The organism is Streptomyces sp. NPDC026538 (assembly GCF_055567535.1).
The window spans coordinates 1-110879 of record NZ_JBVHQG010000019.1; the positions used below are offsets into that span (position 1 = coordinate 1).

Genomic DNA, 110879 nt, shown 5'->3' on the forward strand with positions numbered 1-110879 from the left:
TCCGCGAACGACTCCGCGAACACCGGATACTTCTCAGCCAGCTCCCCACCCATTCCCGACCACTGCGACCCCTGCCCCGAGAACAAGAACCCCGTAAGCCCACCCCGGTCAGCCACCGCGCGGACCGCGCCCGGCCCTCCATCGGCCAACTCCGCCAGTCCGGCCAGCAGTTCATCGCGATCCGCGGCCACCACCGCACCGCGATGCTCCAGGGCGGCCCGGGTGGTGGCGGTGGCGAACGCCAGCCGGGCGACGGTCAGTTCGGGGTCGGCCGCGACGAACTCGCGCAGTCGTGCGGCCTGGTCGGCCAGGCCCGTCGCGCCACGGCCGGAGAGCACCACCGGCACCGGGAGGGAGAGCACCGGCTTCGGGGCCGCCGCCTGCTCCGTGCCCTCCGGCACGGGAGCCTCTTCCAGGATGACGTGGGCGTTGGTGCCGCTGATGCCGAAGGAGGACACCGCCGCGCGGCGCGGCCGCTCCCCGCGTGGCCAGGGCACCGCCTCGGTGGCCAGCGAGAGGGTGCCGGAGGACCAGTCGATGTGCCGGGACGGGGTGTCCGCGTGCAGGGTCTTCGGCACGGTCTCGTGGCGCAGTGCCAGCACGGACTTGATCACCCCGGCCACTCCGGCGGCGGCGAGGGTGTGCCCGATGTTGGACTTCACCGTGCCGAGAAGCAGCGGCCGTTCACGGTCGGCGCCGTAGGTGGCCTGCAGGGCCTGTGCCTCGATGGGGTCGCCCAGGGAGGTGCCGGTGCCGTGCGCCTCCACCACGTCGACGTCGGCGGGGTTCAGCCCGGCGGCGTCCAGGGCGGCTCGGATGACGCGCTGCTGCGAGGGGCCGTTGGGTGCGGTGAGCCCGTTGGACGCGCCGTCCTGGTTCACCGCCGAACCGCGCACCACCGCCAGCACCTCATGGCCGTTGGCCCGCGCATCGGACAGCCGCTCCAGCACCAGCATGCCGACGCCCTCGGCCATGCCCATGCCGTCGGCGGCGGCGGAGAACGCCTTGCAACGGCCGTCGGCGGCCAGCACCCGCTGGCGGCTGAACTCGATGAGCGGTCCCGGTCCGGCCAATACGGTCACGCCGCCGGAGAGGGCCAGCGTGGACTCTCCGTTGCGCAGCGACTGCACGGCCAGGTGCAGGGTGACCAGGGAGGTCGAGCAGGCGGTGTCGAGGGTGATGGCCGGGCCCTCGACGCCGAGGGTGTAGGAGATCCGGCCGGAGAGGACGCTGGGCACCACGCCGGTGACCAGGTGTCCCTCGACGCTCGCGGGGGCGTGGGCCAGGCCGGTGCCGTACTCCTGGTAGTTCTGGCCGACGAACACTCCGGTGCGGGTGCCGCGCAGTGCGGTGGGGTCGATGCCGGCCCGCTCCAGTGCCTCCCAGGAGGTCTCCAGGAGCAGCCGCTGCTGCGGGTCCATGGCCAGTGCCTCGCGCGGCGAGATCCCGAAGAAGCCCGCGTCGAACGCGCCGGGGTCGTCCAGGAAACCGCCGCGCCGTACGTAGCTGTGGCCGGAGCGCTCCGGGTCGGGGTCGTAGAGGCCGTCGACGTCCCAGCCGCGGTCGGTGGGCAGTTCGCCGGTGACGTCCCGGCCCTCGGACAGCACCCGCCACAGGTCTTCCGGGGAGCGGACCCCGCCGGGGTAGCGGCAGGCCATGCCGACGACGGCGATGGGTTCGGTGCGGGACTGTTCGACGTCCTGCAGGCGGCGGTTGGCCTTGCGCAGGTCGACCATGACCCGGTTCAGGTAGCCGCGCAGCTTCTCTTCCTCGGACATGTGCAACCCCCTTCAGTTCGCGCCGAGTTCACGGTCGATGAGGTCGTACATCTCCTCGTTCGACATCGGGTCGAAGTCCTCGTCGTCGTTGCCGAGGTCCCCGCTGAACTGCGCGAGCATCGCCCGCAGCCGCAGTTCGACACCGGCCCGGTCGTCGTCGGCGTCCGCCCGGGACAGCCGCTCGGCGAGCCGGTCCAGTTCGGTGAGGAGGGGTGGTTCGGGGGGCGCGAGCCGGGTGAGCAGGTATGCGGCGACCGCGGCCGGAGTGGGCTGGTCGAAGACGAGGGTGGCGGGCAGCGCCAGACCGGTCGCCTCGCCGAGCCGGTTGCGCAGTTCGATCCCGGTCAGCGAGTCGTATCCCAGATCGCGGAAGGCGTGGTCGGCGCCGATGGCGGTCGCACCGGAGTGGCCCAGTACGACGGCCGCCTGTTCGCGTACCAGCCGTAGCAGGGTGCTGCGGCGTTCGGTGTCCGACAGTCCGGCCAGTCGCTGTGCCCAGGGGGAGCCGGACGGCTGCGACTCCGGTGCGGGCGGCCCGTCCAGCACGCGCCGGGCCTCGGGGATCTCGGCGAACAGCGGCCTGCTGCGCGCGGAGGCGAACAGCGGCATGAACCTGGCCCAGTCGACGTCGGCGACGGACAGCCCGCTCTCGGCTCGTTCGAGGACAGTACGGAGTGCGTCCAGCGCCGGTCCGGGGGCGATCAACGGCAGTCCTTGGCGGCGCAGTTGGTCGGCGTCGACCCCGTCGGGGAAGCGGGCGCCGTCCCAGACGCCCCAGGCCACCGAGGTGACCGGCAGACCGGTGGCGCGGGCCTGCTCGGCGAGGGCGTCGAGTTCGGCGTTGGCGGCGGCGTAGGCGCCGTGGTCGCCGCTGCCCCACACCCCGGCGATGGAGGAGTAGAGGACCAGAGCGTCCAGTTCGGCCGGGTCGAGCAGTTCGACGAGGTGCCGGGCGCCCTGGACCTTGGCGGTGAGGACGTCGGCGTACTCGGCGAGGTCGGTGTCCGGGAGCGGGGCCAGCCGCATCAGCGCGGCGGCGTGCACCACCGTGCGCACCACGTCGCCCTGCTCGCGCAGCCCGGCCAGCAGGGCGGCCACGGCGGCCCGGTCGCCGATGTCACAGGAGCGCGCGGTCAGCCGGACGCCGAGGCCCTCGAGTTCGGCCGTCAGTTCGGCGATCCCCTCGGCGTGTGCGCCGCTGCGGCTGACCAGTACCACGTGCCGTACGCCCTGCGCGGCGAGCCAGCGGGCGACCTCCGGACCGAGCGCGCCGGTGCCGCCGGTCACGAGCGCGGTGTCCCGGGCCTGCCAGTCACCGGCCGCACCGCCGTCGAGCGGGGCGCGCACCAACCGCCGTAGCAGCGTGCCGGATCCGCGCACCGCGAGTTGGTCCTCCTCGCCCCAGCCGCCCGCGAGCACCGCGCGCAGCTGTTCCAGCACGGTCGCGTCGAGGTCGGCGGGCAGGTCGAGGAGGCCGCCCCAGAACGCCGGCTGTTCCAGCATCGCCACCCGGCCCAGGCCCCACACCTGCGCCGCACTCGGTTCGCGCAGCGGATCGGTGTTGCCGGTGCTGACCGCGCCGGAGGTCACCAGCCACAGCGGGACGGCCGCCTCCAGATCACCGAGCGCCTGCACCAGCGCCAGGGTGGCCGCGACCCCGGCGGGCACCACCGGGTGGTCGGGGTGCGGGCGGCGGTCGGCGGCCAGCAGGGACAGCACCCCGCGCGGGGGGTGCTCGGCCAGCGCACGGCGCAGCCGGTCGGTGAGGCCGGCGCGGTCGGCATGCTCGGTGTCCACGGTGAGGGTCCGCACCGGAAGGCCGCCGGTGAGCATCTTCAGCCAGTCCTGATCCGTACTCGAGGCGGGCACCAGCGCCAGCCACTCGCCGTCCGCTTCGGTGCGCTCCGGCGGTCCCGCGGGACGCCACTCGACGCGGTAGCGCCAGGTGTCGGAGCGGGGTCCGGCCTGCTCGGCCAGCCAGTACCAGCGATGCTGGAAGGCGTACGTGGGCAGGTCGACCCGTCGGGCACCGGTCCCCTCGAACACCTCGGCCAGCCGTACCCCGGCCCCGCGCACCTGCGCCTCGGCCAGCGACTGGGCGAAACGCGGCCAGCCGCCGTCGTCGCGCCGCAGCGTGGCCAGTACGGCGGCCCGCGCGCCGGCGGCGTCCACCGTCTCCTGCACGCCCGGGGCGACCACCGGATGCGGGCTCACCTCGATGAAGGTGCCGATCCCGGCGTCCAGCGCGGTGCGCACCGCGTCGGCGAACCGGACGGTCTGACGGAGGTTGGTGTACCAGTAGTCACCGGTGAGCTCGCGCGTGTCCAGTCGCTGTCCGGTGACCGTGGAGTACAGCTCGGTGCGCGCCGCCTGCGGACTGATCCCCGCGAGCAGTTCGGCCAGACTGTCCTTGACGGCGGTGACATGGGTGGAGTGCGAGGCGTAGTCCACCGCGATACGACGGGCCCGCACCCCGCGCTCCTCGCAGGCGGCCCGCAGCTCTTCCAGGGCGTCCGGGTCGCCGGAGACGACGGTGGACGTGGGGCTGTTGACCGCGGCCACGCCCAGCCGGTCGTCGGTGAACAGGGCCCGCACCTCGTCGGCGGGCAGCGCCACCGACATCATGCCGCCCTTGCCGGACAGTTCGGTCAGCGCGCGGCTGCGCAGGCACACCACCGCGGCGGCGTCGGCCAGCGACAGTGCCCCGGCCACGCAGGCGGCGGCGATCTCGCCCTGCGAGTGGCCGATCACAGCCTCCGGTTCCACACCGTACGAGCGCCACAGCGCGGCCAGCGACACGGTGACCGCGAAGGTCACCGGCTGCACCACGTCCACCCGCTCCAGCGTCGGCGCGCCCGGCAGCCCGCGCAGCACGTCCAGTACCGACCAGTCGACGTACGACTCGATCGCGGCGGCGCACTCGGCCAGCCGGGCCGCGAACACCGGCGCGGAGTCGAGCAGTTCCAGCGCCATCCCGGCCCACTGGGCGCCCTGCCCGGGGAACACGAACGCCACCCGCCGTGCCGCGTCGGCCGCGGTGCCGCGCACCACACCCGGGACGTCACGGCCCTCGGCCAGCGCGCCGAGCCGCTCGCCCAGTTGCTCCGGATCCGCGGCCAGGACGACCGCGCGATGCTCCAGCGCGGCCCGGCCGGCCACGCTGGACCAGGCGATGTCCCGCACCCGGCCGCCGGGGTGCGCGGCGAGATGCGCCGCCAGCCGGGCGGCCTGCGCGCGCAGGGCCTCGTCGGTCTGCCCCGACACCACGACCGGCATCAGCCGAGGCTCGGTGTACGGCCGCGCCCCAGCGAACACGTCCGCCTGCCCGACCCCGACGAGCCCTTCGACCCGCCCGGCCTCGGCGAACACCTCGGCCTGCCCGGGCTCACCGGACCCGTCGACTCGCCCGGCCTCGGCGGACGCCTCCGGCTCCGCCTGCTCGATGACGACATGCGCGTTGGTGCCGCTGATGCCGAACGAGGACACCCCGGCCCGGCGTGGCCGGCCGCGCTCCGGCCAGGGCCGCGCCTCCGTCAGCAGCCGCACCTCACCGGCCGACCAGTCCACGTGCGGGGAGGGCTCGTCGACGTGCAGGGTGCGGGGCAGCACCCCGTGCCGTATCGCCTGCACCATCTTGATCACGCCGGCCACTCCGGCCGCGGCCTGCGCGTGCCCGATGTTGGACTTGACCGACCCCAGCCACAGCGGATCGCCGTCACGGTCCCGGCCGTAGGTGGCCAGCAGCGCCTGCGCCTCGATCGGGTCGCCCAGCGGTGTCCCGGTGCCGTGGCCCTCGACCGCGTCGACCTCCTGGGGCAGGACTCCGGCGGCGGCCAGCGCGGTGCGGATCACCCGTTCCTGCGAGGGGCCGTTGGGAGCGGTCAGGCCGTTGGACGCGCCGTCCTGGTTGACGGCCGAGCCGCGCAGCACGGCCAGCACGCGGTGGCCGTTGCGGCGCGCGGCGGAGAGCGGTTCGAGCAGCAGCAGGCCGGCGCCCTCGGACCAGCCGGTGCCGTCGGCGGCCCCGGCGTAGGGCTTGCACCGTCCGTCGGCGGCGAGTCCGCGCTGCCGGGAGAACGCGGTGAACGTGGTCGGCTCGGCCATCACCGTCACACCGCCCGCCAGGGCCAGTGAGCACTCACCGGAGCGCAGCGCCTGGGCCGCGAGGTGCATGGCCACCAGCGAGGAGGAGCATGCCGTGTCCACGGTGACCGCGGGCCCCTGCAGGCCGAGCGTGTAGGCGACCCGGCCGGAGGCGACGCTTCCGGCGGTGCCGGTGAGCAGGTGCCCCTCGACGCCCTCGGGCAGTTCCCGCAGCGCGGTGGCGTAGTCGTGGTACATCACGCCGGTGAACACGCCGGTCTGGCTGCCGCGTACCGCGGACGGGTCGATCCCGGCGCGCTCCAGTGCCTCCCAGGAGGTCTCCAGGAGCAGCCGCTGCTGCGGGTCCATGGCGAGGGCCTCGCGCGGCGAGATCCCGAACAGCCCGGCGTCGAACCGGCCGGCGTCGTAGAGGAAGCCGCCGTGCCGGGTGTAGCTGGTGCCCGGGTGGTCCGGGTCGGGGTCGTACAGGCCGGTGACGTCCCAGCCCCGGTCGGTGGGGAACCCGCCGACGGCGTCGACGCCGTCGGCCACCAGGTCCCACAGGTCCTCCGGGGAGGCGACCCCGCCCGGGAAGCGGCAGGCCATGCCGATGATCGCGATCGGCTCGTCCGCGGCGACCACCGGGGCGGCGGGCGGGCCGCTGCCGGCAGCGGCGTCGCCGATGACTTCGCCGCGCAGGTATCCGGCGAGTGCGGCGGGGGTGGGGTGGTCGAAGACCACGGTCGCGGGCAGCCGTAGGCCGGTTGCCCGGCCCAGCCGGTTGCGCAGTTCCACCGCGGTCAGCGAGTCGAAGCCGAAGTCCTTGAACGGCCGGTCCGGTGACAGGCCGTCCGGGTCGGAGTGGCCGAGCACCACCGCCGCCTGGGTGAGTACCAGGTCCTGGAGCACCCGCAGCGGCTCCCCCTCCGCCAGCCGCCGCAGCAGCCCGTCGCCGTCCGCCGGAGCCTCCGTGGCGGCGGCGCGACGCACCACCGGCACCAGTGCGCCCAGCACCGGCGACAGCACGCCCTCGGCCGCCCGCTCGCGCAGCGCCACCGGGTCCAGGCGGGCGGCGAGCAGCACCGGCTCGTCCAGGGCGGTTGCCGTGTCGAACAGGTCCAGTGCGGTGGCGGAGTCCAGCGGCACCACGCCGGCGCGGGCCAGCCGGGCCCGGTCCGTGTCCGCCATGCCCTCGGTCATACCGCTGCTCTCTGCCCACAGCCCCCAGGCCACCGCGGTCGCGGGCAGCCCGGCGGCCCGGCGCTGGGCGGCCAGCCCGTCCAGCGCGGCGTTGGCCGCCGCGTAGGCGGCCTGCCCCGCGTTGCCCAGCGTCCCGGCCACCGAGGAGAAGAGCACGAACGCCGTGAGTTCCGGGCCGGTCAGCTCGGCCAGGTGGCGGGCGCCGTCCACCTTCGCCCGGAACACCTCGGTCACCCGCTCGGGGGTGAGCGCGGCCAGCACCCCGTCGTCGAGAATCCCGGCGGCGTGCACCACGGCCGTCACCGGGTGCTCGGCCAGCAAAGCGGCCACCGCCTCCCGCTCGGCCACATCACACGCCACGACCGCTACCGCGGCACCCAACTCCTCTAGTTCAGCGCCCAGTTCGGTCATTCCCGGCGCGTCAGCGCCCCGCCGGGAAGCCAGCACCACACCACGCACCCCGTGACGCTCCACCAAGTGCCGTGCCACCAGCCCTCCGAGGGTGCCGCTCGCCCCGGTGACCAGTACGACGTCCTCAGCCGTCCAAGGAACTTCCCCGGCCGCCTCCGTCACCCGGGTCAGTCGCGGGACCAGCAACCGTCCTGCACGCAGGGCAAGTTGGGCTTCGCCGGTCGCGGCCGGCCGGGTCAACGACGCCTCGGACGCGGGGTGGCCGTCCGTGTCGACCAGGACGAAGCGGTCCGGGTTCTCCGTCTGGGCACTGCGCACCAGACCCCACACCGCCGCCGCGTCCGGATCGACCGGCTCGCCCGGGCCGGTGGCGACCGCGCCGCGCGTGAGCAGTACCAGCCTCGATGCGGCGAACCGCTCGTCGGCCAGCCAGCGCCGCGTCATCGTCAGGGCGTCGGTCACCCCGGCCACCGCGACACCCACCACCGCGGGCGCCGGCCCGTCCGGATCCAGGTCCGACAGCCAGGTCCAGGTCCCGTCCTGCGCCGGGGGCGGCGACGGAACCCAGCCGGTGCGGTACAGGTGGTCCCGGCGGCCGACGGCGAGCTGTTCGGCGCTGACCGGGCGGAACGCCAGGGAGTCGATCACCGCGACGGGGTTGTCCTCGGCGTCGGTCACGGTGAGGGACACGGCTCCGCCGGCCGCGGGGCGCAGCCGTACCCGCGCCGCGGTGGCACCGGTCCGGTACAGCCGGACGCCGGTGAAGGCGAACGGCAGCCCGGTGGTGGCCGTGGCGTCGACCGGGACGGCCGCGTGCAGTGCCGCGTCCAGCAGGGCCGGGTGCAGCCCGTACGCTCCGGCGTCCGCCGTCGCCGGTTCGGGCAGGGCGGCTTCGGCGAACAGGTCCTCGCCGTGCCGCCACAGCCGGCGCAGGCCCTGGAAGACCGGCCCGTAGCCGTAGCCGAGCCGGGCCAGTGCCGGGTAGCGGTCGGTGAGTTCGACCGGGGTGGCGCCGGCCGGCGGCCAGTCGCCGGTCGCGGGCGGGGGGACCTCCGTCGTGCCGAGCCTGCCGGTGGCGTGGTGTGTCCACTCGGGTCCGTCACCTGCGCGGGAGTACACGTCCACGGCCCGGCCGCCGTCCTCGCCGGGCGCGCCGAGCGCCACCTGTACGCGCACGCCGCCCCGCTCGGGCAGGGTCAGCGGCGCGTGCACGGTCAGCTCCTCCAGCACCCGGCAGCCCGCCTCGTCCCCGGCGCGCACGGCCATCTCCACGAAGGCCGTCCCGGGCAGTACGGCGGTGCCGAAGACGGTGTGGTCGGCCAGCCAGGGCTGCCGCTGCCGGGACAGCTCTCCGGTCAGCAGCAGTTCACCGGTGGCGGCCACCGGCGCGGCGGCGCCCAGGAGGGGGTGGGCGGTGGCGTCCAGCCCGAGCCCGGCGGGGTCCGTGCCGCCCACCGGGGTGGGCAGCCAGTAGCGCCGGCGCTGGAAGGCGTAGGTGGGCAGCTCCGTCCGGTGGCCCGGGGCGCCGAAGGCAGGGGTCCACTTCACGGGGACACCGCGTACCTGTGCCTCGGCCAGCGACTGCAGGAACCGGCCGGGGCCGCCCTGGTCACGGCGCAGCGAGCCGACCACCACGGCCGTGCTGCCCGCCGCCTCGACGGTGTCCTGGACGGCGGCGGTCAGGATCGGGTGCGGGCTGGTCTCGACGAACACGCGGTGCCCGGTGCGGTCCAGTTCGCGGATGGTCTCCTCGAAGCGGACGGTCTGGCGCAGGTTCCGGTACCAGTACCCGGCGTCCAGGGTTGCCGTGTCGAGCCGTTCGCCGGTGACCGTGGAGTAGAAGGGGACCTCGGAGCCGCGCGGCTCCAGTCCGGCGAGCCGGTCCAGCAGTTCCGCGCGGATGCGCTCCACCTGTGCGGAGTGCGAGGCGTAGTCCACCGCGACCAGCCGGGCCCGCGCGCCTTCGGCGGTCAGCTCGGCCTCGAGTTCCCGCAGGGCTCCGGGTTCCCCGGAAAGGACCACCGCCGCTGGCCCGTTGACCGCGGCGACCGACACCCGCCCGTCCCAGCGTGCCAGCCGCGGCTCCAGTTCGGCGACCGGGAGCGCCACCGACATCATCCCGCCGGCACCGGACAGCGCGCCGAGCGCGGCGCTGCGCAGCGCGCTCACCTTGGCGGCGTCGCGCAGGGACAGCGCCCCCGCCACACACGCGGCGGCGATCTCCCCCTGCGAATGCCCCACCACCGCGTCCGGCTCCACCCCGAACGACCGCCACAACGCGGCCAGCGACACCATCACCGCGAACGACACCGGCTGCACCACGTCCACCCGGTCCAGCCCCGGCTGCCCGGCCTCACCCCGCAGCACACCCAGCAACGACCAGTCCACGAACTCGTCCAGCGCCGCGGCACACTCGGCGATCCGCTCCGTGAACACCGGCGAGGAATCGAGCAGTTCCACCGCCATCCCCGCCCACTGCGCCCCCTGCCCCGGAAACACGAACACCGTGCGGCCGGCGACGTCGGCCGTTCCGCGCACCAGGCCGGGCGTCTCCTCGTCGGCGGCGAGGGCGCGCAGCCCTCGTACCAGGTCCGTGCGGTCGGTCGCGGTGAACACGGCGCGGTGCGGGAGCGCGGCCCGGGTGGTGGCGGCCGCGCGGGCGACGTCCGCGAGAGCCGCCCCCGGCTCGCTCTCCAGGTGTGCGGCCAGCCGTGCCGCCTGCGCCCGTAACGCGGCCGCCGTCTGCCCGGACACCACCACCGGTACGGGAGCGGACCGCACCGCTTGATCCGGTGCCGGCGCGGGTTCCGCCGGCACCACCTCGGGTGCCTGCTCCACGATGACATGGGCGTTGGTGCCGCTGATCCCGAACGAGGAGACCCCGGCCCGGCGCGGCCGGCCGCGCTCCGGCCACGGCCGCGCCTCCGTCAGCAGCCGCACCTCACCGGCCGACCAGTCCACGTACGGCGAGGGTTCGTCCACGTGCAGGGTGCGCGGCAGCAGCCCGTGCCGCAGCGCCTGTACGACCTTGATCACACCCGCGACGCCGGCGGCGGCCTGGGTGTGCCCGATGTTGGACTTCAGCGAGCCCAGCCAGAGCGGGTCGCCGGCGCGGTTCCGGCCGTAGGTGGCCAGCAGTGCGTGGGCCTCGATCGGGTCGCCCAGGGTGGTGCCGGTGCCGTGTGCCTCCACCAGGTCCACGTCCGCGCCGGAGAGTCCGGCGGTGGCCAGCGCGGTGCGGATCACGCCTTCCTGCGCGGGGCCGTTGGGGGCGGTCAGGCCGTTGGAGGCGCCGTCCTGGTTCACCGCCGAGCCGCGCAGTACCGCGAGCACGGGGTGGCCGTTGCGGCGCGCGTCGGACAGCCGTTCCAGGACGAGCTGACCGGCGCCCTCCGCCCAGCCGGTGCCGTCGGCCGCCGCCGCGAACGACTTGCACCGCCCGTCCGCCGCGAGTCCGCGCTGCCGGGAGAACTCCACGAAGATGCCGGGGGTGGGCATCACCGTCACCCCGCCGGCCAGCGCCAGCGAGCACTCCCCCGACCGCAGCGCCTGGGCGGCGAGATGCACCGCCACCAGCGACGAGGAGCAGGCGGTGTCCACGGTGACCGCGGGCCCGCGCAGTCCCAGGCTGTAGGCGACGCGGCCGGAGGCCACGCTGGCGGTGGTGCCGGTCAGCACGTAGCCGTCGAGGCCGTCGGCGCCCTCGTGCATCCGGGGGCCGTAGTCCTGTGCCATGACCCCGGAGAACACTCCGGTCGCGCTGTCCCGCAGGGAGAGCGGATCGATACCGGCCCGCTCCAGTGCCTCCCAGGACGTCTCCAGGAGCAGCCGCTGCTGGGGGTCCATGGCGAGGGCCTCGCGCGGCGAGATGCCGAACAGGCCCGCGTCGAACTCGGCGGCCCCGTACAGGAATCCGCCGGTGCGCGCGTAGCTGCGGCCCGGCCGGTCCGGGTCCGCGTCGAAGAGCCCGTCCAGGTCCCAGCCGCGGTCGGTGGGGAAGCCGCCGATCGCGTCGGTGCCGGCGGCCACCAGGTCCCACAGCTCCTCGGGCGAGCCGACCCCACCGGGGAACCGGCAGGCCATCCCGACGATCGCGATCGGGTCGGTGGCGGGCGCGGGATCCGAAGGCGGCCTCTCGGGCCCGATGTCCTGTGGTGTCCCGGCGGCCAGTTCGGCGGTCAGGTGCGCGGTGATCCGTTCCGGGGTGGGGTGGTCGAGTACGGCGGTGGCGGGCAGCCGTACCCCGGTCACCTCGGCCAGCCGCTGCCCCAGCTCCACCGTCATCAGCGAGCCGAAGCCCAGGTCCTTGAACGGCCGCCGCATGTCCAGCTGTTCGGCGGAGTCCAGCTCCAGCGCCGCGGCCACCTCGGCACGCACCAGCGCCCGCACCGCCTGCTCCCGCTCGGCCGCGGGCAGCCCGGCGAGTCCCGAGTCGGGCCGGGCCGGTGCCCCGGTCTCCGGTGCGGCTGACACGGCGGGTACGACGGGGGTCGCGCCGCCGGTGGCCGTCACCCCGGCGATCCAGTGCCGCCGGCGCTGGAAGGGGTAGGTGGGCAGCGGGATCCGCCGGGCGCCGGAGCCGTCGTAGAACCGCGCCCAGTCCACGGGGACGCCGCGGGTGTGCACCCGGGCCACCGCGGTGAGCAGGGAGCGTGGATCGGGGCGTTCGCCGCCGGTCAGCGCGGAGACGAACGCCACGTCCTCGGGCGCGCTGCCCGGGCCCATGGCGCACAGGGTGCCGTCCGGGCCGAGTTCCAGGAAGGTGCGGGCGCCGTCCGCGCAGGCGGTGGCGACGGCGTCGGCGAACCGTACCGTGCCGCGGGTGTGCCGGGCCCAGAACTCCGGCCAGTCGAGGCCGGTGACGTCCAGTTCGGCGCCGGTCAGCGAGGAGATGACCGGGACGGCCGGGGTGCGCCAGTCGATGCGGGCGGCGGCCGCGCGCATCCCGTCCAGGATGCCGTCCACGTACGGCGAGTGGCTGGCGATCGGGACCTGGATGCGGCGGGTGCGCCGGCCCCGCGCGGACCAGCGGGCGGCGATCGCCAGGGTGGCGTCCGCGTCCCCGGACAGCACGGTGGCGGTGGGGCTGTTGAGGGCGGCGATCGACACCAGCCCACCGGTCGCCTCGGCGTCCGGCAGCAGCTCCGCCTCGGACGCCTCGACCAGGACCATCGCCCCGCCGGGCGGGATGTCCTGCATCAGCCTGCCGCGGGCGGCGACCAGCGCGCAGGCGTCGGCCGACGACATCGCCCCGGCGACGTGCAGGGCGGCCAGTTCGCCGAAGGAGTGGCCGAGAACCGCGTCCGGGGTGATCCCCCAGCTCTCCACCAGCCGGTACAGCCCGACCTGGACGGCGAACAGCGCCGGCTGGGTGTAGGCCGGTTCGTCCAGCAGGGCCGCGTCCGCCGAGCCCGCCTCGGCGAAGACCACGTCGAGCAGCGGCCGGGGCAGGTGCGGGCGCAGTTCCGCGGCGACGGCGTCCACGGCGGCGGCGAACACGGGGTGGCGCCGGTAGATCTCCCGGCCCATGCCCGGCCGCTGGTTGCCCTGCCCGGCGAAGAGGAACACGGTCCGTCCCTCGACGGCCGTGCCGCGCACCACCCGGGCGTTCGCCGTGTCCCCGGCCAGCGCCGTCAGGAGGCCGGGCACCTCGTCGGCGGATTCCGCGACCAGCACCGCCCGCCGCTCCAGCGGACTGCGCGTGGTGGCCAGCGAGTAGGCCAGGTCCACCGGGGACGCGGTCGACTCGCCCAGCAGGCCGGCCAGTTCGGTCAGGGCCGCCGGGGCCCGGGCGGTCAGCGGAACCAGGACCGGGCCGTCGTACCCCTCGGTGTCGTGATCCGGTGCCGGGCGGTCAGCGGGCGGCTCGGTGAGGACCAGGTGGCAGTTGGCGCCGCCCATGCCGAACGAGCTCACCCCGGCGAGCAGCGGGCCCTGGGTGGCGGGCCACGGCCCGGTCTCGGTGACCACCCGCAGGCCCAGCTCCGTCAGCGGGATCCGTGGGTTGGGGGTCCGGAAGTTCAGGCTGGGCACCAGTTCGCGGCGCGACAGGCAGAGCACCGTCTTGAGCAGCCCGGCGATCCCGGCCGCGCCCTCCAGGTGCCCGATGTTGGTCTTCACCGAGCCGACCAGCAGCGGCCGCCGCCGCCCGGGTCCGGCCACCGCGCCGAGCGCCGCGGCCTCCACGGGATCGCCCAACGGCGTTCCGGTGCCGTGCAGTTCCACGTAGTCCAGCTCGGCCGGGGACACGCCGGCCGCCGCGCAGGCGAGGCGCAGCACGTCCTGCTGGGCCTCCTGGCGCGGGGCCGTCAGCGAGTCGCCGCCGCCGTCGTTGTTGACGGCGCTGCCGCGGATCACCGCGTGCACGGTGTCCCCGTCGGCCAGTGCCGCCGACAGCGGTTTGAGCACCAGGACCGCGCCGCCCTCGCCGCGCACGAATCCGTCGGCCCGCTCGTCGAAGGTGTGGCAGCGTCCGTCCGGTGAGATCGCGCCGAGCGCCTGGGTGACGTCGTAGCCGTCCTGGGTGATGTTCAGGTTGACGCCGCCGGCCAGCGCCGTCGTGCACTCCCCCGCCGCCAGCGCCCGGCAGGCCAGGTGGACGGCGAGCAGTGCGGAGGACTGGGCGCTGTCCACCACCAGGCTGGGGCCGCGCAGCCGCAGGGCGTAGGACACCCGGTTGGCGATCATCGCCCGGTTGCGTCCGGTGGCCGAGTGCGGACTCAGACGGGCGCCGCGCAGCGTCGCGTAGTCGTCGTAGGTGGCGCCCACGTACACCCCGGTGCCGCGTCGGCCCTCGCCGTCGCCGGGGACGATCCCGGCGTCCTCGAAGGCCTCCCAGGCCAGTTCGAGGACCAGCCGCTGCTGCGGGTCCAGCACGGCCGCCTCGCCCGGGGAGACGCCGAAGAACCCGGCGTCGAAGGAGTCGACCTGGTCGAGGAAGCCCGCCCGTACCGGTTCGCCGGAGGGCAGTACGGGTACCGCCGGGCCGTCCGGGTGGCAGCGCCGTGGACCGGGTTCGCCCAGCGCGTCCCGTCCGTCGTGCAGCAGCCGCCAGAACTCGGCGGGGTCTGCCGCCCCCGGCAGCCGGCACGCCAGGCCGACGACCGCCACCGGTTCCTGGTCGGCGGCGTTGCCCACTCGGTCACCCACGCCGGACTCCTCCTCCACGTCGTCTCATCGAGGACACGTCTGATCCGCCCGGCACCTGCTGTCCGGACGTCCACGGTTGCGCTGTGCCACGGGCAGGGCTGAGCGGCCCCTTGGCCGGAGCGGCCTCCTGAGGACACCCCGCGAACACCCCCGGCGTTCGGCCGGCGGGCATGCCGCAGGTCCGGCCCGGGGCAGCACCGGGCCGATCGGATGGTGGGCGGGGCGCGGACCGGCGCCGGGCACCGGTCCGCTTCAGGCTGCCGCGGTCACCACGTCGTGACCGTCGTCCCCGGACCCGCCGCGCGGCGGCCGGGGTGAGGGCGTCCGCCGTACGCGGCAGGACGCGGGCCGGCTCAGGCGCGGACGAACTCCACGGGCACTCTCAGGGCCACCGTGTGCTTGCTGTTGTTGGCCCAGGGCACCGGACTGGTCAGCCGTACCTCGGCGACCCGGTCGAGCAGCACGCCGAAGAGCGTGCGCAGTTCGATACGGGCGAGGTCGGCGGCGAGGCAGCTGTGCGGCCCCTGGCCGAAGGCCACGTGCGGGTTGGGGTTGCGGCGCACGTCGAAGGACATGGCGTCCTCGAACACGCTCTCGTCCCGGTTGGCCGAGGACCACCACAGAGTCACCTTGTCGCCGCGGCCGAACCGTACGCCGTTGAAGGTGAAGTCCTCGGTGGCGGTGCGCCGGTTGTAGGGCGTCGGCGTGGACCAGCGCATCATCTCCTCGACCGCGCTGTCCAGCAGCGCGCGTTCCGCGCGCAGCGCCTGCCACTGTTCCGGCCGTTCGGCCAGGGCGAGCAGGCCGACCGCGATCACGTTGCGGGTGGGCTCGCTGCCGGCCAGGGTCAGCAGGTTGACGAACACCTCGCGCTCGTAGTCACGCAACGGCGGTTCGCCCTGACCCTCCGGGAGGTCACCGGCGGCGATCACGGACAGGAAGTCCCGGGCCGGGTCGGCGCGCTTCTCGGCGATCAGCTTGACGCCGTACTGGTACATGGCCAGCAGGGAGGCCTGGCTGCGGGAGGAGGCCTCGCCGGACTCGCGGTCCTCGTAGCCCATCACGACTTCGGTCCAGTCGACGAACTGCGGCCAGTCCGCGCGGGGTATGCCCATCAGCGCGGCCATGACCTCGACCGAGTACCGGCCGGCCACGTCGTTCTGGAAGTCGCAGGAGCCCTGCTCGACGACCTCGTCGATGATCGTCTCGGCGCGTTCGGTGATGGTCGGGGCGAGCGCCTCGAGGACCGGACCGGTGACCGAGGGGCTGACCAGGTCGCGCAGCAACCGGTGCCGGGGGTCGTCCATCATGTTCAGCATCGCGCCGGAGTAGGTGCCGGCGGGCAGGTCGTCGAGGTGGGTGCCACCGCCCTCACGGTCGCCGCCGCCCTGGGAGGACAGCAGCGGATGGGCCGCGGCTTCGACCACGTCGGCGTAGCGGGACAGGACCCAGAAGTTCTCGCCGTCGCGGGTGCGGCCCGGCGGGTGCAGCAGGATCGGTGCTTCCCGGCGGAGCCGGGCGAAGACCTCGTGCGGGAAACCGGCACCGAACCGGTCCTGGTCGCTGAGATCGAACCCGCCGAGAACGGCGGGTAACTCGCCGGCGGAAACCTCGGTGGCGCTTCGCGATAACGGGAGGGCGGGCTGTTCCAATGACATTAGCTCTCCATTTTTTGCACTGACGTATCGAGGAACGTCAAAAGCAACATCAGTGTCACCCGATCGTGGAATTGACGTCAAGCGGCCCTTGAAGAAGTTGGGCTGACGCTGGGATGTCCTTTAGGCGGGACCGCCAAGGAACGTCCCTGGCCAGGGCAGTTGAGGCCGCTCGCCACAAGCGGGGCGCCCGAACTGTTGCAGGGTGCAGGCGTACCGCAGGGTCGATGAGAGAACAAACTCCCCAAGGACAATCCGCCGTGCTACGACAAACGGCGTATCGACACCACGATCTGGGTAGGATGCGCGGTTCACTTGAGGCCGCTGAGCATCACACCACGGATGTAGTGCTTCTGCAGCAGCAGGAAGAGCACCAGGACCGGCAGGGTGCTCAGCACCAGGCCGGCCATGACGATCGGCGTCGTACGGGTCGGATCGACGTAGTCCTGGAGGAGCTGGATGCCGACGGGCAGGGTCATCACGTCCGGGTTGGCGGTCGAGACGAGCAGCGCCCAGATGTACTCGTTCCAGGCGTCGACGAACGTCAGCAGTCCGAGGGTGACGAGGACCGGCTTGGTCTGCGGGACGACGATCCGCCACCACACGGTGAACTCGCCGGCCCCGTCGATGCGTGCGGCTTCCAGCACCTCGTCCGGGATGGAGACCATGAACTGGCGCATCAGGAAGATCCCGAAGCTGCTGACGAGGAACGGCATGGCGAGCGCCGCGATGCTGACGGTCAGGCCGGCGCCGCCGCGCCCGAACAGGTCGTTGCCGCCCGCCAGCGGCCAGTGCACCAGGATCAGGAAGTGCGGGACGAGGAAGAGGAACGGGGGGAACATCATCGTCGACAGCACCAGGCGGAACACGAAGTCCCGGCCCCGGAAGCGGAGTTTGGCGAGTGCGTACCCGGCGAGCGACGAGGTGACCAGCACCGAACCGCTGATCACGGCCGTGGCGACGACGCTGTTGCGGAAGAGCACCGGCAGGTCCAGCTGGTGGACGGCCGCCCGGTAGTTGGACAGGTCGAACGCCTCGGGCAGGAACCGGTAGGGCAGCCGGCCGGCCTCGTCGGCGCCCTTGAAGGACGTCATCACCATGTCGAGGAACGGCACCACCGTGAGCACGGCGCCGGTGACGACCAGCAGGTACGACAGCCAGGGGAACCGTCGGCGGATCACGCGTCCTCCCCCTTGCGCCGGAAGAGCCACAACTGGACCAGTGTGACCGCGAGGACCACCGCGAAGAGCACGAAGGCGGCGGCGCTCGCGGTGCCCCAGTCGCCGTAGGAGAAGGCCTGCCGGTACATCTCAAGGGCGGCCACGTCGGTGGCGTCCCCCGGTCCGCCCTTGGTCATCACGATGATCAGCGCGAACGACTGGAGGCCGGTGAGGAACTGGGTGACGCACACGAACAGCAGGGACGGCCGCAGCAGGGGCAGCGTGATCCGCCAGAAGACGGTGACGGGCCCGGCGCCGTCCAGCGCGGCGGCCTCGTAGTAGGACTGGGGGACGGACTTCAGGCCGGCGGTCAGGACGAGGATCGCCGAGCCCACCGAGGCCCAGGCCTGGACGACGACGACCGCGGGCAGCGCGGTGTCCGGGTCCTGGAGGAAGGCCACCGAGCCGACCCCCAGGGCGTTGAGGACGCCGTTGACGAGGCCGCCGGGTTCGTACATGTACTTCCAGACGTTGCCGACGGCGACGACGGTCGTGACGATCGGCAGGAAGTACAGCGTGCGCCACAGCCCCTGGAACCGGAGCTTGTCGATACAGGTGGCGACGAGCACGGAGCCGGCCAGCGCGAGGGCCACGGTGCCGAGGGCGAACAGCAGGGTGTTGGTGAGGACCGGGGTCAGGAACGTCGCCCCGTCGGCGAAGAGGCGGGTGAAGTTTTCCGGTCCGACGGGGTCGATGTCACCGAGGTCGAAGCCCGCCCAGCGGGACATGGACAGCAGCAGCGCGAAGCCGAGCGGCAGGGCGAGGAAGACGGCGTAGAACAGCAGGGTCGGCGCCAGGAAGAGGTAGGCGACGACGGCCTGGCGGCGCCTTTGCCGGTCCCGTCCGCTGCCTCGGACGCCGACGGCGGACGGCTGGCGGGCCGCCCGTTCGGCGGCCTCCGCTGTCAGGGTGGCGTTCACCATGAGCGCGACACCTCCTGGTCGACCTGGCGGCGGGTGGTGCGCAGGGCCTCGTCGACGGACTGCTGACCGGTCCACAGCGCCTCGATGTTCTTGCGCAGCAGCGACTTGGCCTGCTGCGCGCCCGGGCCGTTCGGCTCCGGCACCGCGTAGGCCAGCGCGTCCAGGAACGGCCGCAGGTTCGGGTCGCCGCCCGTGCCGAGAAGGGTCCGCATGTCGTCGGCGCGGCCGGTCAGGGAGCCGACCGACACCTGCAGGGCGCTCATCCGGGTGGCGCCGCGCACCTTGTCGGCGTTGAGCCAGCGCAGGAACTCCCAGGCCTCACGCGGATGTTCACTGGCGGTGTTGACGCCGAGCATGAAACCGGTGGAGAGCGTGGCGCGTCGGCCGTCCACCTCGGGCAGCGGCACGGGAGCCACGCCGACGTCGCGGTAGGCCTCGCCCATCAGGGACTTGAGGTTCGCGGTCCACCAGCCGGCGCTGATCACCATGGCCACCTGTCCGGACGCGAACGCCTTGTAGACGTTGACGCCGGGGTCGCTCGCGCCCTTGGCGACGAGGCGGTGCTGCAGGTCGAGCACGGCCCGGCCGGCCGGTGAGTCGATGGCGGTGCTCCTGCCGTCCGCGGCGACGAACCGTCCGCCGGCGGCGCTGAGCAGCGCGAGGGTCTGCCCGACGGTCGTGGAGTCGTCGTAGGTCGACAGTCCGAACCCCTGGACCAGGGTGTTGCCGTAGCCGTCCCGCCGGGCGGTGCGGTACGCGGTCTCCTCCAACTCCCGCCAGGTGCGCGGGGGTCCGTCGACGCCGGCCGCACGCAGCAGCCGCTTGTTGTAGTAGAGGGCGTACGTCTGCGTCTCGGTGGGGTAGCCGTAGACCCGGCCCGCCACCGACGAGGAGCCGACCGCGGCGGCGCCGTAACCGCGCCTGATCTCCTCGGCGTGCCCGGCCGGGGCCGGCCGCAGGACACCGGCCTGGACCAGCTGGCCGTTCCACAGGCAGTACGGCTGGAGGATGTCGGCGCCCTGGCCCGCGGCCTGGCGGACCATCAACGTGGTCAGCAGGTCGGTGAACTCCACGGCTTTCGTCGCCACCTTGACCCGGTCGTGGGTGGCGTTCCATTCGTCGACCGGGCCCTGCAGTGCCTCCTTCAGCTCGCCGCTCGCGTAGTGGGAGAGCAGGGTGAGGACGACCGGCTCCCCGGGCCGCCCGGTGCCCCGGTAGGGCGCGGCGCAGCCGGACGCGAGCAGCGCGGCGGGCAGGGCGAGCCCGAGGTGACGGCGACTGGGCCGCCCGGCCGAGGGCGTCATCCGGCGGCCGCCTCGCGGCGCAGCACGTGGAACACCCGGGTCGTGGTGAAGCCGGTCTTCCGGTAGAGGTGGCCGGCCGGCGACTGTGCGCCGGTCCACAGGAACCACGCGGAGTGCGCGCGCAGCGCCCGCATGCGTTCCAGGACCAGGTGGAGAAGGACTTCGCCCAGTCCGGTGCCGCGCATCTCCTCCAGCACCCCGATCGGACCGAACCGTTCGTCCACCGAGTCGAACGCGCCGTGCATCGCCCAGCCGACCATCCGGCCGGCCGGGTCGCGGGCGACGACGATCCGGTCGAGCGGGGTGCCCGCGGCCAGACACGCCCGGATCGTGCACGCCCAGTCCGGGCCGAAGTGGCGTCCGGCGAGCGCGAGGAGATCCACCAGGTCGTCGTCGGCCGGGGTGGCGAACCGGTAGCCGCGGCCGGTCAGTTGGTCCAGGCGGCGGGTCACGTCGTCCGGACGGCGGTAGCCGACCAGGCCGCGGTCCATCGCGGCCGCCTCGTACAGCGTGCGAAAGCCCAGGGACTCCAGGAGCTCGGCCGCCTCCGGGTAGGCCTCGGCGTCGAGGCCGGGGAACACGTAGTTCGGGGTGTACGACGAGAAGTCCACCCGGGTACGACCGTGGCCGTGCAGCCAGTCGAGGGCCTCGGTCAGCAGCCGGCGGCCGAGTCCGTGCCCGCGGGCGTCCGGGGCGACGAAGAAGAACGGGATCCAGCCCTGGTCCGGCTCCAGGTCGGTACCGGCCATGGGCGTCAGCCGCCGCACCGCGTAGGCGGCGCCGACCACGCGGTCGCCGTCGACGGCGACCCGCAGCCCTTCGGGGTCGAAGTTGGGGTCGAGCAGTACCAGGGTGCGGAAGCGGTCCGGGGTGATGGGGTCGGCGGGCACGCTGTGGCGCCAGGCCTCCACCACCCGCGGGCCGTCGCCCGCGCGAAAGCCACGGATCCCGGCCCGGGTCGTCGTCGTGCGGTCGGTCATCGAGGGGATCGTCCTTCCGGGCAGAGCGCCAGGTCCGCGGGGTAGAGCAGCACGTCGTCGCCGGCCCACCGGGAGGGCGGCGCCGGCGGATCGCACAGCGGCAGCGGGTCGTCGCCCCCGTCGACGGCCCGCCGCAGCCGGTCGGACCCCCACAGCAGGTCGATGAAGTGCCGGTGGCCGGTCCCCTCGGCGCCGCCCTCGACGGTGTGCCAGGCGAAGTCGTCCGGGTACAGGCGGCGGAGCACCGCGAGCATCGCGACGGCGGTGCGGACGGGTGCGAACACCCTGCGGTCGGTGACGTGCAGCTGGACTCCCCGAAGCGGCCGTCCCGCGTGCTTGTGGAAGGCCGGTACATAGCGCAGGTCGCGGAAGTGCACTCCCGGCAGGGCGAGTTCGGCAAGCGCGGGCGCGAACCGCCCGTCGAGGTAGGGGGCGCCGACGATCTCGAAAGGCTGGGTGGTGCCGCGGCCCTCGGAGAGGTTGGTCCCCTCGAAGAGGCAGGTGCCGGGGTAGACGAGGACGGTGGCGGGTGTCGGGATGTTCGGCGAGGGGGCGATCCACGGCAGCCCGGTGGCCTCGGCGTCCAGGGCGCGCTGCCAGCCGACGGCCTCGAGCACCGTCAACTCGACGGCGCGGCCCGCCGTTCGGGGCACGGCGGAGGCGTTGAAGTGCCGGGCGAGTTCGCCGCAGGTGAGGCCGTGCCGGACGGGGATCGGGACGCGTCCGACGAAGCTGGCCCATGCCGGGTCCAGGAGGGGGCCCTCACTGACGAGTCCGCCGAGCGGATTCGGGCGGTCGGCGACCACGAGCCGGACGCCGGTGCGGGCTGCCGAGACCATCAGGTCGAACATGGTCCACGTGTAGGTGTAGAACCGGGCCCCGACGTCCTGGAGGTCGTACACCAGGGTGTCGATGCCGCTGTCGATCAGCAGCTTGTCGAGCCGCTCGCCTTCGCACCGGTAGGTGTCGTACACCGGCAGGCCGGTGTCGGGGTCGGACCTGACCGCCTCGGACTCGCCCGCCTGGCCGGTCCCGTGGAGGCCGTGTTCGGGTCCGAACAGGGCGGCCAGCGGCGCGCCGGCCGCGAGCAGCGCGGGCGCCACCGGGCGCAGATCGGGGAGGACTCCGGCGTGGTGGGTCACCAGTCCGAACCGGCCGGCCCCGGCGAGCCCGGGCGAGTCGTGCAGGCGCGCGATCCCGGTCGTCACCGCGACACCGTCGTCCGTGCTCATCCCTTGCCCCGTCCGCCGGTGACACCTTCCTCAAGCAATGGTCGGGAATTTACTCTTATGTCCCGCATTTAGCGGCAATGAATCGCCGACGGTTCCCGCGCCCGCCTCGTCACACACGCACGGGTGACCGGTATCGACCAACCGCCTTGGCGGTAGCCGGACTTGCCCTCGGGACCACCGTCCCGCCGGCCGGCCCGGAGCGTCACGGCACTTCTACCAAGATCCCCCGGACGTGGGACGTTTCCGTGTCGTCGGGGCGTCCGGACGCGGTGACGGTGTGTGATGGCGACGGGCCTCGGTCTCCCCGTCGATTCCGGCGTCGCCCTTTTTCACCGTTCTCACCGCTCACGAAGGACATCACGATGCGCCTCAGCCGTCCGATCGCCGCCGTTCTCGGCGGGCTCGCCCTCGCCGTCATCACCATCGGTCCGGCCGCCGCCGCCGACGGGACGTTCGTCTGGGTCGGACCCAAGGGCAAGGCGTACGCCATCCAGAACCCGCCGGACCGCAAGTGCCTGGACCTGGCGCAGGAGGCGCGCGGTCCGCAGAACGCCACGAAGAAGGCGCTCGTCGTCTACAGCAAGCAGAAGTGCAAGGGCACCGCGCTGCGGATCGCTCCCGGGCACTCGGCGCCCAGCAGCGTCCACTTCGCGAGCGTGGTCTTCAACCCTCGCTAGGGCCTGTCCGGCGGATCACGCCGGCGAGGCACCGGCCCTAGGCGCTTCGCCGCAGGCGGCGTGACGCGCCGTCGTCCGGTTGCGGCTCCGGCGCGGCGGGGCCGCATCGCGGTGCGGCCCCGTGCCCCTTCGACGCACCCCCGAACCGCAGCCGACGCCGCCCGGGCCGCTTGGGCCGCGTGCCGCCCGGCCCCCAGACCGGTGGCGCCGATCACGACACAGTGACCGGCGCCACCGGTCTTTTTCCGCGCAGCAGGCACCTGGGCGCTGTGGTGCGCGGGCCACCGCCACGACCTGGGTCCGCACCGTTTCAGAGCCCCGCGACCGACGTCACACCGGGACGGCGCACATCACACCGGGACCCCCTTGATCGATCATCGACCGGCCGGTTTAGCATATGAGCGCCACCTAGCTCGATCGAGAGTAGATCTGTGACTGTCAACGACGACTCGTTCACCAACTGGAAGAACCGCGAGGAGATCGCGGAGTCGATGATCCCGATCATCGGGAAGCTGCACCGGGAGCGGGACGTGACCGTCCTCCTCCACAGCCGCTCCTTGGTGAACAAGTCGGTGGTCAGCATCCTCAAGACGCACCGGTTCGCCCGCCAGATAGCCGGCGCCGAACTCTCCGTCACCGAGACGATGCCCTTCCTGCAGGCGCTCACCACGCTCGACCTCGGTCCCTCGCAGATCGACATCGGCATGCTCGCCGCGACCTACCGGGCCGACGACCGGGGCCTGGGTGTCGAGGCGTTCACCGCGGAGGCGGTCGCCGGGGCCACCGGTGCCAACAAGATCGAGCAGCGCGAGCCGCGGGACGTCGTCCTGTACGGCTTCGGCCGCATCGGCCGCCTGGTCGCCCGGCTGCTGATCGAGAAGGCGGGCTCCGGCAACGGACTGCGCCTGCGGGCCATCGTGGTGCGCGGCGCCGGCGGCGAGGACATCGTCAAGCGCGCCTCGCTGCTGCGCCGGGACTCGATCCACGGCCAGTTCCAGGGCACCATCACCGTCGACGAGGAGAACAGCACGATCCTCGCCAACGGCAACGAGATCAAGGTGATCTACGCCGACGACCCCTCGCAGGTCGACTACACGGCGTACGGCATCCGGGACGCCATCCTCATCGACAACACGGGCAAGTGGCGCGACCGCGAGGGCCTGTCCGAGCACCTGCGCCCGGGTATCGAGAAGGTCGTGCTGACCGCGCCGGGCAAGGGCGACGTCCCGAACATCGTGCACGGCGTCAACCACGACACCATCAAGCCGGACGAGCAGATCCTGTCCTGCGCCTCCTGCACCACCAACGCGATCGTGCCGCCGCTCAAGGCGATGGCCGACGAGTACGGTGTGCTGCGCGGGCACGTGGAGACCGTCCACTCGTTCACCAACGACCAGAACCTGCTGGACAACTACCACAAGTCGGAGCGCCGCGGCCGGTCCGCGCCGCTCAACATGGTCATCACCGAGACGGGTGCCGCGTCCGCCGTCGCGAAGGCGCTGCCCGACCTCAAGGCGCGGATCACCGGCAGTTCGATCCGGGTCCCGGTGCCGGACGTGTCGATCGCGATCCTCAACCTCCAGCTGGCCCGCGAGGCGTCCCGCGAGGAGGTCCTGGACTACCTCCGCGAGGTGTCGCTGACCTCGCCGCTCAAGCGCCAGATCGACTTCATCACCGCCCCGGACGCGGTCTCCAGCGACTTCATCGGCTCTCGCCACGCGTCGATCGTCGACGCCGGCGCGCTGAAGGTGGAGGGCGACAACGCCATCCTCTACCTCTGGTACGACAACGAGTTCGGCTACTCCTGCCAGGTGGTCCGGGTCGTCCAGCACGTCTCCGGCGTCGAGTACCCGACGTTCCCGGCGACGGCGGTCTGACGCCTCTCCCTCCGAACGGCTCACCTCCCTCGCGAGCGCGAGGGAGGTGAGCCGTTCGTCATTCCCGCCCCGTGCACCGCCCTTGACGCGCCCACGCCCCGATGGCAGCTTTTTATCGATACAACCACCTCCGAACATCGTTCGAGATATCGACCAACCGGCCTCCCGGACTGGAGTACCCGCGTGCCCACCGCCACCGCGATCATCAACCTCGACATCGCAGGTCCGACCATCAGCCGCCACCTCTACGGCCACTTCGCCGAGCACCTCGGCCGCTGCGTGTACGGCGGCTTCTGGGTCGGCGAGGACTCCCCCGTCCCCCACGAGGGCGGCATCCGCCTCGACGTCGTCGACGCACTGCGCGCCCTGGACATCCCCAACCTCCGCTGGCCCGGCGGCTGTTTCGCCGACGAGTACCACTGGCGGGACGGCGTCGGCCCGCGCGAGCAGCGGCCCCGGATGGTCAACACGCACTGGGGCAACGTCGAGGAGAACAACCACTTCGGCACCCACGAGTTCATGGCCCTGTGCGAACTCCTCGGCGCCGAGCCCTACATCAGCGGCAACGTCGGCTCGGGCACCGTCCGTGAGATGAGCGAGTGGGTCGAGTACCTCACCCGGGACGGCGACAGCCCGATGGTGAGGCTGCGCAAGGAGAACGGCCGCGCGGAGCCGTGGAAGGTCAGGTTCTGGGGCATCGGCAACGAGACCTGGGGCTGCGGCGGCAACATGCGCGCCGAGTACTCCGCCGACCTGGCCCGCCAGTATGCCACCTACTGCCGCGACCACGGCGACAACAAGCTCTACCGCATCGCCTCGGGCGCCTCCGACGCCGACTACAAGTGGACCGAGACCCTGATGCAGCAGATCAGCTGCTTCGGCTGCGAGGCTACCCCGAAGAACTTCTTCCAGGGCCTGTCCGTGCACTACTACACGCTCTCCGGCCCCTGGGAGGCCAAGGGCAGCGCCACCGAATTCGGCACCGACGACTACTACCGCACGATGCTGTCGGCCCGCCGTATCGACCGCATCCTCACCGGCCACTCCACGGTGATGGACGTCTACGACCCGGGCCGCACGGTCGGCCTGGTCCTCGACGAGTGGGGCACCTGGTGGGACGTGGAGCCCGGCACCGACCCCGGCTTCCTCTTCCAGCAGAACACCCTGCGGGACGCGCTGGTGGCGAGCACCCACTTCGACATCTTCCACCGGCACGCGGCCCGCCTGCACATGGCCAACATCGCCCAGACCGTCAACGTGCTCCAGGCCATGCTCCTCACCGACGGCGACGCCCTGGTCCTGACCCCCACCTACCACGTCTTCGAGATGAACAAGGGTCACCAGGACGCGACGTCGCTTCCGCTGCACCTGCGCGGCGAGGGCACCCGGCGCCGGCTCGGGGACGCCGAACTCGACACCCTCTCCGCCTCCGCCAGCGTCAAGGACGGCACGGTCCTGATCTCGCTGAGCAACCTCGACGCCGAGGAACCCGCCGAGATCACCCTCGACCTGCGCGGCGGCACCCTCGTCTCGCCGACCGCCCGGATCCTCACGGCCGACAGGCTCCAGGCCCACAACGCACCGGGGACCCCGACAGCAGTCGCTCCGCGGGCCTTTGACGACCTCGCGGTGACCGGTCACGGCCTGCGGCTCTCCCTGCCGCCGCACTCGTTCGTCACCGTCCAGGCCCCCCTGCACCAGCGCTGACCCCCCAGGAGTGCGCACATGACCCGATCCGCACGTCCCCTGCCCGCCCGCCACCTGCGGCCGCCGATGGGCTGGAACAGCTGGGACTGCTACGGCACCACCGTCACCGAGCAAGAGGTCCTCGCCAACGCGGAGTTCATGCGCGAGCGGCTGCTGCCGCACGGCTGGGACACCGTGGTGGTGGACATCCAGTGGTACGAACCCACCGCGCGGGCCCACGGCTACAACCCGGACGCCCCGCTCGTCCTCGACGGGTACGGCCGTCAGCTCCCCGCGCCGAACAGGTTCCCCTCCGCCGCGGCCGGGGCCGGATTCGGGCCTCTGGCAGAGCGAGTACACGGCATGGGGCTGCGGTTCGGGCTGCACATCATGCGCGGCATCCCGCGACGCGCGGTCGAGGCCGCACTTCCCGTGCTCGGCACGGAGTTCACTGCGGCCGACGTGGCCGACACCGGCTCCGTGTGCCCCTGGAACTCCGACAACTACGGGCTGAACCACGACCACCCCGGCGCCCAGGCCTACTACGACACCCAGGTCGCCCAGTTCGCCACGTGGGGCGTCGACTTCGTCAAGGCCGACGACATGCTCTTCCCGTACCACGAACGGGAGATCGCCGCCTACGCCCGGGCCGTCGAGCGCAGCGGCAGGCCGATCGAGCTGAGCCTCTCCCCCGGCACGGACATGTCCCTCGCGCGCCTCGGCCACCTCCGCGAGCACGCCACCATGTGGCGGGTCTGCGACGACCTGTGGGACCGCTGGGCGGACGTCGAGGCGCAGTTCGCGCGGATGGCCCGCTGGGCCCCCTGGCAGGGGCGGCAGGGCTGGGCGGACGCCGACATGCTGCCGCTGGGCCACATCGGCATCCGTGCGGAGCGCGGCGCGGACCGCCAGTCGGCCCTCACCCGTCCCGAGCAGACCAGCCTGCTCACCCTCTGGCTGATCTCCCGCTCCCCGCTGATGATGGGCGGCGACCTGCCCACCAGCCCGCCGGAGACCATCGAACTGCTCACCAACGACGAGGCGCTCGACGTCCTGTGGCACAGCACCGGAAACCGCGAGGTGCTGCGCGAGCGGGACCTGGTGCTGTGGACCGCCCGGGACACCGACGGGCGCACCCGGTACGCGGCGGTGTTCTCGCTGGCGGACCAGGAGCGCCGGTTCGAGGTGCCGCTGGGATCGATCGGGGCCGAACCCCGCGACCGGGTCCGCGAGGTCTGGACCCGCACCGACACCGTCCACGACGGCCGGCGGCTGACCATCGAACTGCCCGCCCACGGCGCCGCCCTCTATCGTCTTGCCGAGGACGGCAGGCGGGAGTGAACGTGGCGACGATCCAGGACGTGGCGAAGGCGGCCGGAGTCTCGGCGATGACGGTCTCCAACGTGATCAACCGCCGCCCCAACGTCCGCCCGGCCACCCGGGACCGCGTCCTGGAGGCGATGACCCGGCTCGACTACCGGGTCAACGTCGCCGCCCGCAATCTGCGCAAGGGCCGTACCGGGACGATCTGCCTGGCGGTCCCCGAGGTCAACCGCCCGTACTACGGTCGGCTGGCCGCCTCGATCATCGCGGCGGCCGACCGGCACGGGCTCGGGGTCGGCATCGAGCAGACCGGCGCCCGCCGGGAGAACGAGCTGGCGGCCCTCGCCCTGTCCCGCAACCGGCTCTACGACGGCCTCATCCTCAGCACCGTGGGGATGGGGCCGGCCGACGTCCAGGCGCTGGAGGTCGACCATCCGGTGGTGATCCTGGGCGAGCGGATCTTCGGCGGGCCCGTCGACCATGTCGCCATGCCGAACGAGGCCGCCTCGGAGGCGGCGACCCGCCATCTCGTCGAGCGGGGCTGCCGGCGGATCGCCCTGGTGTGCGGGCGCCTGGGCAGCGAGGCCGACGTGTCGAGCCTGCGGTACGCCGGATATCTGCGGGCGCTGGCGGCCGCGGGGCTGCCCGCCGACCCGGAACTGGTGGTCACCGCCGAGTCGCTCACCATGCAGGAGGCCGCCCGCCGGATCCGGGAGCGGCTGGCGGACGGCCTCGATGTCGACGGGGTGTTCTGCGTGACGGACACGGTGGCCATGGGCGTGCTGCGCGCGCTCGCCGACGCCGGGCTCCGGGTGCCGGAGCGGGTCAAGGTGATCGGCTTCGACAACGTCGACGAGAGCGCGTACCTCATCCCCTCCCTGTCCACCGTCGACCCGGACCACGATCTGATGGCCGAACGCGCGGTCGCCCTGCTGGCGGCACGCATCGGCCGGCCCGGGCCCGGGCCGGAGCGGCAGGAGTTCATCGGCCCCTTCCGCCTGGTGGTACGGGAGTCGACAGGCGGCTGAACCGCTCGGCCGCCCGCAGCCGGCACCCGTACCGTGCTCACGGGGCTTCGGCGGGCGGCCCTACGGTGCTCAATTTCCGACCCTGGCCCCATCCGTGCCGTCCGACCCGCGATCGCGCGTTCGATATCAGACGAGGTGGCCGAAGACGACCAGGTTCTCCGTGTAGTCCTTCACGTCGTGGTCGTAGTCGCCGGCGCAGGTGATCAGGCGCACCTCCGGGCGGCGGGTGTCCGCGTAGACGCGTTCGCTGGGGAAGTCGTCCTTCGCGAAGGTGTCGGCGCTGTCGACCACGAAGTCGGCCTCCGTGCCGTCGGCCCGCTGCACCGAGAAGCCGTCGCCGGGCTCCAGTTCGTCCAGCCGGACGAAGACGGCGGCCGAGACCTTGGTGTCGACGTGCCCGGCGATGATCGCGGTGCCCGCCTCGCCGGGCGCCGGACCGTCGGCGTACCAGCCGACGAGGTTGGTGTCCGCGGCGGGCGGCGGCTGGAGCTGGCCCGAGGGGGCGAGGGTGAGGGTGGTGAACGGGGCGTCGACAGCGATCTTCGGAATGAGCAGCCGGGTCGGCGCGGACCGGGACAGCGCCTCGCCGGCCCGGCGCGCACCGCCCGAGGGGGCGGCGTCCGCGCTCTCGGCCGGCATGTTGCCCGAGGCGTCGGAGGCCTTGCCGTGTCCGAAGAGCATCGCCACGGCCAGGAGCAGGACGGCCACGCCCCACACGGGCAGCCGTCCGGTACGCCGGGTGCCGTCCGGGTCCTCGGGATCAGGGGCCGCGGGGGCGGGGCCCTCGGTGTTCGGGCGGGAGGTGCCAGCTGCCATCGGAGGTCACCTTTCTGAGCACGGCAGCGGGAGGGGGGAACGGGGCCGCGGCCGCGTCCATGAAGGTCGGCGGCCGCGGCTCCCGTATGCGCAGGCCCGTCAGGACACGGACCCGGCGGTCTTCCTGCGCCGCAGCGCGTAGGCGCCGGCGGCCCCCACACCGAGGACGGCCAGCCCGCCGGTCGTCACCCCCGGCGTGGCGAGGCCGCCGCCACCGGTGTGCATACCGCCGTGCGGCTTCTCGTTGTCCTCGTCGTCGCCCCACGAGCCGCCCTGGTCCCGGCCCTCACCGCTCCCCCGGTCGCCCTTGCCCCCCTGCCCGTCGCTGTCTCCCTTGTCGCCCTTGCCCCCCTGGCCGTCGCTGTCTCCCTTGTCGCCCTTGCCCCCCTGCCCGTCGCTGTCTTCCTTGTCGCCCTTGCCCCCTTGGTCGTCGCCCTTGTCCTTGTAGGTCTCGGGATCGAACTTGCTGTCGTTGCCGCTGTCCGATTCCCATCCACTGCTCAGCTTCGCCACGGCGAGGACTCCGCCGCCCGTGTGCATACCGCCACGCGGTGCTTCGTGGCTGCTGTCGTCGTTGTGCTCCTTGCTGTAGGAAGAGTCGTCACGGCCTCCGTTGTCCCAGTCCCCCGCGACCGCGGCATGGGCGCCGGGTGCCGCGAAGGCGAGGGCTGCGGTGGCGGCCGTCGTCGCGAGGATCATGCGGGCAGAACGCATCTCGATGTCCTTCCGCCTTGGCCGGGCAGCGGATACTCCATCGGCTGATACGACCCGGCCCCGACATGAACCACCGTCAGCCAGCGCCCCGCCCGGCACCATCCAGGCCGCCCATCCGTGGTGACGACACGCCCAACACCGCCCGGCTGGGTCAATCCCGACCGGCAGGACGGGGCCATTCGGGGGTCTCCGGGCCCGCCGTCGGCGTGTCGCCGCCCGACGGACCCCGCCGCGGCGTCAGAAGCCGACGTGGAACGTGGCGTCGGCCAGCTCCGTGCTCGTCGACACGGGGTCGATGCGCAGGACGTAGTCGGAGTGGCGGATGTAGCGCGTCGGGTAGTTGTACGAGCGGAACGAGGACCAGGAGGAGTCGGCGAGACCCGCCGTCCGGTAGAACGTGGCGTCCTGGGCGAAGGCCGTCGTGCCGTCGTTCTCGTCGAGTTGCAGCTGGTAGTCGTAGTGGCGCAGGTAGCGGGTCGGGTAGTTGACCGACTGGAAGGACACGCCGCCGCTGTCGGCGAGGCCGGGGACCAGCTTCCACATGCCGTCGGTGTAGGGGTCGAAGGCGTACTCGTCGATCCGGCCGACGAAGTTGCTGTGCCGGACGTACCGGGCCGGGTAGTTGTAGGACTTCAGCCGGTTCCAGGTGGGGGTGCCCCACTTGGCGACGAGATTGCCGTACTCGGCCGAGGTGATGGGCTGGATGCCGCAGTGCTTGGAGTTGAGCGGCTGCGTGTAGGTCTTCTGGTCCAGGGCCGTCCAGGTCCCGGCGGACAGGGCGCTGGTCCGCCAGGCGTAGAAGACGCCGTTGGGGGACCAGGTGTCGCCCCACAGGTACCAGGTCGAGCTGGAGGCGAGGGACTTGACCAGGGTCGGGGCCTCGGTGCCGTTGTGCGAGACGGCCGTGCTGAACTCGGTGAAGCTGCCCGGGTCCAGCGAGCCGGAGCGGGCGCCGACCAGCGTCGAGTTCTTCTTGAAGTAAAGGTAGTTGACACCGTTCACACCGACCGCCAGGTCGCCGTCGATGACGTCGTAACCGGGGTCGAAGAAGACCTGGGGGGCGCCGGCGGTCACGAAGTCACCGGTGTAGTTGATCATGATGACGTTGTGGCCGCTGTCGTTGACCGCGGAGTAGATGACGCCGTACTGGCCGCGGCCGGCGTCCCAGAACGCCTCGGGTGCCCAGCTGTGGGTGTCCATGTCGTGCAGCTTCATCCGCCGGTAGCCGGTGAAGCTGCGCAGGTCGGTGGAGTCCCAGACGTGGATGTACTGGCTGACGTAGGTCCAGTCGGTGCCGTTGAGGTCGGTGGCGAGCACCACGAACGTGCCGTCCTGCTTGCGCAGGATGAACGGGTCGCGCAGGCCGAGGGAGCCCGCGGTGGGGGTCGCGACGGGGTTGTTCTGGTTGAGCGGGGTCCACTGGAGGCCGTCGGTGCTGACCGCGAGGTGAAGGCCGTAGTTGGCGGCCAGCATGTCCGGGGACTCGGTGAAGTAGCACATCACGTAGGCCGAGTCGGTGGCCGCCCGGGCGGTTCCGGCGCCGAGGGCGAGGGCACCGGTGGCGGCGAGGGGGACGGTCGCGGCCGCGCCGAGGAAGTGCCGGCGCGACAGGGGGGTGCCGTTCATGTGCGCTCCAGACGAAGGGGGGATGTCCGAGATTTCGAACACGGTTCGGAGGGGCGATCAGAAACTAGAGGGACGCGTGGGGTGCGTCAATCCTTGCGTAACAAGGGAGTTACTCGGATTCCCCGCACTCCACCGGGAGCGTGAGGGGGCGGGACACAGTCCGGGGCCGTCACTGTGAGGCTCATGTGACGTGGCTGTCCGCCGGGGGCAGGCGGCCGGGGCCAGGCCCTGCGCAGCGTCGTACGGCCGATCTCCGTGCGGAGCTCCACGGCGGGGAACGGGCCGGTGAGGTCAACGGCACCTCCCCCGTCCGGACCGGTCGGGTCGTACGGCGGTGCGGCCGCGTCTAGCCTCGACCTGACAGCCCGTCCGCCGAGGACCAGGACCCCGTATGCCCCGCCGACTCCCCCGACGCGTGCTCGCTCTCCTGCTCGGCGCCCTGACCGGCGTGACCGCCGTCGCGGCGCCCGCCCGCGCCGCAGGCGGCGGTGGTGGTGTGACGGAGTATCCGATCACCACCACCGCCGACAGCCTGCCCGCCGGGATCGCCGCCGGGCCGGACGGGGCGCTGTGGTTCACCCAGTCCGGAGCCGCCCGGATCGGGCGCATCGCGGCGGACGGCACCGTCACCGACCGCCGCACCCCCACCCCGGGGAGCGCGCCCTTCGCCATCACCCCGGGGCCGGACCACGCCCTCTGGTTCACCGAGCAGGCGGCCGGACGGATCGGACGGATCACCACCTCGGGCACCGTCACCGAGTTCGCCCTGCCCCGGGCCGCCGGCGCACCCGCCGGCATCACCCGCGGGCCCGACGGCGCCCTGTGGTTCACCGAACCGGGGACCAACCGGATCGGCCGGATCACGACCGCGGGCAGGATCAGCGAGTACCGGGTGCCCACGGCCGCCGCCCTCCCGTACGGCATCGCCGCCGGTACCGGTGGTGCCCTCTGGTTCACCGAACTGGCCGGCGGCAGCATCGGGCGGATCGAGACCACCGGCCGGATCACCGAGTTCCCGCTGCCCAGCCGCGCCGACTTCCCCGAGGACATCGTCGCCGGAGCCGGCGGGATGTGGTTCACCGCCTCCGGGTCGGACTCCGTCGACCGGATCGACGGCACCGGCCGGGTCACCCGGTACCCGCTGCCCGGAGCGGACGGCGACCCCGGCGGGATCGCCGCGGGGCCGGACGGCCGGGTGTGGTTCACCGACCGGTCCGGCCGCATCGGCCGGGTGTCGGCGGACGGCGGGATCACCGTCGTACCGGTGCCTGCCGGTCCCGACAAGTCGCCCTTCCGGCTGACGGCCGGCCCGGACGGCACGGTGTGGTTCACCGAACTGCTGGGCAACGCGATCGGCCGGGTCGAGCCGGCTTGAGAGAGGCCCGGCCGAGGCGGAGCCCGGTCGGAACGGCGCCCGTTCGGAAACTGGCGGGGCACGCCCGGTGCCGAGGTGTCCCTGGGGGAGAACCGGTCGTCGCGCAGCACCTGGCGGCACAGCCGGTACGACGACACCAGCCAGGCCTCGTCGCCGGCGATCGTGCGCACCCGCCGTACCGGGGCGGTGGCAAGCAGGTCCCCGACCTCGTCCGGCACCCGGGTGCCGTCCCAGGAGAACGGGAAGGTGGGCTGAACCTCGAAGACGTCGGCCATCAGCACGGATGCTGTGGGCAAGGGGGATACCCTCCGCCGCGCGCTAGTCCCGGTGGGGCCCAGTGCCCCTGGTGTGGCGACGCGACGGCCCTCACGCCAGCCGTACCCGTCCGACACGGGTGGTTACCGCCTGGGTTTGGCCGGAACCTGTCGTAGCAATGGGGGAAGTCCCGTGGAAATGCACGTGCTTTCCGGCCGCGGAGATGGGATTCTCCTCTACGGTCCGATGAGTACCGCAGGGGGAGGTATCACCACAGTGAACCGTATGCGCACTTCTTTCGGCGTCCTGGCTGCCGCCGGCGTCGTCACCGCTGCCCAACTGGGGCTCGCCACCGGCGCGTCCGCGCAGGCCGGGGCGGCGCGGAGCACCGGCTGCCCGGTCGACATCGTCTATCCGAGCCGCTTCTACGTGAACTCGAGCGGCTGGGTCACCAACGGCGGCCTGTACTTCGCGGTGAAGAACACCAGCGCGAGCAAGAGCTTCAAGAAGGTCACGTTCACCGTGACGGACGTGAAGAACATCCGCTTCGGCAGTGCGACGGCCAAGGGCGGCAAGGTCAGCCACAAGACGTCGAAGACGGTGTCGGTGTACACGACGACACTGAAGAAGAAGACCAGCCTCGGCGTCAAGGTGCAGACGCATCTGCTGAACACCCGTACCTACAAGGTGAAGTTCGCCCTGCACGGCACGGGATGGAACTGCGCCGTCGACCAGGGCACCTGGGGGGCCTGAGCCTCGGCGGCCCCTGGTCCGGTGGCCGTGGTCGACGGCGGCGAAGGTCCTGGCGCGGCGGCCGCCCGGCTCACCGGGCGGCCGGTCTCGGCTGTGCGGGCACGGGCAGGCGGCCTGGCGGAGGTGACGCTCGCCTGCGGGCGGGCGGTGACGGTCAAGCGCGGCGACGGGCCCGGCGCGGTACCCGCCGAGGCGGCCGGGCTGCGCTGGCTGGCCGCCGCCGGCGCGGTCGCGGTACCCGAGGTGCTGGCGCAGGACGAGCGGTGGCTGGTGACCGAGTGGGTCCCCACCGGGCGTCCGGGCCCCGAGGCGGCGACGCGTTTCGGCCGTGCCCTCGCCGCTCTGCACGCCGCCGGGGCCCCGGGCTTCGGGGCGGCACCGCCGGACGGTCCGCGCGACGCCTGGATCGGCCTCGCCCCGATGCGCAACGAGCCGGGCACCGACTGGCCGCGCTGGTACGCCGAGCACCGCGTACTGCCGTATCTGCGGGCGGCGGTGGACCGTGGGACCCTGCGGCCCGGCGAGGCCGCGGTGGTCGAGCGGGTCTGCGAGCGGCTGCCGGAGTTGGCCGGCCCGCCCGAGCCGCCCGCCCGGCTGCACGGAGATCTGTGGAACGGCAATGTCCTGTGGGGTGCCGACGGCACGGTCCGGCTGATCGACCCCGCCGCGCACGGCGGGCACCGCGAGACCGATCTGGCGATGCTCCGCCTCTTCGGCTGCCCGTACCTTGACCTCGTTCTGGAGGGGTACCAGGAAGTTGCCCCCCTCGCCGCCGGCTGGGCGGAGCGCGTGGCGGTGCATCAACTGTTCCCGCTGCTGGTGCATACCGCGCTCTTCGGACGGGGCTACGCCGAACAGACCCTGGAGACATCCCGGACCATCGCGGGCATCTGACGCCGTCACATGCCGGACGGCCATGTGAAATCGGCCACGGGCGGGAACGATTCGCCGCTGATTTCCGGCTGGTTCCTTAACAAGCCCTTAATTAGGACTGAGATTACGCAGAGTAAGGAAACCAACCACGCGTTCGAATCGTATAAGTGCATGGAAGAACGAAACAGGGAGAGACCATGCAACCGTTCGCGCTCAACTACGCACGCCCCGCAGTGCAGTTGGACGTCATCACTCCGTACGCGTATGACTCCGGACTGCAGTTGAACGTTCTCCTCGATGGCCGGATCGCAGCCACCGATCACGCAACGCTCAGAGCCCTGGGGACCACGACCTCAACCGCGGGCTCCAAGACGCACTTCGACGACTGAGCGCGGCCCCGACGATGACTGTGCTCATCCTGACCAGTGACGAGGACGTGACGGCGGACATGGTGGTCCTCCGGCTGCACGAGGCCGGAGTGCCCGTCGTCCGCCTCGATCCTGCCGATCTGACCAGCGGTGTGGCCCTGTCGGGCGAGTTCGTGCAGGGCGCCAGCCGCGGACATCTGTCCGTGAACGGGCGCCTGGTGAGCATGAACGGCCTCCGCTCCATCTGGGTGCGCAGGCCGGGAGTGGCGGCCGCCCGTGCCCCCCAGCCGTCCACCTGGCTGACCGAGGAGTCCGAACAGGCGTTGTACGGCATGCTGCGCGGGACCGACGCGCGCTGGATGAACCATCCGGACGCGGCCCGCCGGGCCCGCCACAAGCCGTGGCAGCTGCGGCTGGCGCAGCGCAGCGGGCTCGCCGTGCCCGCGACGCTGATCACCACGTTCCCGCAGGCGGCCAGGGAGTTCGCGGAACGTTTCCCGGACCTGGTGGTGAAGCCGGTGTCGGGCGCGCATCCGCAGGAGCCGCCGCGGGCCGTGCCGACCAGCCGGGTGGCGCCCGACGCCGACTTCTCGGCGGTGGCCTTCGGGCCGACGTTGTTGCAGCGACGGGTGGCCAAGCGGGCGGACATCCGGCTGACGGTGGTCGGCGAGCGGCTGCTGGCCGCCCGTAAGCCGGTGAGCCCGGACGCGCAACCCGACGACGTGGACGTCCGGTTCGCCCCGTCCGTCTCTCCCTGGCTGGCGGCGGAGGTGCCGCCCCGAGTCGCCGAGACCGTTCACACGTATATGAAGGACGCCGAGCTGGCCTACGGTGCCTTCGACTTCGCGGAGGACGCCGACGGCATCTGGTGGTTCCTGGAGTGCAACCAGTCGGGCCAGTTCGGCTTCGTCGAGATGGACACCGGTCAGCCGATCGCCGAGACCATCGCCGGCTGGCTGGCGCACGGCACGGAGCAGTACCGGCCCTACGTCGACGGCGGGCGAAGCACGACGCCTTGACGGTCTGGGCGAGGGTGTGGCGCCGGGCACGGAGAAAGGAACGGGAGATGCGCATCGGACTGCTGGGGACGGGCCCCTGGGCACGGGCGGCCTACGCCCCCGCGCTGGCGGGGCACGGATCGCTGGACTTCGCGGGGGTGTGGGGCCGCCGCCCGGAGGCCGCGGTGGAGCTGGCCGGGGAGTACGGGGTCCGGGCGTACGACGACGTGGACGCGCTGTTCGCCGACGTCGACGCGGTGGCCGTGGCGCTGCCGCCGGCCGTGCAGGCGGAACTGGCGGTGCGGGCCGCGGCGGCGGGCCGGCATCTGCTGCTGGACAAGCCCCTCGCGCTCGGCGTCGCCGAGGGGCGGGCGGTGGTGGAGGCGGCCGAGCGCGCCGGGGTCGCCTCGGTGGTCTTCTTCACCACCCGCTTCCAGAGCGAACCGGAGGCGTGGATCGCAGAACAGGCCGGCACGGCGGGCTGGTTCACGGCGCGGGCGCAGTGGCTGGGGTCGGTGTTCACCGACGGGAGCCCGTTCGCGGCGTCGCCGTGGCGGCGGGAGAAAGGCGCGCTGTGGGACGTGGGCCCGCACGCCCTGTCGGTGCTGCTGCCGGTCCTGGGCGACGTACGGCGGGTGGCGGCCGCCGTGCACGGCCCCGCGGACACCGTGCATCTCGTCCTCGACCACGCCACGGGGGCGTCGAGCACGGTGACCCTGAGCCTGACGGCTCCCCCGGCGGCGGCGGGGGCCGATGTGGAGCTGCGGGGCGCGGCGGGGGTGACGCTGCTGCCGAGGAGTGCGCAAGGAGCGGTCCCCGCCCTGTCCCGGGCCGCCGACGCCCTGGTCACCGCCGCCCGCACAGGCCACCCGCACCCCTGCGACGCCGCCTTCGCCCTGCGGGTCACCGAGATCCTCACGGAGACGGAGACCCTGCTGGGCAAGGACATCGACTAGCGGTACGCCACGCTCCGCCTCGACCGGACCCGGTCCCCCCGACGGGCGACAGGAACCTCAGAAGGAACCGGGGGACCGGGCCGGACGGCGAGAGCACCGCGTGGTCGGCCGGTCACCCGGCGCTGACCGTGGCCGAGGCCCAGAAGTTCACCCGCTCCCGGACGACCGGGTAGCCCGCCTTGGCGAAGTGCGCGGCCATCGGGAAGTTGCCCTGGTCGGTGGCGGCGCCGATGGCCTCCGCGCCCTGCTCGACGAGGAAGCGGGTGCACTCGACGAGCAGGTCGTAGGCGTAGCCGTGCCCGCGCTGTCCGGGCAGGACGCCGATGAACCCGATGCACGGCCCGGACGGATTGCGGGCCGGGATGTGGATGCCGACCGGCTCCCCGTCGGGTGTGCGGGCCACCTGCCACCACTCGCGGGGCGAGGGGAACCAGTGGAAGATCTCCAGGTCCTCCTGGGCCGCCAGTTCCACTCCCCCCTTCGCGACGGCCCGGCGGGCGTGGGCGTCGAGGGTCGCGGAGCTGATGCCGCGCAGAATGGTGAGGAAGACCGAGTCGTCGGGTTCGGGGGTGAAGACGAGACGGCCGGGCCGCTCGGGCAGGCCGCACTCGGGGGTCCAGCGGTAGTTGTAGCGCTCCACCAGCAGTTCGTAGCCCGCCTTGCGGGCGGCGCTGAAGCGGGTCTCGGCGGCTGTGCGCAGTGCGGGGACGTCACGCCAGCCGGCCGGCAGGTCGAGCTCCAGTTCGTCGGCCTGCCAGGGCGCGCTGCGCAGCAGCTCCGCGCCGGCCTCCTCCTCGCCCTCGGCCACGTCGAACCAGTTGACCAGAAGCGGCGCGGTGTCCTCCGGACCGCCCCACCAGGCGGCGCGGGCGACCACCCGGCCGTCGCGCAGCGCGACCCGCTTCCAGTCGGGGCGGTAGCGGGTGCGCCGGTGCGTCTCGCGCAGGCGCAGGGGGTCGGGCAGGGCGTCGAAGAGGGTGGCGGTGCTGTCGTCGAGCGTACGGATGACCGGATCGGTCACGGATTCCTCCGGGATGTGTGCTGCGAGGAGCGCTCCCGGGTCAGCTCTGACCTGTCACGCCCGGACGTCGGGGAGGGAGCGCGGGATGGGTGTGATGAACATCGCACTCGCCTCCTTCCGTCCGGTCTTGGCCGTGCGGCTCACACAGTAGGGCCACCGGTCAGGGCTCGTCCACGGAATTCTCCACCGCGGCATGTGAAGATCCCTGCGCGACCGGTGTCGGGGCACGGGCGTAGCTTAGGGATGTGAGTTGGGTGCGCGGCTGGTCGTCGCGTGACTACCGGGACGGGCGTGGCTGGTTGCAGGGTGCACCGCCGCCGCGCTGGGTGCGGGTGCTGCCCGTGCTGCTGCTCGCGGTCGTGACCGCGGCGACGCTGATCAGCCCCGACGGACACGATTTCGGCTTCCTGCTCGGGGCCATCCCGCCGCTCGCCGTGCTGTCGTACGGCCCGCTGGCGACCGCCGTGCTCAGCTGCCTGGTCGTGGTCCTGCTGAACGTGCCGGCCACCCATCTGAACCATCCCGGCGACACCGACCTGCTCACGGTCACGTTCGTCGCGCTGCTGAGCGTGTTCGTGTCCTATGTGCGCAGTCACCGGGACGCCCAGCTGGTCACCGAGCGGGCGGTGGGCGAGGCGGTGCAGCGGGCCGTGCTGCCGCCACTGCCGGAGCGGGTCGGCGCGGTGGGGTGCACCGGGCTGTACCGGGCCGCACAGCACGGCACGCTGGTCGGCGGGGACTTCTTCGACGTGCGGGACGGGCCCTTCGGCGTGCGGGCGGTGATGGGGGACGTACGCGGGCACGGGCTGGCCGCCGTCTCCACCGTGGTGTCGCTGCTCGGCGCGTTCCGGGAGGCGGTCCTCGACCAGCCGGACCTGGAGTCGGTGGCGGCGCGGATGGACCGCCGGCTGTCGGTGGACTCGGCCGACGTACCGCACGCGGAGCTGTTCGCGACGGCGCTGCTGCTGGAGTTCTCCGCCGACCTGCGGTCGGTTCGGGTGGTGGCCTGCGGTCATCCGGCGCCGGTGCTGTTGCGCGACGGCCTGGCCCAGGAGCTCGCCGTCGCGCCGGGGGCGCCGGTGGGGCTCGCTCTCGCGGGGGTGGAACCGCCGAAGGAGGTCACGGTCGAGCTGGGACCCGGCGACCGGCTGTTCGTCGCCTCGGACGGGGTCTGGGAGGCGCGTGACCGGGCCGGGCGCTTCTACCCGCTCCCGGAGCGGCTGGCCGCCTTCGCCGGTGCGGAGGCGGCCGAGCTCACCGAGCTGGTGTGGGCCGACCTGGCCAAGCGCAGCGAGGTGCGGGACGACGCCACCATGCTCGTCCTGGCGCCCGACATCACCTGAGGTCCCCGCCCACGTCCCGGCTCAGCCCACGTCCCACAGGAAGCGGTGGGTGTGGATCGCGAAGTACGGGAACGAACGGACCTCCCGCACGCCCTCGATCGGCCGGACCACGTCGTTGACGAAGTCGAGCAGGTCCTTCGGGCCGGGGGTGACCACCTCGGCGAGCAGGTCGAAACCGCCCGAGGTGAACACCGAGTACACCACCTCGGAGTGTGCGGCGAGGGCGTCGGCGACGGCCCGGGGGTCGCCGTCCACGCCGATGCCGAGCAGCGCCATCGCCTGGCCGCCCATGGCCATCGGATCGGTGACGCCGACGACCTGTACGGCCCGGGAGTCCAGCAGGCGCTGCAGCCGCTGCCGGGCCGCGGAGGCGGACAGACCGACCCGGGGGCCGAGGTCGGCGTAGGCGATCCGGCCGTCGGTCTGCAGTTCGCGCAGGATGGCCCGGTCGATGTCGTCCATGTGCACGTGGGCTCCCTTCCTCAGCCGACGAGTTCGAGGAGGGCGGCGCCGAACACCGCGGTGTGGGTGTCGACGTCCTGCTCGGTGGTGTCGGGGCACATCAGGGCCATGTTGTGGAACGGGGTCAGGAGGATGCCCCGGTTGGCGAGATAGAGGTGCAGGAAGTCCTCCAGCTCGGGGTCGGCGGCGGCCGCGGACTCGGTACCGGTGCGCGGGGCCGGGGCGGCGAAGCGGTACTCGGTGCGGGCCCCGAGCCGGCTGACCGACCAGGGCAGGCCGTGCGCCTGGACGGCCTGCCGGACGCCGGTCTCGAAGCGGGCGGAGAGCCGCGCCATACGGTCGAACGCCTCGTCGGTGAGGACCTGCTCCAGGGTGGCCCGGGTGGCGGCGACCGAGAGCGCGTTGCCGGCGAGGGTGCCGCCGACCCCGCCCATGTCGACCAGGTCCAGGTCGGCACGGGCCAGCAGGCGGTCGGCGAGGTCGGCGGAGAGTCCGTAGGCGCCGGCCGGGATGCCGCCGCCGATGGCCTTGCCGATGGTCAGCAGGTCCGGCTCCAGGTCCCAGGCGGCCGTGCAGCCGCCGGGGCCCGCGGAGAAGGTGTGCGTCTCGTCGTTGATCAGCAGCGTGCCGTACTGCCTGGTCAGGGCGCGCACGCCGGCCAGGTAGCCGGGTTCCGGCAGGACGATGCCGATGTTGGTGAGCGCGGGTTCCATGAGTACGGCGGCCACATCGCCGTGGGCGAGTTCGCGCTCCAGCTGCGCCAGGTCGTTGAACTCGGCGACCCGGCTGGTCAGGGTGACGTCGCAGGGCGCGCCGACGTTTCCGGGGCGGGGCGCGCCCTGACCGTCGGGGCCCACCACGATGAGGGACTCGTCGACGCTGCCGTGGTAGCTGTAGCTGTTCACCAGGATCTTCGGGCGGCCGGTGACGGCCCGGGCGAGCCGGATCGCCCACCGGTTGGCGTCGGTCGCGGTGAGCGAGAAGCTCCAGCGGGCCAGCCCGAAGCGGCGGGTCAGCTCCGCGCCCACCCACTCCGCGTCCTCCGTCGGGAGCATGGCGGTGGCCCCGCCCAGCTCGGCGAACCTCCGGTGCACGGCCTCTGTCACGACGGCCGGCGAGTGACCGGCCATCGCGCCGGTGTCGCCGAGGCAGAAGTCGATGTACGTGTGCCCGTCCACGTCGGTGACCCGGGCGCCGCGCGCGGTCGCCAGGTAGCGCGGGAACGCGCCGGCGGTCTTGTTCATCCAGGTCATCGGGACCCGGCCGAAGAGATGGCCGGCGTCCGCATATGCCGCCCGGGAGCGGGGATTTCGCCGCTCGGCCTCGGCGCTCTCCCGGGCCAGCAGGGCGTGCAGTCGGGTGCGGTCCATGGAATACCCCTGGTCGAGAGCGACGGCGACGGAATGCCGGGAGCCTACGACTGATACCGGCGTCTCATCAAGAGCTGGCGCTTGGATCGATTGCCATGACGATCGATTCGAGCGTCGATCGACCCGGGCGGCGTCCGGGAGGCGCCCGTCGCACCGATCAACAAGCGAACCGGTACTCCGTGTTCGAACATTCGCCCCAAAACGCCAGGGTTCGCCACCCCTTCCGCCACGTAGAAATATCTACCAGCATGCATATGCCGGGTTGGCGTGCGAGCGCCGAGTGCCCGGCGTCGGTCGTTCCCTGCGCCCGAAACAGGTGAGCGGTGATCCCCCGGAGCAGTGCATGACGAACGCGATGTGGATGCAGGGTGTGGAATGGCTCGCGGCGGCCTCGGCGGACCCCCGGGCGTGCAAATGGGAGTGGGACCACGGGGAGGGCGTCGCACTGCTGGAGGCGGGCCGCTACTGGGACGTGCTGAGCGTCCCGGACCGGCTCGGCCTGCTCACACTGGACCTGCTGTGGCGGCCGTCCCTGCCGGTGCCCGGGCCGACCCTGGCGGACAGCGCGGCGGGCCGGATCGGTTTCTTCCTGCCGCCCGATCCGTCCGGCGGCTGGATCGGCTCGGGTCTTCGCTACGCGACCAAGGGCGCGTGGGTCGCCGTACCACCGCCGTACCGGCCCGCGCGGTATCTGGAGTGGCTGGTGCCGCCGGACGGCAGCGGCGCGCTGCATGTGCCGGGCACGCTGGAGCCGGCGCTGCAGGAGGCCAACGGCGCGCTGGCGGTGCTGGCCCCGATGTACGGGGAGTAGCGCAGTCAGCGGCGGGGCGGCGGGACGAACACGACGGCGCGCCGGCTCTCGGCTTCGGCCGGCAGAGTGCGGCCCTGGTCCCGCCACTCCCGCAGGAGCTGGGCGTAGATCGGCTCGCGGGAACGGAGGGCGTGCGGCTCCCGGACCGGGCGCCAGGGCGTGGGGGAGGATCCGTCCATAACCGGATCAACGCCCGGAACGCGCCGGTGGTACGCGCCGTCCGACGCGCTCACCGGGTCGGGTGAGAACACCCCCCGATCGGACCCGGCCGCCGGTCCTACAAGCATTCCGGCGGGCGTTCTCGCGACCTCCGGCCGGCAGGCGCCGTCGGGTGCGCGCTCGTATCCTGTGGAGTCAGGGTTCTGACGTCCGACCCCACCGCACGTTCCTTCTCACGTGCTTGGAGTCAGCCCATGTCGCACAAGTCCGCCATGCTGCGCGGCGGGGCCGCGATCGCCGTCGTACTGGGAACGCTGACGGTGCCGCTAGCCGGAGGGGCGGCCGTTTCCGTACCCGCCGTGTCCGCCGCGCCGTCGCCCACCCCGTCACCGTCGCCCACGGGCCGTCCGGACGTCCGTGACATGACCCAGGCCGTGGCCCGCCAACTCGACGCGGCCGTGCGGAAGGTCATGCGCGAGGCGAACGTGCCCGGTGTGACCGTCGGCGTCTGGACACCCGGCCGGCCCGACTACGTTCGCTCGTTCGGGGTCGCGAACAGGGAGACCGGGCAGAAGATGTCGTCCGACCTGTACACGCGGATCGGTAGCGAGACCAAGATGTTCACCGTGACGGCCCTGCTGCAACTGGTCGACCAGGGCAAGGTGAGCCTGGACGACCCCGTCGGCGAGTATCTCGACGGGGTGCCGAACGGCGACCGGATCACCCTGCGGGACCTGGCCGGGATGCGCAGCGGGCTGTTCAACTACTCCGAGGACGACGGCTTCTTCAAGGCGCTGACCTCTGATCCGCAACGCCCCTTCACCCCGCAGGAACTGCTCGCCTACTCCTTCAAGCACCCGGTCATGTTCCAGCCGGGGCAGAAGTTCTCCTACTCGAACACCAACCTGATCCTGCTCGGCCTGCTCGTCGAGAAGGAGAGCGGGCAGCGGCTCGGCGACTACCTCCGGGAGCACGTCCTCGCTCCGGCGGGCATGAGCCACACGGTGTTCCCGACCGGGAACGAGTTCCCCACCCCGCACGCGCAGGGCTACACCGACCAGACGGCGACCGGAAAGGTCGAGGAGACCGCCGGCTGGGACCCCTCCTGGGCCTGGGCGGCCGGCGCGATGATCTCCGACCTGGACGACCTGCACACCTGGGCGCGTACGGCGGCCACCGGGGTCTTCCCCGACGGCACGACCATGGTCGGCCCGGCCGTCCAGAAGCAGCGGCTGACGACCCCGTCGACGGGGATCCCGGGCGCCGGGTACGGCCTCGGCATCTTCGACGTCCAGGGCTGGATCGGGCACAACGGCTCACTGCCGGGCTACGAGGCCCTGACCGTCTATCTGCCGTCGACGCGGACGACCGTCGTCGTCCTGCTGAACACGGACATCAGCTACCGGGGGGACATCGAGCCCAGCACCCTGTTCGGCCAGGCGATCACCCGGGTCATCTCGCCCGCCCACGTCTTCGACCTGCCGGCGCCGGCTGCCGCCACCCGCTGACGCACGAACCGCACGGGACCCAACTCGCCTACTGCATACGGCATTTCCGACAGTTGACACAGAAGCGAACACGCGCCGAGCAGATTCGAAGCGATGTAACGATTCACCGTGCGGGGCCGGTCGATGACGGTGTGTACTGTGCTGCGAGCGCCACATGGGAGGGCCCTGGGCTCCCCGTGCCCACTGCTGCCCTACTCCCCTGGAAACCGATTCCATGATCGCATTGCCGGAACTGGTGGCCGGTGGTCTCGCCGCCGGAACGCTCTTCGCGCTCGCGCTCGGCGGCAGCCTGCTGCGGACCCGGCGGCAGAAGGCGGCGCTGCGGGCCGAGGTGACGGAGTTGCGCGCCCGACTGGCAGGCGCCGAGGGCACGTTCGTCACCGAGGTCGAGCATCTGGCCGCCCGCCGGATGCCCGCGGCCGCCGCGCAGCTCACGCATCCGCACCTCAAGGTGCCGGGCCCGGCCGGGCAGCAGCTTCCCGGGACCCCCACGGGGATCGCCCTGGAGTACGTACTCACCGCGCTGCGCGAGGAGTTGACCGCGCAGCGCATGCGCATCGACGCGGCCGCACAGGCCGGCCTGCGGGGCGCCACCCGGGAGATCCAGGCCGCCCTGTACCGCCTGCAGGACGCGCTGCGCGGACTCCAGCAGCGCTACGACGAACCGGAGTTGGCGCAGACGCTGTTCGCGCTGGACCACGAGAACGAGCAGTCACTGCGGCGCGCGCAGGTGGCCGCGGTGGTGTGCGGGGCCTGGGTGGGGCTGGCCCGCGAGGAGTCCCACGTGGTGGACGCCGTCACCGGCGGCCAGGCCCGGCTCGCCGGCTACCACCGGGTCAAGGTCCACAACCATCTGGAGCCGGGCACCGCCCTGGTGTCCCACGCCGTCGAGCCGGTCGCCATCATCGTCGCCGAACTCCTCGACAACGCGCTGCGCCACTCGGCGCCGGACACCGACGTCGTCGTCAATCTGGAGCACGTCCACCACGGGGTGTGCGTCACGGTCGACGACGCCGGCCTCGGCATGACACAGGACGAACGGGCCCGCGCCCAGCGGCTGGTGGCCGGCAGCGAGCCGATCCTGCTGACCGACCTCGGCGATCCGCCACGCATGGGCCTGGCCGCGGTCGGCCAGCTCACCCGCCAGTTCGACCTGAACGTCGACGTCTCCACCCCTTCGCCGTACGGCGGGGTGCGCGCGGTGCTGCGGGTCGACAGCCATCTGCTCGGCCGGATCGACCCGGACGTACGGCCGCCGTCGGCCAGCGCGCCGCGCTCGACGCGCGAGCGCACGGTGGTACGCCGGGAACCGGCCCATGAACCGGCGGTGCGCGAACCGGCGGCCCATGAACCAGCGGTGCGCGAAACGCCGTCGGTGCGGGCGGTCGTGGACGGAGCGCCGTCGGCTGAGCCCTCGGCTCCCCCGACCCCCGCACCCGCACCCGCACCCGCACCCGCACCCGCGACACCGACACCGACACCGACCGTCCCCGGAGCCGAGCACGAACGCGCCGCCGGCCACCAGGAGCCCGGTGACCTGGGCGGTCTGCCGCAGCGGCGCCGTCGTACCCGTCCCGACGCCCCCGGAGCACCGCGGCAGCAGCCGGGCACCCGGCGGCCCGAGGAGGCGGCCGCCGCGCTCGCGGCCCTGCAGTACGGCACCGCAGCGGCGCGAACCCCCAAGCGGGCCGGCGCGCCCGATCCCCAACGGACCGACGACGAAGGAGGAGCGGCCAGATGACCAGCCGCGATGCGGGCGAGACGGCATGGGTACTGGATCCGATCCTGCAGGTACCGCACGTACTGGCCGCCGTCCTGCTCACCCGGGACGGCCTCGCGACGGGGTACACCGACGCCCTGTCCCAGGCGACCGCCGAGCGGGTGGCCGCGATCACCAGTACCGTGCAGGGCGCCTGCCGGGCCGCGGCCGCCGCGTTCGCGGACCGGGACCGGGCCGAGGTGCGGCAGGTGGTCGTCGAGTCGGACCACGGGTACGTGCTGATCGTGCCGACCGACCACGGCACCTGCGTGGCGGCCTACGGCGACCCGGAGGTGCGGCTGGACCTGCTGGCGCACCGGGTGCACTCGCAGGTGGCCCGGCTCGGCGAGAAGGCGATGGCGGCGGCGCCCAGAGGCTCCGACGGCGGCGCGCCGGCATGACCGGCCGCCGTGGCGGCCGTCCCCTGGTCCCCGCGTATCTGTCGACCGGCGGGGTGGCCCGGCCCAGCCGTCCGCATCTGGAACGGCTGACGGTGCTCACCCGTGACGGGGCACCCCTGCCGGCCGGTCTGCCCGCCGCCGAACAGGCCCTGCTGGAGCTGCTGTCCGGTGGTGCGCTGACGCTGGTGGAGGCGGCGGCGCTGCTGCGGCTGCCGGTCTCCGCCGTCCGGGTGCTGGCCGCCGACCTCGTCGACCGGGACCTGGTCCAGGCCCGCGCGCCGATCCCGCCCGCCGAACGGTTCGACCCCGACCTGCTGAAGAGAGTGGCCGATGGCCTCCGCGCCCTCAAGCACCGGTGAGCTGCCCCGCACGGGCGGCCCCCATCTCCCCGACACCGCCCGCGACTTGGTGAAGATCCTGGTCACCGGGCCGTTCGGGGTGGGCAAGACGACCCTGATCGACTCGGTGTCGGAGATCCGCCCGCTGCACACCGAGGAGCACCTCACCGAGGCCTCCGTCCATGTCGACGAGCTCGACGGGGTGCGGGAGAAGGAGACGACGACCGTCGCGATCGACTTCGGGCGGATCAGCCTGGCCGGCGGCATCGTGCTCTACCTGTTCGGGACTCCGGGGCAGCAGCGGTTCCGGACGCTGTGGGACGACATCTCCTACGGGGCGCTGGGCGCCCTGGTCCTGGTGGACAGCCGCCGTATCGACGCCTCCTTCGACGTGCTGGGGCTTGTGGAGGAGGCGGGGCTGCCGTACGCGGTCGCCTTCAACGCGTTTCCCGACGCGCCCAGCCACTACACGGGCGAACAGCTGCGCGCCGCCCTGGACCTGGAGCCGGGCACCCCGATGGTGACCTGTGACGCCCGGGGCCCGCACTCCTCGGTCGACGCGCTGCTCGCCCTCGTACAGCATCTGATCGACGACCGGCCGGCGGAGGCCCGATGACCGTGCAGCAGTCCTTCACCGTCTCCGGACCGGTGCGCCTGTGGGAGGACGGCTTCGCCCGGAACCCGCACGGCTACTACGCGGCGCTGCGCGCCCAGGGCCCGGTGGGCTGGGCGGAACTCGCGCCGGGCACGCCGGCGTACGTGATCACCGAGCGGCACGCCGCCCTCGACGTGCTGCGGGACGTGGAGACCTTCTCGCACGACCCGCGGGACTGGGAGGCCACCGTCCCCGAGGACTCCCCGCTGCTCGGCATGATGCGCTGGCGGCCCAACGCCCTGTTCTCCGACGCCGACGCCCACATCCGCTACCGCACCAGCCTCATCGACGTGTTCGACCTGATCGAGCCGCACGATCTGCGCGCGCTCGTGCACCGGGCGGTACGGCTGCTGGTGGACCGTTTCGGGCCGCGCGGCGAGGCCGATCTCGTCACCGACTTCACCCGGCCGCTGATGGCGCTGGTGTTCAACAACCTGTTCGGGCTGCCGGACAGCCAGGGCGACCGGCTCAACGAGGGCCTCCTGAAGATGATGGAGGGCGGCGCGCAGGCGGCCGAGGGCGAGGCGGAGTTCGCCGACTACGTGCTGCGGCTGGTCGCCGCCAAGGTCGCCGAGCGCGGCGAGGACCTGCCGAGCATGCTCCTGGACCATCCGGCCGGGCTGACCCCGGAGGAGGTCACCTGGCAGGTGTTCCTCACCCTCGGCGCGGGATACGAGCCGACCACCAACCTGGTGTCCAACGCGCTGTCCCGGGTCCTCGGCAACCCCCTCTACTACTCCACGCTGACCAGCGGCGCCCGCCCGGTCATGGACGCGGTGATCGAGGTGCTGCACCACGAGACCCCGCTGGCCAACTACGGGATCTACTACACCCGTCGGCCCGTCTCCTTCCACGGGGCGTGGGTCAGGCCGGCGATTCCGGTGGTCGTCTCCTTCGGTGCCGTGGGGCTGTTCGCCGAGCGGGAGGTCACCAGCGGCCGGCGGGCCGGTGACGCCTCGCACCTGTCGTGGGGCGCGGGCCCGCACGCCTGCCCGGTGCGGCACCACGCGCTGCTCATCGCGACCGAGGCGATCGAGCGGCTCACCCTGTGGCTGCCCGACCTCGACCCGGTCCTGCCCCGCGAACGGCTCAGCTGGCGGCCCGGCCCGTTCCACCGCTCGCTGACGTCCCTGCCCGTCCGGTTCAGCCCCCGCTCCCCCGACCAGCCTGGAGAGTCGTCGTGACCGTCACCGACCGCATCGCTCTCGACCCGTTCGGCTCCGACATCCCGGCGGAAAGCGCCCGGTTACGCGCCCTCGGCCCCGTCGTGCCCGTCGAACTGCCCGGCGGCATACCCGCCTGGGCGCCCACCGGCTACGACGTCCTCAAGGAGCTGATCCTCGATCCCCGGGTCAGCAAGGACCCCCGCAAGCACTGGCGGTTGTGGCCGGAGATCGGCGAACACCCCTCCTGGGGCTGGGTGGTCAGCTGGATCGGCGTGGTCAACATGCTCTCCGCCTACGGCCCCGACCACACCCGGCTGCGCAAGCTGGTGGCGCCGAGCTTCACGCACCGGCGCACCGAGGCGATGCTGCCGCGCGTCACGGCCATCGCCGGGGAGCTGCTCGACGCGGTGGCGGCCGCGGGCGCCGACGGCTCGGTGGTGGACCTCCGTGCGGAGCTGGCGCATCCGCTGCCCATGCGGATGATCTGCGAACTGTTCGGGGTGCCCGACGAGATGCGGGCGGACACCGGCGAGCTGATCGCGGCCATCATGGACACCTCCGACCCGACCCCGGAGCACGCCAAGTCGGTGCAGGAGCGCATCGGCACGGTCCTCGGCGGGCTGATCGCGTACAAGGCCGCGCACCCGGGCGACGACATGACCACGGAGCTGATCCGGGTCCGCGACGAGGACGGCGACCGGCTCAGCGACGAGGAACTGCTGTACACGCTGCTGCTGGTGATCGGCGCCGGTTTCGAGACCACGGTCAACCTGATCGGCAACGCGGTGGTGGCGCTGCTGACCAGTCCGGTGCAGCTGGCGGCGGTACGCGCCGGAAAGGTCGGCTGGGACGCGGTGATCGACGAGACGCTGCGGGTGCATCCGTCGATCGCCGCGCTGCCGCTGCGGTTCGCGGTGACCGACCTGAAGGTGGCGGACGTCACCGTTCCGGCCGGGGACGCGATCATCACGACGTACGCGGCGGCGGGCCTGGACCCGGAGCACTACGGAGCGGACGCGGACGTGTTCGACGCGGCGCGCGGCGCCGACGACCATCTCTCGTTCGGACTCGGGGTGCATCGCTGCATCGGCGCGCCGCTGGCCCGGGCGGAGGCACTCGCCGCGTTGCCCGCCCTGTTCGACCGCTTCCCGGGTCTGCGGCTGGCGGTCGGGGCGGAGGAACTGCGGCAGGTGCCGTCGTTCATCGCCTTCGGCTGGCAGGAGATCCCGGTACGGCTCGGGACGTGAGCCCCCGCGCGGATCCGGGGTCGCGGGGGCTGCGACCGGTCCCCCGTTCCGGTCGTGCCCCCGCGGAACGTGAACTTACGTGCGGATCCGGCCGTTGGGTACCGCGTCGATGCCCGATCGGGCACCCGGAGGACTCACCCGTGCACAGGTGAGTCCGGTTGGCCCGGATTCGCCCGGAGCAGAGCGGGGGCGGTGAGGTCCCCGAGGGCGAGGTGGGCCAGGACGACCTCGTACAGGTCGGTGCCGGCGGCCAGCAGCTGACGCTCCAGGACGGGTTCGGCACCCCGGACGTGTTCGCGGACGGTCTGGGCGTGCACTCCCAGGTCCTGGGCGGCGCGTTCGGCGTTGCCGCCGGCGGAGATCCAGGCGCGCAGGGTGCCGCGCAGATCACGGCCGTCCCGGGTCAGCCGGTCCAGCAGGTCGTGCGCCCAGGCGCGCAGCCCGGGTCCGGCCAGCAGGTCCTCGAGCCGCGCGCCGGACGTCTGGGGTGCCGTGGCGCCGAGGTTCTCCGTCCGGGCCGCCTGGGTGTTCAGTGCCAGGTGGGCGGTGGCGCGCACGGTGAGGTCGGAGAAGTCGGCGCCCAGCAGGGCCTCGACGCGGTCCATGCGGGCCCGGACGGTGTTGCGGCTGACGCCGAGCACCTTGGCCGCGCTGACGGCGGTGAACTCCAGGCCGAGGCGGGTGGTGGCGAGAAGTTCCGCGCGGGTGTGGTGGGGCAGGGTGTCGAGCGGCCGGAGCACGGCGGTGGACCAGGCGTGCAGCGCGGCGGGGTCCATCAGCCGTTCCGGATGGGTGCGTTCGGCGTAGACGGCGGCCTGGTCGGCTCGGAAGTGGGCGACGGCGAGGGCGCTGATGGCCTGGCCGTAGGCGGTGGCGGTGCGGGCGAGGCTCTGCCGGACGCTGCCGCCGAGGAAGGTGCCGGGGCGGCCGTCGACGAGCGAGCGCAGCCACTGACCCGCCCTGGGCGCGGGGCTGACGACGATGACATGGCCGTCGACCGCGGGACAGCGCACGACCAGGGCCTGGCCGCGGGTGATGTCGAGGCAGTCCTCGGCGAGGCTGTCGCGTTCGGCGGGGTGCCCCTCGACGACGTACACGCGGGCGCTGTCGGTGTCGAGGAGTCCGGGCCACAGGCCGGCGGCGACCCGGCGGGCGGAGACGGTGTCCTCGACCATCAGCAGTTGCAGGATGGCCAGGCGCAGGTCGGCGGTGGCCCGCCGGAGCCGGTGCCCGGCGGCCGTCGACTCGCGCTCTCGCAGCAGGAGTTCGACGACGCCGGCGGTGTGGGTGACGATCTCGGCGGCACGCCGGTCGAAGGGGACGGCGCGGGCCACGGCGAGCAGCGAGGTGGCCGCCGAGCGCGGGTCGGGGGCGCGGACGGAGACCAGGCGGAGGTGGCGGTCGCCGTCCTGGACGGCGGCTGCGGAGATCCGGCCGGCCACCACCTCGGCGACGAGGCTGTCGTCGAGGGACAGCCGCTCCCCGGCGAGCAGGGTGCCGTCGGCGTCCTGGAGGCAGACGGTGGCCTGCACCGCGCGGGCGAGCCAGGTGACCACCCGGCGCGGATCGCGGGCACCGGGGCGCAGATGGTCGAGGAGTTGCGCGGCCCAGCGGTCGCCCTGGGGTGTCGAGGGGTGCGGGCTCTCCCCTGCCCGGCCTGCCATCTCGCCCTGCTCCTCGTCCTAGCGTCGGCCTCGGCCTACGGACGTTACCCGATGAACGGGCAGGTCCCGACCGCCCGGTACAACTCCGCCGGCGGCCCTCGGGGGAAGGGCCGCCGGCGAAGAACGCCTCACCCGGGGCCGGGGGGGGGAGGGCCCTCGGGCGGCTGAGTAGCGGGTTCCCCGGATTCCGGCGGGCATGCACACGAATTTTCCGCGGCCCGACTCGGTGGTTCGTGGGCCACGACGACCGCGACGAGCGCCGCGGCGGCCCGGGGCGCGGGCCGTCCCGCCGCGTCCGCGCGACCGGCCGGTCCGGTACGGCATAAGCTCGTCGAATGGCGAAGTACTTCGACGTGCACCCCGACAACCCGCAGCCGCGCAGCATCTCCCAGATCGCCGACGCGGTGCGCTCGGGGTCGCTCATCGCATATCCCACCGACTCCTGTTACGCGCTGGGCTGCCAGCTCGGCAGCCGGGACGGCATCGACCGGATCCGCGGCATCCGGCACCTGGACGACCGGCACCACTTCACGCTGATGTGCCGCGACTTCGCCCAGCTCGGCCAGTTCGTGCGCGTCGACAACGACGTGTTCCGGGCCGTGAAGGCGTCGACCCCAGGCAGTTACACCTTCATCCTCCCGGCGACCCGTGAGGTGCCCCGCAAGCTGCTGCACCCGAAGAAGAAGACGGTCGGGGTGCGCATCCCCGACCATGTGGTCACCCAGGCGCTGCTCGCGGAGCTGGGCGAGCCGCTGCTGTCCAGCACCCTGCTGCTGCCGGACGAGAAGGAGCCGCTCACCCAGGGCTGGGAGATCAAGGACCGGCTCGACCACCAGGTGGACGCGGTGGTCGACTCCGGGGACTGCGGCACGGAGCCGACCACGGTCATCGACTTCTCCGACGGCGAGGCGGTGATCGTCCGTCGGGGCGCGGGAGACACCTCGCGCTTCGAGTGACGACGGGCTCCCCGCGCAACCGTCCTCTCACCTTCGCGTGCCACGATGATCGTGACATGCCGCGCCGGGCGTCCCCCGACCCGACGCCGACTCCACAGAGAGGCACTGCGCCATGACCGCCGTACAGGGAACCGACGTGGACATCACCACCGAGGACGGTGTAGCCGACGCCTACCTGGTCCACCCCGCCGACGGCCTCCCCCACCCGGGTGTGCTGTTCTACCAGGACGCCTACGGCATCCGTCCGCACCTGAAGTCGATGGCGGACCGGCTCGCCGGCGCGGGCTACACGGTCCTGCTCCCGAACGTCTTCTACCGCACCGGCCGGACCCCGGTCCTCGAACTGCCCGAGTTCATCGACCCGGCCGCGGACCCGACCCTCTGGCAGCGGATCGGCCCGATCATGCAGGCGCTGACGCCCGAGCTCAGCGACCGGGACTCGGCGGCCTACCTGGACTGGTTCGCCGAGAGCCCGCTGGTGGCCGACGGGCCGGTGGCGATCACCGGCTACTGCATGGGTGCCCGGCTGGCCGTGCGCACCGCCGCCGCGTTCCCGGACCGGGTCGCGGCCGTGGGCGGCTTCCACGGCGGCCGGCTGGTCACCGAGGACGCGGACAGCCCTCACCTGCTGGCCGACCGGATCACGGCGGAGCTGTACTTCGGCTTCGCGGACCAGGACCAGTCGATGACCGAGGAGCAGATCCGCACCTTCGAGGAGGCGCTCACCGCAGCCGGGGTCCGCAACACCTGCGAGATCTACCCGGGCGCCGCGCACGGTTACACCCAGGCCGACACCCCGGCGTACTCGGCCGAGGCCGCCGAGCGCCACTGGGACGCGCTGCTGGATCTGCTGAAGCGCACCTTCTGAGCGGAGCACAGCGGTACATCGGGGCCCGTCGGTCGACGGGCCCCGATTCTGTCCCACTCATTGACATGCACTCGCCCCACCGCCAGTCTGAGAGCGCTCTCAAACTGGTACGGACCAATGTCCGTACCACCCCGACCCCACACGGAGGTGGAGAGTGCGCACAGGACTCGCACGCCGGACGCTGCCCCTGACGGCCGCTGCGGCACTGATCGGCGGGGCGCTCACGCTGGGCACCCCGCAGCCGGCCGGCGCGGCCGTACCGGACACCATCCCCCTGAAGATCACCAACAACTCCGGCCGTGGCGACCAGGTGTACGTCTACGACCTCGGCACCCAGCTCTCCACCGGCCGGCAGGGCTGGGCCGACGCGAACGGTACCTTCCACGCCTGGCCGGCCGGCGGCACCCCGCCGACCCCCGCACCGGACGCCTCGATCACGGGCCCGGCCGCGGGACAGTCGACGACGATCCGGATCCCGAAGTTCTCCGGCCGGATCTACTTCTCCTACGGCCAGAAGCTCGACTTCAGGCTGACCACCGGCGGTCTGGTGCAGCCCGCCGTGCAGAACCCGAGCGACCCCAACCGCAACATCCTCTTCAACTGGTCCGAGTACACGCTCAACGACTCGGGTCTGTGGATCAACAGCACCCAGGTCGACATGTTCTCGGTGCCGTACGCGGTCGGGGTGCAGCGCTCCGACGGCAGCACGGCCGGCACCGGGCATCTCAAGTCGGGCGGCTACAACGGATTCTTCAGCGCCCTGCGCGGGCAGCCCGGCGGCTGGGCGAACCTGATCCAGACCCGCTCCGACGGCACCGTGCTCCGCGCGCTCTCCCCGCTGTACGGCGTGGAGACCGGGGCGCTGCCGTCGACCGTCATGGACGACTACGTCAACCGGGTCTGGTCCAGGTACTCGACGTCGACCCTGACCGTCACGCCGTTCGCCGACCTGCCGAACACCAAGTACTACGGCCGGGTCTCCGGGAACGTCATGAACTTCACCAACTCCGCCGGAGCGGTGGTGACGAGCTTCCAGAAGCCGGACGCGAACAGCATCTTCGGCTGCCACAACCTGCTCGACGCGCCCAACGACCAGGTGCGCGGACCGATCTCGCGCACTCTCTGCGCGGGCTTCAACCGGTCGACGCTGCTGACCAGTGCGAACCAGCCGGACAACAACCCGGCCGACTTCTACCTGGACACGGTCACCAACCACTACGCGCGCAAGATCCACGCGCAGATGGCCGACGGCAAGGCGTACGCCTTCGCCTTCGACGACGTCGGCAACCAGGAGTCGCTGGTCAACGACGGCAATCCGCAGCAGGCGTACCTCACGCTGGACCCGCTGAGCTGACACGGCCGAGCGTCCCGCACCCGGAGTCCGGGTGCGGGACGCTCACCTTTGCGTACGTCAGCCGGTCGTCACGGCGGTGTCGTCGACGACGAAGCTGGTCTGGAGCGAGGAGTCCTCGACACCGGTGAACTTCAGGGCCACGGTGCTGCCCGCGAAGGATCCGAGGCTGAAGGACTTCTGCACGTACCCGGTGGCCTTGTTGAGGTTGGAGTACGTGGCCAGGGTGGTCGAACCGGCGGTGACCGTCAGCTTGTCGTAGGCAGTGCTGCTGGTGGTCTCGGCGGTGTCGATGTGCAGGTAGAACGTGAACGTGGTGTTGGTGCAGCCGCTCGGGATCGTCACCGACTGGGAGAGCGTGTCGGTGTGGGTCGAGCCGTAGCCGTCCAGCCACGCCTTGTACGAGCCCGCGTGGGCCGCCTCGCCGGTGTCGTTGGTGATGACCCCGCTGGTGGCGGTCCAGGTGGTGTTGCCGGACTCGAAGCCCGCGTTGCCGAGGAGCTGCGTGGCGGTGCAACCGCCGCCGCCCCCGCTGGAACTGACCGTCCAGGTGAAGGAAGCGGTGCCGGTGGCGCCCGTGGAGTCGGTCACCGTGACGGTCGTGCTGTAGGTGCCCGCCGTCGTCGGGGTGCCGGAGATGACACCGGTGGAGCTGTTGATCGACAGGCCGGTCGGCAGTCCGCTGGCCGCGTAGGTCAGCGAACCGCTGTTGGTGCTGCTGGCCGAGACCTGCAGACTGACCGCGGTGCCCACGGTCGAGGACTGGCTGCCCGGGTTGGTGACCGTCACCCCCGAGGTCGGCGGGGTGACGTGGCTGCCGACGTTGATGCCCGCGAAGGCGTTGGCCACACCCGCGTACTGGGCGGAGCTCGCGCCGTACAGAGCCGTCGCGGCGTTGAGCGCGGCGGTCCGGGCGGCCGCGTAGTTGGTGCTGGACGTCATGTACGTCGTCAGCGCCTTGTACCAGATCTGCAGGGCCGCGGCCCGGCCGATGCCGGCGACGGCGACGCCGTCGGAGGTCGTGCTGTTGTAGGTGACGCCGTTGATGGTCTTGGTGCCGCTGCCCTCGGAGAGCAGATAGAACATGTGGTTCGCGGGGCCGGAGGAGTAGTGCACGTCGAGGTTGCCGACGCCGGAGTACCAGCTGTCCGCGGAGCCGCCGTCCTTGCTCGGCTTGTCCATGTAGCGCAACGGGGTGCCGTCCCCGTTGATGTCGATCTTCTCGCCGATGAGGTAGTCGCCGACGTCGGAGGAGTTGTTGGCGTAGAACTCCACGCCGGTGCCGAAGATGTCGGAGGTCGCCTCGTTCAACCCGCCGGACTCACCGGTGTAGTTGAGACCGGCGGTGTTGGAGGTGACGCCGTGGCTCATCTCGTGGCCGGCCACGTCCAGCGAGGTGAGGGCGTGGGTGTTGCCCGAGCCGTCGCCGTAGGTCATGCAGAAGCAGGAGTCGTCCCAGAAGGCGTTGACGTAGCCGCTGCTGTAGTGGACCCGGGAGTACGCGGCGACGCCGTCGTTCTTGATGCCGCTGCGCCCGAAGGTGTTCTTGTAGAAGTCCCAGGTCTCCTGGGCGCCGTAGGCTGCGTCGGCGCCGGCGGTCTGGGTGTTGGAGCCGGCTCCGGTGCCCCAGACGTCGTCGGCGTCGGTCATCAGGGTGCCGGTGCCCGACGTGCCGTTGTTGAGGCTGTACGTCTTGTGGCCGCCGCGCGTGGTGTCGTACAGCTGGTACGTCGAACCCGACAGGGTCGTGTTCAGCGTCACCGTGCCGCTGTACTGGGTGTTGCCGGTACCGGACTTGACCGCCTGGTAGCGGTACAGCTCCGCGCCGGTCGTGGCGTCCGTGACGACGTGCAGCTGGCTGGGGGTGCCGTCGTCCTGGAAGCCGCCGACCACGGTCTCCCACGCGAGCTTCGGGGTGCCGTTGCCGGCCCAGATCACCTTGCGGGCGCTGTCGGCGGCGGGCTTCTCGGCGTCGAGGGCCTTGGCGGTCTTGAGCGCCTTGGCCTGGGCGGCCGACTTGGTGAAGGCCGCCGTCGTGGAGGCGACCTTGATGGTGCGCTTGTTGTTGAAGGTGGTGCTGACCGTGCCGGCCGCCAGCGAAGCGGGCGGGGTGTGCACGACCAGGTCCCCGCCGAGGACCGGCAGGCCGGCGTAGGTGCGCTCGTAACGGGTGTGCACGGTGCCGTCGTTGTCCTTGACGACGTCCTTGACGACCAGTTTCTCCTTGGCGCCGAGGCCGATGGTGCGGGCGGTCGCGGCGGTCTGCTGCCGGGCGCTCCTGATCAGCGCGGTGTGCTGGGCGGGGCTGAGCTCGGCCTCCAGGCCGCCGGTGCGAAGGGGGCTGGGGTGGGGGGTGGCGGGCTTGGCGTTCGCCGGGACCGACTGGATGCCGACGGCGAACAACGCCACGGTGGAGACCAGGGCGGCTCCGACCGTGGCGCGTCTGTGGGGAAGGCGTCTCACTCGTACTCCTCCTGCTGCGGCCGCCGGGTCGCGGCCGGTGACAGACCGGGCAGACGGGGGTGTGCTGTCCGGGACGAGCTGAGCTGTGCGGGGCCGGGATCGGGGACCGGGATGCGGGGTCGGCGATCCGTGGACACGCCATGGAGAAAGCGCGTGTTGAGCGAGGATTCCAGCCTTGACCCGCGCATGTCATTCAAGTCGAGGTCAATCGAGGGTTTTCCCTATGCCACCTGGGGCGGTTGAGGCGGAGCAGGGCTCACGACGACGGTGAGCGCACCATGAAGACGTCCACCGGATCCTCGGTCTCGACGGTGAATCCGTGCCGCTCGTAGAGCCGTCGGGCCGCACTGCCGCGCAGGACGTTCAACCGGACGCGGACGCCGTCACGGTCGCACCGCGCCAGCAGCTCGCGCAGCACGCCCGAACCGATGCCGGCACCCTGGAAGTCGGGGGTCAGATAGAAGTGTTCCAGCCAGTGGGCGCCGTCGGCCGGCCGCAGCGCGACACAGCCGACGAAGGCGCCGCCCACCTCGATCGCCCAGGTATGGGCCGCGTCGAACCCGTCCCGCAGCCGCTGCCGGACGCGCCACGGGTCGTAGCGCCCGAGCCGCTCCAGGTCGGCCCGCAGCACGACGGCACGCAGTTCGGCCACCGCCTCGACGTCCGCCGGCGACGCCGGCCGCAGCTCCCAGTCCCCCATGGCCGGCCAGGCTACCCAGTGGTCCGGTGTCCCTTCTCCGCACCCCGCGCGTACGGAGCGCGCTCCACCGTGTGACGGCGAAACACTCCGCACCCGGCCCGAGTCGCGACCGGTTTGCCGATTCATCCCGTTTATCCTGATTCACCTCCCACCCCACGGAAAGGGCTCCCCATGCGGGTCTTCATCGTCGGCACAGGCAACATGGCGGGCGGGATCGCCACCCGGGCCCTGGCGGGCGGGCACATGGTCCGGCTGGTCGGCACCGATCCGGCGAAGGCCGCCAACCTCGCGGACGCCCTGGGCGAGCGGATGCCCGGCGCCGATGTGGCACCCGCCGTTCCGGACGCGGTCGGGTCGGCCGACGTGGTGGTGCTGGCCGTGCCGTTCGACGCGGCCAGGCAGGTGGTGGCCGAGTACGGAGACCATCTCGCCGGGAAGACGGTCGTCGACATCTCCAACCCGGTGGACTTCGCCACCTTCGACTCGCTCACCGTGCCCCCGAACAGCTCCGGCGCCCAGCAGATCGCGGAGGCCGCGGCGCCGGGCACCCGGGTGGTGAAGGCCTTCAACACCACGTTCGCGGGCGCGCTGGTCGCGGGCGAGGTCGGCGGGCTGCCGCTGGACGTGTTCATCGCGGGCGACGACGCGGCGGCCCGCGACCAGGTGGCCGAGCTGGTCTCCTCCGGCGGACTCAACCCGGTGGTCGTCGGCGGGCTGCGGCACGCCCGCGAGCTGGAAGGCATCCAGTTGCTGCACATGGCGCTGCAGACCCGCCCCGAGGGGCACGGCTGGATGAGTGCGCTCAAGATCGTCACCCCCTGAGCCGGCGCTGCGCCCGGACCGAGAACGGCCGGTGGAGAAGGCGTGCCGAGCCGTGGCGCTCGAGAGGCAGCCGAAGTCCCGGTGAACGCCGGGGCGCACGCCCCCGGCGCGTAGTACCGTCCCCCCAACAGTCGTGACTCTGGGGGGAGTTGCATTTATGCACGGCACGACAAGCGGGTTCCACTACGGCGCGGTCACTCCGGTCGCGGCCTATCTGATGGCCTGTCTGGGCGGAGCCCTGGGGCTGCGCTGCATCGTCCGCTCGCTCCACCACAGCGGGCAGTCGTGGAAGCCCGGTTGGCTCGCGCTCGGCGCGACCTCGATCGGCTGCGGCATCTGGACCATGCACTTCATCGCGATGATCGGCTTCCATGTCCAGGAGACCACGATCCGCTACGACGTGGGCCTGACCCTGCTCAGTCTCGCGGTGGCGATCCTGGTGGTCGGCATCGGCGTCTTCGCGGTCGGCTACCGGGGCGCGACCGCCGGGACGCTCTCGACGGCGGGCGTCATCACCGGTCTCGGCGTGGCCGCCATGCACTACCTGGGCATGGCCGCGCTGCGCCTTGACGGAACGATTCACTATGACCGGGTCACGGTCGCCCTCTCCGTGCTGATCGCGATCGCGGCGGCGACGGCCGCTCTGTGGGCCGCCGTGTCGGTCCGGGGCTTCCTGGCGAGCCTGGGCGCCAGCCTGGTGATGGGCCTGGCGGTGTTCGGCATGCACTTCACCGCCATGACGGCGGTGAGCGTCGACGTGCACCCGGCGTCCGCCACCTCCTGGTCGAGCGCGTCACCCACCTCGCTGCTGCTGCCCATGCTGCTGGGCCCGGCCGTCTTCCTGCTGCTGGCCGGGGTGGTGGTGATGTTCGACCCGCTGCTGATGCTGGGCGAGGACGACTGGGACCGGCAGCCGGGAGCCGGGAAGTACAGGCCGGCGAACCCGCCCCGGGCGGCCCGCTCACGCCCGCCGGGCCCGCGCGGCGGGCGCACCCCCGGCAGCCGGCACGGCCGTGCGACGCGCCCGGCACCGGGCGGCGCGGCCCAGCCGGGCTCGGCGGCGGGCCCGGCCGCACGCACCGCACCGCCCGCCCCGGACCGGTTCGGCACGCCGGACCGGTACGGCACCCCGGACCGCCCGGCACCCGGCGGCCCCGGCCGGCACGGCACCCCCACCCGCCCCGACGACCCCTACGGCGCCCCCTCGAACCCGTACGAATGGTGACCGCCCCGCAGCACGCCAACCCCCTCGCCGCACCCGCTCGTTGATCATTGCTACGGTGCCCGCGTGTCTGACTCCTCACGCGAATCCGCAGAAGGCGCCGGCTGGGGCGAGGCCGAGCGCGGTGCCTATCGCCGGCTGATGCCGAGCCGTGTCGAAAAGCTGTTCTGGTTCAACCCACGGACCATGTGGGCCGCCCGCAACGGCGTGCTGGCGTCCTGGTTCGGCGACCCGACCGGCCGTACCCGCGGCCGCTGGGTGGCGCAGCGGGCGGCCGCCGGGGCGGCGGCCGACAAGGTGATCCGGCGTACCGAGGCGGACCGGTTCTCGTTCATGGTGATCGGCGACACCGGCGAGGGCGACGACTCCCAGTACGCGGTCGTGCCCGGCTTCCTGAAGGCGAGTCAGGACACCGACTTCGCGGTGATCGCGAGCGACGTGATCTATCCGGTCGGCGCCACCGACGACTACGGCACCAAGTTCTTCCGCCCGTACCAGGACTATCCCGCGCCGATCTACGCGATACCCGGCAACCACGACTGGTACGAGGACCTCGGCGCGTTCATGCGCGTCTTCTGCGAGGACGCCCCGCCACTCCCGCCCGAGCCGAAGCCGCGCCCCCTCTCCCGCGCATGGTGGCGTGCCCTGCTGTGGCACCGGCCGAGCCCGGCGGACGAGCAACTCCTCGCGGAGGCGCGCAAGTTGCGGCCGAATCCGGAGCAGCATGCCGTACAGCCCGGCCCCTACTGGGCCATCGACGCCGGCCCGGTCCGGATCGTCGGCATCGACACCGGTCTGCTCGGCACGATCGACGCCGAACAGGGCGCCTGGCTGCGCGAGGTGTCCCGGGGGCCGCGCCCGAAGATCCTGGTCACCGGCTCCCCGCTGTACGTGGACGGCGAGCACCATCCCTGCCCGATCGACGGCGGCGGCACGGTCGACGACATCGTCCGCGACCCGGCGCACCACTATGTGGCGGCGATCGGCGGCGACATCCACAACTACCAGCGCTACCCGGTCGACGTGGCCGGCCGCACCATCCAGTACGTGGTCGCGGGCGGCGGCGGTGCCTTCATGCACGCCACCCACACCATCCCCCGGGTCTCCGTGGCGAACGTCACCGAGGACGACTTCCGCTGCTACCCGCTGCGCGGCGACTCCCTGGCCTTCTACAGCCGGCTGTACGGCCGCCGGCTGCGCATGCCCCGGTTCTTCACGCTCACCGCGGCGGAGGCGACGGCCGTGATCTCCGAACGCCTCGGCATCAAGCCCAGCCGCACGCCCGGCCCGGACACCCGGGTCACCCGCCGCGCCCGGCTGGTGGCGAGCCTGCTCGGCGCGGGCGGCCGCCCGGACCGCACCTCCCGCTTCCGGCTGCCGGTGAAGAAGATCTACACCCAGCTGTTCTCCCCGGGCTCGGCCACCTACAGCCCGCCCTTCTTCAAGTGCTTCCTGCGCCTCGACGTGAGCCCGGAGGCGGTACGGCTGCGCTGCTTCGCGGCGACCGGGAACCGTGTGCAGGAGGTGGATCCACCGGTCGAGGACGAGATCACCATCCCCCTGACCTGATCCGTAGCTGATCACACTCCCGCAATGTTCGGGTGTCACAATCGGGGCAGAACTGACGTACGACCGCTGGAGGACCCGTGCCGTCCACCCCCCGCCCGCTGCGCAGACTGGGCTTCCTCACCATCGGCCTGTTCGACGGGGCCGATCCGGGCAAGGGGCACGAGTCCACGCTGGAGATCATCGAGCTGGGCGAGCGGCTCGGCTTCGACAGCGCGTGGGTGCGCCATCGCCACCTCCAGTACGGCATATCGTCCCCGGTGGCCGTCCTCGCGGCGGCCTCGCAGCGCACCGGCCGTATCGAACTGGGCACCGCCGTGATCCCGCTGGGCTGGGAGAACCCACTGCGGCTCGCCGAGGACCTGGCGACCGTCGACATCCTGTCCGGCGGCCGTCTCAACCCCGGCGTGAGCGTCGGGCCGCCCATGCACTACGAGCAGGTCAGAGAAGCCCTCTATCCGGACACGGCGGACGCCGAGGACTTCAGCTACGAGCGGGTGCGGCGGCTGCTGGACTTCGTGCGGGGCAAGCCGGCCACCGACTTCAGCGGGGTCGAGGGCTTCGAGGTGTTCTCGGACGTCGTCCAGCCGCACTCCCCCGGCCTGGGACGGCGGCTCTGGTACGGCGGCGGCAGCCTGAGCTCGGCGAGCTGGGCGGGCGAGCACGGCATGAACTTCCTGACCAGCAGTGTCGTACGGGCCGGGGAACCGGGGGACGCGCACGACTTCGCGGAGATCCAGCTCTCGCACATCCGTGAGTTCCGGGCCCACCACCCGGACGGTGACGCGGCCCGGGTCTCGCAGGGCCTGGTCGTCATCCCCACGGACTCCGCCACGCCCGAGCAGCGCGCCAAGTACGAGGCGTACGCGGCCAAGCGGCTGCCCCGCACCACGGCCCCGCAGGGTCCGGCGCGGCTGCTGTTCGCGCCCGACCTGGTGGGCACCTCGGCCGAGATCGCCGAACAGCTGCACGCGCACGCCGCGTTCCGCGAGGTCGACGAGGTGGCGTTCGCCCTGCCGTTCGCGTTCGAGCACGAGGACTACGTGCAGATCCTCACCGACATGGCGACCCACCTGGGCCCGGCGCTCGGCTGGCGGCCCGCGGCCGCCTGAGTCACCAGCGGCCCGCCTCCGTGCCGGTGACCGGCTGCGACGGCTGGCCGTCCACGCCGACCGGCACCTCACCGTGCAGCATCACCCGGTGCATGACCCGGGGGAAGCCGAGGTGGGCGTTGTCGCCGGGCGCGAGATGGGTGGTGGCCCGGTTGTCCCAGAAGGCCACGCTGCCGGGCTCCCAGCGGAAGCGGACCGTGTACTCGGGCCGTACCGCCTGTTCGAGCAGCATCTCCAGGAGCGCGGCACTCTCCGGCCGGGAGACGTCGGTGATCTGCTCGACGTAGTAGCCGTTGACGTACAGGACCCGCTCGCCGGTCTCCGGGTGGACGCGCACCAGCGGGTGCACCGAGGCGACCTGATGGTCGAGGAGATGGCGGAGGTAGGAGTCGTCGCCGGGCCGGGACTGGTAGCCGACACCCAGGCGGTGCTCGGCACGCAGTCCGTCGACGAAGGCGCGCACGGGTGCGGAGAGCCCGGCGTAGGCGGCGGCCAGATTGGCCCAGGTGGTGTCGCCGCCGTACGGCGGGACGGTCTCGGCGCGCAGGACGGTCGCGGCGGGCGGGTCGATGCGGGCGCCGTGGTCGCAGTGCCAGCCGCGCAGCAGGGTGTGCCGGCGCCGCTGGAGCCACTCCTCGTGCTCCATGCCGAACCGTCCGCCCAGCTCCAGCCGGTCGGCGGTGGTCTCCACCTCGGGGAAGCCGGCGGGCGAGGCGCTGCCCCGTCGCCCGAGCACGACCGGCTCGCCGAACCGCCGGGCGAAGGCGACATGCCCGGCGTGGTCCAGCCGCTGCCCCCGGAAGAAGACGACCTTCCAGCGCAGCACCGCCTCCCGGATCAGCGTGACCACGGCGTCGTCGAGGTCTGCGCCGAGGTCGACGCCGGTGATCTCGGCCCCGATGTGCCCGGCGACGGGTTTCACCTCGGCCCCCGCGACGCGCTCCGCCTGCTCCGCCGTACCCCTGTCCGTCGTCATGCGTACTCCGATGCTCGCCGGTACCGCTTTCCCCGAAGATCGTGACAGCCCGGCGCGACCGGCGACAGACGTCACGGAACGCGTCGCCCCCGCTTGATCACCACTCCCCCCATCGGTGAGGGTGGAGGGAGGACAACGTCGACGGAAGGCCCCATCGTGATCAGCATTCCGGCGTACCCACTCAACGACGGTACGGCGATCCCCGCCGTCGGCCTGGGCACCTGGCCGATGGACGACACGCAGGCCGAGCAGGCCGTTCGCCATGCGCTCCAGGCGGGTTACCGGCTCGTCGACACGGCCGTGAACTACGGCAACGAGACCGGCGTCGGCCGCGGTGTCGCGAGCAGCGGCGTCCCCCGCGAGGAGGTGGCCGTGACGACGAAGCTGCCGGGCCGCCACCACGGGTACGAGGAGACCCTCGCCTCCTTCGAGGAGTCGCGGCAGCGGCTGGGCGTGGAGTACGTGGACCTGTATCTGATCCACTGGCCCAACCCCCGGGTCGGCAAGTACGTCGACTCCTGGAAGGCGATGATCAAGCTGCGCGAGGAGGGTCTCGTCCGCTCGATCGGCGTCTCCAACTTCACCGAGGAGCACCTCACACGGCTGGAGAAGGAGACCGGGGTGCTGCCGTCGGTCAACCAGGTGGAACTGCATCCGCTGTTTCCGCAGGACGAGCTGCGCGTCTTCCACGCGGAGAAGGGCATCGTCACGGAGAGCTGGAGCCCGCTCGGCCAGGACGGCCGGCTGCTCCGGGACCCGGCCGTCGTCGGCGTGGCGGAGACACTCGGGGTGACGCCCGCGCAGGTGATCCTGCGCTGGCACGTCCAGCTCGGTGCCGTGGCCATCCCGAAGTCGGCGGACGCGGAGCGGCAGCGGGCCAACCTGGACGTCTTCGGCTTCCGGCTCGGTGCCGCGCAGCTGGCGGCGGTCTCCGAACGGCCCCACCAGCGCCTCGGCGGCGACCCGGACAGCCACGAGGAGTTCTAGCCGCGCGGGTACTCGGGGCGTACCTCCGACGAAGGGAGCCGCGGTGGGTACCGACGAGCGGCTGCGCACGTACCGTGACAAGCGTGACTTCGGACGGACCCGGGAGCCGTCGGGGCAGGCCGCGCCGGACGGCGGGCGGCCCCGGTTCGTGGTGCAGATCCATGACGCGCGCCGGATGCACTTCGACTTCCGTCTGCAGGTCGACGAGGTCCTGAAGTCCTGGTCGGTGCCGAAGGGCCCGTCGGCCGACCCCGGGGACAAGCGGCTGGCCGTGCCCACCGAGGACCATCCGCTGGAGTACCAGGACTTCGAGGGCGTGATCCCGAAGGGCGAGTACGGCGGCGGCACCGTGATCGTCTGGGACCACGGCTGGTACGAGCCGCTCAGCCACGACCGCCAGGGCCGGCCGGTCGGCTTCGCACAGTCGCTGGAGCGCGGGCACGCCACGTTCCGGCTGCACGGCTCCAAGCTGCACGGCGAGTACGCGCTGACCCGGTTCCGGGGCGGCGACGGCGAGGACGCCTGGCTGCTGGTGAAGAAGGGGGCCGCACGGTCGGGCGGTCACGGCACGCCAGATCCCCGGCGGGCCCGCTCGGTGACCTCCGGCCGCACCCTCGCCCAGGTCGCGGCGGACGCGAGCGCGGGGTGACAGGCCGTACCCGGTCCCCGGCTTCGCCTACCGGGGCACCTGGTTCGACAGGCCGGAGGGCGCGGGCCCGGTGCACCGGGATTGCGGCGTTCCCGCCCCGGGCGACCCCGTGGGGGCCTAAGTTCACGGAGGTACTCGACCTTCGGCTCAGGAGGCCCTCCGTATGCGCACCGCGCTCCGTACCGCGCTGGCCGGGGCGGTCGCCGCCGGCACTCTGCTGACCTGCGGCACCGCCTACGCCACCCCCGCCGGGCCGGGTGTGACCGGGCGGGTGATCAGCCAGACCACGATCGGCGGCACGGACTACGTGCTGCGCGAGATCACCGTCCCGCCCGGGCAGAGCACCGGCTGGCACTTCCACGACGGCCCGGTCTACGGATACGTCCAGAAGGGCACCCTCAGCCACTTCCACTCGGACTGCGCGGCGGACGGCGTCTACCGGCAGGGCGGCACAGTCTACGAGCCGGGCGGGGCGGGCGATGTGCATCTGGGCGCGAACCTGGGCGACACCGACCTCGTCCTGGACGTGCTGTACATCCTCCCGCACGGCTCGCCGTACTCCGAGTCGGTGCCGAACCCGGGCTGCGACTTCGAGTAGCCCGGCTGCCGCTTCAGGCGTCGATGACCGGCAACGACCCTTCGGGCAGCGGCTGTTCGGCCCAGATGGTCTTGCCGGTGCAGGTCTGGCGGCTGCCCCAGCGCTGGGTGAGCTGAGCGACCAGGAGCAGGCCACGGCCGCCCTCGTCGTAGGCGTGCGCGCGACGCAGATGCGGTGAGGTCGAACTGCCGTCGGACACCTCGCAGATGAGCGCGCGGTCGCGGATCAGGCGCAGCTGGATGGGCGGTTCGCCGTAGCGGATGGCGTTGGTGACGAGTTCGCTGACGACCAGTTCGGTGACGAAGGCGGCCTCGTCCAGGCCCCAGGCGGCCAGGCGTTCGGTGGCCGCCTGCCGGAAGTGCGCGACCTCGGCGGGGTCGGGCGGGACGTCCCAGGTGGCGACCCGGTCGGCGCCGAGCGCACGGGTGCGGACCAGCAGCAGGGCGACGTCGTCGGAGGGCTGTTCCGGCAGGACGGCCTTGAGCGCGTTGTCGCTGAGGGCCTCCAGCGAGTCGGCGGGCGCGCTCAGCGCCCGGCACATCTCCTCGGTGGCGCGGTCCACGTCCCGGTCCCGGTCCTCGATGAGGCCGTCCGTGTAGAGGGCGACGACGGCACCCTCGGGCAGGTCGAGCTCCACCGCCTCGAAGGGCAGACCGCCGACCCCGAGCGGCGGTCCCGCGGTCATCGGGACCAGTTCGGCCTCGCCGCCGGGCAGCACCAGGGCGGGGGCCGGATGGCCGGCGGCGGCGAGGGTGAGACGGCGCGAGACCGGGTCGTAGACGGCGTACAGGCAGGTGGCGCCCAGTTCGGCGACCTCCTCGCCGCTGCCGTCCGCGGCCAGGTGGCTGACCAGGTCGTCGAGGTGGGTGAGGAGTTCGTCGGGGGGCAGGTCGACGTCCGCGAGGGTGCGTACGGCCGTGCGCAGCCGGCCCATGGTGGCGGAGGAGCGGATGCCGTGGCCGACGACGTCGCCGACGACCAGGCCGACCCGGCTGCCGGAGAGCGGGATCACGTCGAACCAGTCGCCGCCGATGCCGGCCAGCGACCCGCAGGGCAGATAGCGGTGGGCCACCTCGACGGCTGCCTGACCGGGCAGGCCGCTGGGCAGCAGGCTGTGCTGGAGGGCGAGGGCGGTGGAACGCTCGCGGGCGAAGCGGCGGGCGTTGTCGATGCAGACGGCGGCGCGGCTGCCGATCTCCTCGGCGAACACGGTGTCGTCGACGGCGTAGTCGTCGGGGTGGCGCATGCGCACGCCGACGACCACGCCGAGCAGGACGCCCCGGGCCCGCAGGGGTACGGCCACCATGGAGTGGACGCCCTGTCGGTACTTGCGGCCCTCGGGCGCGCGGGCGTTTCGCTCCGCGACCCAGCCGCGGAACTCCGGCTCGCCGGCCTGGCTGACCACCGCGCGCCCCTCCCGCAGTGCCCGCGCCGGCGGGGACGACGCCAGATACACCTCCGTCTCACCCAGCCGTACGGCCGCCTCGGGAGTGCCCTCGGTCACCGAGCCGTGGGCGACGCGCCGCAGTTCGATGTCCCCCTCCGGGACGGTGGGAAGTTCCTCGGCGGTGAGCACCCAGTCGAGCAGGTCGACGCTGGCGAAGTCGGCGTAGCGCGGGACGATTAGTTCGACGACCTCCTCGGCGGTGCGCACCACGTCCAGGGTGGTGCCGATGGAGGTGGCCGCCTCGTTGAGCAGGGCCAGCCGCAGGCGGGCCAGGTACTGCTCGGTGCTGTCGAAGGCGGCGAGGGCGACGGCGGTCAGCTCGCCGTCGGGGGCGTGCACGGGCCACATCTCGATGTTCCAGGCGTGCTCCCGGTTCAGGCCCGGGGCGCCGGTGAAGCTCTCGTAGCGGGTGGGCCGGCCGGTCTCGACGACCTGGCGCAGGCGGCTCAGGAAGCCCCCGTGGTGCGGAGCCTCCTCGACGGTGTCCAGAAAGAAGCGGCCGCGCAGGGCCGCCTCGGGGACGCCCTTGAGCCGGCAGACCTCGTCGTTGACGCGGAGGTAGCGCTGGCGGACGTCGAAGACCGACATGGCCATGGAGGCCTGCTGGAAGGCCCGTTCGGCCAGGGTGGGCTCGGCCTTCCGGGGCGGGTCGGCGGTGAGGACGTATCCGGTGGTTTCGCCGTCGGGACCGAGGACCGGGCAGGCGGTCAGGGCGATCTCCATCCGGCGTCCGTCGGCGTGGCGCAGGGCGACGGTCCCGGAGCGGGCGGCGAGCGCCGCCGCGGGGACCGCCTCCGCGAGCAGGTCGGCGGCGGGCCGGCCCACGACCTGCTCCGCCGGTCGTCCGGTGAGTGCCCGCGCGCCTTCGCTCCACCCCGTCACCCTGCCCAGGGGATCGATGATCGCCGCGGCCGCGACACGCTCCATACGCCCCAGGATGGGACCTATGCCCGACCGCATCAAGCGCGGGGAGGGCCTGTCTCAGCCCTGCTGACCGCGCAGTGCGGCGAGCGCCCGGTCGGCGTGCGTGTTCATGCGCAGTTCGCTGCGGACGACCTCCAGGACGGTGCGGTCCTGGGCGATGACGAAGGTGGCCCGCTTGGTGGGGGCGAGCGCGAATCCGCGCTTGACGCCGAACCGCTCGCGGATCGTGCCGTCGCTGTCGGAGAGCAGCGGCATGCCGAGCGTGTGCTTCCCGGAGAACTCCTGCTGGCGCTCAACGCTGTCCCCGCTGATGCCGACCGGCCGGGCGCCGGCGGCGGCGAACTCGGCCGCCAGGTCCCGGAAGTGACAGGCCTCGGTGGTGCAGCCGGGCGACAGGGCGGCCGGGTAGAAGAAGAGCACGACCGGCCCGTCGGCCAGCAGTTCCGTGAGCGTGCGTGTCGTGCCGGTCTCGTCCGGCAGCGCGAAGTCCTCGATCTTGCTTCCGACCTCGACGGTTCCCGCCATTTATCGGCCCTCCTCGTTGTGGGCGACGTTGTGGGCGACACCGCGCGCCCACAGCACCAGGGGGATCTGGAGCGGCAGGCGGGCGAGGGCCGCGGTCCTGAGCGGCTGGGGCCGCTGCTGCCAGTCGACGGCCATCTGTACGTTGGCCGGGAACACGCCGACGAAGAAGGCGGCGGCCGCCCGGGCCGCCACCTTGCGGGTGCGCGGCAGGGCGATCCCGGCCGCCAGCGCCAGCTCCACGACCCCGCTGCCGTACGTCCAGGCCCGGGGCGAGCCCGGCAGTACTTTCGGGATCGTGGCGTCGAACGACTTCGGCGCCGCGAAGTGCGCGACTCCACCGGTGGCCAGCAGCCCCGCCAGCAGCAGGGGTGAACGTTGGGACCGGGCCACGCCGCCTCCTCTGAAGATCTGGCGCGCATATTACCGGGCGGTACCGACTCCGATCCCCGCCGGGGCGGTGCGTGCGTGCCGCTCCTTCACACGGCGCGTCCGGAGGACACCGTCTCGCCGGGCTCCGGGCCGGACTCGTCCTCGACCGCGTAGTCCAGGAAGTCGTCGACCATACGGTGGAACAGCGTGGCCAGCTGGCGCAGCTCCTCCGGCTTCCACTCGCCCAGGGCCAGCTGCATCCCGCGCGCCCCGGCGTCCCGGACCCGGTGGACGGCCTCCCGTCCGGCGTCGGTGAGCTCGATCCGCTGGGCGCGGCGGTCGTCGGGATCGGGGACCCGGGTGACATAGCCCGACCTCTGGAGCTGCTGGACCGTGCGCGTCACATGGGACGCCTCGACACCGAGCCGTTGGGCGAGCTCCCCCGGGCGCAGCGGCTCGGAATCGGCGACCTGGCGCAGCAGAGCCACCGCGGCGCGGTCCAGCGGGACGCCGGCGAGGGCCATCAGCCGCTCGTGCTGCCGGGCCCGGGTGCTCAGATACGTGATGCGTGTCAGCGCACGCTCGATCTCGACGACCTCCGGGGTGGCGGCGGGGACGGCCGGCAGGGGTTCTCTGGACATACCGGCCAGTTTACCATGTCGTTGCGTAACTCAAGTAAGTTATCGCGTGCAGGACACACAGGACTGCGCGGCGGGTCCGGTCCGGGCCCACGCGATCATCTCCAGGATGCCTGCCGCGGGCCCGGCCCACCCTCACACCGGCAGTGCCACACCCAGCCGCTCGGCGTGTTCCGTCAGCTCCCGCCATACCTTCGGCGCCACCGGGATCCCCTTCTCCGCCCGCTGCCCGGCCACCGCCGCGCTGCGCTCCCCCGGGTAGAACACCCCGTCGGCGCCGTCCGCGACCGGCAGGTTCTTCAGCGTGCCCAGGGTGGCGTCGACCGCCGCCACGAAGGCCTCCGGGTCACCGAAGGCGGCCGGGTCCAGGGCTATGAGCAGGGCGTTCTGGCGGTGCTTGCGGTCGCCCGCGTGGAAGGACGCGAAGATCGGGGCTCCGACCAGGACGCTGGTCAGGAGTTCGAAGGCCAGGGACATCCCGGAGCCCTTCGCGCCGCCCAGCGGCAGCGGCATGACCGCCTCTTCCGGGTCGGTCGTCGGGGTGCCGTCCGCCGTCGCGGCCGCGCCTTCGGGCAGCGGGGTACCGCTCGCCTTCGCCTGACGGATCCTGCCGAGGGCGATGGTGGCGGTGGCCATGTCGAGCAGCAGTGGGGCGTGGTCGCGGGCCGGCACGGCGATGGCGAGGGGGCTGGTGGCGACGGCCGCCCCCCTGACGCCGGTGTAGCCCATGTTGGGCATGCCGGCCACGAATCCCAGCCCGACCAGGCCCTCATCGGCGATCCGGGAGACGTAGTAGCCGATGGCGCCGGTGTGCACCGTGCGGCGGACGCCCACCGAGGCGATGCCGGTCTCGCGGGCTCGCCGTACCGCCTCGTCGGCGGCGGCGGTCAGGGCCACCGGACCGGGGGCACGGTCGGCGTCGAGGACGGCGGCGGCCGGTGCCGTGGACTCGACGGTGAGCCGTGGGCCGGCGTTGGCGACGCCCTTGGCGAGCAGGTCCAGGTAGGCGGGGACGCGCGCGGTGCCGTGCGAGTCGACGCCGCGCTGCGCGGCCCAGACGAACACGTCAGCGGTGGTACGGGCGTGCTCGGCACTCAGACCGCCCTTCTCCAGCAGGGCGGCGGAGAAGGTGCGCAGGTCCTCGGCGGGCACCAGGATCTTGGGGGGTGTGTCGGGCATGACGGCGAAAGCCTCCTGGGCTACAGGGCCCCGTCGGGGGCGCGGGACTGCGTCGATCCGCGGCTGCCGCCGCGCGGGCGCGACCGGCCACGGACGGCGGGCGGATGGGGAACGGCGTCTACGGCGCAGCGCTCAGCGGGTGACGAGGACGTCGACCACGGCGGTCGTCCCCTCGGCCACAGCCTTCAGCGCGCGCTCCAGCGCCGGCGCGAGCGTCTCCGTCGTGTCCACGGTCTCGGTGTGCATGCCGAACGGCTCGGCGAACGCGGCGAGCCGGGGCAGCCGGTGCAGGTCGGTGCCAAGCCACTCGCCGGTGTCGGCGGCCGCGCCGTCGGGGTAGAAGCGGCGGTGGTTGAGGTTCATCGACTTGTACACGCGGTTGTTGAACACGACGATCAGCAACGGCAGTTCGTACGCGTTCGAGGCGTCGTACGACGGGATCACCGGGTTGTAGGTGAAGGCGCCGTCGCCGATGGTGAGCACCACCGGCCTTTCCCTCGCGGCGAGTTTGACGCCGAGGGCGACGGCGATGCCCTGGCCGAGTCCGCCCTGGACGTAGAAGTAGGAATCGGGGCCGGCGACTTGGAGATGGCGCCTGACCACCCGGCTGTGGGTGATCGTCTCGTCCACGACGATCGCGTCCTGCCCGTGCAGCAACCTGCGCAGGGTGGCGGCGACCAGCACCGGGTCGACGCCGGTGGCCTCCTCGGCCCTGGTCTCCGCCGCCGCGATCGCCGACCGCTCGGCGTCGTGCCGCTCCGCCTGCGCCGCCCGGCGGACCTCGACCGCGCGCTCGTCGAGATCCTTCGCCCGCTTGGTGAGCTGGCGCAGCGTGTTGGTGACGCTGCCTTCCAGGTACGTGTCGGCGAACAGCACCTGGTAGACGACGTGCGGGCGCTGCGGGACCTCGTCGATGACGACGACCTTCGCCTTGCCGGGGCGCCTGGAGGGCGGGTAGAAGGGGGCCCGGCAGTTGACCAGGAGGATGAGGTCGGCCTCGTCCATCCACGGCCCGATGTCACTGCCGGCGTGCAGCGGGTGGGTGCGCGGGAAGTTGCCGCACACCGCCGAGTCCGGCTCGACGACCGGGATGTTCCAGGCCTCCGCGAAGGCGACCAGCGCCTCGAAGCCGCCCGTCTCGCGCCCCGCCGTCTCCGTGACGATCACCGGGTTGGCCGCCTCGCGGATCAACCGGGCCACGGAGTCGGCCTCTTCGGGCGAGCTGTGCGTGGAGCCCGGCGCGACGACGGGCTTGGCCTCGCGGCCGTCCCACTCCTCAAGGAGGATCTCCAGCGGGATGTTCAGGTACGCCGGTCCGGCCGGTGCCCGCCAGGCCAGCTCCGCCGCCCGGGTGATCATGGTCGGCAGGGTGTGCACACTGGCGGCCTCGGTCGACCATTTGGTGAACGGCTGGGCGATGCCTTGCGGGCCGCCCACGATCGAGAGGTTGCGGTACCACTGGCCGCCCGGGTCGTGCCCGGGAGCGTCGCCGTACGTCGTCGACTCCGAGGAGGCGACGACCATCGGCACGCCGGCCAGCAACGCCCCGTGCACGGCCATCGAGCCCTGGAGCAGACCCGGCGCCGCATGCAGCAGCACGCCCTGCGGACGGCGCCTGACCAGTCCGTAGCCGGTGGCCATGCCGGCGGCCACGGTCTCGTGCGTGAGGTCGAGGTACTCCGGTGCGGGTTCGCCGTCGCGGTGACGGCGGGCCAGCGCCTCCCACACCGGGGCCCACTCGGACCCCGAGGAACAGAAGAGGTAGTCGGCGCCGACGGCGTTGAAGGCGGCGACGAGGGCGTCACCACCGTCGGTTCCTGGAGTGTTGGTCATCGCCGGTGTCCCTCAGCCCTCGATCGGCCAGTTCAGGACCTCGGAGATACCGCGGCCCAGGATCCATTCAAGCTCCTCGGGCGTGAAGTCCCAGTGCTTGGTGAACTGCTCGATCGTGTCGGTGTAGGTGATGCCGTGGCCGAGCAGCCGGGTGATGTCGGTGCCGTAGAAGCAGCGCTGCGGGCCCATCCTGTCGACCATCTCGCGCACGTACTTCTGGATGTTGTTGTTCGGGAAGGGCTGGGTGGAGTAGCCCGGCAGCGCGGACACCTTGACGTAGATGTTCGGGTGGACGTGCAGGTCGGCGGTCTCCTGGACCCAGTAGCCGATCGCGTCGTCGACACAGCGGGCCATGATGCCCATGTGGTCGACGATGATCTTCAGCTCGGGGTGCTTGGCGGCGATCTCGCCCAGCTCCCGCTTCCAGATCGGGGCGTGCACCATGGTCGGGATGCGCAGTTCCTCGGCGACCGGCCAGTACCAGTCGTTGGTGCCGTCGATCATCCAGTTGCGGTCCTGCGGCCGGTGGAAGGTCAGCCGGGTGCCCTTCACATGCGGGTTCTGGGCGAAGTCCGTGAGCATCGCCTTGCCCTCTTCGGGCTTGTTCTGCGGGATGCGGGCCATGATGCCGAACCGGTCCGGGTGCGCCTCGCAGGCCTCCAGGGCGTAGTCGATGCGGTCGCCCTCCCAGGACGGCGGCAGGATCAGTGCCCGGTTCACACCGGCCTCGTCCATGAGCTCCAGGGCCTCCTCGTAGGAGAAGGGGTCCTCGCGGTGGCCGTTGAGCCGGATCCGCTCGCGGGCACCGGGCACCCAGGGGCGGTCCGGGGTCTCTTCCTTCCAGATGTGGATCTGCGTGTCGACGACGAACATGGCGCGAACTCTTTCCTCTAGGAGGGGGCTCGGGGTGCTGTGGAAGGAACGCTAGGCGGCTGGTGAGCTCTTGCGGAGAGCCCGGAGCGCAAGCTGTTGTTGCGCGGAAGTGCGCTGTTCGCGGCGCCTGTCCGGGCGCCGCGAACAGCTCGTTCAGGAGTCGCCGAAGACGGCGGCGGTGATGTGTTCGGCGATCGCCATGGAGGCCGTGGCGGCCGGCGAGGGGGCGTTGCGTACGGCCGTGATCCGGCCGACCCGATGGATGCGGAAGTCGTCGACGAGCGTGCCGTCACGGTCCAGGGCCTGGGCACGCACGCCCGCCCCGCCGCGCACCACGTCCCGGACGCCGACACCCGGGACGTACAGCCTGGCGTCCTTCATGAAGGCGGCGGCGGAGAAGGAGCCGCGGTACTCCTTGACGCCGGTACGCCAGTGCCGGGCGGCCATCCTCCAGGCGCCCGGGTAGGCGGCGAGCCCGAGCAGGTCCCGGGGCGAGACCCTGCTGCGCCGGTAACCCTCCCTGGCGAGGGCGAGGACGGCGTTGGGGCCGACCTCCACGGAACCGTCGACACGCGGGGTGAAGTGCACGCCGAGGAAGGGGTAACGGGGGTCGGGCACCGGGTAGATGAGGCCGCGCACCAGATCCGTCCGGTCCGGTCTCAGCAGCATGTACTCGCCGCGGAACGGGATGATCCGGGGCTCCTGTCCGTCCTGCGCGAGCCGGGCGACGGAGTCGGACTGGAGGCCGGCGCAGAGGATCAGCCGGTCCACGCGCACGCGGTCCTGCCCGGAGGCGACCTCGATGCCGCCGGGCACGGTGGCGATGGAGGTGACCGGGAAGCCCAGCCGTATCTCGCCGCCGGAGTCGGTGATGTCCCCGGCGAACGCCCGGGCGACGGCCGGGTAGTCGGTGATCGCGGTACGCGGCGAGTGCAGGGCCGCGATACCGCCGGCGTGCGGCTCCAGCTCCTTGATCTCCTCGCGGGAGATCTTCCGCAGCTCCGGCACGTGGTTGTTCCTGGCCCGCTGGTAGAGGTTCTCCATCCGGCCCAGCTCGTCCTCGCGGACGGCCACCACCAGCTTGCCGATCTCCTGGTACGGCAGTCGCCGGTCCTGGCAGTACGCGCGCAGCAGCGCCACGCCCCGCACACACAGGTCGGCCTTGAGGCTGCCCGGTGTGTAGTAGATCCCCGCATGCACCACACCGGAGTTGTGGCCGGTCTGGTGCCGGGAGACCTCCTGCTCCTTCTCGAACACCACGACCCGGGTCCCGGGGCGGCTCAGCGCGATCTCACGGGCCGTGGCGAGGCCCACGATGCCGGCGCCGACCACGCCGATCGTCTCGTCAGCCATCGGCGTCCTCCTCTCTCTCGTGCGGTGGTCACGTCTCTCCTACGGTGCTCACGCGCCGAAGTGGACGGCCACCGTCTTGACGCGGGTGGAGAACCTCAGGACTTCCTCCCCCTGCTCCTTGTAGCCCGTGCCGGAGTCGTGGAATCCGCCGAACGGCAGGTGGACGTCCCAGCCGGTGGTGGTCGTGTTGACGGCGACCTGTCCGCACTCGGCCTCGTCGGCGAAGCGGTACGCCGAGGCGAGGTCGCGGGTGAACACGGCGGCGGCGAGGCCGAAGGCGGAGTCGTTGACCGCCGCGACGGCCGCGTCGAAGTCGTCGACCGCGCGGACGGCGAGGACCGGCCCGAAGACCTCCTCACGCCAGACGGCCATGTCGGGGGTGATGCCGGTCAGGACGGTGGGCTGTACGTAGCAGCCGTGAGGCCGTTCGGTGTCCGCCCCGCCCCCGGCGAGGACGGTCGCCCCCTGCTCGACCGCCCGGCTCAGGTCGGCGAGGACGCTGTCGCGCTGCTTCGGGCTCGACAGCGGGCACAGGGTGGTCGCCGGATCGCTGCCCGGGCCGACCGTCAGCGCCGCCACCTGCGCGACCAGCAGCGCGACGAACTCGTCGTGCACCGGCCGCTCGACGATCACCCGGCTGGTGGCGGTGCAGCGCTGCCCTGCCTGGCCGAAGGAGGCGGCCACGACGGCCTTCGCGGCGGCCGGCAGATTGGCGTCGCGCAGCACCACCGAGGCGTTCTTGCCGCCGAGTTCGCCCTGGAAGCGGACGTTGCGGTCGGCCAGGCGGCGCCGGATGCGGTTGCCCACGGCGTTGGAACCGGTGAAGGTGATGCCGGCGATCCGGGGGTCGTCGAGGAGCGCCTCCTCGATCTCGGCGGTGCGGCCGGTGACGACGTTGAGGACTCCGGCGGGCAGGCCCGCGTCGTGCAGGGCGCGGGCGAAGTGCAGGCCCGACAACGGTGTCTCGGTGGCCGGCTTGAACACGGCCGCGTTGCCGGCGGCGAGCAGCGGGGCGAGCTTGCGGGCCGGGGTGATCAGCGGATCGTTCCAGGGGCTGATCACCAGGATCACGCCGATGGGCTCGCGCTGGGTGTGGGTACGGTGGTCCGGGCGTACGTCGTGCAGGAGGGCGCCGTAGCCCTGGCGGGCCAGACCGGCGTAGTACTCCAGGAAGTCGGCGGCCTTGAGGGTCTCGCCGGTCGCCTCGGCCAGGGTCTTGCCGTTCTCGGCGGTGACGTCGGCGGCGATCTCCCCGGCCCGTTCCCGGATCAGCCGGGCGGCCTCGGTGAAGACCCGGGCCCGCTCGAAGGGGCTGGTGCGCTTCCAGCCGGCGAAGCCGCGCTCGGCGTGGTCGTAGGCGCGGGTGACGTCCTTGGCGGACAGGGCCGGGACCCGGGCGAGCGGGGTGCGGACGTCGGCGGGGTCGTGGACGTCGATCCATTCGCCGGTCCTCGTCCACTCCCCGCCGGAGAGGGTTTCCAGGGTGCGCATGGAGATCACTTCCTTCGTCGGCCACGGCTCCGCCGGTGCGGGCCGGATGCGACAACACACCATGTGGGAGGGGGTCCACCAGCCCCGCGGGGGCAGGCATTGGTTGCGCCGTGCGCGGGTCGGCGGGCGCATGATCCATGCTGGAATCGGCGGACCGGACACGATCCTTGGAGGAACCGCATGGCATACGCCGTCGTCGCCCGTTACCGCTGCGCACCCGCCGACGAGGTGACGGTGCGGGCCGCGCTGTTGATGGCACGGGAGGCCACCCGCACGGAACCCGCGAACCTGATGTACGAGGTGCACGTGGTGGAGGGGGAGCCGGGTGGGTTCCTGCTCTACGAGCGGTATGCCGACCGGGAGGGATTCGAGGCGCACAAGGCGGCCGAGCACTTCAAGGAGGTCGTTGTGGGGGTGGTGTGGCCGTTGCTCGTGGAGCGCACCGTGACTTTTGCCGAGGTGATTTAGCGTCTGCCGGGCTGATGTGGGTGAAGAGGGCGCGGGTGACTGTGGTTGCTCGCGCCCACGCGGCGCGCGCCCTGAAGGGGCGCTCGTGCAGCGCCCCTTTCTTTCAGGGGCGCGGGGAACTGCGCGACCAGCCACGACTTCTTTTAGGGGCGCGGGGAACTGCGCGACCAGCCACGACGGCGCCGCAGTCGGCACACGGCACACGGCACACGGCACACGGCACACGGCACACCGCACACCGCACACCGCACACCGCACACCGCACACCGCACACCGCAGATCGTGGCACTTCCAGTGGAGCGGAGCGCTCAGAACTCGTTGCCCCAGCAGTACCGGGCGATGGTCTCGACCAGTACCAGTTTGCGGCGCTGGTCCTCCGCGGTCAGCAGTGGCCTCGACGCCACGTTCGCGAAGCCGCGCGACGGCGAAACCGCCCCGTCCTCCAGGTCCTTGACCTCGCCGACCGCGTCGATAAGGGACATCACGGTGTCGACGTCCTCCAGCTCCGGTACGGTCGCGTCGACCACGCCCAGGCAGAAGTCGCGGTCGTCCGGCAGCGCCTTCACCAGTTCGAGCTCGGCCGGCGTGCCCTGGTCGAAGGGGAGGATCCAGCGGTCGGCGCCGATTTCGGCGTACAGCCGCTCGGCGCGGGCCCGGTCCACCTCGGCCGGGGCCTCCCAGCCGGGCGCCACGCCGATCCGTACGCCCTCGGGGCGCTCGTCCAGACGTACCGCGAGCGCGTCGACGGCGAGCGCGTCCTCGAAGGAGAGCGCGCCGGGGTCTCCCGGGTCGGTACTCAACCGGTCGAGGAGGAGCGGGTTGTCGAGCTGGATCAGGCGGACGCCCCGCGACACCAGCAGCCCGATCTCCGCCCGGACGATCTCCGCGAAGGCCTCGCCCAGGTCACGCGCCGAGGAGACGCCGAGCCCGGGCTGGTAGGTGGTGGCCGCGAGATACCCCGGGGAGGGCAGTGTGACCTTCGGGGCGATCACCGTCAGCTCGGCGAGCCGGGCGGCGGAGTCGGCGAGCAGCGGGCCGTCGGCCTTGGGCAGCGACTCGGCGACCCAGCGAACCAGGCCGTCCGGCCCCGCCTCGCCGGTGCGGCGCAGGCCCGACACGCCGTCGAGGACCGCGCTGCGGAAGTCCTCGCGGGGGAAGTCGCCGTCGGTGACGACGGTGCAGCGCAGCCTGCGCTGGTAGGCGACCGCCTCCCGGACCGCCGCGGCCACGGCCTCCGGGTCGTCGGTCGACAGGCCTGCCGGCCGGACCAGGCTGCCGTGGTGGTCGATGCGGTAGTTGAACGTGTCCGCCATGGTGTCAGTCCTTTCCGCCGGTGACGCCCCACGCGGCGAACTCCAGCTCGTAGCCGAGGTCCTTCAGGACCTCCTCGGCGATCCGCTGGTCCTCGTCCGCGGTGCCGCCGGCGATGCCGAGCCCGCCGATGATCTCGCCGTCCTTCTTGATGGTGACGCTGCCCTCGGCGGCCATGATCGGCAGGGCGGCGCCGGGGAGCTGGGAGAGCTGCGAGAAGAAGACGGGCTGGCTCTCCTGCCACTTCTTCAGCATGGGGCCGGGGCGCTGCATGACGGCGGCGGTGTAGGCCTTGGCGCGGGCGATGTCGGGGGTGAGCGGGCGGGCTCCGTCGGGGCGGCGGATGGCGACCGGGAAGCCGCCGGCGTCCACGACGGCGACGCTCACCGCCTTGCCGATCTCCCGGGCGCGCCGGTGGGCGGCGCCGATGATCTCCTCGGCGGCGGCCAGGGTGAGGCTGCTCATGCTGCTTCCTTCGGTGCGGTGAGGGTGCGGCGGAGCCGGGCGACGGCCGCGTTGTACGGCTGGGGCGTCTCCCAGTACATGGAGTGCGGGGCGCCCGGGACGATCTCCAGGTGCGAGCCGGGCAGCAGCTCGTGGGCGCGGGTGACGGTCTTGACGCTCAGGACGGCGTCCTTCTCGCCCGCGAGGAAGGCGACCCTGACGCCGGAGTCCTGGATCTCCTCCAGGGAGGGGCCGTCGGTGTCGAGGTTGCGCAGGTCCTGCATCCTGGCGACGTTGAACGTGCCCATCTGCTGGAACAGGAAGGTGAGATCGGCCCGCTCCCGCTGGAACGACTTGGTGAGCAGCCGGTCGATCACCGGCAGCTTCACGGCCTCGGCCCGGTCGGCGGCGGCCAGTTCCCTCAGTTCGGGGTGGCTGATGCCGCCGAGGGAGTGGCCGAGGACGACCGAGGAGACCCGTTCGGGGCGCAGCAGGCCGGCCCGCAGCGCGGCGACGGACCCGATGGACTGGCCGACCAGCATGGCGTCGGTGAGGTCCTCCTGGTCGAGGACGGCGACCACGTCCGCGGGGAAGTCCTGGCCGTCGAACTCGGCCATGGCGGAGTCGGACTTGCCGAAGCCGCGCAGGTCCACGGTGACGACCGTGAACTCCTCCCGCAGTGCGGCCACTTGCTGCCACCAGGCGGCGTGGTGACCGCCGCTGCCGTGCACGAAGAGGATCGCCGGGCCGCTGCCGTGGCGCTCGTAGTAGATGGAGGTGCCGTCGGAGTCGGCGAAGGGCATGGGGTGGACTCCCGTACTTGCGCGTCTAGTGGGGACGGCGGCCGTGGTGGACCAGCTCGATCATGGTGTGGTCGGGGTCGTGGATGTAGCAGAACTTGGACTGGTTCTCGGGGCGTTCGATCGGCCGGGTGTGCCGGATGCCCAGCTCCTTGAGATGGGCGAGGAAGTCGTCCCAGTCGTCGACCTCGACGGCGAAGTGGTAGGGCGCCATGCGCTCCATCTCTTCGACAGGCGTGAAGTGCAGGTCGAAGTTGCCCCGGGTCATGAGGACGACCCGTGTGTTGGACTTGGGCATGATGCGCTTCATCCCGAAGACCTTGGTGTACCAGGCGGCGGTCCGGTCGGGGTCGGTGGTGGGGAAGTTGACGTGGTGGATGTAACGGGGTTCCGCGCTCATGAGTGGTTCCCTTCCAGGTGTACGGGGTTGGACAGCACGCCGACGCCGCTGATCTCGACGTCCACGGTGTCGCCGGGCTCGATCTGGCAGGTGGACTCGGCGCCCATCCACAGCACGTCCCCGGGGTGCAGGGTGATGTGCCGGGTGATCTCGACGATGTGGTCGTAGGGGTCGAAGACCATGTCCCCGGTCGGGAACGCGGCACGGATCTCGCCGTTGACGCGCAGTGTGGTGGTCTGGGCGAGGGCGTCGACGTCGGTCTCGATCCATGGGCCCATGGGCTTGAACGTGTCGCTGTTCTTGCTGCGCCAGAAGGTGCGGTCCTGGTGCTGCCAGGTGCGGGCGCTGACGTCGTTGCCGATGGTCCAGCCGAAGACCGCCTTCCGGGCGTCGTCGTAGGTCGCGTACCGGACCGTGCGGCCGATGACGGCGACCAGTTCCGGCTCGGCCTCGAACCGTCCGGTCACCCCAGCGGGTTTGACGATCGGCGAACGGTGGCCGGTGAGAGCGTTGTTGGCCCGGTAGCCGACCTCGGGGCGGTCGGGTGTCGTGGCGCCGGCGTGCTCGATGTGCCGTGGGTAGTTGTGGCCGACGGCGTAGAACACGCCGGGTACGACGGGCGGCAGCCAGACCGCCTCGGCGGACGCGACGGTGCCGAGGACATCGGGGTCGGCCGCCAGCGGCGAGCCGGAGAGGAGCTCGACGTCCGGCTCCCCCACCCGGCCCCACACCGCCCGGCCGTCGACGGACACGCGTGCGTACCTCATGGCGTCAGCAGGTGGGAGACGCGCTTGGTGACCAGGTAGGCGTCCAGCGCCTCCGGCCCGCCCTCCCGGCCGTACCCGCTGTCCTTGACCCCGCCGGAGGGTGCCTCGTGCACCGAGCCGCCGCAGTGGTTGAGGGAGAGGATGCCGGCCTCGAACCCGTCGGACAGCTTCTCGGCGGTGGCGGCCGACCTGGTGAAGCCGTAGGCGGCCAGGCCGTACGGCAGGGAGTTGGCGGTGGCCAGGGCGTCGTCGAGGTCGACGAAGGGCACGATCGGCGCGAGGGGCCCGAACGGCTCCTCGGACAGCAGGTCCGCGTCCGCCGGTACGTCGGTGAGGACGGTCGGGGCGAAGAAGTAGCCGGGGCGGTCCAGGCGTTCGCCACCGGTGAGTACCGTCGCCCCCTTGCGTACCGCGTCCGCGGTCAGCCGCTCGACCGACCGCAGCCGGCGCTCGTTGGCGAGCGGGCCCATGGTGGTGCCCTGGGCCAGGCCGTCGCCGACGACGACCGCCTCGGCGGCCTTCACGAACTCGGCGGTGAAGTCCTCGACCAGGGACTCGTGGACGAGGAAGCGGCTGGGCGAGGTGCACACCTGACCCGCGTTGAAGAACTTGGCCTGGGCGGCGCGCCGGGCGGCCTGACCGGGGTCGGCGTCGGCGCAGACGATCACCGGGGCGTGGCCGCCGAGTTCCATCAGGGTGGGTTTCATGACCTTGCCGGTCTCGGCTGCCAGGAGCTTGCCGACGGGCACCGAACCGGTGAAGGCGATCATCCGGGTGACCGGGGAGGCGATGAGGTGCGCCGAGACCTCGGCGGGCTCACCGAAGACGAGGCCCAGCACTCCGGCGGGCAGGCCCGCGTCCGCATAGCACTCCACCAGCGCGGCGGCCGTCGCCGGGGTCTCCTCGGAGGCCTTGATGATGAGTGAACAGCCTGCCGAGAGCGCCGAGGAGATCTTGCGGTTGGGGCCGCCGACCGGGAAGTTCCAGGGGACGAAGGCGGCGACGGGGCCGATCGGTTCGCGGCGGACGGTGAGGACCGTGCCGGGCGCGGAGGGGATGATACGGCCGTAGGCGCGGCGGGCGTCCTCGGTGTGCCAGCGCAGGGTGGAGGCGGTGCGCCTGGCCTCGCCGGTGGACTCGGCGAGGGTCTTGCCCTGCTCCAGGGTCATCACCCTCCCGATCTCGGCGGCGCGTTCGGCGATGAGGTCGGCGGCCCGTTCGAGGATCGCGGAGCGGCGGGCGACGGAGGTCGCGCGCCACACCCTGAAGCCCTCGGCGGCGGCTTCGAGCGCCCGGTCGAGGTCGGCGGTGGTCGCGAGGGGGACCTCGCCGATCGGCTCCTCGGTGGCGGGGTTGACGACGGGGGCGGTCCGTCCGGTGGAGCCCTGGCACCACTCGCCCGCTATGTACATGCGGACGGCGGGATAGCCGTGGTCGGTGGTCATGAAGGTGTGCCCTCTCAGGGTCAGGACGCGGTGGGGGCTTCCTGGTCGCGGTTGGTACGCAGGGCCCAGATGTGGTGCGGCGGGGTCGTCTCGTGGACCCGGGTGCCGTACTTCTCGTCGGCCCGGTCCATGTCGGCCGCGTATTCGACGCGGCCGCCGCACGGGGCGTGCAGGAAGCGGAAGACGTTGGAGCCGATGGTGTGCCGGCCGAGCCTGCGGGCCTCCCGCCAGCCCTGCTCGATCATGTGGTTGCCGCCCTCGATCACGTCGTCGAAGCCGGGCACCTCGTAGGCGATGTGGTTGATCCCCGCCTTGTCGGGCCGGTGGGACAGCAGCATGGTGTGCTGGTCGTCGTCGCCGGGCGCCTGCATGAACACGCCCATGGGTTCGACCACGTCGGTCGGGTGGAAGCCGAGCCGGTCGACGTAGAAGCCGACGGCCTGCTCGCGGCCCTGCTTCGGGATGTTCAGGGCGACATGGCACATGCGCAGCGGGCGGACCCGGGTGATCGGCTCCAGGGCGGTGTTCCAGCGGTTGACCGTGCCGAGCGTGTTGGCGGCGCGGGGCGTGACGGGCGCCGACCGGGGGCGGGCCAGGGTCAGGCCGACGCCGAACCCGGTCTCGTCGACGGTGTGGTGGACGCCGTCGGCGCCCTCCCGGATCTCGCGGTCCCGGCCCGCCGCCGCCACCAGCCGCTCCAGTTCGGCGAGCGTGTCGACGCCCCAGACGACCTCGCGCAGGGTGGGCGCGTCCTCGACCGGGGCCGGCAGCAGCGGCCCGGGCAGGGTGTCGAGATGCAGGGTCTGTCCGGTACGGGTCTCGAACACGGCGTGCTCGTCGGTCCGTTCCACCGGGAACAGACCGAAGTCGTCGAAGAACCGCACGCAGGTGTCGAGGTCGTCGATACCGTATGTGACCGATTCGATTCTCTGGATTCCCATGGATTCCTCGTTTCCAGGTCGCCTCGCGAGCGTAGATATCGGCCGGCGAGGGCCTCAATGGCCTGAGCTCTACGGAATGCGCAAGCGTTTCTTGCGGCCCCGGCTACGACCGGATCGTGGGAATCGGGTTCTGCGAGAACCACTCGGCGAGGAATTCCAGGAACACACTGATCTTGCGCGGGGTGTCCCGCCCGGGACCGTAGATCGCGTACAGCGGGCGGTCGGGTACGGCGAGGTCGGGCAGCAGCACCTGGAGGGCGCCGGAGACCAGGTCGTCGTAGGCCGGACGCTGGGGCAGCAGGGCGATGCCGCGGCCGTGCACCGCCGCCTTCTGCAGGGCGATGTAGGAGTTGGACGAGAACGCGATGTTGCGGATCTTGTGCAGGGTGCTGGCGTGCCCGTGGCCGATCCGCCAGACCGGGTCGTTGAGGTGGACCAGGCAGTCGTGGGCGGCGAGGTCGTTCGGGTGGGCGAGCGTGCCGCACCGCTCGACGTACTCCTCTGAGGCGCACAGCACGAACGGCAGCGAGGCGATTTTCTTCAACCGGACACTGGAGTCCCTCAGGTCCCGGGTGTGGAAGGCGACGTCGAATCCGCTGTCCAGGAAATCGTAGGTGCGGTCGGACATCCCGCCGAGTTCGAACCGCACCTGGATCTTGGGATGGGCGGCCGAGAACGCGGCGATGGCGTCCCCGAGGTCGAGGCTGCCTATCCACTTGGGACAGATGACGCTGAGAGTGCCCTCGGGCCGGTCGTGGAGCTGGGCGATGCCGGCGTCCTCGGCCTCGATCTCGTCGAGGATGCGCGCGGCGAACTCGGCGTACCGCTGGCCCGGTTCGGTCAGGCTCACGGAGCGGGCGGTGCGGTTGACCAGGCGGACACCGATCTGCCGCTCCAGTTCCGCCACGTGCCGGGAGACCAGGGAGCCGGAGGAGCCGAGTTTCTTGGCGGCTCCGCTGAAACTGCCGACCTGGGCGACGGTGACGAAGCTGTGCATCAGGAGCAGGCGATCCATTTTTTCCTCCGAACGCGCGTGCGGCTCGCGCCGGTCACCCACACAAATCGAATGTCGGCAATCCTGTCAACGGTTCTCCGCTTAAAAGATCGGCCGCGTTTCTCATGGTCAGGCCCTGGATGGGGCCCGGGTCAGGCTCCGTCCGGGGTGATCCGGCGGTAGCCGCGGACGTCGGGGAACGGCGGCTCCTCATCGGCCTGGAGGTCGACCTGGAAGGTGTTGAGGCACATGCCGAGCATGGTGAAGTTGCCGAGCGCGCCGACGGTGTCGACCAGCCCCTTGGAGCCGAAGTGCGCCAGCGCGCGGGCGAAGGTCCCGTCGGTGACGAAGTGCTCCTCCAGGATCTCCCGGCAGAACTGGTAGAAGGCCTGGTCGGCCTCGTCGTCGAAGACCGCCGGGCGGTTCTCGGCGATGGCCTTGACGGCGCCCTCCGGGATGCCGGCCTCGATCGCCTGGTGGACATGGGCGTTCCAGGAGTACTGGGCGTCCCAGTTGCGGGCGGCCATCAGCAGGGTCAGTTCGCGCAGGTGTTTGGGCAGGCTGCAGTCGAACCGGGCGAACGCGCCGAGCGATTCGGCGCGTTCGCACATCTCGGGGCTGTGCAGCCAGACCCGGAACGGGCCGCGGACGGCGCCGCGGCGGCCCGCGATCCGGGCGGCCAGCTCCTGCTGCCGCGGGTCCATGTCTTCTTCGCCGAGTACGGGGAGCCTCATGGGGGCCGGTACCTGCTTTCTCTCGCCGGCGGCCGTCGGATGCCAGGTGACGCTACAGCCGGATCCGGCCGGCTCACCCCTCCCGGAGCGCAAGGTAAAACTGCACGCCAGGGGGCGCCCGATCGCGCGGACGCGGCCTAACGTCGGTCGGCGTATCGCATCGCAGTGGAGAGGAATCCCCGGATGACCACGATCATCAAGGCCGCGTCCGTGCCCCTGCTCGACCGGGGCGGCTCGGTCGTGACGACACCGCTGATCACCACGCCGTCGGCGGGCGGGGAGAACCTGGTCACGAGCGGGATGAGTGTCTATCCGGTGGGTTCCGGGGCGCCGTTGCACTCGCACAACTGCGACGAGCACGTGACCGTCCTGGAGGGCGAGGCGGAGGTGTGGGTGGACGGCGAGGTGACCCGGCTGGAGCGGTTCGACACCACCTACGTCCCGTCCCCCGTCCCCCACCTGTTCCGCAACGTCGGCGACACCCCGCTGCGGATCCTGTGGGTGTATTCGTCGGGGTATGTCACCCGGACCTTCACGGAGACGGGAAAGACGGTCGAGCACCTCTCCGCCGACGACCAGATGGGCTGAGTCCCGTCCCCGGGGACGTCCCAGGCGTCCCGCGGCACGCGGGGACGACATGACGGCCCTCGGCCATGGCAATCCTCCGAATCGTGATCACGCTTCGTGGTCACGAGCACGACAGCACGGAGGTTTCCATGTCCCGTCGGATCCTGAAGAGCGGCCTGCTGGCCACGGTCGCGGTGTTCGCGTTCCTGCCCACGGCCGGGGCCGCCACCGCGAGCGCCGCCACTCCGATCCCCGCACCGCAGGGAATCATCCAGTACTACAACTACACCACCCTGCCCGCCCCGGCGGCCCACCGTCACACCTGGTACCGCACGACCGGCCGGGTGACCACGCGCCACGTCCGGCTGAACGTCCGCTCCGGCCCGAGCACCCGCTACCGCGTGGTCGGCCACCGTCACAGCAACCGGCTGGTCCCGGTGGCCTGCAAGACGTACGGCGGTTCGGTGCGCGGCAACCACACCTGGTACCGGCTCCCGCACCGCAAGGGGTACGTCTCCGGCCGCTACGTCCGGGTAGGCCACGCCGTTCCGTGGTGCTGACGGGTCCGTCCCGCCGCACTCCCTGACCGCCGAAGGCCTGTTCGGGAACCTCGTTCCCGAACAGGCCTTCGACATGCACCCCCTGATTGACCGACTTCACACCTGTTCGCCGATTGCGGCCCCGGTATCCATGGGAAGCCATCCCGACAACAGGGGCGAAACGCCCATAGCGTAATGAAGTCGAGGCACGCGACATGCGGCACTCCGAAGGAGCGACCACCACCCCACCCGACGAGTCGCCGGCGGCGAGCCTGCGCGAACTGAAGGAGCGCACGGGACTGAGCCTGGCGGCGCTGGCCGCCCGCACCCCGTACAGCAAGTCCGCCTGGCACCGCTATCTCACCGGCGCCAAACGGCCGCCGCGTCCGGCCGTGGAGGCCCTGGCCCGGCTCGCGGGCGTCGACCCCGCGGCCGTACTGGCGCTGTGCGAGGCCGCCGAGGAGCAGCCGGCCGCCACTCCCGCACCGGCGACGCCGCGAGCGCGGCGGTGGTGGCGGCTGCCGCTGACCGCGCTCGCGCTGCTCGCCGTGGCCGGGGTGACGGCGGCGGCCGTGAGCGTGTCCGACCGGCGCGCCGCCCAGGGCGCGCAACCGGTGTCGGGGGCGCCGCGCTGCCACGGGCGGTCCTGCCAGGGCGAGTTGCCGGACGCCTCGGCGTGCGCCCGGGACGCGCAGACCAAGAGCAGGGTCACCGGCACCGCGTACGACGTCCGGCTGCGCTACTCCCCCGCCTGCGGCACGGCCTGGTCCGAGGTGCGGATGCACGCCCCGCACGCCCGGGAGGTCTCGGTCCGGACCGGGCAGGACGTGCTCTCCGCGAGCTATCCCGCGGAGGACTCCGTCGGCTACACCAGCCCGATGCTCGCGGTGCCGACGCCCCGTGGGGTGGAGGCGTGCGCGGACGTCGGGGGGAGGCTGGCGTGCACCGGCCTCGAGGCCGAACCCGGCGACCTGGAGGAGTGAGAGGTGGCGCCGCGCCCGTGGCGGGAGCGCGGCGCCGGACCGGCCGAACACACCGGTCAGTGTGCGGCGACCAGTTCCTCCTGGTCGTTGCTGCGCTGCGGCTGCTTGGCCGAGCGCAGGGCCGCGATGCCGATGAACACCATCGAGGAGACGCCGGCCAGCGCGAAGGCGGTGAAGCCCCAGTCGCCGTTGCCCGCAGCGAGCAGCTGGCCGCCGAGCCAGGGGCCGAAGACGGCACCGAAGCGGCCCATCCCCGAGGTCCAGCCGACGGCGGTGGCCCGGTTGGCCGGGGTGGAGCGGATGGAGACGGTCGCGTAGATCATCGTCTGGGCGCTGTTGAGGAAGACCCCGGTGAGGAAGACGACCACCATGGTCACGCCGGTGGCCATGTGGATGCTGAGCAGGTAGACGCCGACGGCGGTCAGGGCGAACCAGACGGCGGAGATGCGCGGGGCGCCGAACCGGTCGGCGGCACGGCCGGCGGCCAGCATGCCCACGATGCCGCCGAGGTTGAAGACGACGACGAAGGTCAGGGCGCTGCCGAGCTCGTAGCCCTCGCCACGCATCAGGGTGGGCAGCCAGGTGGCGACGCCGTACACCAGCAGCAGGCCGCCGAAGGAGGCCAGCCAGTACAGCAGGGTCTGGATCCACTCGCCGCCGCGGAACAGGCCGAGCAGCGCGTCCCAGCGGTCGGCGGCGGTCTTCCTGCCGGCGGCGGCGGGCAGTTCGACCTCGTAGCGGTCGGCCAGCGCGCGGGCCTCCTCGCCGCGGCCCTTGGCGACCAGGAAGCTCAGCGACTCCGGCAGGAGCTTCAGCAGCACGGGCACGAAGAGCAGCGGGAGCACGCAGACCCAGAAGGCGGCGCGCCAGCCGACCGGCTCGACCAGCCACTTGGCGACGTAGGCGGAGAGGATGCCGCCGGCGTGGTGGGCGGTCATCAGCATGCCGATGGTGATCGCCACCCGGCCGCCCCTGGCGTAGTCCGAGACCATGCTGATCGCGGTCGGCAACAGCCCGCCGAGGCCGACGCCGGCCAGGGTGCGGCCGAGGCCGAATACCGCGACGCTGCCCGAGACCGCGCAGATGCCGGAGGCGAGCGAGAACAGCGTGACGCAGCCGGTCATCAGCTGCTTGCGGCCGATCCGGTCCGCGACGGTGCCCGCGGTCAGGGCGCCCACCAGCATGCCGAAGGTGGCGTACGAACCGAGGTCGCCGGCCTGGTCCGCGGTGAGGCCGAAGGTCCTGGTCTCCAGCAGGTGGGGCAGCACCGAGCCGTAGATGAACATGTCGAGGCCGTCGAAGAGCACGGCCAGCCAGCACAGACCGACGACCAGCAGGGCCAGTCTGCTGCCGCGAGCGGACAGGGCGGGGGAGGAGGACATCTTTGTTTTCCTCTCGTCCAGGAGGCGTTCCCTGGAGGGGAAGCGGGGAGGGGGTCGACGCGGCTCGTGCGGCTGACCCGTGGTGCGTAGACGCTAGGATCGGGACCGGAGGATGTCAACGTTTTTGTCAACAATCTCAGCAACGATCCAGGCACCGGCCCGGCCACCCAGGGGGAAGGGGCAAACCCCCAGGTGGCAAAGGGGGGTGGGCGACGCACGGCAGCGCGTCACCCACCCCCCTGAGGACCGGAACGGGTCAGTCGACCGGCGGTGTCCCATGGGTGTGGAAGGACTCGATCGTCTTCAGGCCCCAGGCCTGACCCTTGGCGCGTTCGGCCTCGGTCCAGGTGATCAGCGGCCAGTCGGGCGCCAGTACCAGCCTGGTGAGCGGGTTGCAGAGCTCGATGCGGTTGCCGCCCGGCTCGTAGACGTACAGGAAGAACGTCTGCTGGATGGCGTGCTTGTGCGGGCCGGTCTCGATGAACACCCCGGTGTCGATGGCGAGATCGGCCGCCCGCAGCACGTCCTCGCGGGTGTCGGTGGCGAAGGCGATGTGGTGCAGCCGCCCGGTCGCGCCCGTCCAGTCCGAGGTGTACACGACGTCGTACGACTTGTTCGTGAAGGTCAGCCAGCGGGCCGCGACCTTCCCGGTGTCGAGCCGGATCTGCTCGGTCGGCCGGGCCCCCAGCACCTGTTCCTGGAACTCGGCGTTGGCGAGCACGTCGGCGGCCAGGAAGTTGATGTGGTCCAGGCGGCGTACCCCGACGCCCCGGTTGGGCTTGGCCTGCGGCTGGTTCTTCAGCGCGGGCCTGAGCCCGTCGGGGGCCTGGTAGTGCTCGCTCTCCCAGTAGAGGGCGTGCTCGTGGCCGTCCGGGTCGGTGGTGACGTAGAGCTTGCCGAGGCCGGGTTCGTCCTCGGCCCACTGGCCGGTGCCGCCCGCCTCCTCGACCGCCCGGACACGGCGGTCGAGGGCCTCCTCGCTGGAGGTGCGCAGGGCGATCCGGCCGAGGCCGGGCCGGTCGCGGGCGGTGAGGACCAGGCTGTGGTGCTCGTAGTCGTCGAAGGTGCGCAGGTAGACCGTGTCGCCGTCCCGGCCGTTGACGGTCAGGCCGAGGTAGTCGGTGAAGAAGGCGACGCTGGCGTCCAGGTCCGGGGTGAACAGCTGGGCGTGGCCGATATGGGCGATGTCACCGAGGGGCGGAGCCATCGTTGCCTCCTTGGGGCTGTGCGGGGATGGCGGCGGCGCGGGGGAAGACCGTGCCGTCGAAGATCTTGCGGGCGGTGCGGACGACCGCGGTGCGGCGGGCGGCCGGCGGGGAGCCGTCGGATCCGGGGTCGACGTTGGTGTCGATCTCCAGGAATCCGGTGGGGTGTTCGATGCGGATCCGGTCGCCGTGTGCCGGGAGCCGGGCGATCCCCTCCCCCGCGCCGCCGGGCAGCCTGAGGCCCGCGGCCACGCTCGCGGCGCCGAGGACGCCGATCGAGGTGTGGCAGCGGACCGGGATGAAGGTCCGGGTGGTGACCGCGCCGCCGTCGCGGGGCGGGGCGAGCAGGCTGAGCTTGGGCACGGTGGCGGTCTCCACGTCCCCGAGGCCCATCAACTTGCCGGCCGCCAGCCGGATTTCGTGCAGGCGGTCGGCCAGCGCCAGGTCCTCCTCGAGGTCCTTGGGCGTCTCGTACCCGGTGAGCCTGAGGTCGCGCGCGGCGATGAGCACGGTCGGCATGCCGTTGTCGACGCAGGTGACCGCCGTACCGGCGACGGTGTCGCGGACGTTCCCGGTGGGCAGCAGCGGGCTCTGCCCGGCCGGGAACTCGATCACCACCGGGGCGGCCGTGCCGGGCACGCCGGAGATCTCGGCGTCCCCGGTGTAGTCGACGCGGCCGCCGGGTGTGGGGAAGCCGGCGATGGCCAGCTCCCCCGTGTTGAGCATGCGGATCCGTACGGAGGTCGCACCGTCACCGGGGGTCACGAGCCCCCGCTCCACGGCGAACGGGCCGACTCCGGCGAGGATGTTGCCGCAGTTCTGACGGTCGGTCACTTCCGGCCGGTCGACGGCGACCTGGAGGAAGAGGTAGTCGACGTCCGCCTCGGGGTCGGCGGACGGCGCGACCACCGCGACCTTGCTGGTGAGGGGGTGCGCCCCGCCCAGGCCGTCGATCTGGCGCGGGTCGGGGCTGCCCATCACCCGCAGGAGCAGGTCGTCGCGGGCCGCGGGGTCGCCGGGCAGGTCCTCGGCCAGGAAGTAGGCGCCCTTGGAGGTGCCGCCGCGCATCAGCATGCAGCGCACCTCCGCGGGCCCGCTCACGGGGCGGACTCCTCGTGCTCCTCGCGCCCCTTGTACTCCTCGTACGTCCGGTACTCGACGCCGAGCCGCTTCAGGGTGTCCCGCAGTCCGTAGCGGTCCAGGCCGAGCTGGCCCTCGACGAACGCGGCGCGGGTCGCGGCCTCCTTGGCCTCGCGCGCCTCGGACCTCTCGGCCGTCTCGCGGACCCGCTCCCGGGGTACGACCACGACCCCGTCGTCGTCGGCGAGGATCACGTCACCCGGGTTGATCACCTGGCCGTCGATCGCGATCGGCACGTTGACCGAGCCACCGGTCGCCTTGACGGTGCCCTGCGAGGAGACCGCCCGGGACCAGGCGGCGAAGCCCATGTCCCGCAGCTCCTGGGTGTCGCGGATCCCGGTGTTCAGGACGACCCCGCGCACGCCGCGCTGCCGCAGCGCGGTCGCGAACAACTCGCCGAACAGCCCGTCCGTGCAGGGCGAGGTGGTGGTGACGACCAGGATGTCGCCCGCGCCGCACTGCTCGACGGCCGCGTGGATCATGAGGTTGTCGCCGGGCCAGCTGAGCACGGTGACGGCCGTGCCCGCGACCCGCACGCCCTGCTGGACGGGCCGGATCCCCGGACCCAGCAGACCGGTCCGGCCCATCGCCTCGCTGACCGTGGCGACACCGAAACCGGCGAGGGCGTCCACGTCCTTCAGCTCCGCCTTCGGCGGGTCGGTGACGATCACGCCGCTCATGCCAGCTCCTTCGCGATCTGCGGGAACGGCCGCATGAAGGCCTCCGCCATGGTGTGGTGCGCCAGGCCCAGGTTGGGGCCGGCGTTCCGCCTCAGCTGGACGCCCCGGCGGACGGCGAGGTCGGTGTAGTAGGCCCAGAGGTGCTGCTGGGCGCCGAGGCACTCCATCGCCTTGCGCTTGGTGTCCCAGACCTCGGTGATGTCGAGGAGCAGTTCGGGCCTGAAGCCGCTCATCTCGGGCTGGTGCGGCTCGAAGTAGAAGACCGGCGGGGCGCCGATGATGTCGCCCTCGCCCGGGTACCCGATGGCCTGGGCCAGGATGCGCGCCTCCAGGGCCATCCGGTTGGCGGCCGGGTGGTCGCCGTTGTAGGGGTCCTCGACGGGGTGGGTGAGCACGACGTCGGGCTGGGTCTCGCGGTAGACGGCCACCAACTGGTCGGTCAGCTCGGCGGAGGCGACCAGCGGGTAGTCGCCGGCGTCGAAGAAGCGGACCTCGGCGCCGAGAGCGGCGGCGGCCTTCTCCGCCTCCTCCCGGCGTATCGCCTTGATCTCCTCGAGGTTCTTGCCCTCGCGCCACGCCTTGGCGGACTCACCGCGCTCGCCGAAGGTCAGACACGCGATGGTGACCCTCTCGCCCCGGGACGCGGCCAGGGCGATGGCTCCGCCCGCCCGCCACACGAAGTCCCCGGCGTGCGCGGTGACGACCAGGGTGGATCGCGGTGGGGTGGAAGGCGCGTTGGCGTGCGTCATTGCAGAAAACTCCTTGGTGGACAGGTGTGCGCCCACCCAGCCCCGGGCGTCTCAGTCGCTCAGTGCGTCGATCACGCTCGTGAGGTGGGCGCGGACGGCCGCCTCGGCCGCCTGCGGGTCCCTGGCCCTGATCGCCTCGATCATCGCCAGATGCTCGTTCAGGGATTGCTGCGGACGCCCCGGGCGCAGCGCCAACTGGAAGCGGTGCCGCACCAGTTGGGCGTTGAGCCGCTCCAGCAGCGCCACGGCGGTCTGCTGGCCGGAGATCTCCCGGATCCTGTCGTGCAGCGCGTGGTTCAGCTCGGAGTAGGTGACCGGTTCGCCGTCCGCGACGGCCTTGGTCATGGCCGTCCCGAGGTCGGCGAGTTCGGCGAGGTGCTCGTCGCCGGCCGCGACGGCCGCCTTCGCCGCGCACAGTCCCTCCAGGACCATGCGGCACTCCGTGATCGCGACCGCTTCCTCCACGGTCACCACCCGCACCCGCGAACCGCGGTTGCGGATCCGCTCGACCAGTCCCTGGGCCTCCAGATCGATCAGTGCCGCACGGATGCTGGCCCGCGTCACACCGAACTCCTCGGCGAGTTCGTTCTCCACCAGCCGCTGGGCCGGGGCCATCTCGCCGTGCAGGATCGCCTGCCGCAACAGCGCGAGCGCATGCTGCTTGGCCTGCTCTCCGGTGCTCGGACGGGCTTCTTTCGGCATCGTTTGCCCTCCCTGAGTGAGTGCCTGTCGAACGTAAATCTAGCCAAACAAGATTGTCAACAATTTTGTCTGCCGTATTGCCGGGCGAATCGGAGGCCCCGTGCGCTCAGCCGGTGCGATACAGCTCGCTGAGCAGTTCCAGAACGGCCTGGCGCGCCGGGTGCGGATCGTCCCGCCACCAGGCCAGCCGGACGGCGACCGGTTCGGCGTCCCGCACCGGCCGGTAGACGATGCCGGGCCGCGGATACTGGTGGGCGGTCGACTCCGGGGTCACGCCGACACCTCGCCCGGCGGCGATCTCGGTGAGCCAGTCGTCGACGGAATGCGTCTCCTCGACGGCCGGGCGGGACTCAACCGGCCACAGCTCAGCAGTGGTGGTGCCGGTGCGCCGGTCGGTCAGGACGGTCCGGCCGGTGAGTTCGGCGAGCCGCACGGACCGGCGCCGGGCCAGCGGGTCGTCGGCCGCCAGCGCGCACAGCCGCCGTTCCAGCCCCACGATCGCCGTGTCGAACCGCCGGTCCGCGAGCGGCCGCCGTACGACCGCCAGGTCGCAGGCTCCTTCACCGAGTCCGGCGGAGGCCGTGTTCACCCGCACGAGATGCAGGTCGGTCCCGGGGTGCGCGGCGGTCCAGCTCCGCTGGAAGGACACGGTGTGCCGGCCCACCGCCGACCATGCGTAGCCGATCCGCAGCCGGGTGTGCCCCGAGCCGGCCTCCTGCACCAGGTCGGCGACGTCCGCCAGCACCCGGCGGGCCCGCCCCACCACCCGCAGCCCGGCCGCCGTCGGCGTCACCTCGCGCGAGGTGCGCCGCAACAGCCTTACGCCCAGGGCCCGTTCGAGCCCCGCGAGGGTGCGGGACACCGCGGCCTGGGACACCCCCAGGGCGATCGCCGCGTCGGTGAAGGTGCCCTCGTCCACGATGGCGACCAGACAGCGCAGCTGTCGCAGCTCGACGTCATCCATACGCCAAGCGTATAGATCCCGGAGCGCATGCATTTTGCGCAACACTCGGTGGAGCGGAACCTGCTGTCATGCGACGAGGCTTGATACGCCCGGCCCCTTCGACCACGGCCCCCGCCGCCGAGCCGGGACGCCTGGCCGGCCTGGCGACCATGTTCGGCAGCGGCCTGTCCAACCAGACCGGCGCGGCGATCGGCGCCCTGGCCTTCCCGGTCCTCGGCCCGCTCGGTGTGGTGGCGGTACGGCAGTACGTGGCCGCACTCGTCCTGGTGGCCGTCGGCCGCCCCCGGCTGCGCGCCTTCACCTGGCGGCAGTGGTGGCCGGTGCTGCTGCTGGCGGCGGTCTTCGGCACCATGAACCTGACCCTGTACACCGCGATCGACCGGATCGGCCTGGGTCTGGCGGTCACCCTGGAGTTCCTGGGCCCGCTCACCATCGCCCTGGCCGCGTCCCGCCGCCGGGTGGACGTGGGGTGCGCGGCGCTGGCGGCGGCCGGGGTGGTGGTGCTGATGCGCCCCCAGCCGTCGACGGACTACCTGGGGATGGGCCTCGGCCTGATCGCCGCGAGCTGCTGGGCGTCGTACATCCTGCCGAACGGGGTGGTGGGGCGGCGGATACCGGGAGCACAGGGGTCGGCGGCGGCCGCATCCGTATCGGCACTGACGTTCCTGCCGATCGGAGTCGTGGTGGCGCTACGGCACCCGCCGACAGCCGGGGCCGTCCTGTGCGCGGTAGCAGCGGGTGTCCTGTCGTCGGCGGTGCCGTATCTCGCCGACCTTCTGACCCTGCGCCAAGTCCCGGCCCGGACGTTCGGCCTGTTCATGAGCGTCAACCCGGTCCTGGCAGCGGTGGTCGGCTGGGCGGTACTGGGGCAGAGCCTGGGGGTGCCGGAGTGGGCGGGGACAGGAGCGGTGGTGGTGGCCAACGCGGTGAGTCTGACGCCCCGATAGGGGCGCGGGGCCGTATCAGGGCCAGCGGCTGGCCCAGGCACTGGTGGACGCCGAAGCCGAAGGCGACATGACGGCGGGCGTCGCGGCTCAGGTCGAGCCGGTCCGGGTCGGGGAAGGCCTGGGGATCGCGGTTGGCGATGTCACTGGCCATGATCACGCCTTCGCCTGCCCTGATCACCTGTCCGGCGACCTGGATGTCCGCGAGGACCGCACGGCGCCGGCCGCTGTGCACGATGCTCAGGTAGCGCAGCAGTTCGCGCCCGGGTTCACCTTGCGCCGGAGCCGGGAGACCAGTTGCTCGATGGCGTTGTCGCCCCGGAAGTCGCCCCAGACGTACCGGCCGATCTGCTCCTTGGACAGCACCTTGCGGGCGTTGACGAGCAGGTGGCGCAGCAGCCGGTACTCGGCGGGCATGCGGTAGCCGGCCAGCTCCAGGGTGGTGGTGAGGAGATCGGCGGTGTCCTGGTCGCCGACGGCGACCAGGAGCCGTTGCCCACTGCCGCGGGCCGGCGGTCGGGGTGCCGGAAGGCTGTCGTACATGGGCTGACCCATTCGTTCGATGCTCGGCCAATTCGCTTGCTTGACTCAAGTAAGCCACATGTGCTTGCCTAACTCAAGTAACCGGGGCGCCACTGAGCGGCGGCCGCCCCGAAGGTCTGCGCCGGCGGACAGGCCCTGGCGCCGGACCCGTGGGGACGGGGACCGGCGCCGCCCTCGGGCTGGGACACCGGCCCACTCCCCCCGGCCCGACACCCGGCCCGAGGGCACCTCCCCGGTCGCACCACAGCCGGGCGAAGCCGGACGCCCGCCCGCCTCAGCCCCCAGAAAGCGAGAGTCACCCCATGGCCACGATGAAGTCCGTACAGACCGGCGGCGTCGGCAGGATCGAGGTCGGGGACGTCGAACGTCCCGTACCGGGCCCCAAGGACGTGCTGCTGAAGATCCGCGCGGGTGGCATCTGCGGCACCGACGTCACCTTCCTGCACATGGGCGGCATGCCCTCCCGTGCCCACCTGGGCGGCGACCTGGTCCCGATCGCCCTGGGCCACGAGCCGGCCGGCGAGATCGTCGAGGCAGGCGCCGAGGTCACGGGGCTGAAGGTGGGCGACCGGGTGGTCGTGAACCCGCAGGACGCGCCCACCGGGATCATCGGCTGCGGCGGCCGGTACGGCTCGCTGAGCGAGTATCTGCTGATCGAGAACGCCGAGGCCGGCCGGAGTGTCGCGGTTTTCCCGGACACCGTGCCCTTCGAGGTCGCCTCCCTCAACGAGCCGATGGCCGTCTCCCGGCACGCGGTCAACCGCTCCGCCGCCGGACCCGACGACAAGGTGGTCGTGTTCGGCGCCGGACCGATCGGGCTGGGCGCGGCGATCTGGCTGAAGCTGCGGGGCGTCAGGCACGTGGTCGTCGCCGACGTCATCCCGGCCCGGCTGGAGAAGGCGCTGGCCGTGGGCGCCGACGCGGTCGTCAACTCGGCAGAGGAGGACGTCACCGCACGGCTGACCGAGCTGCACGGGCAGAGCGCCAACGCGCTGGGCCAGCCCCGCCCGGGCACCGACGTCTTCATCGACGCGGCCGGTGCGCCCGCCGTCTTCAACACCGTGGTGGCCAACGCCAAGTGGCACGCCAGGCTGGTCATGGTCGCCGTGCAGAAGAGGGGCGAGATCGATCTCGGCGGCATGCTGCGCAGCGAGCTGACCCTGGTCGCCTCGCAGGGCTACCCGACCGAGATCTTCGAGGTCACCCCCGAACTGGTCGAGCACCACGAGCGGTTCGCGAAGCTGATCAGCCACCGCGTCCCGTTCACCGAGGTCCGGCACGCCTTCGAGCTGGCGCTCACGCCGGGCGCCGCGGAGAAGGTCGTCGTCACCTTCGATGCGTAGCGGTGACGGGCGCCAGCCACAGCCCGAGGAGCGCGTCGGTGAGCCCGGTGGCCGCGTCGCTCCAGGTGGCGCGGGGGGTGTCGGTGCCCTCGGCGAGGGCGCGCTCGCGTTCGGCGCAGGTGTGCAGGATCAGCGTCCGCGCCATCTGGCCGCGTTCGGCGCGGACTTCGGGGGGCAGTTCCGGCAGACACCGGCTGAGCCCGGCGACGGCTTCGCGCAGCGAGGGCGAGGCGAGGGACTCCTCGACCATGATCTCGTAGAGGGCCGGGTCGGTCGCCACCTGGGCGCAGAAGCGGGCGTACCAGGTGGGGCTGCCCAGGCTCGCGAGGTGTTCGGTGACCGGCCGGACCAGGCAGTCCACCCGGTCGCGGACGTCGTCGGAGTCACCGGCCGCCGCCAGCAGGCGGACCCGGATCTGCTCGATCCGGTCGAAGTGCCGGGCCGCGATCGCCCGGACCAGGTCGGCCTTGGTGCCGAAGTGGTAGCCGACGGCGGCGTTGTTGCCCTGGCCGGCGGCCTCGCTGACCTGACGGTTGGACACGGCGTACACGCCCTGTTCGGCGAAGAGCCGTTCCGCCGTGCTCAGGATGGCCTCCCGTGTCGCGCCGGCCTGCTCCGCCCGCGCCGCCCTGCCCGCCATGCCCACCACCGCTCGGGGACCGCGCACCGCCCGGTGCGGCCGGTCCCGCGAGCCGTACCGGGGCCTCGCCCGGGGCGGCGAGGTCCAGCCGGGAAAGCGTACGCGGCAGCGGCGCGCGGCGCCCGCCGCCCTTGCCAGTAAGGTAAGTCAAGCGACTGACTTAAAGTACGCCGTGTCGCCCCGTGTCGCCTTGCGCCGCTCCCTGTTCCGCCATCTCCCTGTTCCGCCATCTCCCTGTTCTGCCATCTCCCTGTTCTGCCATCTCCCTGTTCTGCCATCTCCTCTTCCGCCATGTTTCCGCCTATGGAGGCCCTCTCCCATGTCCGAAGCCCCTGCCCGGTCCGCCGGGTCCGCGAGACCGGCACGCCCCAATCCGAACGCGGTGGTGGCGGTGCTGGCCCTGGCCGGTATCACCGTCTCGCTGATGCAGACCCTCGTGATCCCGATCGTCCCGGAGCTGCCGAAGTACCTCGACGCCTCCGCGTCCAACGCGGCCTGGGCGGTGACCGCGACCCTGCTGGCCGCCGCCGTGGCCACCCCGGTGGCCGGCCGTATCGGTGACATGTTCGGCAAGCGGCTGATGCTGCTGATCAGCCTGGTGCTGCTGGTCTCGGGCTCGGTGGTGTGCGCGCTGAGCGACGAGCTGGTCCCGATGATCGTCGGCCGGACCCTCCAGGGTCTGGCGGCCGCCGTGGTCCCGCTGGGCATCAGCATCATGCGCGACGAGCTGCCGCCGGAGCGTCTCGCGGGATCGACGGCGCTGATGAGCGCGTCGCTGGGCGTCGGCGGCGCCCTGGGCCTGCCGTCCGCGGCCTTCATCGCTGACCACTTCGACTGGCATGTGCTGTTCTGGACCTCGGCCGCCCTCGGTGTCGTCGCGTTCGCGCTGGTCCTGTTCCTGGTGCCGGAGTCCAAGGTGCGCTCGGGCGGCCGATTCGACGCGGTCGGCGCCGTGGGCCTGGCGGTCGGCCTGGTCTCGCTGCTGCTCGCCGTCTCCAAGGGCGCCGACTGGGGCTGGGCCAGCGGCACCACGCTCGGCCTGTTCGCGCTCGCGGTCGTGGTCCTGGTCGCCTGGGGCTTCTTCGAACTGCGCACCACCCAGCCACTGGTCGACCTGCGCACCACGGTCCGCCGCCAGGTGCTCTTCACCAACCTCGCCTCGATCGCGTTCGGCTTCTCGATGTTCGCGATGTCCCTGGTGCTGCCGCAGCTGCTCCAGCTGCCGGCCCAGACCGGCTACGGCCTCGGCAGGTCGATGATGACCGTCGGTCTGGTGATGGCCCCGCAGGGTCTGGTCATGATGGCCTTCGCCCCGGTCTCCGCCGCCATCACCAAGGCCAGGGGCCCGAAGATCACGCTGATGACCGGCGCGGTGATCGTCGCCGCGGGCTACGGCCTGAACATCGTCCTGATGTCCGAGGTCTGGCACCTGATCCTGGTCTCCTGCATCATCGGCGCCGGTGTCGGCTTCGCCTACGGCGCGATGCCCGCGCTGATCATGGGCGCCGTCCCGGCGTCGGAGACGGCCGCCGCCAACAGCCTCAACACGCTGATGCGGTCCATCGGTACGTCGGTGGCCAGCGCCGTCGCCGGTGTGATCCTGGCGCAGCTGACCATCAGCCTCGGCGGCGCCACGCTGCCTTCCGAGAACGCGTTCAAGGTCGTCATGGCGGTCGGTGCGGGCGCGGCCGTGCTGGCCTTCGTCCTCGCCTCCTTCCTGCCCGGCCGCCGGCCTGTGGACGCGGAGCCCGGCTCGGCCCCGGCCGAGCCCGCGGCCGAGTCGGTGCACTGAGCGACCGGGCAGGGAGCGGGCCGTGCCTTCGGGGGCGGCCCGCTCCACGGGCCCCCATCCGGCGTACCCGCACAGCCCCTCACATCCACCGGGCGATGACCAGGCCGGACACCCGCGGCCGGGCCCAACTCATCGTGATGACCCACCAGACGGGTCGGTGCGGTTGCGGGCCCCCGGCGAGGGGCTCCTGACGGCTGTTCGGGGGAACCGGCGCCGCGGGACGCGTGCCGCTGCCGTACACGGTTCACATCTCCTGCCGTGACCACCGCCCTGCCGCTGATCCCGCCGATGCTCGCCACGCCCGGCAGGCTGCCGCCCGCCGCGCAGGACGCCCGGTGGGCGTACGAGACCAAGCAGGACGGCCAGCGCGCGGTCCTCTATCTGCCCGGTGACGGCGGTCTGCGGCTGCGCGCCCGGTCCGGTGAGGACATCACCGCCGCCTATCCCGAACTGCGCCCGCTGGGCGCGATGCTGGGAAGGGTTCCGGCGGTCCTGGACGGCGAGGTGCTGGCCCTCGACGAGCACGGGCGCGCCGACTTCCAGCTGCTGCAGAGCCGGATGGGTCTGGCCCACGCCCCGGCTCGGGCGGCGCGGATGGCGGCCCGGGTCCCGGTCCATCTGGTGCTGTTCGACGTGCTGCACCTGGAGGGCGGCCCGCTGCTGCGGGTGCCCTACGCGCAGCGGCGCACCCGGCTCGAGTCGCTGGGGCTCGACGGCCCCTACTGGTCGACGCCCGGGGCCGTCGTCGGACACGGCGCCGAGGCGCTGCGGGCCACCCGGGAGCACGGCCTCGAGGGTCTGGTCTGCAAGCGGCTGGACTCGCCGTACGAGCCGGGGGTGCGGTCCCGTGCCTGGATCAAGATCCGGAACATGCGCGCCGAGGACGTGATCGTCGGCGGCTGGCTGCCGGGCAAGGGGCGCCTGACCGGGCTGCCGGGCGCGGTACTGGTCGGCCAGCGGTCCGCCGACGGGCGGCTGCGGTACGTCGGCGGGGTGGGCACCGGCTGGAGCGAGGCGGAACGGACCGAACTGGCCGCGCTGCTGCGGGTCGCCGGCACCGACGCGTGCCCCTTCGACCCGGTCCCGCCGGTGCCGGGCGCGCACTGGGTGCTGCCCCGGCTGGTCGGCGAGGTCAACTACAGCACCCGCACCCGGGCCGGACTGCTGCGCCAGCCGTCCTGGCTGCGGCTGCGCCCGGACCTCACGCCGGAGGAGTCCGCGGCGGACCTGCCGGCCGGCGTCGACTGACCGTCGCCGGCGCTGATCCGGCGCATACCGACCCGGCGCTGATCCGGCGACACCGACCGACTGTTGGGCGGGGCTTCACCGGCGGGACGCCCAGGCCGTCTTGGCAAGGTCTTGACCGAAGGGGAAGCTGAACGTCCCTTCCCCCCACAGCAGTTGGAGGCCCCCCGTGTCGTCACGGACGTTCCGCATCGGTCGCCGTAGATGGCTGACCGGACTCGCCGGAGCCGCCGCCCTGGTCGTCGCCTTCCCCGCCGCCGCCTTCGCCGCCCCGCCGCAGGCGCTGCCCGCCAACGCCGAGACCGTCGAGAAGACCTACCAGCCGGCCTTCGACTACGACACCGACGGCTGCTATCCGACGCCCGCGATCGGCCCCGACGGCACGGTCAACGGCGGCCTCAACCCGACCGGCGCGCTCAACGGTTCGTGCCGGGACGCCTCCGACCTCGACAACACCAACAGCTACTCGCGCTACAAGTGCAACAACGGCTGGTGCGCCTACCTTTACGGCCTGTACTTCGAGAAGGACCAGGCGATAGCGGGCAGCAGCATCGGCGGGCACCGGCACGACTGGGAGCACGTCGTGGTGTGGGTGCAGAGCGGCCAGATCAAGTACGTGTCGACGTCCAACCACGGCTCGTTCACCGTTCACGCGGCGTCCGAGGTCCGCTTCGACGGCACCCACGCGAAGATCGTCTACCACAAGGACGGCGTCAGCACGCACTGCTTCCGGCTGGCCAACTCCAACGACGAGCCGCCGGAGAACCACAAGGGCACCTGGCAGTACCCGCCGCTGGTCGGCTGGAACGGCTATCCGGCAGGCCTGCGCGACAAGCTGAGCGCCTACGACTTCGGTAGCGCCAACTTCGGCCTCAAGGACGCGAGTTTCGCCTCCCACCTCAGCTCGGCCAAGCCGTCGGGAATCACCTTCGACCCGGCCGCCTGACCCCCGGCGCCCGGCCGGGCGCCGTGACCTGCGGCGTACCCGTCGCCCGCCGCGCACGGCACCCGGCCCGGCCGCGGTGGCCGTGCGCGGCGGCCGACAGCATGTCGGAATACGCGGTCGGCACGAAGGTCTATCGTGTCCCCATGTCCGTGCCAGAGTTGATCCGTATCGTCTCCCGCGACTCTCCGATGGCGCTCGCTCAGGTGGCCCGGGTCCGGGCCGAGTTGGCCGCTCTTCATCCGCAGGTGCGCACCGAGGTCGTGCCGGTGAAGACGACGGGCGACAAGTGGCTGGGCGATCTGTCGCAGGTGGAGGGCAAGGGGGCGTTCACCAAGGAAGTGGACGCCGCGCTGCTGGCCGGCGAGGCGGATCTGGCCGTGCACTGCGTGAAGGACGTGCCGGCGGACCGGCCGTTGCCCGCCGGCACGGTGTTCGCGGCGTTCCTGAAGCGGGACGATATCCGTGACGCTCTCGTCCACCCGGGCGGCCTGACCCTGGACGAGCTGCCGCCGGGTACCCGGATCGGCACCTCCGCGGTCCGCCGGGTCGCCCAGCTGTCGGCCACCCACCCGCATCTGGAGTGCGTGCCCTTCCGGGGCAACGTCAACCGGCGGCTGGAGAAGCTGGCCGCCGGCGAGGCCGACGCGCTGCTGGTGGCGATGTCGGGCCTGGAGCGGATCGACCGCATGGACGTGATCACCGAGGTGCTGGACCCGGAGGCGATGATGCCGCCGATCGGCGCGGGCATCCTCGCCCTGCAGTGCCGGGAGGGCGACTCCGAGCTGATCGACGTGGTCAGTGGGCTCGGTGACCCGGACACCTACCGGGAGGCCACCGCCGAGCGGATGTTCCTGCACGTGCTCCAGGGCCACTGCAACAGCCCGATCGCCGGCTACGCCCGGGTCGACGGCGGCGGTGAGCTGTCGCTGCGCGCCTGTGTGTTCACCCCGGACGGCAAGACCCGGCTGAACGCGCACGAGTGGGCGGGCCGGCTCGACCCGGCCACGCTCGGCACCTCGGTCGCCGTGGCCCTCCTGCGCCAGGGCGCCCGCGAGATCATCGACGGGATCCCGCACTGAGCGCTCCGCTGGACGGCGCCGGGTTGTGTCGTGGTTCGGCTGCGGGCGCGTGGGGGGTGCTCGCGCCCACACGGCGGTAGCCGCACATTCAATGCAGCCCCGCGCCCCTTCCGGGGCGCGTTGTGGCTCAGGGAGTAGTCGGGCCGGGTTCGGTCTGGTCCTTGAGGAAGGCGGTCACCTGGTGGGCCAGGCTGCCCGGGGCGGCGCTCTGGCAGGCCGCGGCGGTGGTCGACTCCAGCACGCCGATGCCGCCCGCCCACAGCCGGCGTTCCGTCCACTCCTCGTCGACACGCAGGTGGACCTGGATGTCCACCTGGGTCAGGGCGGCCTCAGGGCCGGCGGCGTAGAGGACGGCGGTGGCGCGGCGCAGCGGGTAGACGTCGAAGCCCTCGATGAACTGGGAGTTGCGCCAGTCGATGAACGCGCCCTCGCCGTCGGGGCCGACCCGGACGTCGATCTGGCCGTCCTCCAGTTGGACGCCGAAGTGGCGGGAGCCGCGGTTCTCGATGGTCACCCGGGCACTGAAGTACGTCAGCCCGGCCGCGGCGTCGTCCCGGCCGCGCGGCGGCTCGGACTCCTCCAGGCGGTGGACGCGGACCCGCAGACCGGCATGCTCGTCGTACTCGTGCCAGTCCCCGACCACGTTCGGCTCGTACACAGTGCCCCTCTCGACCCCCGCTGTTTATCTGTGCGCTCAGCGCACTGTCAAATGAGCGGAATGCGCTGTGGCCAGGGGGTTCGCCCGCTTTGATCGCTGATCAAGCGTTGCGCAGCGGTTATCCCGCCCCGGGGGCCCGGGGCGGGTCGCGGCCGCGTGCCGCACATCACGTCGGCGTCCGTCCGCCCTGCGGCCGGCTCAGCGGGCCAGCCGGCCGAGCAGCGAGGAGGCCGCGGTGATGCCGAGGGCGGCGGCGACCGCCAGCACGGCGAAGTCGAGGCCGAGGTGTGAGGGCGTGCCGAGCAGCAGCCCGCGCAGGGCGTCGACCTGGTAGCTCAGCGGGTTGATCTTGCTGACCACCTGGAGCCATCCGGGCATGATCGCCACCGGGTAGAGGGCGTTGGAGCCGAAGAACAGCGGCATGGTGATCGCCTGCCCGATGCCCATCAGCCGGTCGCGGCTGAGGACGATGCCCGCGATGCTCATGGACAGGCAGGAGAAGAACGCGGAGGCGAGGACGACGGCCAGCCCGACCCCGAGCAGCTTCAGCGGGTTCCAGGTGAGCGAGACCCCGAGGATCGCGGCGATGACGATCACCACGACGGCCTGGATCAGGGACTTCACCCCGGCCGCGAAGGCCTTGCCGGTGATGAGGGCCGAGCGCGGGGTGGGGGTGACGAGAAGCTTGTTGAGGATGCCGGCGTCACGCTCCCAGATGATCTGGATGCCGTAGAAGATCGCGATGAACATCGCGGACTGGGCGATGATGCCGGGCGCGAGGTAGTCGATGTAGGGGATGCCGCCGGTCGGTATCGCCTTGATCCGGGTGAAGGTCTGCCCGAAGATCAGCAGCCACAGGGCGGGCTGTATCGCCCGGGTGTAGAGCTCGGTGCGGTCGTGGCGGAGCTTCTGCAGCTCGACGGCGCACATGGCGACGACCCGGGCCGGCAGCAGCCGCCACCCGGAGCGCGGCTGGGGCGGCGTCAGCAGCAGGGATGCTGCCGGCGTGCGCTCAGCCGACGCGGTTCGCGGTGCGGCGGGTGCTTCGGACATCGCGGAAACCTCCTGACTGGTCGTCGAGGCCGCTGCCGGCCACGTCGCGGAAGACGTCTTCGAGGGTGGGCAGGGTGTCGGTGCCCTGGCGTTCGGCGAGGCCGCGCCGGAGCTCGTCGGGGGTGCCCAGGGCGCGGATCCGGCCCCGGTGCATCAGCCCGACCCGGCCGCAGTGCTGGTCGGCCTCGTCCATGTAGTGGGTGGTGACCAGGACGGTCATGCCGGTGGCTTCGCGCACGGCGTTGATCTGGTCCCACACGCCGGTGCGGGCGATCGGGTCGAGGCCGATGGTCGGCTCGTCGAGGATCAGCAGCCGGGGCGCGCTGACCAGGGCCTGGGCCAGTTCCAGCCGGCGGACCATACCGCCGGAGTAGGTGCCGGCGAGCCGGTCGGCGGCGTCGGCGAGGTCGACGGCCTCCAGCGCCTGTGCGACCCGCTCGGCGCGCTCGCGTCGGGGGACGTCGAAGACCCGGGCGAACAGGGCGACGTTCTCGCGTCCGGTGAGCCCGCTGTCGGCGGACAGCTGCTGGGGGACGTAGCCGAGCAGTCTGCGGACGGCCATCCGCTCCCGGCCGGTGTCATGGCCGAAGACGCGGACCATCCCGGCGGGGACCGGAAGCAGGGTGGTGATGCAGCGGATGGCGGTGGTCTTGCCGGCGCCGTTGGGGCCGAGCAGTCCGAAGACCTCGCCCTCGCCGACGGTCAGGTCGAGCCCGTCCACGGCCCTCGTCTCCCCGAAGGTGTAGGAGAGCCCTGTGCAGGCGACTGCGGTGGTGTCCGGCGTCATGATTCCTCGGCCTCCTCGTGCAGGGTGACGGCCAGCTTGCGCAGCGCCGGAAGCGCGGCCTCGAGCGCCGCGCGGTCCGCCTCGTCGAGCCGCGACACATGGCTCACGACCAGGTCCGCGCGGCGCCGCTGCCAGTCGGCGAGCCGCTTCTCGGCGGCCTCGGTCAGCAGCAGCCGGGCGGCCCGGCGGTCTGCGGGGTCGGTCTCGCGGAGCAGGAAGCCGTCCCTGGCCAGCTGGTTGACGAGGGTCGACACCGAGTTGCTCGCCAGGTACAGCTCCTTGGCCGCGTCCGAGATGCCGATCCCGGGCCGCCCCTCGACCAGCCGCAGCAGCTCCACCTCGGCACCGCGCAGCCGGGGCAGCGCGAGCCCGCGGCGTAGTCGGCGGCGGATCAGCCGCTGGATCCCGACGAGTGCGTCGGCCAGCTCTTCCGGGAACGTCTCCGATTTCACACCTGGAAGATTACCTCTGCTACAGAGGTAATCCCACCCAAGGGACGGTCAAGACCCCAGAGGCCGAAGCAGTGAGAGCAATCTCGCCCTTCCGGGCGGATTGTTTGGATTTACCCCATTTGGGGCATCTGCTTCTCAGTGCTTCGGACCGGAGGCACGTGCGTGGGAGCCGCCTTCCGCCGGTGCCCCCGTGTTCTCCCCGGGGTCCGAGGTGCGTTCCTCCCACGGTGTCCGTCCACACAGCACCCGTTGAGGGAGGTGCGCCCCATGCGTGCCACCACCGCCACCATCACCACCAAGCCCCATCCACACGACGACGCCCCCGACACGGCAGCGGACTTCGTGCGGCTGGCCGGGCTGCCCGAGGGCCCGGAACGCCGGGCCCTGCGGGACGAGCTGGTCGAGCTCTGGCTGCCCATGGCCGAGCGGATCGCCGTACGGTTCCGTGGCCGCGGGGAGGCCCTGGAGGACCTCTGCCAGGTCGCCGCGCTGGGGCTGGTCAAGGCTGTCGACCACTACGACCCGGCGCGCGGGCGGGCCTTCGAGGCGTACGCCGTGCCGACGATCACCGGCGAGATCAAGCGCCACTTCCGTGACCACATGTGGACCCTGCACGTGCCGCGCCGGGTCCAGGAACTGCGCAACCGGGTCCGTGTCGCCCTCAAGGAGCTGGACCAGACCTCCCCGGGCGGCATGCCCACCGTCGCCGAGATCGCGGAGTGGGCCCAGCTCACCGAGAGCGAGGTGCGGGCCGGGATGGAGGCCCTGGACTGCTTCTCGGCGCTGTCGCTGGACGCCGAGGTGTCCGGCGCCGACGGCTACGCGCTCGGTGACACATTGGGCGGCCCTGACCCCGGCTACGATCTGGTCGTCGACCGCACCGCTGCCGAGCCCTGCCTGCAGAGCCTTCCCGAGCGCGACCGGCTCATCCTCTACCTGCGGTTCTTCCGCGGTATGACACAGAGCCGGATCGCCGAGCAGCTCGGCGTGTCGCAGATGCACGTGTCCCGTCTGCTCACCGCCTGCTTCGAGCGGCTGCGCGAGGAGCTGCTCGCCGAGGCGGGCTGAGTCCCACCCCCACCCGGACGGTGCGCCGGGAATCCGCGTAGGCCCGCCGGTCGGGGGCGCCGTGCAGTTCGGCACGGATCTCGGCGGGCATCGCCCCGGTGGAGGACCGAGTCCACCTCGCCCTCGCCCGCTCCACCGTCGTCGTCACTCGCCTGGCGGAGTGCCTCCGGGGTACTCGGCAGGCAGCCCGGCCGCCTCCGGTTGGAGACTGGTGTCAGACCGGTTCCCCCGGCCGGCCCCGACCCCAGGACGCGAGTGCCATGAACAACGACACGCCTGCCCCCGGCCCCGTGAAGAAGGAGCGAGAGATCGTCTCCACGCACTCGGTATTCGGCGCCCCGTGCTGGGTGAGCCTGACCAGCCGCGACCTGCAGACGACCGAGGACTTCTACAGCGCCGTACTCGGCTGGCGATGGCGCAGTGTCCGGCTCGGCGACCACTTCCGGATCGCCCTGGCGGACGGGGTGCCGGTCGCGGGCATCGCCGCGGTCGCCGCGATGTGGCAGATGGCGGTGGCCTGGACGCCGTACTTCGCCGTCGAGAACGCGGACGAGGCGGTCGCCCGGGCCCGTGAGCGCGGCGGCACGCCGGCGGTGGGGCCGCTGTCCTTCCCGCCCGGCCGTGCGGCGCTGCTCGCGGACCGGGACGGGGCGATCTTCGGCATCTGGGAGGGCCAGCTGGTCTCCAACTGGGAGATCTGGCGGCAGGCCGCACCCACCTTCATCCGCCTGCACACCCGCAACGCCTTCGACTCGGCGATCTTCTACGGCGAGGTGCTCGGCTGGGCCTCCGACAAAGAGGGCTGCTGCGAGGTCGAGTACGACGGCGGCGAGGTCGTACTGCGCAGCCGGGGCGACGCCGTGGCCCGGATCGACTCCGGGGCGGTGGAGGCGGCCCCCGATCCCACCGTACGGCCGCACTGGCAGATCCACTTCGCGGCCAACGACGTCGGCGAGTGCGCCCGCGCGGCCGAGAAGCACGGCGGCAGCGTCCTGCAGGAGAAGGACACCGAGGCCATTCTGCGCGACCCGGACGGGGCGCAGTTCACCGTGACCGCGCGCCCCTTGCGTCCCTGATCCCTCCGGTTCCTCAGCCCTTGCCGCGGGAGGGCCGGGACAGCAGGACCAGGCTGCGGGCCTCGGCACGCAGCCTGGTCCCCGCCTTGCGCTCACGTTCGTCGGGGATGCCGTCGGGTTCGGCGGTGTCGATGAGGGCCGTCCAGCGCTCCCCGTAGGAGTCGTCGGGCAGCCGGAAGTCGACCGGTTCCCAGAAGCTGTTGAGGAGCAGCAGGAACGAGTCGTCGACCAGGCGTCGGCCGTAGGGGTCGCGTTCGGCGATGGCGTCGCCGTTGAGGAAGACACCGACCGAGTGCGCGTCGGGACGCTCCCAGTCCTGGTCGGTCATCTCGCTGGCGTCGGGCAGCAGCCAGACCAGGTCGGGCAGCGGCTGTCCGCGGTGCACGGCGGTCTCGCCGCGGAAGAAGCGGCGCCGGCGCAGCACCGGGTGGGCGGCGCGCAGCCCGATGACGTACCGGCTGAAGTCGCACAGCGTCCGCTGCTCCTCGGTGAGTTCCCAGTCGGTCCAGGAGACCTCGTTGTCCTGGCAGTAGGCGTTGTTGTTGCCGCGCTGGGTGCGGCCGAGTTCGTCGCCGTGGCTGAGCATCGGGATGCCCTGGGACAGCAGCAGGGTGGAGAGGAAGTTGCGCTGCTGACGGGCCCGGAGTTCGAGGACGGCCGGGTCCTTGGTGTCGCCCTCGGCGCCGCAGTTCCAGGACCGGTTGTGGCTCTCGCCGTCCCGGTTGTTCTCGCCGTTGGCCTGGTTGTGCTTGTCGTTGTACGACACCAGGTCGCGCAGGGTGAAACCGTCGTGCGCGGTGACGAAGTTGACGCTCGCGCGCGGCCGGCGCCCCCGGTGCTGGTACAGGTCGGAGGAGCCGGTGAGCCGGGAGGCGAACTCGCCGAGCGAACCCGGCTCCGCCCGCCAGAAGTCCCGTACGGCGTCCCGGTACTTGCCGTTCCACTCCGACCACAGCGGCGGGAAGTTGCCGACCTGGTAGCCGCCTTCGCCCACGTCCCAGGGCTCGGCGATGAGCTTCACCCGGCTGATCACCGGGTCCTGCTGGATCAGGTCGAAGAACGCCGACAGCCGGTCCACCTCGTGGAACTGCCGCGCCAGGGTGGCGGCGAGGTCGAAGCGGAAGCCGTCGACATGCATCTCGGTCACCCAGTACCGCAGCGAGTCCATGATCAGCTGGAGGACGTAGGGGTGGCGCATCAGCAGGCTGTTGCCGGTGCCGGTGGTGTCGTAGTAGTGCGCCCAGTCGCCGTCGACCAGCCGGTAGTAGGAGGCGTTGTCGATGCCCCGGAAGGACAGCGTGGGGCCCATCTCGTTGCCCTCGGCGGTGTGGTTGTAGACCACGTCGAGGATCACTTCGAGGCCGGCCGCGTGCAGCGCCTTGACCATCGCCTTGAACTCGTTGACCTGCTGGCCCCGGCTGCCGAAGGCGGCGTAGGCGTGGTGCGGGGCGAAGAAGCCGATGGTGTTGTAGCCCCAGTAGTTGGACAGGCCCCGGTCCTGCAACACCCCGTCCTGCACGAACTGGTGGACCGGCATCAGCTCGACCGCCGTGACACCGAGCGAGGTCAGGTGCTCGATGACGGCCGGGTGCGCGAGACCGGCGTAGCTGCCCTGGAGCCGTTCGGGTACCTCCGGATGGGTGCGGGTGAGGCCGCGGACATGGGCCTCGTAGATCACCGAGTCGGAGTAGGCCCGCCGGGGCGGCCGGTCGTCGCCCCAGTCGAAGTAGGGGTCGGTGACCACGCCGAGCATGGAGTGCCCGGCGCTGTCGGCCGGGGCCGGCCCGCCCGGTGTGCGCTCGTACAGGGACGCGTGGTTGTCGATCTGGCCGTCGACCGCCCGGGCGTACGGGTCCAGGAGCAGCTTCGCCGGATTGCACCGGTGGCCGACCTCCGGGTCCCAGGGGCCGGTGACCCGGTAGCCGTAGCGCTGCCCGGGCCCGACGCCGGGCAGGTAGGCGTGCCAGACGAAGCCGTCGACCTCGGTCAGCGGCACCGGCCGCTGGGTGCCGGCGTCGTTCACCAGGACCAGCTCGACCCGCTCGGCGACCTCGCTGAACAGGGCGAAGTTGGTGCCCTGTCCGTCGAAGGAGGCGCCCAACGGGTAGGGGTGCCCGCTCCATACGGGCACCCCTTTCCGGGACTTCCGAGCCGTCACCGGGCGCCCTCCAGAACGCCTTCGGCGGATGCGGCCAATTGGGCGACGGGGACGGCGCGGGGCACCCGGAGCGTCCGGCGCAGGCTGGGCGCCGGCGCGGTCCTGACCAGCGGGACGCGCTCACCGGACCGGGCTCGCTGCGAGAACCAGATGATCTTGCTGCCGGTCTCCGGGGCACAGCACCCCCAGCCGTCGCTGGTGGCGGCGAGGTGCGCCAGGCACGACCGCAGGTCCTGATCGGGGCGCAGATCACGGTCGTCGTCACCGATGGCGGTGATGAGGTGCTGCCCGTTCCACCACATCTCGATGGACGTGTGCTTGTCCGTCGCGTGCTGGTCGATGGCGGTCAGCAGCAGTTCGACACCGCGGCAGACGGGGTCCACGAGGTTGTCGAGGTCCCAGTAGCGCAGATGGGCGGCCAAAATGCGGCTGACCTGTCCCACCCGTTCCGGGCTGACCTCCACGTCGAGGTGGTAGTAGCAGGGCACTGCGGTCTTCATTGTCGCTGGCTCCTCACCCGGCGCGGCTCCCGCTCCCCTCACCCGTCCGGAAATCCGTTCCCGACGCGTAGCGTGAGCACTGATCGCTTCTGAGTCACCTCCCACAGTGCGGGCGCTACGCCATTCGTGCAACACGAGAGGCGCGTGGGGTGGTTGAAGATCCAACAAGACGCTCCGTCGTCAGCCGTGCACCATGAGTGAAAGCCTCGATTCGCCGTAACGGCTCCGTGCCCTTCCGTGCCCGGACGCTCCCCGACCGTCGGGGACACGTGCCCACTCGAGAGCGTCGGAAGGAAAGACACGGCCATGCTGCTACCCGCGAAGGCCGAGGTGGCCCGGCAGCTGCGGCGCTACCGGGCGTGGGAGCGCGTCATGCTCGCCTCGCCGCAGGACCGCGAGGTGCGGTCCACCTTCGAGGACTCGGGCTACACGCTGTGTGTGCTGATGGGCAAGCGCTGCGCCCGGGAGGCGGTGGAGGCGGCCGAGCGCTATCTGCGCACCAGCCTCGTCACCTATCTGCGGGAACAGGGCGGGCGGCCCCAGCTGAGCGGGAAGGTCCGGCGGGGTCCGCCCTCGGACCGGAGTTCCGCGCGGCAGTGATCCGCAGGCGGACCCCGCGGGAGGACACCTCGTCCGCCCGCGCACTACGGACCGCGGAGCCGGGCCACCGGCCCGGCTCCGCGCACGGCGGAGGTGAGACCCATGAAGGCGACAGAGGCCATCGGCCGTGTTCCGGTGCGTGACGTGCAACCGGCCGTGGACGGCGGCGGGCGTCCGGCGAAGGCGGTCCCCGGCGAGACCTTCCGGGTCACCGCGACCGTCTTCCGCGAGGGTCATGACGCCGTCGGCGCCAATGTGGTGCTGTGCGACCCCGAGGGCCGGCCCGGTCCCTGGACCCCGATGCGGGAGCTGGTGCGCGGTACCGACCGCTGGGGCGCCGAGGTCACCGTCGACGGGAAACCAGGCCGTTGGACGTATCACGTCGAGGCCTGGAGTGCCCCGCTCACCACCTGGCGGCGGCACGCCCGGGTGAAGATCCCGGCGGGCATCGACACCGGCCTCGTCCTGGAGGAGGGCGCCGAACTGTACGCGCGCGCGGCCGCCCGGATGCCCGCGGGACCGGAGCGCGAACGGGTCGTGGCGGCTGCCCGGGCCCTGGGCGACGACACCCTCCCCCTGCACACCCGTCTCGCGAACGCGCTGGCCCCCGAGGTCGACGAGATCCTGACCCGGTATCCGCTGCGGGAACTGGTCACCTGCTCCGAGCCGTTGCCGCTGCTCGTCGAGCGCGAGCGGGCCCTGTACGGCTCCTGG

The 110879-nt window shown here is 72.2% G+C and carries 95 protein-coding genes and 3 pseudogenes; 45 read left to right on the forward strand and 53 right to left on the reverse strand.

What is annotated here, in order from left to right:
- From ACZ4N4_RS44070 to ACZ4N4_RS44105, 8 genes and pseudogenes are all read right to left on the reverse strand, one after another.
- Positions 1-1778, reverse strand: a 1778-nt coding sequence (locus tag ACZ4N4_RS44070) for a type I polyketide synthase (protein WP_467599892.1), incomplete at its 3' end; no start/stop codon positions are given.
- Positions 1779-2038: 260 nt separating this feature from the next.
- Positions 2039-14621 (reverse strand): annotated as a pseudogene (locus tag ACZ4N4_RS44075) (type I polyketide synthase); the annotation flags it as partial.
- A gap of 353 nt (positions 14622-14974) precedes the next feature.
- Complete coding sequence (locus ACZ4N4_RS44080; RefSeq protein ID WP_467599895.1) at positions 14975-16279, reverse strand: cytochrome P450; 1305 nt, start codon at positions 16277-16279, stop codon at positions 14975-14977.
- Positions 16280-16587: 308 nt separating this feature from the next.
- Positions 16588-17457, reverse strand: coding sequence for a carbohydrate ABC transporter permease (locus ACZ4N4_RS44085; protein ID WP_453578575.1), 870 nt, complete (start codon positions 17455-17457; stop codon positions 16588-16590).
- Complete coding sequence (locus tag ACZ4N4_RS44090; RefSeq protein ID WP_467599898.1) at positions 17454-18419, reverse strand: carbohydrate ABC transporter permease; 966 nt, start codon at positions 18417-18419, stop codon at positions 17454-17456. Before ACZ4N4_RS44090 ends, ACZ4N4_RS44085 begins: the two co-directional genes overlap by 4 nt.
- Positions 18413-19723, reverse strand: coding sequence for an ABC transporter substrate-binding protein (locus tag ACZ4N4_RS44095; RefSeq protein ID WP_467599900.1), 1311 nt, complete (start codon positions 19721-19723; stop codon positions 18413-18415). Before ACZ4N4_RS44095 ends, ACZ4N4_RS44090 begins: the two co-directional genes overlap by 7 nt.
- Positions 19720-20703 (reverse strand): GNAT family N-acetyltransferase, encoded by a 984-nt coding sequence (locus tag ACZ4N4_RS44100; protein ID WP_467599903.1) that lies wholly within the window; start codon positions 20701-20703, stop codon positions 19720-19722. Before ACZ4N4_RS44100 ends, ACZ4N4_RS44095 begins: the two co-directional genes overlap by 4 nt.
- Positions 20700-21935: an exo-beta-N-acetylmuramidase NamZ family protein gene (locus ACZ4N4_RS44105; protein ID WP_467599906.1), complete on the reverse strand. Its 1236-nt coding sequence runs from the start codon at positions 21933-21935 to the stop codon at positions 20700-20702. The genes ACZ4N4_RS44100 and ACZ4N4_RS44105 overlap by 4 nt, the downstream gene beginning before the upstream one ends.
- Positions 21936-22297: 362 nt before the next feature.
- Between ACZ4N4_RS44105 and ACZ4N4_RS44110 the strand changes: the two genes are divergently transcribed.
- The 5 genes from ACZ4N4_RS44110 (at position 22298) to ACZ4N4_RS44130 (ending at position 28526) form a co-directional block, all read left to right on the forward strand.
- Positions 22298-22612, forward strand: coding sequence for a hypothetical protein (locus tag ACZ4N4_RS44110; protein ID WP_453578590.1), 315 nt, complete (start codon positions 22298-22300; stop codon positions 22610-22612).
- Between the two features lie 431 nt (positions 22613-23043).
- Positions 23044-24489: a glyceraldehyde-3-phosphate dehydrogenase gene (locus ACZ4N4_RS44115; protein WP_450761288.1), complete on the forward strand. Its 1446-nt coding sequence runs from the start codon at positions 23044-23046 to the stop codon at positions 24487-24489.
- A 183-nt stretch (positions 24490-24672) separates the two neighbouring features.
- Positions 24673-26196, forward strand: a complete 1524-nt coding sequence (locus tag ACZ4N4_RS44120; RefSeq protein WP_467599909.1) for an alpha-N-arabinofuranosidase — start codon at positions 24673-24675, stop codon at positions 26194-26196.
- An 18-nt stretch (positions 26197-26214) separates the two neighbouring features.
- Positions 26215-27516 carry a glycoside hydrolase family 27 protein gene (locus ACZ4N4_RS44125; RefSeq protein WP_467599912.1) on the forward strand — a complete coding sequence of 434 codons (1302 nt, stop codon included), beginning with the start codon at positions 26215-26217 and terminating at the stop codon, positions 27514-27516.
- A gap of 2 nt (positions 27517-27518) precedes the next feature.
- Complete coding sequence (locus ACZ4N4_RS44130; RefSeq protein WP_467599915.1) at positions 27519-28526, forward strand: LacI family DNA-binding transcriptional regulator; 1008 nt, start codon at positions 27519-27521, stop codon at positions 28524-28526.
- Between the two features lie 126 nt (positions 28527-28652).
- Here the strand turns inward: ACZ4N4_RS44130 and ACZ4N4_RS44135 are convergent, their stop codons facing one another.
- From ACZ4N4_RS44135 to ACZ4N4_RS44145, 3 genes are all read right to left on the reverse strand, one after another.
- Entirely contained in the window at positions 28653-29342 is a 690-nt protein-coding gene (locus ACZ4N4_RS44135) for a class F sortase (RefSeq protein WP_467599918.1), read from the reverse strand.
- Between the two features lie 99 nt (positions 29343-29441).
- The gene (locus ACZ4N4_RS44140; RefSeq protein ID WP_467599921.1) at positions 29442-30056 is read right to left on the reverse strand and encodes a hypothetical protein; all 615 of its coding nucleotides are present in this window, start codon (positions 30054-30056) and stop codon (positions 29442-29444) included.
- Positions 30057-30293: 237 nt separating this feature from the next.
- The gene (locus ACZ4N4_RS44145; RefSeq protein ID WP_467599924.1) at positions 30294-31682 is read right to left on the reverse strand and encodes a glycoside hydrolase family 43 protein; all 1389 of its coding nucleotides are present in this window, start codon (positions 31680-31682) and stop codon (positions 30294-30296) included.
- A gap of 391 nt (positions 31683-32073) precedes the next feature.
- Between ACZ4N4_RS44145 and ACZ4N4_RS44150 the strand changes: the two genes are divergently transcribed.
- The 7 genes from ACZ4N4_RS44150 to ACZ4N4_RS44180 all read left to right on the forward strand — a co-directional run bounded on the left by ACZ4N4_RS44150 (position 32074) and on the right by ACZ4N4_RS44180 (position 37260).
- Complete coding sequence (locus ACZ4N4_RS44150; protein ID WP_467599927.1) at positions 32074-33057, forward strand: Vgb family protein; 984 nt, start codon at positions 32074-32076, stop codon at positions 33055-33057.
- Between the two features lie 75 nt (positions 33058-33132).
- Positions 33133-33312: a hypothetical protein gene (locus tag ACZ4N4_RS44155; protein ID WP_467599929.1), complete on the forward strand. Its 180-nt coding sequence runs from the start codon at positions 33133-33135 to the stop codon at positions 33310-33312.
- 285 nt (positions 33313-33597) lie between these two features.
- Entirely contained in the window at positions 33598-34065 is a 468-nt protein-coding gene (locus ACZ4N4_RS44160) for a hypothetical protein (protein ID WP_467599932.1), read from the forward strand.
- Between the two features lie 27 nt (positions 34066-34092).
- Entirely contained in the window at positions 34093-34959 is an 867-nt protein-coding gene (locus ACZ4N4_RS44165) for a fructosamine kinase family protein (RefSeq protein ID WP_467600094.1), read from the forward strand.
- 176 nt (positions 34960-35135) lie between these two features.
- On the forward strand, positions 35136-35327 hold the full coding sequence (gene tgmA / locus ACZ4N4_RS44170; RefSeq protein WP_450761317.1) for a putative ATP-grasp-modified RiPP: 192 nt from the start codon (positions 35136-35138) through the stop codon (positions 35325-35327).
- Positions 35328-35341: 14 nt separating this feature from the next.
- Complete coding sequence (gene tgmB / locus ACZ4N4_RS44175) at positions 35342-36325, forward strand: ATP-grasp ribosomal peptide maturase (protein WP_453578618.1); 984 nt, start codon at positions 35342-35344, stop codon at positions 36323-36325.
- Between the two features lie 47 nt (positions 36326-36372).
- Positions 36373-37260 carry a Gfo/Idh/MocA family protein gene (locus tag ACZ4N4_RS44180; RefSeq protein WP_467599936.1) on the forward strand — a complete coding sequence of 296 codons (888 nt, stop codon included), beginning with the start codon at positions 36373-36375 and terminating at the stop codon, positions 37258-37260.
- Between the two features lie 112 nt (positions 37261-37372).
- Here ACZ4N4_RS44180 and ACZ4N4_RS44185 read toward each other — a convergent pair whose 3' ends face one another.
- A complete protein-coding gene (locus tag ACZ4N4_RS44185; RefSeq protein ID WP_467599939.1) occupies positions 37373-38281 on the reverse strand; it encodes a GNAT family N-acetyltransferase in 909 nt (302 codons plus the stop codon).
- A gap of 245 nt (positions 38282-38526) precedes the next feature.
- Between ACZ4N4_RS44185 and ACZ4N4_RS44190 the strand changes: the two genes are divergently transcribed.
- Positions 38527-39624: a PP2C family protein-serine/threonine phosphatase gene (locus ACZ4N4_RS44190; RefSeq protein ID WP_453578624.1), complete on the forward strand. Its 1098-nt coding sequence runs from the start codon at positions 38527-38529 to the stop codon at positions 39622-39624.
- A gap of 21 nt (positions 39625-39645) precedes the next feature.
- Here the strand turns inward: ACZ4N4_RS44190 and ACZ4N4_RS44195 are convergent, their stop codons facing one another.
- Together ACZ4N4_RS44195 and ACZ4N4_RS44200 are read right to left on the reverse strand one after the other, a co-directional pair.
- Positions 39646-40086: an Lrp/AsnC family transcriptional regulator gene (locus tag ACZ4N4_RS44195; RefSeq protein ID WP_453578626.1), complete on the reverse strand. Its 441-nt coding sequence runs from the start codon at positions 40084-40086 to the stop codon at positions 39646-39648.
- A 20-nt stretch (positions 40087-40106) separates the two neighbouring features.
- Positions 40107-41456 carry a transaminase gene (locus ACZ4N4_RS44200; protein WP_467599942.1) on the reverse strand — a complete coding sequence of 450 codons (1350 nt, stop codon included), beginning with the start codon at positions 41454-41456 and terminating at the stop codon, positions 40107-40109.
- Positions 41457-41799: 343 nt separating this feature from the next.
- Between ACZ4N4_RS44200 and ACZ4N4_RS44205 the strand changes: the two genes are divergently transcribed.
- Positions 41800-42267, forward strand: a complete 468-nt coding sequence (locus tag ACZ4N4_RS44205; protein ID WP_450761331.1) for a hypothetical protein — start codon at positions 41800-41802, stop codon at positions 42265-42267.
- A gap of 5 nt (positions 42268-42272) precedes the next feature.
- Here ACZ4N4_RS44205 and ACZ4N4_RS44210 read toward each other — a convergent pair whose 3' ends face one another.
- The gene (locus ACZ4N4_RS44210; protein ID WP_453578630.1) at positions 42273-42446 is read right to left on the reverse strand and encodes a hypothetical protein; all 174 of its coding nucleotides are present in this window, start codon (positions 42444-42446) and stop codon (positions 42273-42275) included.
- A gap of 234 nt (positions 42447-42680) precedes the next feature.
- Here ACZ4N4_RS44210 and ACZ4N4_RS44215 point away from each other — a divergent pair, with 234 nt between their 5' ends.
- The 7 genes from ACZ4N4_RS44215 to ACZ4N4_RS44245 all read left to right on the forward strand — a co-directional run bounded on the left by ACZ4N4_RS44215 (position 42681) and on the right by ACZ4N4_RS44245 (position 49500).
- Positions 42681-43934 carry a serine hydrolase domain-containing protein gene (locus ACZ4N4_RS44215; protein ID WP_467599945.1) on the forward strand — a complete coding sequence of 418 codons (1254 nt, stop codon included), beginning with the start codon at positions 42681-42683 and terminating at the stop codon, positions 43932-43934.
- A 214-nt stretch (positions 43935-44148) separates the two neighbouring features.
- Positions 44149-45675 carry an ATP-binding protein gene (locus ACZ4N4_RS44220; RefSeq protein ID WP_467599947.1) on the forward strand — a complete coding sequence of 509 codons (1527 nt, stop codon included), beginning with the start codon at positions 44149-44151 and terminating at the stop codon, positions 45673-45675.
- Positions 45672-46094: a roadblock/LC7 domain-containing protein gene (locus tag ACZ4N4_RS44225; protein WP_360494230.1), complete on the forward strand. Its 423-nt coding sequence runs from the start codon at positions 45672-45674 to the stop codon at positions 46092-46094. The genes ACZ4N4_RS44220 and ACZ4N4_RS44225 overlap by 4 nt, the downstream gene beginning before the upstream one ends.
- The gene (locus ACZ4N4_RS44230) at positions 46091-46453 is read left to right on the forward strand and encodes a DUF742 domain-containing protein (protein WP_467599950.1); all 363 of its coding nucleotides are present in this window, start codon (positions 46091-46093) and stop codon (positions 46451-46453) included. The genes ACZ4N4_RS44225 and ACZ4N4_RS44230 overlap by 4 nt, the downstream gene beginning before the upstream one ends.
- Complete coding sequence (locus tag ACZ4N4_RS44235; RefSeq protein WP_467599953.1) at positions 46425-47048, forward strand: GTP-binding protein; 624 nt, start codon at positions 46425-46427, stop codon at positions 47046-47048. The genes ACZ4N4_RS44230 and ACZ4N4_RS44235 overlap by 29 nt, the downstream gene beginning before the upstream one ends.
- Positions 47045-48271, forward strand: a complete 1227-nt coding sequence (locus ACZ4N4_RS44240) for a cytochrome P450 family protein (protein ID WP_467599956.1) — start codon at positions 47045-47047, stop codon at positions 48269-48271. Before ACZ4N4_RS44235 ends, ACZ4N4_RS44240 begins: the two co-directional genes overlap by 4 nt.
- Complete coding sequence (locus ACZ4N4_RS44245; RefSeq protein ID WP_467599959.1) at positions 48268-49500, forward strand: cytochrome P450 family protein; 1233 nt, start codon at positions 48268-48270, stop codon at positions 49498-49500. Before ACZ4N4_RS44240 ends, ACZ4N4_RS44245 begins: the two co-directional genes overlap by 4 nt.
- A gap of 134 nt (positions 49501-49634) precedes the next feature.
- Here ACZ4N4_RS44245 and ACZ4N4_RS44250 read toward each other — a convergent pair whose 3' ends face one another.
- Positions 49635-51164 (reverse strand): helix-turn-helix domain-containing protein, encoded by a 1530-nt coding sequence (locus ACZ4N4_RS44250; RefSeq protein ID WP_467599962.1) that lies wholly within the window; start codon positions 51162-51164, stop codon positions 49635-49637.
- 335 nt (positions 51165-51499) lie between these two features.
- Between ACZ4N4_RS44250 and ACZ4N4_RS44255 the strand changes: the two genes are divergently transcribed.
- From ACZ4N4_RS44255 to ACZ4N4_RS44265, 3 genes are all read left to right on the forward strand, one after another.
- On the forward strand, positions 51500-52120 hold the full coding sequence (locus tag ACZ4N4_RS44255) for an L-threonylcarbamoyladenylate synthase (protein ID WP_453578651.1): 621 nt from the start codon (positions 51500-51502) through the stop codon (positions 52118-52120).
- A gap of 112 nt (positions 52121-52232) precedes the next feature.
- Complete coding sequence (locus ACZ4N4_RS44260) at positions 52233-52988, forward strand: dienelactone hydrolase family protein (RefSeq protein ID WP_453578654.1); 756 nt, start codon at positions 52233-52235, stop codon at positions 52986-52988.
- A gap of 154 nt (positions 52989-53142) precedes the next feature.
- A complete protein-coding gene (locus ACZ4N4_RS44265; RefSeq protein ID WP_467599965.1) occupies positions 53143-54342 on the forward strand; it encodes a glycoside hydrolase family 64 protein in 1200 nt (399 codons plus the stop codon).
- 57 nt (positions 54343-54399) lie between these two features.
- Here the strand turns inward: ACZ4N4_RS44265 and ACZ4N4_RS44270 are convergent, their stop codons facing one another.
- Both ACZ4N4_RS44270 and ACZ4N4_RS44275 read right to left on the reverse strand, forming a co-directional pair.
- A complete protein-coding gene (locus ACZ4N4_RS44270) occupies positions 54400-56802 on the reverse strand; it encodes a M4 family metallopeptidase (protein ID WP_467599968.1) in 2403 nt (800 codons plus the stop codon).
- A 256-nt stretch (positions 56803-57058) separates the two neighbouring features.
- Positions 57059-57502, reverse strand: coding sequence for a GNAT family N-acetyltransferase (locus tag ACZ4N4_RS44275; protein WP_467599971.1), 444 nt, complete (start codon positions 57500-57502; stop codon positions 57059-57061).
- A gap of 171 nt (positions 57503-57673) precedes the next feature.
- Between ACZ4N4_RS44275 and ACZ4N4_RS44280 the strand changes: the two genes are divergently transcribed.
- The 4 genes from ACZ4N4_RS44280 to ACZ4N4_RS44295 all read left to right on the forward strand — a co-directional run bounded on the left by ACZ4N4_RS44280 (position 57674) and on the right by ACZ4N4_RS44295 (position 62224).
- Positions 57674-58324 carry an NADPH-dependent F420 reductase gene (locus tag ACZ4N4_RS44280; protein WP_453578661.1) on the forward strand — a complete coding sequence of 217 codons (651 nt, stop codon included), beginning with the start codon at positions 57674-57676 and terminating at the stop codon, positions 58322-58324.
- Positions 58325-58481: 157 nt separating this feature from the next.
- A complete protein-coding gene (locus tag ACZ4N4_RS44285) occupies positions 58482-59549 on the forward strand; it encodes an MHYT domain-containing protein (protein WP_467599975.1) in 1068 nt (355 codons plus the stop codon).
- 63 nt (positions 59550-59612) lie between these two features.
- Positions 59613-61115 (forward strand): metallophosphoesterase family protein, encoded by a 1503-nt coding sequence (locus tag ACZ4N4_RS44290; protein ID WP_467599978.1) that lies wholly within the window; start codon positions 59613-59615, stop codon positions 61113-61115.
- Positions 61116-61192: 77 nt separating this feature from the next.
- Complete coding sequence (locus ACZ4N4_RS44295) at positions 61193-62224, forward strand: LLM class flavin-dependent oxidoreductase (protein ID WP_467599980.1); 1032 nt, start codon at positions 61193-61195, stop codon at positions 62222-62224.
- Between the two features lies 1 nt (position 62225).
- Here ACZ4N4_RS44295 and ACZ4N4_RS44300 read toward each other — a convergent pair whose 3' ends face one another.
- Positions 62226-63200 (reverse strand): TauD/TfdA dioxygenase family protein, encoded by a 975-nt coding sequence (locus ACZ4N4_RS44300; RefSeq protein WP_467599983.1) that lies wholly within the window; start codon positions 63198-63200, stop codon positions 62226-62228.
- A gap of 156 nt (positions 63201-63356) precedes the next feature.
- Here ACZ4N4_RS44300 and ACZ4N4_RS44305 point away from each other — a divergent pair, with 156 nt between their 5' ends.
- The 3 genes from ACZ4N4_RS44305 to ACZ4N4_RS44315 all read left to right on the forward strand — a co-directional run bounded on the left by ACZ4N4_RS44305 (position 63357) and on the right by ACZ4N4_RS44315 (position 65434).
- Positions 63357-64187: an aldo/keto reductase gene (locus ACZ4N4_RS44305; RefSeq protein WP_467599986.1), complete on the forward strand. Its 831-nt coding sequence runs from the start codon at positions 63357-63359 to the stop codon at positions 64185-64187.
- 43 nt (positions 64188-64230) lie between these two features.
- Positions 64231-64836 (forward strand): DNA polymerase ligase N-terminal domain-containing protein, encoded by a 606-nt coding sequence (locus ACZ4N4_RS44310; RefSeq protein WP_467599989.1) that lies wholly within the window; start codon positions 64231-64233, stop codon positions 64834-64836.
- A 163-nt stretch (positions 64837-64999) separates the two neighbouring features.
- Positions 65000-65434 carry a cupin domain-containing protein gene (locus ACZ4N4_RS44315; protein ID WP_450768323.1) on the forward strand — a complete coding sequence of 145 codons (435 nt, stop codon included), beginning with the start codon at positions 65000-65002 and terminating at the stop codon, positions 65432-65434.
- 13 nt (positions 65435-65447) lie between these two features.
- Here ACZ4N4_RS44315 and ACZ4N4_RS44320 read toward each other — a convergent pair whose 3' ends face one another.
- The 9 genes from ACZ4N4_RS44320 to ACZ4N4_RS44360 form a co-directional block, all read right to left on the reverse strand.
- A complete protein-coding gene (locus ACZ4N4_RS44320) occupies positions 65448-67808 on the reverse strand; it encodes an ATP-binding SpoIIE family protein phosphatase (protein WP_467599992.1) in 2361 nt (786 codons plus the stop codon).
- 54 nt (positions 67809-67862) lie between these two features.
- The gene (locus tag ACZ4N4_RS44325; protein WP_453385372.1) at positions 67863-68330 is read right to left on the reverse strand and encodes a peroxiredoxin; all 468 of its coding nucleotides are present in this window, start codon (positions 68328-68330) and stop codon (positions 67863-67865) included.
- Positions 68331-68720 carry a DoxX family protein gene (locus ACZ4N4_RS44330; RefSeq protein WP_467599996.1) on the reverse strand — a complete coding sequence of 130 codons (390 nt, stop codon included), beginning with the start codon at positions 68718-68720 and terminating at the stop codon, positions 68331-68333.
- Positions 68721-68806: 86 nt separating this feature from the next.
- Complete coding sequence (locus tag ACZ4N4_RS44335; protein WP_467599999.1) at positions 68807-69340, reverse strand: MarR family winged helix-turn-helix transcriptional regulator; 534 nt, start codon at positions 69338-69340, stop codon at positions 68807-68809.
- A 132-nt stretch (positions 69341-69472) separates the two neighbouring features.
- Positions 69473-70516, reverse strand: coding sequence for an Ldh family oxidoreductase (locus ACZ4N4_RS44340; protein ID WP_467600002.1), 1044 nt, complete (start codon positions 70514-70516; stop codon positions 69473-69475).
- Positions 70517-70648: 132 nt separating this feature from the next.
- Positions 70649-72349 carry a thiamine pyrophosphate-dependent enzyme gene (locus tag ACZ4N4_RS44345; RefSeq protein ID WP_467600005.1) on the reverse strand — a complete coding sequence of 567 codons (1701 nt, stop codon included), beginning with the start codon at positions 72347-72349 and terminating at the stop codon, positions 70649-70651.
- Positions 72350-72361: 12 nt separating this feature from the next.
- On the reverse strand, positions 72362-73222 hold the full coding sequence (locus ACZ4N4_RS44350; protein WP_467600008.1) for an amidohydrolase family protein: 861 nt from the start codon (positions 73220-73222) through the stop codon (positions 72362-72364).
- A 153-nt stretch (positions 73223-73375) separates the two neighbouring features.
- Complete coding sequence (gene lhgO, locus ACZ4N4_RS44355) at positions 73376-74575, reverse strand: L-2-hydroxyglutarate oxidase (RefSeq protein WP_467600011.1); 1200 nt, start codon at positions 74573-74575, stop codon at positions 73376-73378.
- Between the two features lie 48 nt (positions 74576-74623).
- A complete protein-coding gene (locus tag ACZ4N4_RS44360; protein WP_467600014.1) occupies positions 74624-76066 on the reverse strand; it encodes an aldehyde dehydrogenase family protein in 1443 nt (480 codons plus the stop codon).
- A 180-nt stretch (positions 76067-76246) separates the two neighbouring features.
- Here ACZ4N4_RS44360 and ACZ4N4_RS44365 point away from each other — a divergent pair, with 180 nt between their 5' ends.
- Entirely contained in the window at positions 76247-76534 is a 288-nt protein-coding gene (locus ACZ4N4_RS44365) for a putative quinol monooxygenase (protein ID WP_467600017.1), read from the forward strand.
- Positions 76535-76842: 308 nt separating this feature from the next.
- On the opposite strand, the gene ACZ4N4_RS44370 is transcribed toward ACZ4N4_RS44365, so the two are convergent.
- The 9 genes from ACZ4N4_RS44370 to ACZ4N4_RS44410 all read right to left on the reverse strand — a co-directional run bounded on the left by ACZ4N4_RS44370 (position 76843) and on the right by ACZ4N4_RS44410 (position 84340).
- Positions 76843-77847, reverse strand: coding sequence for a uroporphyrinogen decarboxylase/cobalamine-independent methonine synthase family protein (locus ACZ4N4_RS44370; protein WP_467600020.1), 1005 nt, complete (start codon positions 77845-77847; stop codon positions 76843-76845).
- 4 nt (positions 77848-77851) lie between these two features.
- Entirely contained in the window at positions 77852-78310 is a 459-nt protein-coding gene (locus ACZ4N4_RS44375) for a GlcG/HbpS family heme-binding protein (protein WP_467600023.1), read from the reverse strand.
- Entirely contained in the window at positions 78307-79092 is a 786-nt protein-coding gene (locus ACZ4N4_RS44380) for an alpha/beta fold hydrolase (protein WP_467600026.1), read from the reverse strand. Before ACZ4N4_RS44380 ends, ACZ4N4_RS44375 begins: the two co-directional genes overlap by 4 nt.
- A 25-nt stretch (positions 79093-79117) precedes the next feature.
- Complete coding sequence (locus ACZ4N4_RS44385) at positions 79118-79489, reverse strand: VOC family protein (protein ID WP_467600029.1); 372 nt, start codon at positions 79487-79489, stop codon at positions 79118-79120.
- A complete protein-coding gene (locus ACZ4N4_RS44390) occupies positions 79486-80256 on the reverse strand; it encodes a fumarylacetoacetate hydrolase family protein (RefSeq protein ID WP_467600032.1) in 771 nt (256 codons plus the stop codon). The genes ACZ4N4_RS44385 and ACZ4N4_RS44390 overlap by 4 nt, the downstream gene beginning before the upstream one ends.
- Positions 80253-81701, reverse strand: coding sequence for an NAD-dependent succinate-semialdehyde dehydrogenase (locus ACZ4N4_RS44395; RefSeq protein ID WP_467600035.1), 1449 nt, complete (start codon positions 81699-81701; stop codon positions 80253-80255). Before ACZ4N4_RS44395 ends, ACZ4N4_RS44390 begins: the two co-directional genes overlap by 4 nt.
- 20 nt (positions 81702-81721) lie before the next feature.
- Positions 81722-82642 (reverse strand): VOC family protein, encoded by a 921-nt coding sequence (locus tag ACZ4N4_RS44400; protein ID WP_467600038.1) that lies wholly within the window; start codon positions 82640-82642, stop codon positions 81722-81724.
- 103 nt (positions 82643-82745) lie between these two features.
- Entirely contained in the window at positions 82746-83657 is a 912-nt protein-coding gene (locus ACZ4N4_RS44405) for a LysR family transcriptional regulator (protein ID WP_467600041.1), read from the reverse strand.
- Positions 83658-83788: 131 nt separating this feature from the next.
- The gene (locus tag ACZ4N4_RS44410; protein ID WP_467600097.1) at positions 83789-84340 is read right to left on the reverse strand and encodes a carboxymuconolactone decarboxylase family protein; all 552 of its coding nucleotides are present in this window, start codon (positions 84338-84340) and stop codon (positions 83789-83791) included.
- A 213-nt stretch (positions 84341-84553) separates the two neighbouring features.
- Here ACZ4N4_RS44410 and ACZ4N4_RS44415 point away from each other — a divergent pair, with 213 nt between their 5' ends.
- The 3 genes from ACZ4N4_RS44415 (at position 84554) to ACZ4N4_RS44425 (ending at position 86459) form a co-directional block, all read left to right on the forward strand.
- Entirely contained in the window at positions 84554-84958 is a 405-nt protein-coding gene (locus tag ACZ4N4_RS44415) for a cupin domain-containing protein (protein ID WP_453580423.1), read from the forward strand.
- A 128-nt stretch (positions 84959-85086) separates the two neighbouring features.
- Complete coding sequence (locus ACZ4N4_RS44420) at positions 85087-85497, forward strand: SH3 domain-containing protein (protein WP_467600044.1); 411 nt, start codon at positions 85087-85089, stop codon at positions 85495-85497.
- Between the two features lie 194 nt (positions 85498-85691).
- On the forward strand, positions 85692-86459 hold the full coding sequence (locus tag ACZ4N4_RS44425; RefSeq protein ID WP_467600046.1) for an XRE family transcriptional regulator: 768 nt from the start codon (positions 85692-85694) through the stop codon (positions 86457-86459).
- 56 nt (positions 86460-86515) lie between these two features.
- Here ACZ4N4_RS44425 and ACZ4N4_RS44430 read toward each other — a convergent pair whose 3' ends face one another.
- The 7 genes from ACZ4N4_RS44430 to ACZ4N4_RS44460 all read right to left on the reverse strand — a co-directional run bounded on the left by ACZ4N4_RS44430 (position 86516) and on the right by ACZ4N4_RS44460 (position 93281).
- Entirely contained in the window at positions 86516-87841 is a 1326-nt protein-coding gene (locus ACZ4N4_RS44430) for an MFS transporter (RefSeq protein WP_467600049.1), read from the reverse strand.
- 256 nt (positions 87842-88097) lie between these two features.
- A complete protein-coding gene (locus ACZ4N4_RS44435) occupies positions 88098-89048 on the reverse strand; it encodes a catechol 2,3-dioxygenase (protein WP_467600052.1) in 951 nt (316 codons plus the stop codon).
- A complete protein-coding gene (locus ACZ4N4_RS44440; RefSeq protein ID WP_467600055.1) occupies positions 89029-90147 on the reverse strand; it encodes a 4-oxalomesaconate tautomerase in 1119 nt (372 codons plus the stop codon). Before ACZ4N4_RS44440 ends, ACZ4N4_RS44435 begins: the two co-directional genes overlap by 20 nt.
- Positions 90144-90866, reverse strand: coding sequence for a 4-carboxy-4-hydroxy-2-oxoadipate aldolase/oxaloacetate decarboxylase (locus tag ACZ4N4_RS44445; protein ID WP_467600058.1), 723 nt, complete (start codon positions 90864-90866; stop codon positions 90144-90146). Before ACZ4N4_RS44445 ends, ACZ4N4_RS44440 begins: the two co-directional genes overlap by 4 nt.
- Positions 90863-91615, reverse strand: coding sequence for a PIG-L deacetylase family protein (locus ACZ4N4_RS44450; protein ID WP_453580405.1), 753 nt, complete (start codon positions 91613-91615; stop codon positions 90863-90865). The genes ACZ4N4_RS44445 and ACZ4N4_RS44450 overlap by 4 nt, the downstream gene beginning before the upstream one ends.
- 51 nt (positions 91616-91666) lie before the next feature.
- Complete coding sequence (locus ACZ4N4_RS44455; RefSeq protein ID WP_450768350.1) at positions 91667-92317, reverse strand: GntR family transcriptional regulator; 651 nt, start codon at positions 92315-92317, stop codon at positions 91667-91669.
- 106 nt (positions 92318-92423) lie between these two features.
- Entirely contained in the window at positions 92424-93281 is an 858-nt protein-coding gene (locus ACZ4N4_RS44460) for a LysR family transcriptional regulator (protein ID WP_467600061.1), read from the reverse strand.
- Positions 93282-93421: 140 nt separating this feature from the next.
- Here ACZ4N4_RS44460 and ACZ4N4_RS44465 point away from each other — a divergent pair, with 140 nt between their 5' ends.
- Positions 93422-94228, forward strand: a complete 807-nt coding sequence (locus ACZ4N4_RS44465) for an EamA family transporter (RefSeq protein ID WP_467600101.1) — start codon at positions 93422-93424, stop codon at positions 94226-94228.
- A gap of 19 nt (positions 94229-94247) precedes the next feature.
- Here ACZ4N4_RS44465 and ACZ4N4_RS44470 read toward each other — a convergent pair.
- A pseudogene (locus tag ACZ4N4_RS44470) lies at positions 94248-94484 on the reverse strand (cytochrome P450); the annotation flags it as partial.
- A pseudogene (locus ACZ4N4_RS44475) lies at positions 94466-94639 on the reverse strand (winged helix-turn-helix domain-containing protein); the annotation flags it as partial. The pseudogenes ACZ4N4_RS44470 and ACZ4N4_RS44475, both read right to left, overlap by 19 nt.
- A gap of 431 nt (positions 94640-95070) precedes the next feature.
- On the opposite strand from ACZ4N4_RS44475, the gene ACZ4N4_RS44480 reads away from it, so the two are divergent.
- Positions 95071-96111 carry a zinc-dependent alcohol dehydrogenase gene (locus ACZ4N4_RS44480; protein ID WP_467600064.1) on the forward strand — a complete coding sequence of 347 codons (1041 nt, stop codon included), beginning with the start codon at positions 95071-95073 and terminating at the stop codon, positions 96109-96111.
- Here the strand turns inward: ACZ4N4_RS44480 and ACZ4N4_RS44485 are convergent.
- A complete protein-coding gene (locus ACZ4N4_RS44485; RefSeq protein ID WP_467600067.1) occupies positions 96095-96751 on the reverse strand; it encodes a TetR/AcrR family transcriptional regulator in 657 nt (218 codons plus the stop codon). The two genes, ACZ4N4_RS44480 and ACZ4N4_RS44485, sit on opposite strands and share 17 nt — an antisense overlap.
- 319 nt (positions 96752-97070) lie before the next feature.
- Here ACZ4N4_RS44485 and ACZ4N4_RS44490 point away from each other — a divergent pair, with 319 nt between their 5' ends.
- The 4 genes from ACZ4N4_RS44490 to hemC all read left to right on the forward strand — a co-directional run bounded on the left by ACZ4N4_RS44490 (position 97071) and on the right by hemC (position 101813).
- Entirely contained in the window at positions 97071-98543 is a 1473-nt protein-coding gene (locus ACZ4N4_RS44490) for an MFS transporter (protein WP_467600070.1), read from the forward strand.
- A gap of 288 nt (positions 98544-98831) precedes the next feature.
- On the forward strand, positions 98832-99791 hold the full coding sequence (locus ACZ4N4_RS44495) for an ATP-dependent DNA ligase (protein WP_467600104.1): 960 nt from the start codon (positions 98832-98834) through the stop codon (positions 99789-99791).
- Between the two features lie 166 nt (positions 99792-99957).
- Positions 99958-100734, forward strand: coding sequence for an NPP1 family protein (locus ACZ4N4_RS44500; protein WP_450768355.1), 777 nt, complete (start codon positions 99958-99960; stop codon positions 100732-100734).
- Positions 100735-100877: 143 nt separating this feature from the next.
- Positions 100878-101813 (forward strand): hydroxymethylbilane synthase, encoded by a 936-nt coding sequence (hemC, locus tag ACZ4N4_RS44505; RefSeq protein ID WP_467600073.1) that lies wholly within the window; start codon positions 100878-100880, stop codon positions 101811-101813.
- Between the two features lie 127 nt (positions 101814-101940).
- On the opposite strand, the gene ACZ4N4_RS44510 is transcribed toward hemC, so the two are convergent.
- The 4 genes from ACZ4N4_RS44510 to ACZ4N4_RS44525 all read right to left on the reverse strand — a co-directional run bounded on the left by ACZ4N4_RS44510 (position 101941) and on the right by ACZ4N4_RS44525 (position 104763).
- The gene (locus ACZ4N4_RS44510) at positions 101941-102471 is read right to left on the reverse strand and encodes a hypothetical protein (protein ID WP_453580386.1); all 531 of its coding nucleotides are present in this window, start codon (positions 102469-102471) and stop codon (positions 101941-101943) included.
- Positions 102472-102669: 198 nt separating this feature from the next.
- Positions 102670-103524: an ABC transporter permease gene (locus ACZ4N4_RS44515; RefSeq protein WP_467600076.1), complete on the reverse strand. Its 855-nt coding sequence runs from the start codon at positions 103522-103524 to the stop codon at positions 102670-102672.
- Positions 103484-104311 (reverse strand): ABC transporter ATP-binding protein, encoded by an 828-nt coding sequence (locus tag ACZ4N4_RS44520; protein ID WP_450768359.1) that lies wholly within the window; start codon positions 104309-104311, stop codon positions 103484-103486. The genes ACZ4N4_RS44515 and ACZ4N4_RS44520 overlap by 41 nt, the downstream gene beginning before the upstream one ends.
- Positions 104308-104763 carry a MarR family winged helix-turn-helix transcriptional regulator gene (locus ACZ4N4_RS44525; RefSeq protein ID WP_467600079.1) on the reverse strand — a complete coding sequence of 152 codons (456 nt, stop codon included), beginning with the start codon at positions 104761-104763 and terminating at the stop codon, positions 104308-104310. The genes ACZ4N4_RS44520 and ACZ4N4_RS44525 overlap by 4 nt, the downstream gene beginning before the upstream one ends.
- Before the next feature lie 267 nt (positions 104764-105030).
- Here ACZ4N4_RS44525 and ACZ4N4_RS44530 point away from each other — a divergent pair, with 267 nt between their 5' ends.
- Both ACZ4N4_RS44530 and ACZ4N4_RS44535 read left to right on the forward strand, forming a co-directional pair.
- On the forward strand, positions 105031-105831 hold the full coding sequence (locus ACZ4N4_RS44530; protein ID WP_467600082.1) for an RNA polymerase sigma factor SigF: 801 nt from the start codon (positions 105031-105033) through the stop codon (positions 105829-105831).
- A 260-nt stretch (positions 105832-106091) separates the two neighbouring features.
- Positions 106092-106907 (forward strand): VOC family protein, encoded by an 816-nt coding sequence (locus ACZ4N4_RS44535; protein ID WP_467600085.1) that lies wholly within the window; start codon positions 106092-106094, stop codon positions 106905-106907.
- 13 nt (positions 106908-106920) lie between these two features.
- Here the strand turns inward: ACZ4N4_RS44535 and glgX are convergent, their stop codons facing one another.
- Together glgX and ACZ4N4_RS44545 are read right to left on the reverse strand one after the other, a co-directional pair.
- Positions 106921-109065 (reverse strand): glycogen debranching protein GlgX, encoded by a 2145-nt coding sequence (gene glgX, locus ACZ4N4_RS44540; protein WP_467600088.1) that lies wholly within the window; start codon positions 109063-109065, stop codon positions 106921-106923.
- Positions 109062-109565 carry a pep a2 gene (locus tag ACZ4N4_RS44545; RefSeq protein WP_453580367.1) on the reverse strand — a complete coding sequence of 168 codons (504 nt, stop codon included), beginning with the start codon at positions 109563-109565 and terminating at the stop codon, positions 109062-109064. The genes glgX and ACZ4N4_RS44545 overlap by 4 nt, the downstream gene beginning before the upstream one ends.
- A 306-nt stretch (positions 109566-109871) precedes the next feature.
- On the opposite strand from ACZ4N4_RS44545, the gene ACZ4N4_RS44550 reads away from it, so the two are divergent.
- Together ACZ4N4_RS44550 and ACZ4N4_RS44555 are read left to right on the forward strand one after the other, a co-directional pair.
- Complete coding sequence (locus ACZ4N4_RS44550) at positions 109872-110165, forward strand: DUF5133 domain-containing protein (protein WP_453580364.1); 294 nt, start codon at positions 109872-109874, stop codon at positions 110163-110165.
- 102 nt (positions 110166-110267) lie between these two features.
- On the forward strand, positions 110268-110879 hold a 612-nt coding region (locus ACZ4N4_RS44555; protein ID WP_467600091.1), incomplete at its 3' end, for a maltotransferase domain-containing protein.

Bases quoted from the DNA above. Each gene is read 5' to 3' on its own strand.
- ACZ4N4_RS44365 (WP_467600017.1), top strand. From the start codon at position 76,247: ATGGCATACGCCGTCGTCGCCCGTTACCGCTGCGCACCCGCCGACGAG.
- ACZ4N4_RS44445 (WP_467600058.1), bottom strand. From the start codon at position 90,866: ATGAGCGGCGTGATCGTCACCGACCCGCCGAAGGCGGAGCTGAAGGAC.
- ACZ4N4_RS44205 (WP_450761331.1), top strand. From the start codon at position 41,800: ATGACGAACGCGATGTGGATGCAGGGTGTGGAATGGCTCGCGGCGGCC.
- ACZ4N4_RS44105 (WP_467599906.1), bottom strand. From the start codon at position 21,935: ATGAGCACGGACGACGGTGTCGCGGTGACGACCGGGATCGCGCGCCTG.
- ACZ4N4_RS44460 (WP_467600061.1), bottom strand. From the start codon at position 93,281: ATGGATGACGTCGAGCTGCGACAGCTGCGCTGTCTGGTCGCCATCGTG.
- ACZ4N4_RS44145 (WP_467599924.1), bottom strand. From the start codon at position 31,682: ATGAACGGCACCCCCCTGTCGCGCCGGCACTTCCTCGGCGCGGCCGCG.
- ACZ4N4_RS44095 (WP_467599900.1), bottom strand. From the start codon at position 19,723: ATGACGCCCTCGGCCGGGCGGCCCAGTCGCCGTCACCTCGGGCTCGCC.
- hemC (WP_467600073.1), top strand. From the start codon at position 100,878: ATGTCCGTGCCAGAGTTGATCCGTATCGTCTCCCGCGACTCTCCGATG.
- ACZ4N4_RS44380 (WP_467600026.1), bottom strand. From the start codon at position 79,092: ATGCCCTTCGCCGACTCCGACGGCACCTCCATCTACTACGAGCGCCAC.
- ACZ4N4_RS44280 (WP_453578661.1), top strand. From the start codon at position 57,674: ATGCGGGTCTTCATCGTCGGCACAGGCAACATGGCGGGCGGGATCGCC.
- ACZ4N4_RS44395 (WP_467600035.1), bottom strand. From the start codon at position 81,701: ATGACCACCGACCACGGCTATCCCGCCGTCCGCATGTACATAGCGGGC.
- ACZ4N4_RS44240 (WP_467599956.1), top strand. From the start codon at position 47,045: ATGACCGTGCAGCAGTCCTTCACCGTCTCCGGACCGGTGCGCCTGTGG.
- ACZ4N4_RS44200 (WP_467599942.1), bottom strand. From the start codon at position 41,456: ATGGACCGCACCCGACTGCACGCCCTGCTGGCCCGGGAGAGCGCCGAG.
- ACZ4N4_RS44455 (WP_450768350.1), bottom strand. From the start codon at position 92,317: ATGCCGAAAGAAGCCCGTCCGAGCACCGGAGAGCAGGCCAAGCAGCAT.
- ACZ4N4_RS44250 (WP_467599962.1), bottom strand. From the start codon at position 51,164: ATGGCAGGCCGGGCAGGGGAGAGCCCGCACCCCTCGACACCCCAGGGC.
- ACZ4N4_RS44135 (WP_467599918.1), bottom strand. From the start codon at position 29,342: ATGGCAGCTGGCACCTCCCGCCCGAACACCGAGGGCCCCGCCCCCGCG.
- ACZ4N4_RS44285 (WP_467599975.1), top strand. From the start codon at position 58,482: ATGCACGGCACGACAAGCGGGTTCCACTACGGCGCGGTCACTCCGGTC.
- ACZ4N4_RS44340 (WP_467600002.1), bottom strand. From the start codon at position 70,516: ATGCCCGACACACCCCCCAAGATCCTGGTGCCCGCCGAGGACCTGCGC.
- ACZ4N4_RS44275 (WP_467599971.1), bottom strand. From the start codon at position 57,502: ATGGGGGACTGGGAGCTGCGGCCGGCGTCGCCGGCGGACGTCGAGGCG.
- ACZ4N4_RS44535 (WP_467600085.1), top strand. From the start codon at position 106,092: ATGAACAACGACACGCCTGCCCCCGGCCCCGTGAAGAAGGAGCGAGAG.
- ACZ4N4_RS44225 (WP_360494230.1), top strand. From the start codon at position 45,672: ATGACCAGCCGCGATGCGGGCGAGACGGCATGGGTACTGGATCCGATC.
- ACZ4N4_RS44375 (WP_467600023.1), bottom strand. From the start codon at position 78,310: ATGAGCAGCCTCACCCTGGCCGCCGCCGAGGAGATCATCGGCGCCGCC.
- ACZ4N4_RS44315 (WP_450768323.1), top strand. From the start codon at position 65,000: ATGCGCACCGCGCTCCGTACCGCGCTGGCCGGGGCGGTCGCCGCCGGC.
- ACZ4N4_RS44140 (WP_467599921.1), bottom strand. From the start codon at position 30,056: ATGCGTTCTGCCCGCATGATCCTCGCGACGACGGCCGCCACCGCAGCC.
- ACZ4N4_RS44550 (WP_453580364.1), top strand. From the start codon at position 109,872: ATGCTGCTACCCGCGAAGGCCGAGGTGGCCCGGCAGCTGCGGCGCTAC.
- ACZ4N4_RS44100 (WP_467599903.1), bottom strand. From the start codon at position 20,703: ATGACCGACCGCACGACGACGACCCGGGCCGGGATCCGTGGCTTTCGC.
- ACZ4N4_RS44360 (WP_467600014.1), bottom strand. From the start codon at position 76,066: ATGCGCACCCTGGAAACCCTCTCCGGCGGGGAGTGGACGAGGACCGGC.
- ACZ4N4_RS44235 (WP_467599953.1), top strand. From the start codon at position 46,425: ATGGCCTCCGCGCCCTCAAGCACCGGTGAGCTGCCCCGCACGGGCGGC.
- ACZ4N4_RS44490 (WP_467600070.1), top strand. From the start codon at position 97,071: ATGTCCGAAGCCCCTGCCCGGTCCGCCGGGTCCGCGAGACCGGCACGC.
- ACZ4N4_RS44410 (WP_467600097.1), bottom strand. From the start codon at position 84,340: ATGGACCCGCGGCAGCAGGAGCTGGCCGCCCGGATCGCGGGCCGCCGC.
- ACZ4N4_RS44415 (WP_453580423.1), top strand. From the start codon at position 84,554: ATGACCACGATCATCAAGGCCGCGTCCGTGCCCCTGCTCGACCGGGGC.
- ACZ4N4_RS44520 (WP_450768359.1), bottom strand. From the start codon at position 104,311: ATGACGCCGGACACCACCGCAGTCGCCTGCACAGGGCTCTCCTACACC.
- lhgO (WP_467600011.1), bottom strand. From the start codon at position 74,575: ATGGCTGACGAGACGATCGGCGTGGTCGGCGCCGGCATCGTGGGCCTC.
- ACZ4N4_RS44385 (WP_467600029.1), bottom strand. From the start codon at position 79,489: ATGAGCGCGGAACCCCGTTACATCCACCACGTCAACTTCCCCACCACC.
- tgmB (WP_453578618.1), top strand. From the start codon at position 35,342: ATGACTGTGCTCATCCTGACCAGTGACGAGGACGTGACGGCGGACATG.
- ACZ4N4_RS44545 (WP_453580367.1), bottom strand. From the start codon at position 109,565: ATGAAGACCGCAGTGCCCTGCTACTACCACCTCGACGTGGAGGTCAGC.
- ACZ4N4_RS44450 (WP_453580405.1), bottom strand. From the start codon at position 91,615: ATGACGCACGCCAACGCGCCTTCCACCCCACCGCGATCCACCCTGGTC.
- ACZ4N4_RS44370 (WP_467600020.1), bottom strand. From the start codon at position 77,847: ATGGCGGACACGTTCAACTACCGCATCGACCACCACGGCAGCCTGGTC.
- ACZ4N4_RS44160 (WP_467599932.1), top strand. From the start codon at position 33,598: ATGCGCACTTCTTTCGGCGTCCTGGCTGCCGCCGGCGTCGTCACCGCT.
- ACZ4N4_RS44350 (WP_467600008.1), bottom strand. From the start codon at position 73,222: ATGTTCGTCGTCGACACGCAGATCCACATCTGGAAGGAAGAGACCCCG.
- ACZ4N4_RS44405 (WP_467600041.1), bottom strand. From the start codon at position 83,657: ATGGATCGCCTGCTCCTGATGCACAGCTTCGTCACCGTCGCCCAGGTC.
- ACZ4N4_RS44180 (WP_467599936.1), top strand. From the start codon at position 36,373: ATGCGCATCGGACTGCTGGGGACGGGCCCCTGGGCACGGGCGGCCTAC.
- ACZ4N4_RS44480 (WP_467600064.1), top strand. From the start codon at position 95,071: ATGGCCACGATGAAGTCCGTACAGACCGGCGGCGTCGGCAGGATCGAG.
- ACZ4N4_RS44300 (WP_467599983.1), bottom strand. From the start codon at position 63,200: ATGACGACGGACAGGGGTACGGCGGAGCAGGCGGAGCGCGTCGCGGGG.
- ACZ4N4_RS44150 (WP_467599927.1), top strand. From the start codon at position 32,074: ATGCCCCGCCGACTCCCCCGACGCGTGCTCGCTCTCCTGCTCGGCGCC.
- ACZ4N4_RS44260 (WP_453578654.1), top strand. From the start codon at position 52,233: ATGACCGCCGTACAGGGAACCGACGTGGACATCACCACCGAGGACGGT.
- ACZ4N4_RS44430 (WP_467600049.1), bottom strand. From the start codon at position 87,841: ATGTCCTCCTCCCCCGCCCTGTCCGCTCGCGGCAGCAGACTGGCCCTG.
- ACZ4N4_RS44390 (WP_467600032.1), bottom strand. From the start codon at position 80,256: ATGAGGTACGCACGCGTGTCCGTCGACGGCCGGGCGGTGTGGGGCCGG.
- ACZ4N4_RS44515 (WP_467600076.1), bottom strand. From the start codon at position 103,524: ATGTCCGAAGCACCCGCCGCACCGCGAACCGCGTCGGCTGAGCGCACG.
- ACZ4N4_RS44110 (WP_453578590.1), top strand. From the start codon at position 22,298: ATGCGCCTCAGCCGTCCGATCGCCGCCGTTCTCGGCGGGCTCGCCCTC.
- ACZ4N4_RS44195 (WP_453578626.1), bottom strand. From the start codon at position 40,086: ATGGACGACATCGACCGGGCCATCCTGCGCGAACTGCAGACCGACGGC.
- ACZ4N4_RS44220 (WP_467599947.1), top strand. From the start codon at position 44,149: ATGATCGCATTGCCGGAACTGGTGGCCGGTGGTCTCGCCGCCGGAACG.
- ACZ4N4_RS44080 (WP_467599895.1), bottom strand. From the start codon at position 16,279: ATGTCATTGGAACAGCCCGCCCTCCCGTTATCGCGAAGCGCCACCGAG.
- ACZ4N4_RS44420 (WP_467600044.1), top strand. From the start codon at position 85,087: ATGTCCCGTCGGATCCTGAAGAGCGGCCTGCTGGCCACGGTCGCGGTG.
- ACZ4N4_RS44090 (WP_467599898.1), bottom strand. From the start codon at position 18,419: ATGGTGAACGCCACCCTGACAGCGGAGGCCGCCGAACGGGCGGCCCGC.
- ACZ4N4_RS44485 (WP_467600067.1), bottom strand. From the start codon at position 96,751: ATGGCGGGCAGGGCGGCGCGGGCGGAGCAGGCCGGCGCGACACGGGAG.
- ACZ4N4_RS44345 (WP_467600005.1), bottom strand. From the start codon at position 72,349: ATGACCAACACTCCAGGAACCGACGGTGGTGACGCCCTCGTCGCCGCC.
- ACZ4N4_RS44400 (WP_467600038.1), bottom strand. From the start codon at position 82,642: ATGGGAATCCAGAGAATCGAATCGGTCACATACGGTATCGACGACCTC.
- ACZ4N4_RS44215 (WP_467599945.1), top strand. From the start codon at position 42,681: ATGTCGCACAAGTCCGCCATGCTGCGCGGCGGGGCCGCGATCGCCGTC.
- ACZ4N4_RS44320 (WP_467599992.1), bottom strand. From the start codon at position 67,808: ATGGAGCGTGTCGCGGCCGCGGCGATCATCGATCCCCTGGGCAGGGTG.
- ACZ4N4_RS44495 (WP_467600104.1), top strand. From the start codon at position 98,832: ATGCTCGCCACGCCCGGCAGGCTGCCGCCCGCCGCGCAGGACGCCCGG.
- ACZ4N4_RS44255 (WP_453578651.1), top strand. From the start codon at position 51,500: ATGGCGAAGTACTTCGACGTGCACCCCGACAACCCGCAGCCGCGCAGC.
- ACZ4N4_RS44435 (WP_467600052.1), bottom strand. From the start codon at position 89,048: ATGGCTCCGCCCCTCGGTGACATCGCCCATATCGGCCACGCCCAGCTG.
- ACZ4N4_RS44335 (WP_467599999.1), bottom strand. From the start codon at position 69,340: ATGTCCAGAGAACCCCTGCCGGCCGTCCCCGCCGCCACCCCGGAGGTC.
- ACZ4N4_RS44425 (WP_467600046.1), top strand. From the start codon at position 85,692: ATGCGGCACTCCGAAGGAGCGACCACCACCCCACCCGACGAGTCGCCG.
- ACZ4N4_RS44530 (WP_467600082.1), top strand. From the start codon at position 105,031: ATGCGTGCCACCACCGCCACCATCACCACCAAGCCCCATCCACACGAC.
- ACZ4N4_RS44325 (WP_453385372.1), bottom strand. From the start codon at position 68,330: ATGGCGGGAACCGTCGAGGTCGGAAGCAAGATCGAGGACTTCGCGCTG.
- tgmA (WP_450761317.1), top strand. From the start codon at position 35,136: ATGCAACCGTTCGCGCTCAACTACGCACGCCCCGCAGTGCAGTTGGAC.
- ACZ4N4_RS44125 (WP_467599912.1), top strand. From the start codon at position 26,215: ATGACCCGATCCGCACGTCCCCTGCCCGCCCGCCACCTGCGGCCGCCG.
- ACZ4N4_RS44210 (WP_453578630.1), bottom strand. From the start codon at position 42,446: ATGGACGGATCCTCCCCCACGCCCTGGCGCCCGGTCCGGGAGCCGCAC.
- ACZ4N4_RS44230 (WP_467599950.1), top strand. From the start codon at position 46,091: ATGACCGGCCGCCGTGGCGGCCGTCCCCTGGTCCCCGCGTATCTGTCG.